105 protein-coding genes, 2 tRNA genes and 4 pseudogenes (2 of these 111 cut by a window edge) are annotated in these 113,006 nt (G+C 61.2%); 64 read left to right on the forward strand and 47 right to left on the reverse strand.

Annotated features, from left to right (window positions below):
* A protein-coding gene (locus tag VCA57_RS17355) for a cytochrome P450 (protein ID WP_411186320.1) crosses the window boundary here: on the reverse strand, positions 1-582 show its beginning. It extends 630 nt beyond the left edge of the window; 582 of the gene's 1,212 nt are visible here — the first part of the coding sequence; its start codon is at positions 580-582; its stop codon lies beyond the left edge, outside the window.
* A 136-nt stretch (positions 583-718) separates the two neighbouring features.
* Between VCA57_RS17355 and VCA57_RS17360 the strand changes: the two genes are divergently transcribed.
* From VCA57_RS17360 to VCA57_RS17390, 7 genes are all read left to right on the forward strand, one after another.
* Positions 719-1,909, forward strand: a complete 1,191-nt coding sequence (locus VCA57_RS17360; protein ID WP_411186321.1) for a thiolase family protein — start codon at positions 719-721, stop codon at positions 1,907-1,909.
* 182 nt (positions 1,910-2,091) lie between these two features.
* Positions 2,092-2,826 (forward strand): SDR family NAD(P)-dependent oxidoreductase, encoded by a 735-nt coding sequence (locus VCA57_RS17365; protein ID WP_411186322.1) that lies wholly within the window; start codon positions 2,092-2,094, stop codon positions 2,824-2,826.
* A complete protein-coding gene (locus tag VCA57_RS17370) occupies positions 2,823-3,572 on the forward strand; it encodes an SDR family oxidoreductase (protein ID WP_411186323.1) in 750 nt (249 codons plus the stop codon). Before VCA57_RS17365 ends, VCA57_RS17370 begins: the two co-directional genes overlap by 4 nt.
* A 46-nt stretch (positions 3,573-3,618) precedes the next feature.
* A complete protein-coding gene (locus VCA57_RS17375) occupies positions 3,619-4,368 on the forward strand; it encodes an SDR family oxidoreductase (RefSeq protein WP_411186324.1) in 750 nt (249 codons plus the stop codon).
* A 7-nt stretch (positions 4,369-4,375) separates the two neighbouring features.
* Entirely contained in the window at positions 4,376-5,167 is a 792-nt protein-coding gene (locus VCA57_RS17380) for an SDR family NAD(P)-dependent oxidoreductase (RefSeq protein WP_411186325.1), read from the forward strand.
* On the forward strand, positions 5,151-5,903 hold the full coding sequence (locus tag VCA57_RS17385; protein WP_411186326.1) for an MFS transporter: 753 nt from the start codon (positions 5,151-5,153) through the stop codon (positions 5,901-5,903). The genes VCA57_RS17380 and VCA57_RS17385 overlap by 17 nt, the downstream gene beginning before the upstream one ends.
* 18 nt (positions 5,904-5,921) lie before the next feature.
* On the forward strand, positions 5,922-6,443 hold the full coding sequence (locus VCA57_RS17390) for a hypothetical protein (RefSeq protein WP_411186327.1): 522 nt from the start codon (positions 5,922-5,924) through the stop codon (positions 6,441-6,443).
* Between the two features lie 8 nt (positions 6,444-6,451).
* Here the strand turns inward: VCA57_RS17390 and VCA57_RS17395 are convergent, their stop codons facing one another.
* From VCA57_RS17395 to VCA57_RS17405, 3 genes are read right to left on the reverse strand one after another with little or no spacing between them, the layout of a single operon-like run.
* Complete coding sequence (locus VCA57_RS17395; protein ID WP_411186328.1) at positions 6,452-8,572, reverse strand: hydantoinase B/oxoprolinase family protein; 2,121 nt, start codon at positions 8,570-8,572, stop codon at positions 6,452-6,454.
* Positions 8,569-10,671 (reverse strand): hydantoinase/oxoprolinase family protein, encoded by a 2,103-nt coding sequence (locus VCA57_RS17400; protein ID WP_411186329.1) that lies wholly within the window; start codon positions 10,669-10,671, stop codon positions 8,569-8,571. Before VCA57_RS17400 ends, VCA57_RS17395 begins: the two co-directional genes overlap by 4 nt.
* Positions 10,655-11,512: an NAD(P)-dependent oxidoreductase gene (locus VCA57_RS17405; protein WP_411186330.1), complete on the reverse strand. Its 858-nt coding sequence runs from the start codon at positions 11,510-11,512 to the stop codon at positions 10,655-10,657. The genes VCA57_RS17400 and VCA57_RS17405 overlap by 17 nt, the downstream gene beginning before the upstream one ends.
* 305 nt (positions 11,513-11,817) lie before the next feature.
* On the opposite strand from VCA57_RS17405, the gene VCA57_RS17410 reads away from it, so the two are divergent.
* Entirely contained in the window at positions 11,818-12,393 is a 576-nt protein-coding gene (locus tag VCA57_RS17410; protein WP_411186331.1) for a hydrolase, read from the forward strand.
* 66 nt (positions 12,394-12,459) lie between these two features.
* The gene (locus VCA57_RS17415; RefSeq protein WP_411186332.1) at positions 12,460-13,209 is read left to right on the forward strand and encodes an SDR family NAD(P)-dependent oxidoreductase; all 750 of its coding nucleotides are present in this window, start codon (positions 12,460-12,462) and stop codon (positions 13,207-13,209) included.
* A gap of 236 nt (positions 13,210-13,445) precedes the next feature.
* Here the strand turns inward: VCA57_RS17415 and VCA57_RS17420 are convergent, their stop codons facing one another.
* Positions 13,446-14,117, reverse strand: coding sequence for a TetR family transcriptional regulator (locus tag VCA57_RS17420; protein WP_411186333.1), 672 nt, complete (start codon positions 14,115-14,117; stop codon positions 13,446-13,448).
* A gap of 651 nt (positions 14,118-14,768) precedes the next feature.
* Here VCA57_RS17420 and VCA57_RS17425 point away from each other — a divergent pair.
* The 8 genes from VCA57_RS17425 (at position 14,769) to VCA57_RS17460 (ending at position 23,181) form a co-directional block, all read left to right on the forward strand.
* On the forward strand, positions 14,769-16,280 hold the full coding sequence (locus VCA57_RS17425; protein ID WP_411186334.1) for an aldehyde dehydrogenase: 1,512 nt from the start codon (positions 14,769-14,771) through the stop codon (positions 16,278-16,280).
* A gap of 29 nt (positions 16,281-16,309) precedes the next feature.
* Positions 16,310-17,161, forward strand: a complete 852-nt coding sequence (locus tag VCA57_RS17430) for an SDR family NAD(P)-dependent oxidoreductase (RefSeq protein WP_411186335.1) — start codon at positions 16,310-16,312, stop codon at positions 17,159-17,161.
* A gap of 15 nt (positions 17,162-17,176) precedes the next feature.
* Complete coding sequence (locus tag VCA57_RS17435; RefSeq protein WP_411186336.1) at positions 17,177-17,944, forward strand: SDR family NAD(P)-dependent oxidoreductase; 768 nt, start codon at positions 17,177-17,179, stop codon at positions 17,942-17,944.
* A 17-nt stretch (positions 17,945-17,961) separates the two neighbouring features.
* Positions 17,962-18,810, forward strand: a complete 849-nt coding sequence (locus tag VCA57_RS17440) for an N-acyl homoserine lactonase family protein (RefSeq protein WP_411186337.1) — start codon at positions 17,962-17,964, stop codon at positions 18,808-18,810.
* A 21-nt stretch (positions 18,811-18,831) separates the two neighbouring features.
* Complete coding sequence (locus VCA57_RS17445) at positions 18,832-20,037, forward strand: cytochrome P450 (protein ID WP_411186338.1); 1,206 nt, start codon at positions 18,832-18,834, stop codon at positions 20,035-20,037.
* A gap of 1 nt (position 20,038) precedes the next feature.
* Positions 20,039-21,409 (forward strand): MmgE/PrpD family protein, encoded by a 1,371-nt coding sequence (locus VCA57_RS17450; RefSeq protein ID WP_411186339.1) that lies wholly within the window; start codon positions 20,039-20,041, stop codon positions 21,407-21,409.
* Between the two features lie 303 nt (positions 21,410-21,712).
* Positions 21,713-22,990, forward strand: a complete 1,278-nt coding sequence (locus tag VCA57_RS17455; protein ID WP_411186340.1) for a cytochrome P450 — start codon at positions 21,713-21,715, stop codon at positions 22,988-22,990.
* Positions 22,991-23,001: 11 nt separating this feature from the next.
* Positions 23,002-23,181, forward strand: coding sequence for a hypothetical protein (locus tag VCA57_RS17460; RefSeq protein ID WP_411186341.1), 180 nt, complete (start codon positions 23,002-23,004; stop codon positions 23,179-23,181).
* Positions 23,182-23,256: 75 nt separating this feature from the next.
* Here VCA57_RS17460 and VCA57_RS17465 read toward each other — a convergent pair whose 3' ends face one another.
* Entirely contained in the window at positions 23,257-23,385 is a 129-nt protein-coding gene (locus VCA57_RS17465) for a hypothetical protein (protein ID WP_411186342.1), read from the reverse strand.
* Between the two features lie 328 nt (positions 23,386-23,713).
* Here VCA57_RS17465 and VCA57_RS17470 point away from each other — a divergent pair, with 328 nt between their 5' ends.
* The 3 genes from VCA57_RS17470 to VCA57_RS17480 all read left to right on the forward strand — a co-directional run bounded on the left by VCA57_RS17470 (position 23,714) and on the right by VCA57_RS17480 (position 26,850).
* Positions 23,714-25,006 (forward strand): amidohydrolase family protein, encoded by a 1,293-nt coding sequence (locus VCA57_RS17470; RefSeq protein ID WP_411186343.1) that lies wholly within the window; start codon positions 23,714-23,716, stop codon positions 25,004-25,006.
* 89 nt (positions 25,007-25,095) lie between these two features.
* Positions 25,096-26,307, forward strand: coding sequence for a cytochrome P450 (locus VCA57_RS17475; RefSeq protein ID WP_411186344.1), 1,212 nt, complete (start codon positions 25,096-25,098; stop codon positions 26,305-26,307).
* Positions 26,308-26,421: 114 nt separating this feature from the next.
* Complete coding sequence (locus tag VCA57_RS17480; RefSeq protein ID WP_411186345.1) at positions 26,422-26,850, forward strand: hypothetical protein; 429 nt, start codon at positions 26,422-26,424, stop codon at positions 26,848-26,850.
* A 141-nt stretch (positions 26,851-26,991) separates the two neighbouring features.
* Here the strand turns inward: VCA57_RS17480 and VCA57_RS17485 are convergent, their stop codons facing one another.
* A complete protein-coding gene (locus VCA57_RS17485; protein ID WP_411186346.1) occupies positions 26,992-28,266 on the reverse strand; it encodes an acetyl-CoA hydrolase/transferase family protein in 1,275 nt (424 codons plus the stop codon).
* A gap of 63 nt (positions 28,267-28,329) precedes the next feature.
* On the opposite strand from VCA57_RS17485, the gene VCA57_RS17490 reads away from it, so the two are divergent.
* From VCA57_RS17490 to VCA57_RS17555, 14 genes are all read left to right on the forward strand, one after another.
* Positions 28,330-29,526 carry an acetyl-CoA C-acetyltransferase gene (locus VCA57_RS17490; RefSeq protein ID WP_411186347.1) on the forward strand — a complete coding sequence of 399 codons (1,197 nt, stop codon included), beginning with the start codon at positions 28,330-28,332 and terminating at the stop codon, positions 29,524-29,526.
* A 113-nt stretch (positions 29,527-29,639) separates the two neighbouring features.
* Positions 29,640-30,932: an amidohydrolase family protein gene (locus tag VCA57_RS17495; protein ID WP_411186348.1), complete on the forward strand. Its 1,293-nt coding sequence runs from the start codon at positions 29,640-29,642 to the stop codon at positions 30,930-30,932.
* A gap of 30 nt (positions 30,933-30,962) precedes the next feature.
* Positions 30,963-32,450 carry an aldehyde dehydrogenase family protein gene (locus VCA57_RS17500; RefSeq protein ID WP_411186349.1) on the forward strand — a complete coding sequence of 496 codons (1,488 nt, stop codon included), beginning with the start codon at positions 30,963-30,965 and terminating at the stop codon, positions 32,448-32,450.
* A 37-nt stretch (positions 32,451-32,487) separates the two neighbouring features.
* Positions 32,488-33,624: an acyl-CoA dehydrogenase family protein gene (locus VCA57_RS17505; protein ID WP_411186350.1), complete on the forward strand. Its 1,137-nt coding sequence runs from the start codon at positions 32,488-32,490 to the stop codon at positions 33,622-33,624.
* 2 nt (positions 33,625-33,626) lie between these two features.
* On the forward strand, positions 33,627-34,847 hold the full coding sequence (locus VCA57_RS17510) for an acyl-CoA dehydrogenase family protein (RefSeq protein WP_411186351.1): 1,221 nt from the start codon (positions 33,627-33,629) through the stop codon (positions 34,845-34,847).
* 20 nt (positions 34,848-34,867) lie between these two features.
* A complete protein-coding gene (locus VCA57_RS17515) occupies positions 34,868-35,752 on the forward strand; it encodes an SDR family NAD(P)-dependent oxidoreductase (RefSeq protein WP_411186352.1) in 885 nt (294 codons plus the stop codon).
* A gap of 2 nt (positions 35,753-35,754) precedes the next feature.
* Positions 35,755-36,609 carry a MaoC/PaaZ C-terminal domain-containing protein gene (locus VCA57_RS17520; RefSeq protein ID WP_411186353.1) on the forward strand — a complete coding sequence of 285 codons (855 nt, stop codon included), beginning with the start codon at positions 35,755-35,757 and terminating at the stop codon, positions 36,607-36,609.
* Positions 36,610-36,650: 41 nt separating this feature from the next.
* Complete coding sequence (locus VCA57_RS17525; protein ID WP_411186354.1) at positions 36,651-37,073, forward strand: Zn-ribbon domain-containing OB-fold protein; 423 nt, start codon at positions 36,651-36,653, stop codon at positions 37,071-37,073.
* 11 nt (positions 37,074-37,084) lie between these two features.
* The gene (locus tag VCA57_RS17530) at positions 37,085-38,224 is read left to right on the forward strand and encodes a thiolase family protein (RefSeq protein ID WP_411186355.1); all 1,140 of its coding nucleotides are present in this window, start codon (positions 37,085-37,087) and stop codon (positions 38,222-38,224) included.
* Between the two features lie 7 nt (positions 38,225-38,231).
* The gene (locus VCA57_RS17535; RefSeq protein WP_411186356.1) at positions 38,232-39,023 is read left to right on the forward strand and encodes an enoyl-CoA hydratase-related protein; all 792 of its coding nucleotides are present in this window, start codon (positions 38,232-38,234) and stop codon (positions 39,021-39,023) included.
* 22 nt (positions 39,024-39,045) lie between these two features.
* Positions 39,046-39,915 carry a MaoC/PaaZ C-terminal domain-containing protein gene (locus VCA57_RS17540; protein ID WP_411186357.1) on the forward strand — a complete coding sequence of 290 codons (870 nt, stop codon included), beginning with the start codon at positions 39,046-39,048 and terminating at the stop codon, positions 39,913-39,915.
* Between the two features lie 28 nt (positions 39,916-39,943).
* Positions 39,944-40,846 carry an SDR family NAD(P)-dependent oxidoreductase gene (locus VCA57_RS17545; RefSeq protein WP_411186358.1) on the forward strand — a complete coding sequence of 301 codons (903 nt, stop codon included), beginning with the start codon at positions 39,944-39,946 and terminating at the stop codon, positions 40,844-40,846.
* Positions 40,847-40,909: 63 nt separating this feature from the next.
* Positions 40,910-41,431 carry a hypothetical protein gene (locus tag VCA57_RS17550; protein WP_411186359.1) on the forward strand — a complete coding sequence of 174 codons (522 nt, stop codon included), beginning with the start codon at positions 40,910-40,912 and terminating at the stop codon, positions 41,429-41,431.
* 83 nt (positions 41,432-41,514) lie between these two features.
* The gene (locus VCA57_RS17555; RefSeq protein ID WP_411186360.1) at positions 41,515-42,462 is read left to right on the forward strand and encodes an IS481 family transposase; all 948 of its coding nucleotides are present in this window, start codon (positions 41,515-41,517) and stop codon (positions 42,460-42,462) included.
* 49 nt (positions 42,463-42,511) lie between these two features.
* Here the strand turns inward: VCA57_RS17555 and folE are convergent, their stop codons facing one another.
* The 11 genes from folE to VCA57_RS17610 form a co-directional block, all read right to left on the reverse strand.
* Positions 42,512-43,144, reverse strand: coding sequence for a GTP cyclohydrolase I FolE (gene folE / locus VCA57_RS17560; RefSeq protein ID WP_411186361.1), 633 nt, complete (start codon positions 43,142-43,144; stop codon positions 42,512-42,514).
* Positions 43,145-43,246: 102 nt separating this feature from the next.
* Positions 43,247-43,816: a YbhB/YbcL family Raf kinase inhibitor-like protein gene (locus VCA57_RS17565; protein WP_411186362.1), complete on the reverse strand. Its 570-nt coding sequence runs from the start codon at positions 43,814-43,816 to the stop codon at positions 43,247-43,249.
* Positions 43,817-43,829: 13 nt separating this feature from the next.
* Positions 43,830-44,060 (reverse strand): ferredoxin, encoded by a 231-nt coding sequence (locus tag VCA57_RS17570; protein WP_411186363.1) that lies wholly within the window; start codon positions 44,058-44,060, stop codon positions 43,830-43,832.
* Between the two features lie 13 nt (positions 44,061-44,073).
* Entirely contained in the window at positions 44,074-44,394 is a 321-nt protein-coding gene (locus VCA57_RS17575) for a 2Fe-2S iron-sulfur cluster-binding protein (protein WP_411186364.1), read from the reverse strand.
* Positions 44,395-44,429: 35 nt separating this feature from the next.
* Positions 44,430-45,680: an NAD(P)/FAD-dependent oxidoreductase gene (locus VCA57_RS17580; RefSeq protein WP_411186365.1), complete on the reverse strand. Its 1,251-nt coding sequence runs from the start codon at positions 45,678-45,680 to the stop codon at positions 44,430-44,432.
* A gap of 7 nt (positions 45,681-45,687) precedes the next feature.
* Positions 45,688-47,316 (reverse strand): ATP-dependent acyl-CoA ligase, encoded by a 1,629-nt coding sequence (locus VCA57_RS17585; RefSeq protein WP_411186366.1) that lies wholly within the window; start codon positions 47,314-47,316, stop codon positions 45,688-45,690.
* Complete coding sequence (locus VCA57_RS17590) at positions 47,313-47,780, reverse strand: Zn-ribbon domain-containing OB-fold protein (RefSeq protein ID WP_411186367.1); 468 nt, start codon at positions 47,778-47,780, stop codon at positions 47,313-47,315. The genes VCA57_RS17585 and VCA57_RS17590 overlap by 4 nt, the downstream gene beginning before the upstream one ends.
* A complete protein-coding gene (locus VCA57_RS17595) occupies positions 47,777-48,784 on the reverse strand; it encodes an NAD(P)H-dependent flavin oxidoreductase (RefSeq protein WP_411186368.1) in 1,008 nt (335 codons plus the stop codon). The genes VCA57_RS17590 and VCA57_RS17595 overlap by 4 nt, the downstream gene beginning before the upstream one ends.
* Before the next feature lie 12 nt (positions 48,785-48,796).
* Positions 48,797-49,582, reverse strand: a complete 786-nt coding sequence (gene paaG / locus VCA57_RS17600) for a 2-(1,2-epoxy-1,2-dihydrophenyl)acetyl-CoA isomerase PaaG (protein ID WP_411186369.1) — start codon at positions 49,580-49,582, stop codon at positions 48,797-48,799.
* A 9-nt stretch (positions 49,583-49,591) separates the two neighbouring features.
* Positions 49,592-50,623, reverse strand: a complete 1,032-nt coding sequence (locus VCA57_RS17605; RefSeq protein ID WP_411186370.1) for an acyl-CoA dehydrogenase family protein — start codon at positions 50,621-50,623, stop codon at positions 49,592-49,594.
* A gap of 38 nt (positions 50,624-50,661) precedes the next feature.
* Positions 50,662-51,819: an acyl-CoA dehydrogenase family protein gene (locus tag VCA57_RS17610; protein ID WP_411186371.1), complete on the reverse strand. Its 1,158-nt coding sequence runs from the start codon at positions 51,817-51,819 to the stop codon at positions 50,662-50,664.
* Between the two features lie 276 nt (positions 51,820-52,095).
* On the opposite strand from VCA57_RS17610, the gene VCA57_RS17615 reads away from it, so the two are divergent.
* From VCA57_RS17615 to VCA57_RS17640, 6 genes are all read left to right on the forward strand, one after another.
* Entirely contained in the window at positions 52,096-53,610 is a 1,515-nt protein-coding gene (locus VCA57_RS17615; RefSeq protein ID WP_411186372.1) for a class I adenylate-forming enzyme family protein, read from the forward strand.
* Positions 53,611-53,645: 35 nt separating this feature from the next.
* Positions 53,646-54,428, forward strand: a complete 783-nt coding sequence (locus VCA57_RS17620; RefSeq protein ID WP_411186373.1) for an enoyl-CoA hydratase/isomerase family protein — start codon at positions 53,646-53,648, stop codon at positions 54,426-54,428.
* Positions 54,429-54,459: 31 nt separating this feature from the next.
* Positions 54,460-55,938 carry an MFS transporter gene (locus VCA57_RS17625; protein ID WP_411186374.1) on the forward strand — a complete coding sequence of 493 codons (1,479 nt, stop codon included), beginning with the start codon at positions 54,460-54,462 and terminating at the stop codon, positions 55,936-55,938.
* Positions 55,939-56,005: 67 nt separating this feature from the next.
* Positions 56,006-56,821: an enoyl-CoA hydratase-related protein gene (locus tag VCA57_RS17630; RefSeq protein WP_411186375.1), complete on the forward strand. Its 816-nt coding sequence runs from the start codon at positions 56,006-56,008 to the stop codon at positions 56,819-56,821.
* Positions 56,822-56,851: 30 nt separating this feature from the next.
* Positions 56,852-58,108 (forward strand): hypothetical protein, encoded by a 1,257-nt coding sequence (locus VCA57_RS17635; protein ID WP_411186376.1) that lies wholly within the window; start codon positions 56,852-56,854, stop codon positions 58,106-58,108.
* A gap of 76 nt (positions 58,109-58,184) precedes the next feature.
* Positions 58,185-59,666 carry an MFS transporter gene (locus tag VCA57_RS17640; protein WP_411186377.1) on the forward strand — a complete coding sequence of 494 codons (1,482 nt, stop codon included), beginning with the start codon at positions 58,185-58,187 and terminating at the stop codon, positions 59,664-59,666.
* A gap of 107 nt (positions 59,667-59,773) precedes the next feature.
* Here VCA57_RS17640 and VCA57_RS17645 read toward each other — a convergent pair whose 3' ends face one another.
* Positions 59,774-59,998: a hypothetical protein gene (locus tag VCA57_RS17645; protein ID WP_411186378.1), complete on the reverse strand. Its 225-nt coding sequence runs from the start codon at positions 59,996-59,998 to the stop codon at positions 59,774-59,776.
* A 183-nt stretch (positions 59,999-60,181) separates the two neighbouring features.
* Positions 60,182-61,102 (reverse strand): acyl-CoA thioesterase, encoded by a 921-nt coding sequence (locus VCA57_RS17650; protein ID WP_411186379.1) that lies wholly within the window; start codon positions 61,100-61,102, stop codon positions 60,182-60,184.
* A gap of 51 nt (positions 61,103-61,153) precedes the next feature.
* On the opposite strand from VCA57_RS17650, the gene VCA57_RS17655 reads away from it, so the two are divergent.
* From VCA57_RS17655 to VCA57_RS17675, 5 genes and pseudogenes are all read left to right on the forward strand, one after another.
* Positions 61,154-61,951 (forward strand): crotonase/enoyl-CoA hydratase family protein, encoded by a 798-nt coding sequence (locus VCA57_RS17655; RefSeq protein ID WP_411186380.1) that lies wholly within the window; start codon positions 61,154-61,156, stop codon positions 61,949-61,951.
* A gap of 197 nt (positions 61,952-62,148) precedes the next feature.
* Positions 62,149-62,979, forward strand: a pseudogene (locus VCA57_RS17660) (Tar ligand binding domain-containing protein); the annotation flags it as partial.
* Positions 62,980-63,255: 276 nt separating this feature from the next.
* Positions 63,256-63,849: pseudogene (locus VCA57_RS17665) on the forward strand (methyl-accepting chemotaxis protein); the annotation flags it as partial.
* Between the two features lie 105 nt (positions 63,850-63,954).
* Positions 63,955-64,713, forward strand: coding sequence for a hypothetical protein (locus VCA57_RS17670; protein ID WP_411186381.1), 759 nt, complete (start codon positions 63,955-63,957; stop codon positions 64,711-64,713).
* A gap of 595 nt (positions 64,714-65,308) precedes the next feature.
* A pseudogene (locus tag VCA57_RS17675) lies at positions 65,309-65,788 on the forward strand (helix-turn-helix domain-containing protein); the annotation flags it as partial.
* Between the two features lie 26 nt (positions 65,789-65,814).
* Here the strand turns inward: VCA57_RS17675 and VCA57_RS17680 are convergent.
* The 6 genes and pseudogenes from VCA57_RS17680 to VCA57_RS17705 form a co-directional block, all read right to left on the reverse strand.
* Positions 65,815-66,674, reverse strand: a pseudogene (locus tag VCA57_RS17680) (IS3 family transposase); the annotation flags it as partial.
* A complete protein-coding gene (locus VCA57_RS17685; protein WP_411186382.1) occupies positions 66,674-68,023 on the reverse strand; it encodes an IS110 family transposase in 1,350 nt (449 codons plus the stop codon). The gene VCA57_RS17685 and the pseudogene VCA57_RS17680, both read right to left, overlap by 1 nt.
* A 127-nt stretch (positions 68,024-68,150) precedes the next feature.
* Positions 68,151-69,098: a site-specific integrase gene (locus VCA57_RS17690; RefSeq protein ID WP_411186383.1), complete on the reverse strand. Its 948-nt coding sequence runs from the start codon at positions 69,096-69,098 to the stop codon at positions 68,151-68,153.
* A 1,204-nt stretch (positions 69,099-70,302) separates the two neighbouring features.
* Positions 70,303-70,701: a DUF6957 family protein gene (locus VCA57_RS17695; RefSeq protein WP_411186384.1), complete on the reverse strand. Its 399-nt coding sequence runs from the start codon at positions 70,699-70,701 to the stop codon at positions 70,303-70,305.
* A gap of 79 nt (positions 70,702-70,780) precedes the next feature.
* Positions 70,781-71,506 carry a phage antirepressor N-terminal domain-containing protein gene (locus tag VCA57_RS17700; protein ID WP_411186385.1) on the reverse strand — a complete coding sequence of 242 codons (726 nt, stop codon included), beginning with the start codon at positions 71,504-71,506 and terminating at the stop codon, positions 70,781-70,783.
* Between the two features lie 4 nt (positions 71,507-71,510).
* On the reverse strand, positions 71,511-71,999 hold the full coding sequence (locus VCA57_RS17705; protein ID WP_411186386.1) for a hypothetical protein: 489 nt from the start codon (positions 71,997-71,999) through the stop codon (positions 71,511-71,513).
* Between the two features lie 109 nt (positions 72,000-72,108).
* Between VCA57_RS17705 and VCA57_RS17710 the strand changes: the two genes are divergently transcribed.
* Positions 72,109-72,372 carry a helix-turn-helix domain-containing protein gene (locus VCA57_RS17710; protein WP_271196180.1) on the forward strand — a complete coding sequence of 88 codons (264 nt, stop codon included), beginning with the start codon at positions 72,109-72,111 and terminating at the stop codon, positions 72,370-72,372.
* A gap of 894 nt (positions 72,373-73,266) precedes the next feature.
* Here VCA57_RS17710 and VCA57_RS17715 read toward each other — a convergent pair.
* The 10 genes from VCA57_RS17715 to VCA57_RS17760 all read right to left on the reverse strand — a co-directional run bounded on the left by VCA57_RS17715 (position 73,267) and on the right by VCA57_RS17760 (position 82,252).
* Positions 73,267-73,342: transfer RNA gene (locus VCA57_RS17715), tRNA-Thr, on the reverse strand.
* A 294-nt stretch (positions 73,343-73,636) separates the two neighbouring features.
* Positions 73,637-74,863 carry a methyltransferase gene (locus VCA57_RS17720; RefSeq protein ID WP_411186387.1) on the reverse strand — a complete coding sequence of 409 codons (1,227 nt, stop codon included), beginning with the start codon at positions 74,861-74,863 and terminating at the stop codon, positions 73,637-73,639.
* A 36-nt stretch (positions 74,864-74,899) separates the two neighbouring features.
* A complete protein-coding gene (locus tag VCA57_RS17725; protein WP_411186388.1) occupies positions 74,900-75,589 on the reverse strand; it encodes an ABC transporter permease in 690 nt (229 codons plus the stop codon).
* Positions 75,586-76,281: an ABC transporter permease gene (locus VCA57_RS17730; protein WP_411186389.1), complete on the reverse strand. Its 696-nt coding sequence runs from the start codon at positions 76,279-76,281 to the stop codon at positions 75,586-75,588. The genes VCA57_RS17725 and VCA57_RS17730 overlap by 4 nt, the downstream gene beginning before the upstream one ends.
* Positions 76,282-76,331: 50 nt before the next feature.
* Positions 76,332-77,084 carry an ABC transporter substrate-binding protein gene (locus tag VCA57_RS17735; protein WP_411186390.1) on the reverse strand — a complete coding sequence of 251 codons (753 nt, stop codon included), beginning with the start codon at positions 77,082-77,084 and terminating at the stop codon, positions 76,332-76,334.
* Between the two features lie 19 nt (positions 77,085-77,103).
* Positions 77,104-77,877 carry an ABC transporter ATP-binding protein gene (locus VCA57_RS17740; protein ID WP_411186391.1) on the reverse strand — a complete coding sequence of 258 codons (774 nt, stop codon included), beginning with the start codon at positions 77,875-77,877 and terminating at the stop codon, positions 77,104-77,106.
* A gap of 383 nt (positions 77,878-78,260) precedes the next feature.
* A tRNA-Phe gene (locus VCA57_RS17745) sits at positions 78,261-78,336 on the reverse strand.
* Between the two features lie 287 nt (positions 78,337-78,623).
* Entirely contained in the window at positions 78,624-78,896 is a 273-nt protein-coding gene (locus VCA57_RS17750) for an oxidative damage protection protein (protein WP_411186392.1), read from the reverse strand.
* A gap of 66 nt (positions 78,897-78,962) precedes the next feature.
* Entirely contained in the window at positions 78,963-80,021 is a 1,059-nt protein-coding gene (gene mutY, locus VCA57_RS17755; RefSeq protein WP_411186393.1) for an A/G-specific adenine glycosylase, read from the reverse strand.
* Positions 80,018-82,252 (reverse strand): AsmA family protein, encoded by a 2,235-nt coding sequence (locus VCA57_RS17760; protein WP_411186394.1) that lies wholly within the window; start codon positions 82,250-82,252, stop codon positions 80,018-80,020. Before VCA57_RS17760 ends, mutY begins: the two co-directional genes overlap by 4 nt.
* Positions 82,253-82,631: 379 nt before the next feature.
* On the opposite strand from VCA57_RS17760, the gene VCA57_RS17765 reads away from it, so the two are divergent.
* The 9 genes from VCA57_RS17765 to VCA57_RS17805 all read left to right on the forward strand — a co-directional run bounded on the left by VCA57_RS17765 (position 82,632) and on the right by VCA57_RS17805 (position 90,357).
* Positions 82,632-84,290, forward strand: a complete 1,659-nt coding sequence (locus tag VCA57_RS17765) for an OFA family MFS transporter (RefSeq protein WP_411186395.1) — start codon at positions 82,632-82,634, stop codon at positions 84,288-84,290.
* A gap of 138 nt (positions 84,291-84,428) precedes the next feature.
* Positions 84,429-85,022, forward strand: a complete 594-nt coding sequence (gene hisB, locus VCA57_RS17770) for an imidazoleglycerol-phosphate dehydratase HisB (protein WP_341435723.1) — start codon at positions 84,429-84,431, stop codon at positions 85,020-85,022.
* Entirely contained in the window at positions 85,022-85,660 is a 639-nt protein-coding gene (gene hisH / locus VCA57_RS17775) for an imidazole glycerol phosphate synthase subunit HisH (protein ID WP_411186396.1), read from the forward strand. Before hisB ends, hisH begins: the two co-directional genes overlap by 1 nt.
* Positions 85,661-85,921, forward strand: coding sequence for a DUF2164 domain-containing protein (locus VCA57_RS17780; RefSeq protein ID WP_411186397.1), 261 nt, complete (start codon positions 85,661-85,663; stop codon positions 85,919-85,921). It abuts the gene before it with no gap.
* Between the two features lie 36 nt (positions 85,922-85,957).
* Complete coding sequence (gene hisA / locus VCA57_RS17785) at positions 85,958-86,695, forward strand: 1-(5-phosphoribosyl)-5-[(5-phosphoribosylamino)methylideneamino]imidazole-4-carboxamide isomerase (RefSeq protein WP_411186398.1); 738 nt, start codon at positions 85,958-85,960, stop codon at positions 86,693-86,695.
* Between the two features lie 112 nt (positions 86,696-86,807).
* Positions 86,808-87,578: an imidazole glycerol phosphate synthase subunit HisF gene (gene hisF, locus VCA57_RS17790; RefSeq protein WP_274087639.1), complete on the forward strand. Its 771-nt coding sequence runs from the start codon at positions 86,808-86,810 to the stop codon at positions 87,576-87,578.
* A 295-nt stretch (positions 87,579-87,873) separates the two neighbouring features.
* Positions 87,874-88,611: a substrate-binding periplasmic protein gene (locus VCA57_RS17795; RefSeq protein WP_411186482.1), complete on the forward strand. Its 738-nt coding sequence runs from the start codon at positions 87,874-87,876 to the stop codon at positions 88,609-88,611.
* 98 nt (positions 88,612-88,709) lie between these two features.
* On the forward strand, positions 88,710-89,465 hold the full coding sequence (locus VCA57_RS17800) for a substrate-binding periplasmic protein (RefSeq protein ID WP_411186399.1): 756 nt from the start codon (positions 88,710-88,712) through the stop codon (positions 89,463-89,465).
* 136 nt (positions 89,466-89,601) lie between these two features.
* Entirely contained in the window at positions 89,602-90,357 is a 756-nt protein-coding gene (locus tag VCA57_RS17805; protein ID WP_411186400.1) for a substrate-binding periplasmic protein, read from the forward strand.
* 73 nt (positions 90,358-90,430) lie between these two features.
* On the opposite strand, the gene VCA57_RS17810 is transcribed toward VCA57_RS17805, so the two are convergent.
* The 3 genes from VCA57_RS17810 to gpmI all read right to left on the reverse strand — a co-directional run bounded on the left by VCA57_RS17810 (position 90,431) and on the right by gpmI (position 94,784).
* Entirely contained in the window at positions 90,431-91,732 is a 1,302-nt protein-coding gene (locus tag VCA57_RS17810; protein ID WP_411186401.1) for a S41 family peptidase, read from the reverse strand.
* Positions 91,733-91,847: 115 nt separating this feature from the next.
* On the reverse strand, positions 91,848-93,089 hold the full coding sequence (locus tag VCA57_RS17815; RefSeq protein WP_411186402.1) for a murein hydrolase activator EnvC family protein: 1,242 nt from the start codon (positions 93,087-93,089) through the stop codon (positions 91,848-91,850).
* A gap of 159 nt (positions 93,090-93,248) precedes the next feature.
* The gene (gene gpmI / locus VCA57_RS17820; RefSeq protein WP_411186403.1) at positions 93,249-94,784 is read right to left on the reverse strand and encodes a 2,3-bisphosphoglycerate-independent phosphoglycerate mutase; all 1,536 of its coding nucleotides are present in this window, start codon (positions 94,782-94,784) and stop codon (positions 93,249-93,251) included.
* A gap of 146 nt (positions 94,785-94,930) precedes the next feature.
* On the opposite strand from gpmI, the gene VCA57_RS17825 reads away from it, so the two are divergent.
* Genes VCA57_RS17825 through secB form a run of 3 tightly spaced genes read left to right on the forward strand, consistent with a single transcriptional unit; the run spans position 94,931 to position 96,127 of the window.
* Positions 94,931-95,344 (forward strand): rhodanese-like domain-containing protein, encoded by a 414-nt coding sequence (locus VCA57_RS17825; RefSeq protein WP_411186404.1) that lies wholly within the window; start codon positions 94,931-94,933, stop codon positions 95,342-95,344.
* 1 nt (position 95,345) lies between these two features.
* Positions 95,346-95,600: a glutaredoxin 3 gene (grxC, locus tag VCA57_RS17830; protein ID WP_411186405.1), complete on the forward strand. Its 255-nt coding sequence runs from the start codon at positions 95,346-95,348 to the stop codon at positions 95,598-95,600.
* Positions 95,601-95,641: 41 nt separating this feature from the next.
* Positions 95,642-96,127, forward strand: coding sequence for a protein-export chaperone SecB (gene secB, locus VCA57_RS17835; RefSeq protein ID WP_411186406.1), 486 nt, complete (start codon positions 95,642-95,644; stop codon positions 96,125-96,127).
* 68 nt (positions 96,128-96,195) lie between these two features.
* Here the strand turns inward: secB and trmL are convergent, their stop codons facing one another.
* Positions 96,196-96,660, reverse strand: coding sequence for a tRNA (uridine(34)/cytosine(34)/5-carboxymethylaminomethyluridine(34)-2'-O)-methyltransferase TrmL (trmL, locus tag VCA57_RS17840; protein WP_411186407.1), 465 nt, complete (start codon positions 96,658-96,660; stop codon positions 96,196-96,198).
* On the opposite strand from trmL, the gene VCA57_RS17845 reads away from it, so the two are divergent.
* A complete protein-coding gene (locus VCA57_RS17845; RefSeq protein WP_411186408.1) occupies positions 96,659-97,090 on the forward strand; it encodes a hypothetical protein in 432 nt (143 codons plus the stop codon). The genes trmL and VCA57_RS17845 overlap by 2 nt on opposite strands.
* Before the next feature lie 435 nt (positions 97,091-97,525).
* Here the strand turns inward: VCA57_RS17845 and ntrC are convergent, their stop codons facing one another.
* The 5 genes from ntrC to glnA form a co-directional block, all read right to left on the reverse strand.
* Positions 97,526-98,959 (reverse strand): nitrogen regulation protein NR(I), encoded by a 1,434-nt coding sequence (gene ntrC, locus VCA57_RS17850; protein ID WP_411186409.1) that lies wholly within the window; start codon positions 98,957-98,959, stop codon positions 97,526-97,528.
* Positions 98,956-100,041, reverse strand: coding sequence for a nitrogen regulation protein NR(II) (gene glnL, locus VCA57_RS17855; RefSeq protein WP_411186410.1), 1,086 nt, complete (start codon positions 100,039-100,041; stop codon positions 98,956-98,958). The genes ntrC and glnL overlap by 4 nt, the downstream gene beginning before the upstream one ends.
* 200 nt (positions 100,042-100,241) lie before the next feature.
* Positions 100,242-100,862, reverse strand: a complete 621-nt coding sequence (locus VCA57_RS17860) for a DUF4124 domain-containing protein (RefSeq protein ID WP_411186411.1) — start codon at positions 100,860-100,862, stop codon at positions 100,242-100,244.
* Between the two features lie 2 nt (positions 100,863-100,864).
* Positions 100,865-101,431 (reverse strand): DUF4124 domain-containing protein, encoded by a 567-nt coding sequence (locus tag VCA57_RS17865; RefSeq protein ID WP_411186412.1) that lies wholly within the window; start codon positions 101,429-101,431, stop codon positions 100,865-100,867.
* A gap of 185 nt (positions 101,432-101,616) precedes the next feature.
* On the reverse strand, positions 101,617-103,023 hold the full coding sequence (glnA, locus tag VCA57_RS17870) for a glutamate--ammonia ligase (protein ID WP_411186413.1): 1,407 nt from the start codon (positions 103,021-103,023) through the stop codon (positions 101,617-101,619).
* Between the two features lie 327 nt (positions 103,024-103,350).
* Here glnA and thiI point away from each other — a divergent pair, with 327 nt between their 5' ends.
* Both thiI and typA read left to right on the forward strand, forming a co-directional pair.
* On the forward strand, positions 103,351-104,805 hold the full coding sequence (thiI, locus tag VCA57_RS17875) for a tRNA uracil 4-sulfurtransferase ThiI (protein ID WP_411186414.1): 1,455 nt from the start codon (positions 103,351-103,353) through the stop codon (positions 104,803-104,805).
* Positions 104,806-104,961: 156 nt separating this feature from the next.
* Positions 104,962-106,782 carry a translational GTPase TypA gene (gene typA, locus VCA57_RS17880; RefSeq protein ID WP_411186415.1) on the forward strand — a complete coding sequence of 607 codons (1,821 nt, stop codon included), beginning with the start codon at positions 104,962-104,964 and terminating at the stop codon, positions 106,780-106,782.
* A 306-nt stretch (positions 106,783-107,088) separates the two neighbouring features.
* On the opposite strand, the gene mdtD is transcribed toward typA, so the two are convergent.
* Both mdtD and VCA57_RS17890 read right to left on the reverse strand, forming a co-directional pair.
* Complete coding sequence (gene mdtD, locus VCA57_RS17885; protein WP_411186416.1) at positions 107,089-108,513, reverse strand: multidrug transporter subunit MdtD; 1,425 nt, start codon at positions 108,511-108,513, stop codon at positions 107,089-107,091.
* Between the two features lie 269 nt (positions 108,514-108,782).
* Positions 108,783-109,463 carry a polysaccharide lyase family 7 protein gene (locus tag VCA57_RS17890; protein ID WP_411186417.1) on the reverse strand — a complete coding sequence of 227 codons (681 nt, stop codon included), beginning with the start codon at positions 109,461-109,463 and terminating at the stop codon, positions 108,783-108,785.
* A 783-nt stretch (positions 109,464-110,246) separates the two neighbouring features.
* Between VCA57_RS17890 and VCA57_RS17895 the strand changes: the two genes are divergently transcribed.
* The 3 genes in view from VCA57_RS17895 to VCA57_RS17905 are tightly spaced (at most 5 nt apart) and all read left to right on the forward strand, a layout consistent with a single transcriptional unit that may run on beyond the window.
* Complete coding sequence (locus VCA57_RS17895) at positions 110,247-110,987, forward strand: gluconate 2-dehydrogenase subunit 3 family protein (RefSeq protein WP_411186418.1); 741 nt, start codon at positions 110,247-110,249, stop codon at positions 110,985-110,987.
* 5 nt (positions 110,988-110,992) lie between these two features.
* Positions 110,993-112,756: a GMC family oxidoreductase gene (locus VCA57_RS17900; RefSeq protein ID WP_411186419.1), complete on the forward strand. Its 1,764-nt coding sequence runs from the start codon at positions 110,993-110,995 to the stop codon at positions 112,754-112,756.
* A protein-coding gene (locus VCA57_RS17905; RefSeq protein ID WP_411186420.1) for a c-type cytochrome crosses the window boundary here: on the forward strand, positions 112,753-113,006 show its 5' end (the start). 973 nt of this gene lie beyond the right edge of the window; 254 of the gene's 1,227 nt are visible here — the first part of the coding sequence; the start codon lies at positions 112,753-112,755; its stop codon lies beyond the right edge, outside the window. The genes VCA57_RS17900 and VCA57_RS17905 overlap by 4 nt, the downstream gene beginning before the upstream one ends.

Consider the following 113,006-nt stretch of genomic DNA (forward strand, 5'->3'; position numbering starts at 1 on the left):
CATGGCTCGCGCCCGCGAGTGCATGTCCCGAATGATCAGCTCCTCCCAGGCCATGAAGCGCTCGAGGTTGTCCGCAGGCAGCCCCATCAGATCGATGAAGATGCCCACTGGCAGGGGCCGCGCGAAGTCTGCGATGAACTCGCAGCCGCCGTTGTCACGGCAGTTCTCGGCCAGGTTACGGGCGCGTTCGCGGATCTTTTCTTCCAGCGCTTTCATGCGTGCTGGCGAGAACAGCGGATTCATCAGTGTGCGGAAGCCGCCATGCATCGGCGGGTCCAGCTCCAGGGGAATCAGGGTGAGGTCGGAGTTGGAGCGTACTACTTTGCTGGAGAAGGTCTCGGCGTCCTGAAGCACCTTGCGAATGTCTTCCGCCCAGGTGGGGATCCAGGTGCCGTGGCCAGCCTTCAAATGATGGTTGACCGGCGAGTAGATGATGCGCGGTCCGTTGTGCAGCGCTGCGACCGTTTCGTGGGGTCGATCGCTCAAGCCCGTGCGAAAGTCGAAATCGACGACGAGCTCACGCGGTACATGACTAGGAATCGCAGCCGGCTCGCTGGTTCGTGGGGTGGATTGGTCTTGCATGATGCCTGTCTCCTTGCTGGTCGCAATGGATCGCCCTGTGCACGTCGGCTGCGGCTACAAAAAAATTACCGCACGACTAATCTCGGCGTAGAATAGCCAATAAATGATGACGTATCAACTATAGAGGGAAGCCATTATGGAACTCCTTGGTGAGCGCCGCGCTGCCATTTCCGGTGTAGGTATTGCCGGACCATCGCGGCAGGCTGGTCGTAGCGCGCTGGAGTTAACTCTGGATGCGGCCTTCGAGGCTTTGGCCGACGCAGGACTGACAAGCAAGGACATTGACGGGCTTAGCTCCTGGCCGGGCATGTCGTCGACTCCGGGCATGGCGCCGGTGTCGTTGCGTGAGGTTAAGGAGGCGCTGGGGCTGGAGTTGAACTGGTTCTGCGCCTCGCCCGAGGCGCCCGGGCAGCTCAGTGCCGTCATGAATGCGGCGATGGCCGTGGCCACCGGGCAGGCGCGCCATGTTCTGTGTTTTCGCACGCTGACCCAGTACAGCGAACAGGTCAAGGCGAGGGGCAAGACCTCGGCGCCCGGCCCTAAGTCCGCGTCGCGCGTGGACGGTCTGATGAGCTGGGTCCGCCCCTTCAATGGGCTCTCCGCGGCACATCCGATCGCGCTGGTGGCCGCGCGGCACATGCACGAGTTCGGTCTGACCCGCGAGCAGCTCGGCGCGGTCGCCGTGAATGGGCGCCGCAATGCGATGCTAAATCCCCGTGCCCTGTACCGCGATCCCTTGAGTCTCGACGACTACCTGCAGGCTCGCATGGTGACCGAGCCGCTGTGTCTGTACGACTGCGACGCGCCGATCGACGGCGCGTCGGTGATCATCGTGTCCAACTACGAAGCGGCCCGGGACTTGCGCAAGCCGCCGTTGCGAATCGAGGCGATGAGCGGCGCCCTGTATGGGCGCAACAGTTGGGATCAGTTCGACGATATCACCACCATGGCGGCGCGCGACGCAGGTCGGCGACTCTGGCAGCGCACCGATCTGCGGCCGCAAGACGTTGACGTGGCCAATCTCTACGATGGATTCAGCATCCTTACGCTGGTCTGGCTGGAGGCCTTGGGCTTTTGCGGTCGGGGCGAGGCGGGCGCATTCGTCGAGGGCGGGCAGCGCATCGGGCTTGAGGGTGAGCTGCCGCTCAACACCGGCGGCGGGCAGCTATCGGCGGGGCGTCTGCATGGCTTCGGATTGCTGATTGAGTCGTGCCAGCAGCTCTGGGGCGAAGGTGGAGATCGACAGGTGGCGGGCGATCCGGAGGTCGCCGTTACCGCGGCGGGAGGCGGCCCCCTGGCCGGCTGCGTGTTGTTGACGCGGGAGTAGGCGGGAGGTGGGTACGGTCGAGCGCTGTGAAGGCTTTAAAGATGACTATTCATCAGTTATATTCAGCCTCCTTGGTGTTCGCCGCTGAGCCTCGATCGGCGCCTTGTTTGGCTAGTGTGCCTATGGAGTGCGGGGCAATACCTTCAACCCTAATGGGCGCACAGCGCCAGAGAGGATGGCTTATGCCTTTGTCTGAGAATGTCGTGATGATTACCGGTGCGGCCGGTGCGCTGGGTCGTGAAGTTGCCGCGGCTTACCAGCGCTCCGGGGCGACGCTGGTCTTACTGGACGTCGATGCGGCGACCCTGCAGTCGGCGTATCCCACCCCCGCGGCCAACAAGACCTTGTTGCAGGCCGACCTCCTCAATGAGGCGTCCGTCGCCGCGGCGGTCGCCAAGGCCGTCGAACTGCATGGGCGCATCGATGTGCTCTGCAACATCGCCGGCAGCTTCTACTACGGCGAGCCGGTCCACGAGATGCGCCGCGACGCCTGGCTGCAACAGTTCCAAGTCAATGCCACGACTGTGGTCAACGCGGTCGGGGCCGTGGTTCCGGGCATGATCGCTCAGGGTCGCGGCAACATCTTCACTATCGGCGCTGCCGCCCATGTGCAAGGTCATGCCCATGTCAGCGCCTATGCGGCGGCCAAGAGTGCCGTAATGCGGCTCAGCGAAAGCATGGCGGAGGAGCTGCGCGGCACTGGCGTCAATGTACTGTGCCTGATGCCGACGATCATCGATACCCCAAAGAACCGCGTCGATATGCCGGACGCCGACTTTAGCCAATGGACGCCGCCCGCGGCGATTGCCGAGCTGATGGTGCTGCTCGGCGCCGACGCAGCGTCGCTGATGAGTGGCAGTTGCATACCCCTGAATGGCGAGGCGCGCGTCGCCGATCGCCGCCAGGCGACATCATGAGCGGCAGGCTAGCGGGCAAGGTCGCCATTGTAACCGGTGCCTCGCGCGGGCTTGGCCGGCGGATCAGCGAGCTGTTGGTGGAGGAGGGGGCATGTGTCGGCCTGGTCGCGCGCGCCAGTGACGATCTCACGGCGGCCGCAGCGGCATTGGGCGTGCGCGCCCTGGCGTTGCCCGCCGACCTTAGCGATCCCGAGGCCGTACGTGCTGCCTTCGCCCGCGTGGGCGAGCACTTCGGCGGCGTGGACATCTTGGTCAACAATGCAGCCCTCGGTCACCCGCAGAAGATCGCGGAAGCAGACGACCGTCTCCTGCAACTGGAGGTGGCCGCTAACGTACTAGGGCCGATCTACTGCATCCGTGAGGCCACCAGGAGCATGCGGACCCGTGGCGGCGGCGACGTAGTCAACATCAGTTCCGAGTCGGTGTGCGCGCCCTATCCTTATCTGTCGGTTTACGCCGCCACCAAGAGCGCACTCGAGACCCTTTCCCAGGGCTTGCGCGAAGAACTGCGTGCCGACGGCATTCGGGTCGGCGTACTGCGTTCTGGCCGCTTGAGCGAAAGCGGTTTTCACCGTAGCTGGTCGCCGGAGACTAGGGAACGTTTTCGTGCCGAGGCGCGGGCGAGCGGTCACGACGCGTCATCCGGCGAGGCCATTTCGCCGTTGATCACGGCGCGGGCGGTGCTCGACATGCTCTGCCTGCCGCGAGAAGCACGGCTTACCATGATGGAGCTGCGCCCGGCTTGAGCCGTGCAGGGCATCCGTCGAACTGTCGAACTGAAGGAGTTACTTCATGCGTTTTCAGAACAAGGTTGCGATTGTCACCGGGGCCGGACAGGGCATCGGCGAAGCCTATGCCAAGGCACTTGCCGCCGAAGGTGCGGCGGTGGTGATCGCCGAGATCGACGCCGGCAACGGCGAGCGCGTCGCAGGGGAAATCGAAAGCGCGGGTGGGCGGGCCTTGTTCGTGCGCACCGATGTCTCTTCGCCATCCTCGACCGAAGCGCTCGCCGTGCAGACGGTGGAGCACTTCGGCGGCATCGACCTGTTGATCAATAACGCCGCAATCTTCGCCGGCATGCGCCGCGAAGGCCTGCTGAAAGTGGACTACGCTTACTACCAGCGCTTCATGGAAGTGAACATGAATGGCGCCCTGATCGTCACGCGTGCCGTGTACGAGCACATGGTCAAGCGCGGAGGCGGCGCCATCGTCAATCAGTCGTCGACCGCCGCCTACCTGGCGGGTAACTACTACAGCATCGCCAAGACCGGACTGAATGCCCTGACGATTGGGCTGGCCAAGGAGCTCGGACCGCTGAGCATTCGCATCAACGGCATAGCTCCCGGCCCTACCGACACCATGGCGACGCAGACCAGTGTTCCTGCCGAGCGTCTGCAAAGCCTGCTTTCTTCATTGCCGCTCAAGCGTATCGGCCAGACCGACGACATCGTCAAAGCCTGCCTGTTCCTGTTGTCCGACGACGCCAGCTGGATTACGGGCCAGACCTGGTGTGTGGATGGCGGACAGATCCTGAAGATCTGAGCCCGACATGGATCTCGGACTGCGCGATCGAGTCGTGCTCGTGGTGGGCGCCGGCAGTGGCATCGGTGCTGCGACGGCCGAGGTGCTCGCGGCCGAAGGCGCGCACCTCGTATTGATGGGGCGGCGCGAGGCGGCGTTGCAGGAGACGGCGGCGCGCCTGCCTGCTAGCGGGGCGCCACCGCTGCTGGTGGCGCTCGATGCGAGCGTCGAGGGCGCAATGGAAGAAGCGGTCGCGCGTACCCTCGATCGATTCGGCGCCTTGCATTCACTGGCGGTGATTGCCGGACCGATGGGGCCGCGGGGATCGTTGCATGAAATGGACCCTAGCGCCTGGCAGCATTACTTCGATTCCGGCCTGATGATCGCCGTGCGCGCCTGCAAGGCGGCGCTCGTGCCCATGCGTGCACAGGGTGTGGGCAGCATCGTCACCACCTCGGCCTATTCGATCCGCGCGCAAAAGCCGGCCCTGATCGCCTATACCGCGGCAAAGGCTGCGATCGCCAGCATCACCAAAAACATCGCCAAGACCTACGGTCCGGAGGGCATCCGGGCCAACTGCATCGCGCCGGGCGTAGTCGAAAAGGACGCGGCCACGCGCGCCGTCCTGGCTGAGCGCTACGGCGTCCCCGAGGCGCGGGCGCGCTACGAGTATGTGCGGCGGGAGTTCCAGATGGCCGTCGCACTCGAACGCGTCGGTCAGCACCGCGAGTTCGCCGACGTGATCGCCTTCCTGCTTTCCGAGCGGGCGTCCTACGTGACCGGTGCCACCATCAATATCGACGGTGGCAGCGATTTCTGATCGAACGGCGGGAGACCTGCGTGATTCTCGAATAGCGTCGATCGCCGAGGCGGGCTGCAATCCGCCATCGCATTCGATGATCGCCGACCTCTATCCGCTGACGCACCGCGCGACGGCGATCGGCTTCTTCAACGCCACCGCCTCTATCGGAATCGGCCTGGGTTTGTTCCTCGGTGGATGGCTCAGTTCGCACTTCGAATGGCGAACGGTTTTCCTTATGGTCGGCCTGCCTGCCTGCCTGCCTGGCGAGGCGCTGGCGCTGGTGGTGCGCTATGCGATCGCCGATCCACCGCGCGGCTTGTCGGAAGGCATGCCAGACGCGGATGCCCCTTCATGGAAGGACACCCTGCGCCGGCTGACCGCCATGCCCACGTTCCGGTTCCTGGTGTGCACCGCGTCCAGTTGTGCGCTCGTGAACTACGCCATCCACGGATGTGCCGCCACTTTCTTTCTGCGTATTCTCCACATGAGTCCGAAGGATGTGGGAATCATGCTCGGCAGTGCTTCTGCTGTGGGTTTGTTGCTCTGTACCATTGGCAGCGGCATGCTCGCCGACTGGCTCGGCCGTCGCAACATCCGCTGGTACATGCGCATCCCGGGTGTGGGTATGCTGCTGGCGATTCCCTTCTTCGCCCTGGCGCTCCTGGTGCCCGATCCACGCCAGTCGTTCGTGTTCTATTGCCCGGCCATCGGCCTGCTGTCGACCTGGGCGTCGCCGATCCACTCCATGACTTAGACACTGGCCAAACCAAGGATGCGGGGGCTTGCATCCGCGCTGATCTCGTTCTTCATCAACATGATCGGCTACGGACTAGGGCCGCTGGTAGTGGGCGCCTTGAACGATGTGCTCAGTCCACGCTTCGGTGTCGAGGCGATTCGCTATTCGCTGCTGTCGGTAATTGCGCTTGCCGTCGTGGCGGCGGCATTGTGTTTTGCGGCCAACGGCTCGGTCGAGGAGGACTACCGCCGCGCCCGGGCGTGCGATGCCAGAAGAGACCCGCCCGCCGACGCCTTGCTTGCGTGCCGTGCGGGCGGGATGTACGAGCTTCCTGATATTCCTGCACCGCTCCCCACCAGATTGCCGCTCGATCGATATCTGTGTGATCAAGCACGCCGGTGGCGGTCAGTTCCACTGACGACCCCTGCATTTGCCGTTGAGCAAAGTCGCCGGCCGGCTTGCAGCCCAAGGCCCGCCCCCTCAACGGAAGCGAGCCCTGGTCAGAGCGCGGGGTTGGCGGTGGAGGCCACCCAATATCGCGGCCTCCAGGATGAGTAGCTAACGGATCAGTCTGCGGCAGACCTTTCCCAGTGGCGTGGACGACTTCCCAGCGTGCAGGGCTCGCCCGGCGGGGCGGCGTCTACCAGCAGAGCGCGCCCGTTGGCGGGATCGAGGTAGGTGCGTAAAACCACTGCGCCATCGAGCTGTTCCTCCAGGCAGGGGCAGCCGTCGATCCAAGTGTCGGGGGCATCGGCGAGCGGTGTACCGCTGTCGCTCGCGTAGGCGACGCCGTTGTGGTGCTCGACGCCCGGATAGATCGTCCGGCCCTGTCCCCTGAGCTGCGGCGCCAGTATCTCGCGCTGGTTGAGGGGCTTGCGGGCGGGCAGCGCTCGTTGCAGTCGGGCCTGGCGCAGGGACTCGCGGCAGTCGCGCGTCTGCGCGTCATCGGGCATGCCGTCATGCGCAAGCACGACCCCGTACACGGCGTGCGCCTCGTCGACCGTCAGCCGCGACTGGCGTACGTCGCGTGCCACGGCCTCGGGAGTGCGATCCAGGGGATCGCCGAAACCGCCGCCGGAGCCGAGGCTGAACTCGAAGATGTCCGTGTCGTTCACCACCAGGCCATCCGCGTGCCCGGAAACGGCCTCGAACGGGCCCTGTCCGCGCTGCACCCTAAACTGCGTGGTCGCCCCCGGACGACCGCCGGCGAAACCCAGCAGTGGCAGGTGTTCCCGCATGCCGAGCATGACGCCGGTCCAGGAAGAGGTCTTGTGGGGCTTGTAGCTCATGTTGCACCCCGCGCCTGCACGATAGCGGCCGGCTCCTTCGGCGCCGGTACGCGGACACTTCTCCAGCACCAAGGCCGGATAGCGCGACTCGAACGATTCCACGTCCACGGCCTCGATGATCGCCTTGCGTGCGACCATGAAGCTGAACAGGTCGTAGCCGTCGCGATCATGTCCGGCCGAACCGCCGGCCAGGGCGCCGTCGAGCATTAACCAGCCGTCGTGTCCACCGCCTTGCTGTTGATATGACCAAGTATGCAAGCCCATGCACGAAGGCGAGACCGGGCCAGACAAGAGGTGTCGACCGGGGGCATCCTCGCCCGACGCGCAGATGGCCATCATCAGGCACTGCTGCGCCGCCATGCTGGCATTCAGTGCGACGTCGAAGTGGGCCGAGGCCGTCGGGGCTGGCGGCGCGGCATTGACCACGGTGCCCGGGGGGCAGCGAAGCTCGATTATATCGAACATGGCGGCCGACAGAGGCAGATCATGGGTCAGCACGTCGGTGACGTCGCTGACCACGATGGCCTGGATCACGTGGGGTTTGGAGTTGAAGAAGTGATCGCACTGGGGGGCGGCGCCCTCGAAATCGAGCAGCATACGTTCGCCTTCGATGGTCAGCTGGCAGGGCACCGGGTAGCGCTCCTCATTCCACTCGGTCCAGGTGGTCATGTAATAGACCCCGTCTGCCAGCAGGCCGATGCGCCGCCGCAGCTCGCGCGAGACGACATTGCGCAAGGCCTGAACCGCGGCGAGGAAGCGCTCGCTGCCCCAGGGCTGCACCAGCGACAGCACCTTGTCGTTCACCACTTGGCAGCCGGCCACGAGGCTGCGGATATCCATCTCGAGCAGCTGTGGCACGCGGACGTTGTTGCGGATCACGGCCCAGATGTCGTGCATCTCCTCGCCTTTACGGAACAGGCGCACGGGAGGCAGTCGCAGGGCTTCCTGGTAACACTCGGTTGCTGCGGGCGACCATGATCCGAAGGCCATGCCGCCCACATCGATCATGTGGCCCGAGTTTGCGACCCAGGCGACGAGCCGTCCCTCATGGAAGATCGGTCGCTGCACCACCACATCCATGTAGTGCAGGCCGCCACCGTTGTGCGGGTCGTTGGCAATGAAGACATCGCCCGGCGCGATGCTGTCGCGAAAATGTTGCAGGGTGTATTGCACGGCATGGCTGCAGGCGCCGAAGTGATGTGCGATGGCGCCGCCGCCGACGATCAGGTGGCCTTCTGCGTCGAGCAGCGAACACGAGCAGTCGCGCGACTCGGCAATGGTGGGCGAGCACGCAGTGCGCTCGATGGTAAGGGCGCCTTCCTCCGCCATCGCCTCGAGGCGGGTACGCAGTACTTCCATCGCGATGGCGTCGAATTCAAAATCGGTAGCCTGATTCATTGGAGTATCTCCAGGTTCAGAGTGCGATAGGCATCGACGATCGCCCGCACCCCTTGGGGAATCCATAGGGTGGTGTCACTGCTATCGACAAGGGCGGGCCCTTCGACGGTGTGGCCGGGTTGTAGTGCGCTGCCGTCGACGACCTGGACCTCGAAGGCCGGTCGCGCCGCGTCCAGGTAGAGTGTGCGCAGTCCGCTCAGCGGGGTTCCGTCACCGGCAGTGCGCTGCGGTTCCTGGGCGGTGAGGTCGGCACGTACGGTGCGCCCGCAACCGATGGCCCGCAGGGCGACGAGTTCTACCGGCGTACCGCTGACCAATGCGCCCTGTCCGTAGCGCCGACCATACTCGGCCTTGAATTCTTCGATGATGCGCTGCTGCTCGGCCGTATCGAGGCCGCTCGAACAGGCGACCGGCAGTTCCCATTGCTGACGCATGAACCGCAGATCTGCCTCCAGGGTGACCGAGCGATCGTCGTCGGCGACGCCGTCGGCGGACAGGTCGGCCAGAACGGCCTGTCGCAGTTCGTCCAGTCGCGCTTGCACGGTTTCGGCCGGGCAGGGCAGTAGCAGGCTGATGCTGCGGCTGCGTTCGCGGCGAATGTCGGCGTTGGCCGCGCCAAAGGCCGACAGAACCGAGGTCAGCTCCGGCACCAGTACACGGCGTATCCCCAGTTCCTGGGCGATCGAGGCGTTGAACAGGCCGCCACAGCCGCCCATGCTGACGATTGCGTGTTCCGTGGCATCGAGGCCCTTCTGCGCGAACTGCGCACGCAAGGCGCGCACCATTTCGACTTTGGCAATCTCGTAGATGCCCCAGGCCGTCTGCATCGCATCCGAACCGAGTTGTTCGCCCAGCCGCGCGCAGGCCTGCAGCGCGGCGGCCCTGTCCAGGCCCATGTCGCCACCGAGAAAACGGCTGGGGTCGATGTAGCCGAGAACGACCAGTGCATCGGTGACGGTGGCTTCGGTGCCGCCGCGGCCATAGCAGGCAGGGCCGGGATAGGCGCCCGCGGAGCGCGGCCCGACGCGCAGCAGCCCGAGGGCATCCACCCACGCGAGGGAGCCACCGCCGGCGGTAACCGATTCGATATCGACCATGGGCATGGCCGTCCAGATGCCCATCAGCTCTCCGCGAGTGCGGCGCAAGGGTTCGCCATGGCGCACGATAGCCATGTCAAAGGAGGTGCCGCCCATGTCGCAGGCCACCGCATTGGCGACGCCGGCGGCGCGGCACACCGCCTGTGCGCCTACCACCCCGGCCGCCGGCCCGGATTCGGCCAGCATCGCCGGCGTACCGCGGCCCTCTGCCACCGTGATCGATCCGCCGCCGGAGTGGATCAGCAGCGGAGGCCGGGCCAATCCGAGCCGGCCGAGCTCCTCGACCAGCTCCTCAATGCCGTCGAGCGAGGCGCTCGTATAGGCATTGAGCAGGGCGAACATGGTCCGCTCGTACTCGCGTTCGACCGGGTACAGTGCGGCTGCCGACAGAACGGGCATTCCGGGCAAAGCCTCGCGAATCGCCGCGACGGCTGCTGCCTCATGAGCGGGATTGACGCAGCTCCAGAGAAACGACACGACGAGCGCTTCGACGCCTAGCTCCTGTTTCAGGTGCTGCGCGGCCGCTACTGCCTGGGCGCTGTCGAGCGTCTGCAGGACATCGCCATCCCGATCGATGCGCTCGTCGACACCGACGATCCAGTCACGTTCTATCAGCCCGTCTGGAGGCACCAGCCAACCATCGCGCGGCACACGGCGTACCCGCGCGATGGGGATCAGGTCCTCGAAGCCGCGAGTCGTGATCAGGCCGACCTTGCGCCCGGTGCGCGAGGCGATGTCGTTGGTGACGGCCGTGGTGCCCAGACCGAAGCGGTCGACGCGGGAAAGCATGGACTCGACGGAAATGCCTGCGCGCTCGGCGACCAGGCGGCATGCGGCAATCACCCCCCCGCCCAGTGCGCCTGTCGTCGAGGGCGCCTTGCCGCGCCATACCTGCTGGCCATCGGAGAGCACGATGTCGGTGAAAGTCCCGCCAACGTCGACGCCGATGCAGAAGCGTGCATGTGCCGTGGCCGAATTCTGCTGCTTAGCGTGTGAGACCATTGTTTCCCAACTCCGGCAGTGCGTGATCGACCAGGTGGTCGAGGATGGGCATGGCTACGCCGAGTTGCTGGTGCAGCTGACGTGCCAGATGAAGATCCTTGCTGGCCATCGCGACCATTCCTGCCGCGCCAGTGGTGTAGACCTCCTCCTGCGCCTGGATGATGTGCCAGTTATTGCTGACCCAGCTGGAGCCGACGCCGCCCGCGTTGATCACCGAGCGCCAGCGCTCCTCATCGATGCCACAGCTACGCGCCAGGCGCTGAGCTTCGCGTACCAGCAAGACATTGGAGATGGCCAGGAAGTTGCTGAGGATTTTCGTGGTCGAGCCGGCACCGACCTCGCCGACGTGGAACAGGTGTTGTGCCATGGCGGCTAGCACGGGGCGGGCCGTCTCGATGGCGGCCTCGTCGCCACCGAGGAAGAAAGTCAGCTTTCCAGCATCTGCAGCTGCGCCGCCTCCGCCGGTCATCGGTGCATCGATGACCGTGATGCCGCGCGCGCGGCCCGCCTGCGCCAGCTCCTGCGTCAGCTCGGCCGGTACCGTACTGTGAATGGTCACAATGCCGCCGGCAGCCATACCGGCAAAAACGCCCTGGTCGTCGCCATTAGGCAGACAAGCCTGTCGCACTTGCGCCTCGTCGAACAGGGCAATGCAGACGATGTTCGAGCATTGGCCTATTTCGTAGCAGCTACCGACTGGCGTTGCACCCAGTGCCGCCAGGCGATCGAGTGGCTCCTGGCGTATGTCGCGTACGCTCAATGCGAAGCCGGCCCGGGCAATGTTCGAGGCCATGCCTTCACCCATGTTGCCCAGGCCGATGAAGCCGACTGGTGGTTTCATACCTTGTCTCCCTTATTATTGTGATGGGCGCCTCTCACGCCTGAGAAAGCAGGCCGCCGTGCGTGTATCGCCTTGGAAAATCGCGCGTAGATCCGCGTCGACTGTTCGGCAAGAGACGACATATAAAATGATCATGAGTCAGTTTTATTTGGAAAATAGTAGTCACATGAGAGATATTAGGTCAATGATCTAAGGGAATGGCTGTAGTTATGGGCTATTGCTAGGTGATTGTACGTCAGTTATTATCTCGTGACCTTTGGGGGGTTAATCCCTGAATTTCACAGCAACAGATTCGAAGGTGACTCATGGAAAGTCTGACACTCGAAAACGCGGCGCTCCTGGTTGTGGATGTGCAAAAAGGCATTCTGCAGTTGCCCCTGGCGCCACATGCTGGCACCGCCGTGCTGGGCAATAGTTCACGTCTGGCGGAGGCTTTTCGCTCGTCCAGGGCTCCGGTGGCGTTGTCCAGCGTTGCCTGGGCCGCCGACTTCTCCGACGCGCTCACTCAACCTGTAGATCGCCCGCTGCCGATGCCTGAAGGCGGGCTGCCTGCGGACTGGGCCGAGCTGCCCGGGGATCTTAGTGTTAACGGTGGCGACATCGTCTTCACCAAGCGTCAGTGGAACGCCTTCTACGGCACCGAGCTGGATCTGCAGCTGCGCCGTCGCGGTATCAAGACACTGGTGATAACCGGAGTCGCCACTAACATGGGGGTAGAGTCGACGGCGCGGGCGGCTTATGACCTAGGCTACCAACTAGTGTTCGCGGAAGACGCGATCAGCAGTGTTTCGCCTGAGATGCACGCCTTCGCGTTTCAGACGATCTTTCCGATGATCGGGCGCGTGCGCACCACCGAGCAGATCATTGCTGCGCTGAAGTAGTAGGGCGATTGCTGGCTGCAGGCCAGCAGTCGCGAATTACCAGACAACTCACGAGCGGAGAAAACAATGAAAAGAGACTTCGAAGGCAAGGTGGCTCTGGTTACCGGAGCTGGCGGTGGCATAGGTGAGGCGATTGCACACGATCTCGCCGCGAACGGTGCCAAAGTGCTGGTGGTTGACGTGCAGGGGGAGATGGCTGAAATCGTCGCGGGTGCGATCTGCGAGCAAGGCGGGGTGGCGCAGGCGTATCAGGCCGATGTATCGCTGCCGGCCAGTTGCGAGGCGATGGTGAAGATGGCCGAGGAGGCTTTCGGTGCGCTGCACTATGCGGTAAATAATGCCGGGATCAGTGGCGCATTTGGGCCGTTGCAAGACGCCTCGGTCGAGGACTGGCGTCGGGTGATGGGCATCAACCTCGATGGCGTATTCTATGGTATGAAGTACCAGCTGGAAGCGATCGGTCGCGTTGGCGGTGGCGCCATCGTGAATATTGCCTCTATCTATGCCCACTTGGGCTTGAATCGGCTGGATGCCTACACTGCCAGCAAGCATGCCGTGCTCGGCTTGACCCGCTCGGTGGCGATCGAGTACGCAGCGCGTGGCATTCGTGTGAACGCCGTTTCGCCCGGCCCCATCCTGACCCCTTTGACGCGCGCGCATGCCGGCGCGACCGACTCCATCGCTGCGATGACCGCGATCAAGCGCATGGGTGAGCCGGTCGAGATCGCCAAGGCAGTGTCCTTTCTGCTGTCGCCCGATGCGTCCTTTATCGTGGGCTCGGAAATCGTCGTCGATGGCGGCGTGATGCTGAGCTGAGCTGCAACTGCGGGCGTGCCGGGTGCACGCTCGTGCTCCTCGTTCACTCTTTCGGGCGGTCTCAGGGCCGCCTTTTTTTGTTTGCCCGCAACGAGTCGCAAGCGGGACGGCCTGAGCTGCTTTTGGAAGCAAGGTTGCCAGGTGGAAAGTAGTATGCAGGGGCGAGGCGCTAGCGTCTCACCCTGTTCGATCTGGCGTAGCGCACCCGGGTCGCGGTGCCGGAACGCGGCGCAAGATCAGTCCGCTGCGGAGGCTTCAGGCGCCAATGCGTGAGCGACCAGGCGTGCCGCAGAATTAATGAGCTGCGTCCTGGACGAATGCCGCCGCCGTAACGGCAAGCGAACGACCGCCGCGACACGCTCGATCAAGACCAGTACGGCGGATGCGCCGGACAATGGCTCGAAGCCATTATCGGCCTCTTTGATGCGCTCGCTCAACAGAGTGTGAATTGGCTCTACTGCCGCGTGGCGTACATCCTCAAAGCGCTTGTCGCCCTCGTCGGCGGCAAGGTTTCTGATCCTCAGGATGGCGTGATGTTCCTGCCAGAGCGCCAAGTAGGCCTTTACCAAGGCAAGTGCATTGTCCTTTGAGTTTTCCGTCGTCCACGGAGAGCTCAGTAGTGCCTTGATTTCAGGGGTGATCTGCTCGATGGTCTGCGCAGCGGCGAGGATGGCCTGATTCACATCCTCGAAATAGACGTAGAACGCCGCCGGGGAGGTTCTTGCCGCCGCCGCGATGTCGGCAATGGTAAGCTCGGAGATGGAGCGTTTCTCGAGCAGATTCTCCGTTGCGCGCAGGAGGCGGGCGCGGGTCTCTACGCCTTTGCGGCCCAACTTCTGTCCATAAAGATTCTTCTCGGGTAATGCTGTCGTTCTGGGCTCTTCCATAACTAAGTCTGCCAGTTTCACTGTGAATGCCTTTTAGTTGACGTCGTGTCAATAGTCAGCGTGCAGGCATCTGCCAAATGGAGAAACACGGTCAACGATTGCCGGGATGCTGCTTCTAGCTGGCGGTCTTCGAACCCATGTTCGCCCGTCTGATAGGGGAGGGTGGAAGGAGGACCGGCGTTGCTAACCATAATTCACTTATCAATCGCTGGGTAATATAGCGCGTTCGCTTGCTCAGGCAAACAAGGAGGGGATTCCCTGCGGCTGTGACAGCACTCGCTTTAGCCGTCTGGCTGCGTTTAGCTGCCGCAGGGGGGGGGTCGACACGGCTCTGCCCGGCAATTTGCAATGTAGTTCTTATGAGGATGAGCTTGCATGGGCTCGATTCGACCTCGGCTATTTCCGCTGGGCAGGCGGTGTGCAAGACGATAGCGGTTTCGAAAGCAAGGTTTCCTGGCGCCGGGTGTCGGCGGCAGATCGCCCGGGCGGGCTTCCGGCACCCGGATATCGGTTGACAACTGACTATGCGTCAACTAATTTGGTCTTGCGATGCCGTAATGCAAACGCTGAGAGGGTGGCGCTGGAGGCTTATGCCCGATTCGTACCGTTCAGGAGGCCGTTTCGGTCGTCAGTGGCCTTTGCATTTTTCTCTAAACGTTTTGGATGGTCCTCATGAGTCGAGTTCTCGAAGCCGCCGGGTCCGCTTCACTTCCCGAGTTTGACCTCTATATAGACGGTCGCCGGGAGAAACCCATAGGCGGGGCGTATTTTCCCACCGACAATCCGTACACGGGCGAAGTCTGGGCGCAGATCGCGCGTGGAACCTCGGCCGACGTCGATCTTGCCGTAGCCGCTGCGCGCCGTGCGCTGCCGGTGTGGAACGGGCTGAAGCCGAGTGAGCGTGGACGTCTGCTGACGAAGATGGCCGACCTGGTCGAGGCCAACGTGGAGCGCCTGGCCGGCGCAGAAGTTCGCGACAATGGCAAGCTGTTTGCGGAAATGTTGCCGCAGATGCGTCTGGTCGCCGACTGGTTCCGCTATTACGGCGGGATGGCAGACAAGATCGAAGGTACGGTCATCCCGACGGGCAAGCCAGACATGCTCACTTTTACCCGGCAGGAGCCCCTGGGCGTCGTGGGCTTGATTACACCGTGGAATTCGCCGCTGCTGTTGCTGACCCATAAGCTGCCGACGGCGCTGGCGGCTGGCAACACGGTGGTGATCAAGCCCTCGGAGTTCACTTCCTCCTCCACCCTGGTGTTCGTCGAGCTCTTCGAGCAGGCGGGTTTTCCGCCTGGTGTGGTGAATGTCGTCAGTGGCTACGGTCACGAGGCCGGTGCGGCGCTGGTGGCGCATCCAGATATCGCCAAGATCGCGATGACCGGCTCGGAGGCGGGTGGACGCAAGATCAACGAGGCTGCGGCGTGCGATTTCAAGCATGTGGCGCTCGAGCTCGGTGGCAAGTCGCCGAACATCGTCTTTGCAGACGCCGATTTCGAAGCGGCCGTGGTCGGTGCGATCGCCGGGATCTTCGCCGCGAGCGGACAGACCTGTATCGCCGGCTCGCGGCTGCTGTTGCAGCGTTCCATTCACGATCGTTTCGTCGAGCGACTGGTCGAGATCGCCGGGCAGGCCAGGATCGGTGATCCCATGCTGGCCACCACACACGTCGGACCCGTGGCCACATCCCCCCAGTTCGACAAGGTGCTGCAGTACATCGAGATCGCCAAGGGCGAAGGCGCCACTTGCGTGCTCGGCGGTGGAGCTTACACCGGGGAGGGTGCACAGGGCGGACGTTTCGTGGCCCCGACCATCTTTACCGGGGTGAACAATCAAATGCGCATCGCTCGCGAGGAAGTGTTCGGTCCCGTGCTGTCCATCATCCCGTTCGACACCGAGGAGGAGGCCTATGAAATCGCCAACGACACGCCCTACGGACTGGCGGCGGGGGTCTGGACCTCCGACATGGGCCGCATGATACGCGCCTCGGAGCGCCTCCAGGCAGGCACGGTATGGGTCAATACCTACCGTGTCGGCGGGGTGTCGACGCCGTTCGGTGGCTACAAACATAGCGGCCTCGGGCGTGAGGGCGGTATCGCGGCGATCAAGGAGTGGCAGCAGACCAAGACCGTATGGATCTGCGGCAAGCCTGACACCAACCACCCTTTCGTTATGCGGCACTGAGGCCATAGCCGCACCTGGAGGAGACGAGAATGGATATTAAGAACAAGGGCTGCGTCGTCACCGGCGCCGGCAGCGGCATTGGCCGCGGGATTGCACTCGCATTGGTCGACGCGGGTGCCCAGGGCGTCATCATTGCCGATGTGCAGCTCGAGCGGGCGCAGGCCGTGTGTGGTGAGATCGAGGCCATGGGCGGCAAAGCTCTACCCTTCCGGTGCGATGTGCGCCGGGCGGACTCCGTGGAGCAGTTGGCCGAGTTCGCATGGCGCGAACTCGGGCACGTCGAGATTCTGTGCAACAACGCGGGCGTGATCAATACCGGTGCTGGTTTCGACACCAGCGACGACGATCTGCGCTGGCAGTTCGAGGTCAATGTATACGGCGTGTTCAATGGCTGCCGCGCGTTCGGCCGCCGCTTCCTCGAAAGCGACGAGCGCGCCTGGATCTGCAATACCGCCTCGCATCACGCGGTCGGAACACCCACCAAGGGCGTGGCGACCTACGTCGCGACCAAGCATGCGGTGCTTGGCTTTAGCGACGCCTTCCGGCTCGAATATGGCGAACGTATCGGCTTCAGCGTGCTGTGCCCGGGCATCATCAATACCGAGCTGTGGGATGCGGGGCGCAATCGACCCCAGGAGCTGGGCAGCGCCTTCATCGGCAGCGAACAGAATCACAGTGCGTTGCAGGCGTACGGCATGAGTCCCGAGATGGTCGGGCAATTGGTCGCAAGCGGCATCCAGCAGGAAGAGTTCCTGATCTGGACGCATCCGTATTCGAGCGAACTGGTCGAGAGCCGCTACACCGAGTGCCGCGATTCGATACAGCGGCAGTGGCCGGACGGGCCGCAGCCCTTCCACAAGCGCACGCCGAGCAAGGTTTGAACAAGGGGCAAGGGCATGGAGCTGAAAAATAAGATCGCCATCGTGCTGGGAGCGTCCACGGTCGGGGGCATGGGCGAGGCCGTCGCGCGACGGCTAAAGCGTGAAGGCGCTACCGTGGTGGTGTCCGGATTGGGCGCCGAGACGCTGAAGTCACTTGCCGGGCAGCTGGAAGGCACGCCGTTCGAGGCAGATATCACCGACTCGGAGCAGATGGCCGCACTGGTGGCGCATACGCTCGAGACCCATGGTCGTCTGGATATCGCCATCAACGTGGCCGGCGTGGCACCGCGTGTGCCGTTTTGCGACTTCACCGACGCGCACCTGATGTTCATGGCGAAAATGCACTTCATCGGCCCGGCCATGTTCATCAAGCATGCCGCCGAGGTGATCGCGGACGACGGTGCGATCGTCAACGTGTCGTCGCTGTCGGCCTACGACGCGATGCCGGGCATCGTCGGATACGCCGCATCTAAACTGGCCGGCGACCGGGTGGTGCGGGGGGCGGCGCTGGAGTATCGGCACAAGCGCCTGCGTATCAACGGCATCGTGCCGTCGCTGGTTCCGACCGGGCTGTCGCGCCAGGGCATGCGCAACTACGGCGCGGATCCCGAGCCTTTCGAGCAGAGTTTCGTCGACCAGACCCCGCTGGGCCGGCTGGCCCGCCCCGAAGATATCGCCGCCATGGCCTTCATGCTGGTGCGGGATGAATTCTTCGAAACCGGGCAGATCTTCACGTGCACCGGCGGCAATGCGCTGCTGGGACATCCGCGCCACATCGGCTAACAGTTGAGGGAAGAGCCATGAAAGAAACAAAAGTCTACCTGCTCGACGGCGGCACCATGGCGCTCGATCGCAGCTACCTGTTCCTCGAGGCGGGCCTGGCGGGCGAAGAGCGTTTTCCGGTGTATGGCGTGCTCATCGATCACCCCGACGGCAAGTTCCTGTTCGATACCGGCTTCGACAAGGACCACGTGTGCAAGACGGCCCCCTTCACCAAACCGCAGCAGACCGAGCGTCAGACGCTGCCGGGTCAGCTCGATCTGCTGAAGATGCGGCCTTCTGAGATCACCCACGTGATCAACTCCCACTATCACCTCGATCACTGCGGCGGCAACAAATACTGTACTTGTGCGACGACGGTATGCCACCACCTCGAATTGCAGGCCTTCAGCGCCCCGAGCGAATCGGAGATGGTGGGCTACTCGGACACCAGTTTCGCACCTAACCTGCGGCGCGATTACTCGGCGGCGCAAGCGCAAGATACCGCCGAACGGGCGGCGGAAACTGCTCGGAAGGTGGAAGCGAGCGCGATGGATATTTTTACTCCGCGCTTCGAAACGCTGGGTGGCGACCAGGAAATCGCCAAGGGGATCCATCTATTCGAAACCCTGGGGCACACGGCGGGGCATTACAGTCTGATGGTGACGCTTGCAAATCGGCGGCCGATGCTGTTTACCGCCGACGCCTGCTATTCGCAGAAAAACCTCGACATGATGTGCATCCAGGCCGGAAATCACGATCCCGAACAGGCGCGTGCCTCGCTGCAGCGCCTGAAGGATCTGGCGGAGAAGTACGACGCGGAACTGTTCTTCTCGCACGACGCCGAGAGCTACAAGAACTACCGTAAGGCGCCTTTGCCCTACCTGTGATGTATTAATCTGGAGCCTTCAATGGACCACGAAGCGCTTCTCAAGGAACCGCCGCTGCCCACTATCGCTCGCGAGCAGATTATCGACTTCGATTTTTTCTCCATTGCGCCGGTTGACGGCGATATTCACCTGGGATGGAAGCGTCTGCACGAGGGGCCGGACGTCTTCTATACGCCGCGCAACGGTGGCCACTGGGTGATCACCCGCGCCGCCGATATCGCGGCGATCTTTCACGATGCCGCGCGGTTTTCCAACGCGGGGGTGGCGATGTCCAGGGACGCGCGCGAAATGCGCTTCGCTCCGGGCGAGGCCGATCCGCCGGAGCATACCGCGTACCGAGCGCTGCTCAGCCCATCCTTCGGTCCCAGGCAGGTGCGTGCCCTGGAGCAGCAGGCCCGGACCATCGCGGTCGAACTGATCGACGGTTTTCGCGCCGACGGTGGCTGCGAGTTCCGTACCGCCTTCTCGCAACGTATGCCGATCTACGTGTTTCTTTCGCTAATGCAGCTGCCGTGGGAGGACGCGGCGGTACTGCTGCCGGCGGCCGACTGGCTGACGCGCGACCCCGATCCTGAGTCGTTTATGCGCGCCATCCAGACGATGATGGGCTACCTCGCGGAGCGCATCGCCGAACGTCGCTTAGCGCCGCGGGACGACTTCATCAGCCAGATGATCGGTGCAGACGTCGGCGGCCGGCGTGCGACGGAGCAGGAGGTGTTGAGCATGACGGCGAACGTCATGTTCGGGGGGCTGGACACGGTTACATCGACCATGGGCTTCTTCATTCACTTCCTGGCGCGAAGCCCCGCCCATCGGCGGCGTCTTGTCGAGGATCCCGATGCAGTCGGCAATGCGGTGGACGAGCTGCTGCGCCGTCACGCGATCGCCAACTTCGGTCGCTGTGTGATCGACGACATGGAGTATCTCGGCGTACCGATGCGCCGCGGCGATCTGGTGCTGTTACCTACCGCCCTACACAACCTCGACGAACGCCGTTTTCCCGACCCGCTGACGGTGGATTTCGACCGTCAGGACAAGGCGCATTTCACCTTCGGCGGCGGGATTCATCGCTGCCTGGGCTCGCATCTGGCGCGCTTGCAACTCAGGGTAATGCTGGAGGAGTGGCTGGTGCGCATCCCCGACTTCCGCATCGAGGAGGGCAAGGACGTGCACGTGCACTCGGGTCGGGTCAATGCCATTACCTACTTACCACTCCGCTGGAGTTGACATGCAGTCTGCAAATGACCAGGAAACGCTCGCCAGGCGGCTTGCCGGCTGGATCGTCGAGCTGAAGTACGAGGACCTGCCCGATATCGTGGTGCAGCGAGCCAAGCAGTGCATTCTCGATCAACTGGGGGTGCAGGTTCGCGGCGCCACGCTGGCGCAGGTGCAGTCGGTCGGCCGCCTCGTTGCATCCATGGGCGGAGCGCCCGAGGCGTCGGTGATACAGAAGGGTTTCAAGACATCGGTGGCCTATGCCGCCTATGTCAACGGCACCTTCGGGCACAGCTGCGAGTTCGACGACGCTCACTTTAATTGCGGGCACCCGGGCGTGTGCGTGATCCCCGCCGCCCTGGCGGTGGCCGAGCGCGAGGGTGCATCTGGCAAGGATCTGATCATGGCGGTGGTCGCCGGCTATCAGGCCCAGACGCTGGGGGTCGGCCCGATCCACCACAGCACATTGCAGTCCGGCTGGCACGGTACCAAGGTCGGCGGCGTGTTCGGCGCGGCTGCCGCTGCCGCCAAGCTACTGCGCCTGGATGTCGAGCAGACCGCACATGCGCTGAGCGTGGCGGCCAGCGAGGCATCCGGCACCATGGAGTACGACCAGAGTGGCGGCGAGGTCAAGCGCCTGCACGCGGGATCCGCCTCGAGATCCGGCGTGCAGGCCGCGTTGCTGGCGCAACTCGGCATGACCGGACCGAGCACGATCTTCGAAGGCAAACGCGGCATTTTCAAACTCTTCGGCGATGGCAGAGCGCCGGAGATCGAGCGCTTCTGGCAGGGCCGGTTCCACATCCTCGACACCATGTTCAAACTCTACCCCGCGGTTGGCACGGTGCACGCGGCGCTCAATGCGCTTAGCGAGATCATGCGCGAGCGGGAGTTTGCGCCGAGCGACGTGGAGTCGATCCGGGTCGGGCTGGCCGCCTGGGCCATTCCCCATGGTGCGGCCATCGTGCGGCCGACGGACAGCATCAGCGCCCAGTTCAGTCTGGCGTTCAGCCTGGCGTTGCGCATCGTCAAGCGGCGCAACGATCTCGACCTCTACCTCGACAGTCAGCACTGGACGGATCCGGAGGTCCTGGCTGTTGCCGACAAGGTTTCGCCCTATGCCATGACGTTCGAGCCGGGCGCATCCGAGCTCGGCGCCACGGTAGTGGTGCAACTGCATAGTGGCGTGACGCTGCAACACTACGTACGCGCTCCTCGAGGGTTTCCTGATAATCCGGCATCCGATGCGGATCTTACCGACAAGTTCACCCGTCTGGTGTCGGGCTTGATCTCCGACGCTGCGGTGGAACGGGTCATGGCGACGCTCGCGCAGCTCGAGGGCGAGGCGCGTGCCTCCTCCTTGCTGGAGGCTCTGGCGGTCTAACCGGCCGTTGAAAAACTACGACGTTGCCGATGCGTCGTTAAAACAGGTTCGTATGCGAACTCGGGCCGGGCACCCCGACTAGGCGTCCCCAACAGATTGCTGGTTTACAGATCGTAAACCAGCGGGCGAGCCCAGGCCGTTTGATTCGCTACGCTGCGTTTCTCGCCGGTTTTTTGCGTGCCTCGTCTGTCTCGGCGAGGTTTTTCATCGCTCCGCCAATTGAACGCTTCGCGCCGCCGCGTACCCTCGCGCAGATTGCGGCGATTTCGATCGATTTAGAGGGCATCGACCCAGGAGACGTGCATGACTGAAAGCAACGCAAGTGCCACGGGCCCGCAGATTCCCGCTCACGTACCGCCTGAACTGGTGCGAGACGTGGATTTCTACCAGATCACCGTCGGTGACGACCCGCAAAGGGACTTCAAGGAACGCTTCGCGGGCGACCCCGCGATCTTCTATATCCCGCGTACCGCCAGGGATCCGCAATGGGGTAACTGGGTGATCACGCGTCGCGAGGATATTCTGGCGGTGATGCAGGATCCGCAGACCTTCTCCAGCCGCCATATTGCCGGCTTCGACCGCGCCCTGGGTGGCGAGGAGTGGCTGGCCTACCCGGTGGAGATCGATCCCCCTGACCACACCAAGTTTCGCGCCTTGCTCAACCCCTTGTTCGCGCCTGCCCGGATCAAGGCGTTGGAGGCGAGCATGCGCGCCCATACCGTGGGCGTTATCGAGGCAATTGTCGACGCCGGGGAGGTCGATTTCCAGGCTGTCGCCTCGGAATTGCCCGCCGGCATCTTCAGCCACCTGCTCGGCATCTCGATCGACGAGACGCTGGCGGTGATGGGCAATGTGCGTCGTATCCTGCACAGCGGCTATGACCAGATCGCGAGAAAAGCGGGGCTCGAATGGTTGATGGCGTTCGAGCAGGAACTGATCAAGCGGCGAGAACATGAGCGCGGCGACGACCTGATCAGCATCGTTCTCGATGCCCGCGTCGATGGCCGGCCGCTGACCGAGAAGGAGATCTTCGGTCTGTTCTTCTTCTTTCTGCTGGCAGGGCTCGACACTGTGGCCGGGGCCCTCGGTCTGCATTTCCGTCACCTGGCGATCGATGTACCGCTACGCCGGCGCTTGGTAAGTGATCCTTCAGCGATCCCGGATGCCATCGAGGAACTGCTGCGCCGCTATAGTCAGATCACGACCAATAGGTTCGTTACGCGAGGCGTCGAATTTCGTGGGGTTTCCCTGCGCAAGGGCGACAACCTCATCCTTTCCCTGCCGCTGGCGAACCTGGACGACGAGGTGTTCAGCGATCCGCTTGCGGTCGACGTGGACCGCCAGCAAAGCCCGCATATCGCGTTCGGTGCCGGTCTTCATCGCTGCATCGGCTCGAATATCGCGCGCCAGCAACTGCGCATCACCTACGAGGAATGGCTCAAGCGCATCCCGGATTTCCGGCTTACGCCGGGTGCCGAGGTGCAGGCCATCTGCAGTGAGGCGCTGGTGCTGAAGAATCTGCCGCTGTCATGGGCGGTGATGGGGCTCGAATCGACCAACGATTCTCCAAGCCACTCCTGAGGTCCTTGCCCGTGCGTGTTCCCGCGCGGGTTTCGACCGTCGCCGGCAGCGTCGTCTCGGCACGGATGAATGCCGAGTTTGCGGTCGTCCACTACCAGCGCCGCTCGCCTGCCGCCGTTTTGCGTGCAGGACGCTTCGCCTTGCACGTGGTTCGCGGCAATGCCATGTCAGCCGATATCCGGCCGATGTGAGCGCTGTTCCACTACCTCGTCAGTTCCCGCTAATGCAGCGCCAGGCGCAGGAAGGTGCCTGCCTGTTTCCCACGGTTACGCGCGTGGGCGGGCGACTTCGATACCGTCATCCAGGCGTGACGCCGCCAGCACAATGGCTCCGCCACGATCCTGGACAGCAGCCTGATCCAGCCAGGCATCTGACGCGCTGATCCTGCCCGCCATCATGGGCTCGAACCGGCAGGCTCGCGGGGCACCGCTCCGCTAGCAGCCTGTCGGACCAGACATCCGCGCAATCCAGGGCGACCTTCATACTCATCTCGGGTGCCGTGAGCTGGACATGGCACTGCCAGACGCCGCCTGGCTTAAGGCAGGCGTTTCGCCATTCATTGACCCAGGTCAACACGGGGTCGTCCTTTTGCCATGAAACTGATCTTGTGTCAGTTATTTGGGCTGGCCATGAGCGGCGACTGACTTTCGGTCCGCCTGACCTGCAATGCAGCAACGGCAACGGCACCGGCGAGCGTTGCAAAATTTTCGGAGACTGCAGTAAATGGAAATGAATGAGATGGTGTTGATCAGTGTGGACGACCACCTGATCGAGCCTGAGGGTATGTTCGACCACCACATGCCGGCCAAATTCAAGGACCGTGCGCCGAAGGTAGTGCGGGGGACCGGTGGCTCGCACCAATGGCAGCTAGAGGGCCTGCGGGCACCGGGTCTGGGGCTCAATGCGGTGGCAGGCCGGCCGAAGAGCGAGTACGGCTTCGAGCCGGTTTCCTACGATCAGGTGCGCAAGGGCTGTTACGACGTCGATGCCCGTATCGAAGACATGAACGCCAACGGCGTCCTGGCGTCGATCTGCTTCGGCTCCTTCCCGGGCTTTGCCGGCGCGCGCTTCCAGAAGATGGAGGACAAGGCCTTGGCGCTGGCTACGATCCAGGCTTATAACGATTGGCACGTCCACGATTGGTGCGGCAAGCATCCGGGGCGCTTCATCCCGATCGCGCTGCTGCCCTTGTGGGACGCCAGACTCGCCGTGGAAGAGCTCAAGCGTATGGTCAAGCTGGGCGTCCATGCGATTTCCTTTCCGGAGAACCCGGCGATCATCGGCCTGCCGGGCATTCATCACGCCTGCTGGGATCCGCTGTGGGCGTGCTGCGAGGAAAATGCAGTCGTGGTCAATTGTCATATCGGGTCCGCCGGCAACCCGCCTTATCCGTCGGACGAGTCGCCGATCGACGCCTGGATCACCGCCATGCCGATCAGCATCGCCGGTGCTGCAGCCGACTGGCTGTTCGCGTCCTTCTGGAAAAAATACCCCAACCTGCGCATGACCCTTTCCGAAGGCGGCATCGGCTGGATTCCCTATTTCCTCGAGCGTGCGGATTTCACCTACAAGCACCACGGTGCCTGGACGAACGCGGACTTCGGTCGTGAAAAGCCTTCCGACGTGTTCCGCCGTCACGTCATGACCTGCTTCATCGACGACGAGTTTGGCCTGCAGAACCGCGGTGACATCGGCATCGACATGATCGCGTGGGAATGCGACTACCCACATTCGGACTGCACCTGGCCGGAGTCGCCGGAAGTGCTTTGGCCGTCGCTGAGCTCGCTCAGCACGTCCGATATCGACAAGATTACCCACCAGAACGCGATGCGGGTCTTCAACTTCGATCCGTTCGCGCCCATGGGCGGTCAGGACAATTGCACGGTCGGGGCCCTGCGGGCACTCGCCAGGCACGTAAATACCGAACCTGTTTCGCGAGGCGGACTCAACCCGTCTGTGGAGAAAGGCGAGCCGGTCACGTCGGTGGACATCAAGAAGGTACTCTCACACGTCTGAGCGGTTCACCACCTCAGGCAAGGAGACGGATGCGGCGCTGCGATGGCGCGTCGCGTTTCACCATCAGCGGATACAGAAGGAAAAATCACATGAACACTAGCGCTGCGACCCTGGCCGAGCATGATATTCCCGCGCATGTTCCGCCCGAGCTGGTCAAGGTTTTCGATTTCAGAACGGGCTTGGGCGACGACCCTCACGCGACGGTCGGAGCATTGCACCAGGGGCCGCCTATCATCTATTCGCCGGTGCACCACAATGAACTGCCCAATTCGCCCGGCACCTGGATTCCGCTGCGGGCCGCCGATATTCGCGCCGTGTTGCAGGATCCGGCGACCTTCTCGAGTGACATCGGTCGCGCGAAGAGCAGGGAACTGACCTTGATCCCGCTCGAACTCGATCCGCCCGAGCACACCAAGTATCGGGCGTTGATGAACCCGCTGTTTTCGCCGAAGAAGATCCAGGCCCTCGAACAGACGGTGCTCGATGTCTCAACGTCGCTGATCGACAAGATCCTCGAGAAAGGCAGCTGCGACTTCGTGGAGGACTTCGCCCGTCCATTCCCCATCGGCATCTTTCTCGGCCTGATGGGACTGCCGCAGGAGGAAATGCCCCGGTTCCTGGAATGGGAGGGGCTGATCATGCGCCAGCGATCGACCCGTGCCGAGGGGATCGAGGCGGTCTGCGGCTACCTTTCCGGGCTGATCAAGGCGCGACGCCTCGAACCGACGGACGACCTGATCAGCTTTGCCGTGCAGAGTCAGGTCGACGGCCGGGTGCTCGATGACTCGGAGGCGTTGGGGCTGTGTCTGTTGTTGTTTATCGGCGGGCTGGACACCGTCGCCAGCAGTCTGGGTTTCTACATGCGTTATCTCGCCGAGCATCACGCCGATCAGCAGGTGCTGCGCGAGGATCCGTCGCTGATTCCCGATGCCGTGGAAGAGTTTCTGCGCGCCTTCGCCGTGGTCAATACCAGCCGCGAGGCCACATGCGATACCGAGATCGCCGGCGTCGCGATCAAGAAGGGCGACAACATAACCTGTTCGACCATTCTGGCGTGCCGCGATCCGCTCGAATTCGAGGCCCCGGATGTGGTGAACATTCGCCGCAACCCGAATCCGCACAATGCCTTCGCCTATGGCCCGCACCGCTGCATCGGTTCCCATCTGGCGCGGCGGGAACTGCTCATCGGACTACGCGAGTGCCTCTCGCGCATACCGACATTTTCGATCAAGGAGGGCATCCCGCCGCGCGTTGCCGGCGGCGGGGTCTTCAGCGTCGAATCGCTCGAACTGGTCTGGTAGTCGGACTTGATTGGTGCGTTGTTCCGACAGGCATCGTGCCTTCTGTCCGCACGATGCCTAGCAGGTAGTTTTTCAACGGCCTGCTAGCAATGGCCCAGCACAATGGAGTGAATGATGATGCGTACCGACGCCGAGTGGATCAGTGAGTCGCTGGAGATCGCGGCAGAGTATGTCGATGATCTCAGCCCTTGTGTATACCAGCGCTTTTTTGCGGTTATGCCTGAGGCGCGGGAGCTGTTTGGCGGGGATTGCGATCGCTCCCTGCAGGGGCGCATGTTGAACGCGATTCTGCTTACCATCCTCGACCAGGCGGCGGGCCGCCTGAATCGCGCCCACGTACAGACCTGGGCGATGGATCACCGCATGTGGGAGGTGAGCGCCGGCATGTTTCCGGCCATGCTCAACGGCCTACAGGACGCCGTTCGCGAGTCGGTCGGAACGCGCTGGATGGGGGGGCACCAGGAGGCATGGGAGCGGCAGGTCAGCCAGTTGCTCGAGACCATCGATCAGGGCTACGGGGCCGCTGTGCCCGCTCTTGGTTGAGGGCCGTCGGCAGGCCGTTACGTTTAACGTGTTGGCCCTGTCGTCTTCGATTGATGCTTCCTGTGTCGACCGCCGGGTAACAGGCTCGGCGCTCGCGCGAAATCGGCTGCGATCCGCAACCGGCAGCGCGCGAACCGGGTGTCATGGCCTGACCTGCATGCCCGCGACGCGCTCGAGCGCTTCACGGTCGTCCGGATGGGCGATGTCGATCATCTGCCGCATGCGCTGGGCCAAGGTCAAACCGCGCAAGTCGGCGATGCCATGCTCGGTGACGATGATGCCGGCATCGCTGCGCGGGATACTGGCCGGGCCGGAGAGCTGGGCGACGATGCGTGGGAGCGGGCGCTCGGTCGAGCTGGCGCGCGAGGGCAGCGCGATGATCGGCAAGCCGCCCCTGGAGCGGTGAGCACCGCGCACGAAGTCGTTCGCGCCGCCCACCGCGCCGACGTACAGGCCGGCGGCGACCTCGGTATTGACCTGGCCGCTCAGGTCCACTTCGATCGCGGAATTGATCGCCACGAAACGGTCGATGCGGGCCAGCACATCGACGCAGTGGGTATAGGCGACACTGCGCAATTCTACGGTCGGATTGCGGTGCGCGTAGTCGCGCACGGTTTTCGTGCCCATCAGCACGCCGGCCACGCTGACGCCACGGTCGATCGTCTTGCACGCGTTGGTGATGACCCCCTCGCCAGCCAGCACGGCCGCCTGGTCGACCAGAGCGCCGCTGTGCAAGCCGAGGTCGCGGCGGTCGTGTAGCTGGCGCAGAACGGCTTCCGGCAGGCTGCCGATGCCGCATTGCAGGGTGGCGCCGTCGTCGATGAGCCCCGCCACGCGCCGGGCGACCGCTTGTTCGACCTCACCGCCGGAACCGACCGACGGGGCATCGACAGGCGCGTACGAAGCGTGGAGCGCATAGTGGATGTCGTCCGCGCCGAGCGAGATCGGGCCGTGCGTCCAGGGCGCCTGGTCATTGATCTCGGCCACGATGCAGCGCGCGCTGGCCAAAGCCGGAGCCAAATATTCGCATGCCATGGACAGGCTGTAGCGTCCGTGCTCGTCAGGGGGCGACAGCTGCAGCATGAGCACATCGACATGCAGCTCGCCGCCGGCGACCTGGCGAGGCAGATCGGAGTAATGCCCTGGCCATATGTCGAGCACCTTTGCGCGCGCCAGCGCGCGGTTGCGCCCGGCACCACAGTACGACAGGAAGGATACGGTGTCCGCATGCTCCGGCTTCAGTGTGTCGGCCCAGGTCATTCCGATTAGCGCGCGGAATGGGCCGATGCTCTGGCGCTGCTCCATCAGGGCGCGGGTCAGCATGGTCGGCTCGGCGGAGCCTTGCCCCCACATCACCGTATCGCCGGGACGCACCAGAGTGCTCAGGTCTAGCTGGGTCGGGTCGATAATTTGCATGGGGAAGGCCTCTGGATTACCATAATAAATGATATTGCATCAATTATTAGCCAGGGTTGAGCCATGAGACAAGCTACCATCGTATCCCCCCTTAGAACGCCCGTCGGTGCCTTCGGCGGCGCGTTTCGATCCCTTACCGCCGACCAGTTGGCGGTCCATGTGATCCAGGCAGTATTGCAGCGCAGCCGTATCGACCCTGCAGTTATCGACGAGGTCATAGTCGCGCAGTCCTATTCGTCCAGCGAAGCGCCCTGCATGGGGCGCTATGCGGGGCTGGCTGCGGGCTTGCCGCTGGAGGTGCCGGGGTACACGGTGGACCGCCGCTGCGGCTCGGGCCTGCAGGCGGTGATCGACGCCTCCATGATGGTACAGACCGGCGCCGCCGATGTCGTGCTGGTGGTCGGGGTGGAGAGCATGAGCAATATCGAGTACTACAGTACCGATATGCGCTGGGGCTCTCGCGCGGGCTCGGTCACCCTGCACGACCGCCTGCAGCGGGGGCGCGAGCGCTCGCAACCGGTCGATCGCTTTGGCGTGATCTCGGGGATGCCGGAAACGGCCGAAAACCTGGCTCGCGAGTACGGTATCAGCCGAGAGGCGGCGGATGAGTTTTCCATGCGCAGCCACCAGCGTGCCGCTGCCGCGTGGGAAGAGGGGCGCTTCGCCGACGAGGTGGTGTCGGTGCCGGTAGCGCAGAAGAAGGGCGGGCCTATCCTGGTGGAAAGGGATGAGGGCATTCGCCCCGACACCACCATGGACACCTTGGCGCGCTTGCGTCCCTTGATCAAGGACGGAACCGTCACCGCGGGCAACTCGAGTCAGCAAAACGACGCCGCCTCGGCTTGCCTGGTGGTGGCGGAGGACCGCCTGGCAGCGTTGGGCCTGGAGCCCATGGGCCGGCTGGTGGGCTGGGCGGCCGCTGGTTGTCATCCGGCCACGATGGGCATCGGGCCGGTTCCTGCGGTAGCCAGGCTAGTCCAGCGCACCGGCATCGGCCTGGACCAGATGGATCTGGTGGAACTCAACGAGGCCTTCGCTACGCAGGCCCTGGCAGTGCTCAAAGGCTGGAATTGGAGCGATCTGGATCGGCTCAATGTAAACGGTTCGGGGATTTCCCTGGGGCATCCAATTGGCGCCACCGGGGTACGCATGCTGTCGACCTTGCTGCACGAGCTGCGCCGCCGTGGTGGCCGCTACGGATTGGAGACGATGTGCGTCGGCGGCGGTCAGGGTCTGGCGGCATTGTTCGAACGAATCTAGGTGCTCAGGGACGCCCGCAAGACGAGCGGGTGGTTACTGATAAAAATTGACAGTGGATCAGTTCAGTAGGAGAATCGAATCCGTTGCCATTACTCAAATAAGAGGGGACTCCCGTGGAAATGCAAGACATGGTACTCGTCAGTGTCGATGATCACTTGATTGAGCCGGAGGACATGTTCGAGCGGCACATGCCGGCGAAATTCAAGGATCGTGCACCGAAGGTCGTACGCGGTTCCAACGGTGCCCACCAATGGCAGCTCGAAGGAATGCGCGCACCAGGGTTGGGCCTCAATGCGGTCGCCGGACGCCCGAAGGAAGAGTACGGCTTCGAGCCGGTGTCCTACGAGCAGGTCCGCAAGGGCTGCTATGACGTCGATGCGCGCATCGAGGATATGAACGCCAACGGCGTACTCGGCTCCATCTGCTTCGGCTCCTTTCCCGGGTTCGCCGGTGCGCGCTTCCAGAAGATGCAGGACAAGGAGTTGGCCCTGGCGACGATCCGCGCCTACAACGACTGGCACGTCCATGACTGGTGCGGCAAGCATCCGGCGCGTTTCATCAAGCTCGGCCTGCTGCCTTTGTGGGACGTCAAACTCGCGGTGGCGGAAGTGGAGCGTCTGGCCAAGCTCGACGTGCATGCCATCTCATTCCCTGACAACCCCTCGCTGATCGGCCTGCCGAGCCTGCACTCGGAGACCTGGGAGCCGCTCTGGGCCGCGTGCGAAGCGCATGCGATGGTGCTCTGCTGCCACATCGGTTCCGCCGGTAATGCCCCCTATCCTTCGGATGAGTCGCCGATCGATGCGTGGATTACCTCTATGCCAATCTCGATCGCCACGGCGGCCTCCGACTGGCTGTTCGCCAGCTTCTGGAAGCGTTATCCGAAGCTGCGCATGGCGCTGTCCGAAGGCGGTATCGGCTGGATTCCCTATCTGCTCGAGCGCGCCGACTTCACCTACCAGCAGCACAGTGCGTGGACGCGCGCCAATTTCGGTAATGAGCGTCCCAGCGACGTGTTCCGCCGTCACGTAATCACCTGCTTCATCGACGACGATTTCGGTCTGCGCAATCGCCAGGATATCGGTGTCGACATGATCACCTGGGAAGTCGACTACCCACACTCCGATGCGATCTGGCCGCATTCTCCGGAGCATCTGTGGAAGAGCGTGCGCAATCTGCCGACAGTCGATATCGACAAAATCACCCACTTGAACGCCATGCGTGAATTCAGCTATGACCCGTTCAGCCTGATGGGTGGTCGCGAGGCATGCACTGTCGCAGCATTGCGCGCCCAGGCCGGTTTCGTGGATGTCGCGCCGACCTCGCGTGGCGGCCTCAATCCAGCCGGAGATAGCGACAAGCCCGTGACCTCGGCCGACATCAAGAAAATCCTCTCGCACATGTAAGGGCGGCTGCTGCCCTGATTGGAGTATTACGTGTCCTTCGAATTGCCCTTGAAGCATCCAGCCGCGCTTTACGTTGGCGGCGAATTCGTCTCCGTCGACAGTGCGGCGCGAGAAGAAGTCGTGAACCCCTCGACCGAGGAAGTGATCGGGCTCGCGCCGGTGGGGGGCGAGCGCGAGTCTCGTGACGCCATCGCGGCAGCGCGCCACGCTTACGATCACGGCCCATGGCCACGCATGAGCCCGCGTCAGCGGGCTGAACACCTCGCTCGGCTGCGTGACCTGCTGATCGAGCGCGCAGGGCCGATCTGCGAGCTGATTACCCTGGAAGCCGGGTCGATCCATACGCAGACGCGCGGGCGACAGTTCGATATACCCATGAAACACTTCGATTACTTTCTCGAGGCGGGGCAGCAGATTCAGGTCAAGGCCCTGGCGCCCGAGCTGACCCAGACCGCCAAGGGAAAGGTTGTGGGTACCGGCTTCGTGGTGCGAGAGCCGGTCGGGGTGGTGTCGGCGATCACGCCTTACAACTACCCGTTCTTCCTCAACGTCATCAAGATCGTGCCTGCCCTGATGACCGGCAACACCTGTGTGCTCAAGCCGTCGCCCTTCACGCCTTTCGAGGCGATGGTGCTCGCGGAGGCTGCCCACGACGCCGGTCTGCCCCCGGGAGTGCTCAACGTGGTCACCGGCGGCAAGGAAGTGGGTGAGCTGTTGACCACTCATCCCGACGTGGACATGGTCACCTTCACCGGTTCCGACACTGTAGGTGCGGCCATTGCTGGCCAGTGCGCGCCGGGACTCAAGCGTGTATTGCTGGAGCTGGGCGGCAAATCGGCGTTGATCGTCCGTCAGGACGCCGACCTCGATCTGGCCGTGGCCAACGCATTGCGCGGTTTTACCAGTCATGCCGGGCAAGGCTGTGCGATGAACACCCGCAGCCTGGTGCACAACTCGATTCGGGGTGAATTCGCCCGCCGTCTGGCCGAGCAGGCCAAGGCCGTGCGGGTCGGCGACACCCTGGATCCCACCAGTCAGATGGGGCCGTTGATCCGCGCCGCTGCGCGCGACCGCACCGAGCGCTACGTCGCCATGGGGCTGGAATCCGGCGCCAAGCTGTTGAGCGGTGGACAGCGCCCGGCTCACCTGGATCGCGGCTTCTTCTATAACCCCACGCTGTTCGACGACGTCGACAACCGCTCGGGCCTGGCGCAGGAGGAGATCTTCGGTCCCATCGGCGTGATCATCGGCTTCGATAGCGACGACGAGGCGGTGAGCATCGCCAACGATTCGAACTTCGGTCTGCGCGGCGGCATTATCAGCGCCGACCTCGGTCGTGCCTACGAAATGGCGCTGCAGATCCGCAGTGGCGGCGTCACCCTGAATGGAGGTGCCGGCACCCAGCTGTCGAACGGCCCATTCGGCGGTATCAAGCGCTCGGGCTACGGACGGGAGTTGGGTGAGGAAGGTCTGCACGAGTACACCCAGCAGAAGCTGATCGAGATTCACGCCGGATGAGGCGCGCCGTCTTTCGTTCGCGCAGGGGGCGCTCGCTATGAACTTCGATTATTCAGCGGACCAGCGTTTACTCAAGGACGAGGCGCGTCGATTCCTCGACGGTTGCTGCTCGCCGGCGGTGGTGCGCGGCGTGCTCGACGATGCCTCGCGCTCGTACGATGCCGGGCTCTGGACGCAACTCGCCGACATGGGCTGGCTCGGCAGCGTGCTGCCGGAGGCCCACGGCGGGCTCGGCCTGGGCCACGTCGAGCTGTGCGCCATCGCCGAAGAGATGGGGCGCGTGCTCGCGCCGGTGCCGTTCGCTTCCACCCTGTACTTCTTCGCCCAGGCGTTGATGCAGTTCGGCACCGAGGAGCAGCAGGCGCACTGGCTGCCCCAGGTGGCCAGTGGCGACTGCATCGGCTGTTTCGCTGCGGCCGAAGGTGCCGGCGAGCCCATCCCGGCGCGGTTGCAGGCGAGCGTCGAAGGCGGGCGCCTGCGCGGCGACAAGATACCGGTGATCGATGGCGACGTCGCTCACGTGGCGATCGTGCTGGCCCAGGGCGAGCAAGGGCCGGGGCTGTTTCTCGTCGATCTGCGCGAACCCGGGGTCAAGCGTGCGCCACTGGCGTCGCTCGATCCGACGCGCGGGCTGGCCGGCCTGTCGTTCGCCGACGTAGCGGCCGAGCAGTTGGGCCGTCCTGGAGAGGGCCTGCGCATTGCCACCCAGGTGTATCGGCGGGCGGCGGCGTTATTGGCCTTCGAACAGATCGGCGGCGCCGACCGCTGCCTGGAAATGGCCAAGACCTTTGCGCTTGAGCGGTACGCCTTCGGCCGGCCCATCGCCAGCTATCAGGCGATCAAGCACAAACTCGCCGAGGTGTATGTCCGTAACGAGCTGGCCCGATCGAACGCGTACTACGCGGCCTGGGCCCTGGACAAGGATGTCGACGGCCACGAGATGCCGATTGCCGCCGCCGCCGCGCGTATCGCCGCTAGCGACGCCTATTGGCACGCGGCCAAGGAAAACATCCAGACGCATGGTGGCATGGGCTTCACCTGGGAAGTCGACGCCCACCTGTACTACCGACGCGCGCAACAGCTCGCTCTCGCAGCCGGTGCGCCGCGCTGGTGGAAGGAGCATCTGGCCACCGAACTCGAGTCGCGGCACGTTGGTGCCCCGGAGGAGGTTTGACGATGGATTTCGACGATACCGCCGAGGAAGGGATCTACCGTGCCGAGGTGCGCTGCTGGCTCGAAGCCAACGCCCCCGCTGTCGCGAGCGCCCGCTCCGCTGATCTGGATGAAGCGGCGCGCCTTGTGCGTGCCCGGGCTTGGCAGGCGCTGAAGGCCGAAGCCGGCTATGCGCGCGTCACTTGGCCGCGCGAATGGGGCGGCGGTGGCGGCACGCCCATCCAGCAAGTGATATTCAATCAGGAAGAGGCACGCTTCGATGTGCCCAGCGGGTTCTTCGGTATCGGCCTGGGAATGTGCTTGCCGACGGTCATGAAGTATGCCGAAGAGGGGACCCGGCAGCGTTTCGTCGCCCCTGCGTTGCGTGGCGAGCAGATTTGGTGCCAGTTGTTTTCCGAACCCTCGGCGGGCTCCGATGCCGCAGCGGTTCGCACGCGTGCCGTGCGTTCGGGCGACGACTGGATCGTCAGTGGGCAGAAGGTGTGGACCACCGGCGCTCACTATTGCGACTACGGCTTGCTGTTGACGCGCACCGATCCCAGCGTGCCCAAGCATCGTGGCCTCACCATGTTCTGGATCGACATGAAGGCGCCAGGTGTGTCCGTGCGCCCCATTCACCAGATGACTGGCGGGTCGGATTTCAACGAGGTCTATCTCGATCAGGTGCGCATTGCCGACGCCCAGCGCCTCGGCGAAGTGGGCGAGGGCTGGAAGGTGGCGATCTTCACGCTGATGAACGAGCGTGTCGAAGGCGGCAAGCCGCGCGGTCCGGAAATCGACGCCGTGCTGCGGCTGGCGGCACAGGTGCCGCACGGCGAATCGACCCTGCTGGGCGACGGCGCCTTCCGCGCGCGCCTGGCCGACTGGTTCGTGCAGAGCGAAGGACTCAAGTACACGCGCTTTCGCACCATGACGGCGCTGTCGAGAGGCCTTGCGCCGGGGCCGGAAGCGTCGATCGGCAAACTGGTCGCGGTAAACCGCCTACAGGACCTCGCGCACGAGCTCATCGAGCAGCAGGACCTGTTCGGTCTGGTCTGCGACCCCGCCCGGGCCGCACTCGACGCCTCGCTGCAGCACGATTTTCTCTATGCGCCGGGGCTGCGCATTGCCGGCGGCACCGACGAGATCCTTAAAAACATCATTGCCGAGCGGGTGCTTGGGCTGCCTCCAGACGTTCGCGTCGACAAGGATGTGTCGTTCAACGCCTTGCCCGGCAGCCACTGATTCGAAAAGGAACAAGACGCATGAAATTACTTGAAGGCAAGGTAGCAGTGATCACTGGTGCGGGCGCTGGGCTGGGCCGGGCCTACGCGCTGCTGTTGGCACAGGAAGGGGCGAGCATCGTCGTCAACGACTTTGCCCGCGCATCGTCCCCGGATGAGCAGAGCCCAGCCGAACGTGTGGTCGCCGAGATCGAACGCCTGGGCGGACGGGCGGTGGCCAATTACGACGATGTCGGCTCGGTTGCCGGTGGCGAGTCGATCCTGAAAACGGCCCTCGATGCCTTCGGCGACGTCCACATCCTGGTCAACAACGCCGGCATCCTGCGCGACAAGAGCCTACCGAAGATGGAAGAGGCCGATTTCGACCTCGTCGTCCGTGTGCACCTGAAGGGCACCTACTGCGTCACTCGGCCGGTTTTCATGCATATGAAGGACAGCGGGCGCGGCGGCGTGATCGTCAACACCACCTCGACATCGGGGCTGCGCGGCAACTTTGGCCAGACCAACTATGGCTCGGCGAAAGCGGGCATCTGGGGCTTTTCCAATTCACTGGCACTCGAAGGTCAGAAGTATGGGATCCGCGTATGGACAATCGCGCCTGCGGCGGCGAGCCAGCTGACCGATTCGACGACCTCGGAAGAGTACAAGAAGACCTTCACCGCGGAGAGGGTCGCGCCCGTGGTGCTGTACATGGTCAGCGAATTGTCCGGCGAACAGACCGGAAAGACACTGCTCGCGGGCGGTGGTTATGTCAGCGAGATTCGCATGGAAATGGGCGAAGGATTTACGCCGCCGGACGAGTTTGACGCGCAGCACCTGGCGGACGCGATCGCCGCGGGCAAGGTGATGATGCCGACGCGCGATCTCAAGTACGTCAACGCCTACGGCCCGACGGCGAAGGCCTGAGCATGGCGATCGACTATCCGGCAGTGCTCGAGCTGCGTGAAGAAGGCCGGCGCTTCGAGTGGACCGAGCGCGAAGTCATGCTCTATGCGGTGGGCGTCGGCATGGGCGCGGATCCGCTCGACGAGAAGGAACTGCGCTACGTCTATGAGCGCGATCTGTGCGTTCTACCCACCTTCGCCAGTGTGGCTGCATGGGGGGCTGGTATTACGCCCGAGCGTATTGGCCTTGATCGCCGGCGCACCCTGCATGGCGAGGAACAGACCGTGCTGCATCGGCCGATCCCGCTGGCAGGAAGCATCGTGGCGGACAGCCGGGTGATCGCGATCTACGACAAAGGCGCGGACAAGGGGGCGGTCGTGGTGCGCGAGACGGTGCTCAAGAGTGCGGATGACGGCGAGCCGATCGCGACCCTGACGCGCACGGCCTTTGCCCGCGGCGACGGCGGTTTCGGCGGGCCGGAGCAGGGCGGAACCAGTGCGCCGCAGCGCCCCGCGCGGGCCGCCGATCGGACAATCGACTTACCCACGCGTCACGATCTTGCGCTGCTGTACCGCCTGAGCGGTGACCGCAACCCGCTGCATGCCGACCCGCAAGTCGCGCGTGCGGCCGGCTTCGAACGGCCGATTCTGCATGGGCTGTGCACTTATGGCTTGACCTGCCGGGCGGTGCTGCAGGCCTTTTGCGACTACGACGCCTCACGTATCGCGAGCCACGGCGCGCGGTTTTCCGCGCCAGTGCTGCCGGGCGATACGGTCAGCGTGGACATGTGGCAGGAAGGCAAGACCATCTTCTTCGAAGCCCGGGTGAATGCGCGTGACGTTGTGGTGATCAAGAACGGTATGACCGTGCTGCGCTGACTGCGCGGTGGGTTCAGTTACTCACATCTAGAGGCCTCATCATGGAAACCAACACCGAGCGGACCTTGCAACCCGCAACCTCTTATACGGAAATCGCGGAAAACGGCGAGCCGTACCTCAGTGCCAGCCGCTGTTCGGCTTGCAGCGCCATGTACCTGGGCCAGCGTGACGACTGCGGCGCCTGCACGGCGCGTGGGACGATGGACCCCGTAACCATGGGCACCACCGGCAAGCTCTACTGCTACACCATCGTCTATCGCAGCTACCCTGGCATTCGCGTGCCCTTCGTCTCGGCGATCGTCGACCTGGACGACGGCGGCACCGTCAAGGGCAACCTGCTCGACATCGAACCTGACCCCAGCAAGCTGCAGTTCGGCATGCCGGTGAAGATGGTATTCCGCGGCGCCGAGACCGCGAAAGAAGAAGGCGCCGGCTACATTGCGCATTTCTTTGTCCCCGCCTGAGGAAGTTTGTCATGACAGATGTATACGTTGTCGGAATCGACATGATCAAATTCGGCCGCTATCCGCAGCGGACCGTGGTCCAGCTGGCGGCCCAGGCGGCCATGGGCGCGCTCGATGATGCGGGCGTCGGCATGCGCGATGTTCAGGCGCTGTACAGCGGCAACATCGGCGAGACCATGACCGGCCAGCGCACCCTGCAGCTGATCGGCCAGACCGGCATCCCGGTGGTCAACTGCACCAACGCCTGCGCCACCGGCGCCACCGCACTGCGCGAGGGCTGGACGGCGATCAAGGCCGGCCTCTACGACACCGTGCTCGCTATCGGTGTCGAGCAAATGGCGGCCGGCATGATCGTCAAGAAGAAGGTCGGCAACGAGCCGCTACCCGCCGAAGGCCTGATCGGTTCGGAGACCATGCCGGCGGTATTCGCCATGGTGGGCATGGAGCACATGCGCAAGTACGGCACCACCTTCGAACAGTTCGCCCGCGTGTCGGTGAAGAACCACCATCACTCGACCATGAATCCCAAGGCGATGTACCAGAAGGAGACGCCGCTCGAGGAGGTGATGGGCGCGGAGATGATCGCCTACCCGAACACCAAGCTGATGTGTTCGGTGAACGTCGACGGCGCGGCCGCGGCGGTGCTGATGTCGGAGAAGAAGGTGCGGCAACTCGGGCTCATGAGCCGTGCGGTGCGGGTACGTGCCTCGGCCTTGGCGAGCGACCCGTTTACCCCGCGCAACCTGGTCATGCAGGATGTCAACACGGTCACCCGCCTGGCGGCCAAGACGGCCTACGAGATGGCTGGTCTGGGACCCGACGATGTGAACCTGGTCGAACTGCACGACTGCTTCGCCACCGCCGAGATCCTCCACTACGAGAACCTCGGTCTGTGCGCGGATGGCGAAGGTGGCCGTCTGCTCGACAGCGGCGCCACCACGCTGGGCGGGCGCGTGCCGGTCAATATGTCCGGTGGCCTGTTGTCCAAGGGGCACCCGCTTGGCGCGACGGGCATCGCCAACGTCTACGAGATCTGCACTCACTTGCGCGGCGAGGCGGGCAAGCGTCAGGTGGAAGGTGCGCGCATCGGCATGACCCATGTCGTCGGCCTGGGCAGCGCCTGTGCCATCCACATTCTCGAAAAGGCCTGAAGGCAAAGTGGCGCAACACGATTACCAGTTCGTTAGCGTCGAACGTGAGGGCCGGTTGACGGTCATCACCCTCGACCGGCCCGAGCGGCTCAATGCGTTGCATCCGCCGGCGCATCACGAGCTGGCCGGGATCTTCGATGCTTTTGCCCGCGATCCGGAGCAGTGGGTAGCCATTCTGACCGCAAGCGGTGAACGGGCATTTTGCGCCGGCAACGATCTGCACTTTCGCGCCGAGCATGGTCGTGCGCCTATGCCTGCGTCGGGTTTTGGCGGTTTGACTGCGCGCTTCGACCTGGACAAGCCGGTGATTGCGGCGGTCAACGGCCTGGCAGTCGGCGGTGGCTTCGAGCTGGCATTGGCCTGCGATCTGGCGATCGCGGCCGAGCAGGCGAGTTTCAGCCTGCCGGAGGTCCAGGTCGGTCTGGGCGCGCTGGCCGGTGGCCTGCAGCGCCTGCCGCGGCAGATCGGCTTGAAGCCGGCCATGGGCATCGCGCTCACGGGTCGCCGTGTCGACGCCGAGGAAGCGTTGCGCCTTGGCCTGGTCAATCAGGTCGTGCCGGGGGATCAGTTGCTGACGGCCGCGCGCTGTTGGGCCGAACAGATACTCGGCGCCGCGCCTTTGGCGGTGCGTGCAGCCAAACAGGCGATGCGCTGTGGCCTGGCATACGCCGACCTGGCCGAGGCCATTCGCGTTCAGGATGAATTACCCGCGGTGCAGCGGATGCGCGAATCGAGCGATGCCATCGAAGGCCCTAGAGCCTTCGCCGAACGCCGGCCACCGCGCTGGCGGGGACAGTGATGCGGCACACAGGAAATCGAAAATGATCGACTATCACGTGGTCAAGAACTGGGTCTTCGACGAGGTCCGTTACAGCTACAGCGAACGCGATTGCATGCTTTATGCGCTAGGCGTCGGATTGGGTTGCGATCCTGAAGACGCGCGCCAGCTGCGCTACGTCTATGAAGCGGATTTGCACGCCATGCCCACCATGGCCACCGTGATGGGCGCGCCCGGCGCATGGTGGAAGGATCCGCGCACCGGCGCCGACGCTGTGCGCCTGGTGCATGGCGAACAGCACATGCGCTTCCATCGGCCGCTGCCGGTGGGCGGCACCCTGCTGGTCAGCAACCGCGTGCAGTCGCTCACCGACAAGGGCCCGGGCAAGGGTGCGCTCGGTGTGGTCGTGCGCGAAATCCGCGACGAGCAGGGCGTCTTGCTGGCCGAGAGCCGCAATGTCAGCGTGCTGCGCGGCGACGGCGGGTTTAGTGCCGACAGCGGCATATCCGATCCGCCCCCCGAGCCGCTGGCGAAAATGCCCGAACGCGCGCCCGATATCGAGGTGGACCTCGTGTCATTGGCGCAGATGGCCCTCATTTACCGGCTGTCGGGCGACTACAACCCGCTGCACGCCGATCCTGCGGTGGCCGCCAAGGCCGGGTTCCCACGGCCCATCCTGCATGGCCTCGCCACCTACGGCATGGCCGCCCATGCGGTGTTGCGCGAGTGCCTCGACTACGATGCGAGCAGGCTGCGCGGATTGGCGGTGCGCTTCACCGCGCCGGTGTATCCGGGCGAGACGGTGCGGATTCAGCTGTGGCGCGAAAGCGCGGAATTACTGCGCCTGCGGGCGCGAGTGGAATCACGTGATGTAACCGTGCTGGATCAGGGCACGGTTGAAATCGCCGCTTGATGCGGTCGGGAACTTTGTGGAGACGACAATGACTGGAAAGGTTGAAGGAAAGGTAGTAGTGGTCACTGGCGCAGGGAGTGGCATCGGCCGCGATTTCGCTCTCGCCTTTGCCGCGCATGGCGCCAAGGTAGTGGTCAATGACCTCGCTCGCGATAACGAGGGCAAGGCCGCTGCGCAAACCGTGGTGGACGAGATCACCGCTGCCGGGGGCGCGGCGGTGGCCGCGGTGGAGAGCGTGGCCGAATGGGAGTCGGCCAGTCGCATCGTGCAGGCGGCGATGGACAGCTTCGGGCGCATCGACTGCGTAATTAACAACGCCGGCGTCACCCGCGACCGCTTCTTCTTCAAGATGAGCCTGGAAGAATGGAAGACTGTGGTCGATGTGCATCTGAATGGCTCGTTCTACATGGCGCGCGCGGCAGCACCGCATTTCAAGGAGCAGGCGAGCGGCAGCTACATCCACATGACGTCCACCAGCGGGCTCATCGGCAACCTGGGCCAGGGCAATTACTCCGCGGCCAAGATGGGGATTGTCGGCCTGTCGAAGTCGATCGCCATGGACATGGCCAAGTTCAACGTGAGCTCGAATTGCATCGCGCCCTGGGCCTGGACGGCAATGACGGCCAACATTCCGGCCGACTCGCCCGAGGCGATCGCGCGAATCGAAAAACTCAAGAAGATGAAAAGCTCGAAGATCGCGCCGTTGGCGGTCTATCTGGCCAGCGATGCCGGCGCGAAGGTCTCGGGGCAGATCTTCGGCGTGCGCGCCAACGAGATCTATCTGTTCAGCCAGCCGCGCATCGTGCGCTCCGTGCACCGTGCAGATGGATGGACGCCGCAGGATATCGAGGATCATGCCATCCCGGCACTGGAACCGAGCTTTTTCGCCAATGTGCCGTCGATGGCGGTGACGCCTTGGGATCCGATTTGATCCGGGGCGATCGGGAAACACCGATGCAGCACACCGATCTACCACGAGAATAGGGAGGCTTCGATGGAACGCTTGGACCCGCAGGCAATGCTGGTCGCCGTGCAGACGTACTTCAAGGGCGAACGCCTCGAGATGTTCAGCATCGTATTAATCGGGGCGCTGCTCTTGATTGCCTGCACGGTCTTGTATCTAGGCACCCGCGATGGTTTCTCTCGGGGCTTTTGCATGACCGTAGCGTTGGCCGTAGCCCTGTTCGGCGGCACTGCTCTCTGGCTGCTGTGTCATGATCCGCAGGTTGCATCCGCGCTCCTCTCGGCTGTTCATAGCGCACAGGCGCAGCAGGCATTCGCGGCAGAACTGAGCCGGATGCAGGTGGTGATCGATCAGTATCCCCTGTACCGCTTGGCGGGTATTGCGTTCACTGTGTTGGCAGTGGTGATCGTGGCATTTGTGCGCAGTCCCCTTTGGAACGGGGTCGCTGCCGGCTTCTGCCTAATGTTCGTGGCGCTGTTGCTGATCGACCACTACTCCGCGCAGCGTGCGCATACGTACATGCGTCAGTTGAGCGCCTTTGTCGAGCCCTAGCTGTGATCTCTCAGTAGGTTGTTCATCCGGGGCATTCCCGGAACTCTGGAAGTGCGACCAACCAAGCCTTCCAGGAACCCCGGATGAACCTGCATAAACATGCCCGTCTTACCCCTCGCGGTCGAGCCCTTTTGGTTCGGCGGATCCTGCAGGGCTTGAGAGTCGAAGAAGCCGCTCAGGCAGCCTGTGTGAGCGTGCGAACCGCCTACAAATGGTTGCGGCGCTTTCGTGAGGAGGGTGAGGCCGGATTGATGGATCGTTCATCACGTCCGCAGCATTGCCCGCATGCCACACCCGATACCGCGGTCGAGCACCTGATCGAGCAACGGCGCAGCCGCAAGACTTATCGGCAGATCGCTGAGGTGTTTGGCTTGGCTGCCAGTACTGTTGCCCGCCGTCTGCGCCGGGCCGGCTTCCATCGACTGGCTGAGCTGGAACCGGCACCACCAGTGGTGCGCTATGAGTACCCGACACCCGGTGACCTGTTGCACTTGGATATCAAGAAGCTGGACCGTTTCTGGCAACCCGGCCACAGGGTCGCCGGCGATCACCAGCAGAACTCTGACGGAGCGGGTTGGGAATTCGTCCATGTGGCCATCGACGATGCCGGCCGCATCGCCTTCAGCAGCTTGCATCCCGATGAGCGTGGCCGCAGCGCCTGCCAGGCCCTGCTCCAAGCGTTGCGCTACTACCGCAGCCTGGGCATCCGCTTCACCCGCATAATGACCGACAACGGCAGTTGCTATCGTTCACGCAAGTTTCGGCGCCTGGTCAGGCGACTGGGACTGCGCCATCTGCGCACCAAGCCTTACACGCCACGGACCAACGGCAAGGCCGAGCGCTTCATCCAAACCAGTCTGCGCGAGTGGGCCTATGCCCGTAGCTACGAAAGCTCAGAACAATGCGCGCAACACCTGACGCCCTGGCTGCATCACTACAACTGGCATCGGCCGTACGCCAGCCTCGGTTACCACCCGCCGATTAGTCGCGCTTCACTTCCACAGAACAACGTACTGGGTTTACACACCTAGCAGATCGTTCGACCCGCCCCGAATGCCAGGCATCGGGGCGGGTGTGGGGTCAGGTATTCGCCGACGTTCCATTCAGGCCGATGATTCCCATGAATTCGCGGCGCGTCGCCGGATTGTCGCGGAAGGCGCCGAGCATGCGGCTCGTCACCAGCGCTACACCGGGTTTATGCACGCCGCGCGTGGTCATGCATTGGTGGGTGGCCTCGATGACGACCGCGACGCCCAGGGGCTGCAGTATGTTCTGCAGGGTATCGGCAATCTGCACGGTCATCTTCTCCTGGATCTGCAGGCGCTTGCCATACAGTTCGATCAGACGCGCCAGCTTGGAGATGCCAACCACGCGACGATCGGGCAGATAGGCGATGTGAGCCTTGCCGATGAAGGGCACCATGTGGTGTTCGCAGTGGCTTTCGAAGCGGATGTCTTTCAGCACGATCATCTCGTCGTAGCCTTCGACCTCGCTAAACGTCCGCGCCAAAATCTCGGCTGGATCGGCACCATAGCCGGAGAAAAAGTCCTCGTAGGCGCGCACGACACGCTTTGGTGTGTCATGAAGCCCTTCGCGCTCCGGATCGTCGCCGGCCCAGCGGATCAGGGTGCGCACTGCTGCCTCGGCCTGTTCCCGGCTCGGGCGTGCGCTCAGTTCGAGGGCCGCCGATGCGAAGTTCACCTCTATATTCATCTGTGTTTCCTCTGATTAGGACTTTCGGGCTTGTGGCCCATGGCATCTACCCAGGACCCGCAGGTCATGGGCTCGATGCCGCAGCGGCTGCCAAACGGCGATTCAAGGCCGCTCGTAGCGGCCCTCGAACATCCCCTTCGCGATGGCGTGGGTACGTACGGTCCGGGCGATCTCGCCACGGCTTGGCGTCCGTCCGAAAACAGGCATTTGGCTCAATGCGAAGACCTGAAAAAAATAGCGGTGGGCACCATGACCGGGAGGTGGATCCGGCGGGGTGTAGCCGCGGCGCAACAGGCCGTTGCGTCCCAGCTGCAGTTCGGCACTGTTCGCGCCGCCCTTGCAGTCGCCACTCGCTAGCGCCTCGAGCTGAGCTGCGCCCCAGGCGACCAGGTGGACGAAAGGAGAAGGGGTCGGGCTGTCGGCATCCTCGATCAGCAGCACCAGGCCCGCGGCCTCTGCCGGCACGCCATGCCAGGCAAGCGGCGGCGAGGTCATGTCGCCATCGCTGGTATGCACGCGCGGAATATTGCCGCCGTCATCGAACGCGGCGCTCTGCACGGTGATGCTGGCCGGCGCTTGGGCCAGTGCAGGGTCGTTGAACAGTATGCCATCGGTGCCGGCTCGCATGCCGCGAAGTAGTCGACCGAACCATGAGGGAAGATAGGAAACCATGATGATCGACGACCTATTTGTTCGGGGCGTCGGACGGCATGTCGCTGCCGTCGTCTTCCACCAGGGTCAGAGCACGCTCCGGGCAGGCGCGTACCCCTCTGCGTGCCACGGTTTCCTTGCCGGCTGGCACGATCAGTTGCGGCAAATGCATGTAACCGTCGTCATTTAGCTCGAACAAGCTGTCGTCAACGCTCGCACAGCGAGCGTGACCGCAACATTTCGTGAGATCAACGTTGATCTTCATTGCGACACTCCTCTCAGAACTGAGATTTCGGCAGCCTGACGAGCAGACCGTCCATCTCGGGGGTGATCTTGACTTGGCAGGTCAGGCGGCTGTTTTCCTCCGGGTCCAGTACGCACTCGAGCATCGACAACTCGGTCGCATCGGCGGGCGGCACCTGGGGGATCCAGGTCGGATCTATGTAGGCATGGCAGGTCGCGCAACTGCAGCTGCCGCCGCAGTCGGCGACGATGCCGGGCACGAGATTGTCCAGCGCTGCCTGCATCAGCGAGCGGCCTGCGGCCTCCTCGACGACGTGCTGCGTTCCGTTGTACTCGATAAAGGTTATTTTTGGCATGGTGGCGGATCCGGGGGTTGGGCTGTTGCCTCTGCTCAGATGCTGAGCAGCGACTTCAACGGGATAGATTCATCGGACAACAGTTCAGGGTCGACCGACACGGATTGTGCGACGAGCCGTTTTGACATCATGAACTCCTGCGGTCGGTTCACGGCATCTACCGCAATCAGATGGCCCTCACGGAGGTAAAAGGCGACGAAGGAGCGCTGGGCAGGATCGCCGCGGACGACGACTGTGTCATAGCCTTGCGAAAGGCCGACCATTTGCAGCTTGAGATCGTACTGATCGGACCAGAACCACGGCACGGCATCGTGTGGCCTCTCCTGGCCGCAAATGGTGGCGGCGGCGGTACGCGCTTGTTCCAGCGCATTGGGTACCGACTCGATACGCAGATTGCGGCCGTAGAGTGTGCTCGGGTAGCACGCACAGTCCCCCACCGCCAGCACGTCGGGGTCCGAGGTGCGCATAAAGGCATCGACCAGGATGCCGTTGTCGACCACTAACCCGGCTGTTCCGGCGAGCTCGGTGGCGGGAACCAAGCCGATGCCCACGATCATCACATCGACGGGCAGGCTGCTGCCGTCGCCAAGAACCACTGCGCTGACCGCGTCGCCGCTGGGATCGGTTTCGGTCCCGGACACGGCGGCATTGGTGCGGATATCCACCCCTGCCGCGCGATGCACGTTCTCGTAGAACGCGGAGACTTCCGGCGCCGTCACCCGCGCCAATACGCGGGGCAGAGCTTCCAGTACGGTCACCTTGAGCCCTTCCTTGCAGGCCACGGCGGCGACTTCCAGGCCGATGTAGCCGCCCCCCACCAGCACCAGTCGCGCATTCTTGTGGAATTGATGGCGGATGCGCTTCACATCCTCCACCGTGCGCAGGTAGTGCAGGTTCTGCAAGCGTTGCGCCGATTCGACTCCGCTGCACTGCAGCCGGCGTGGCAGGCCCCCGGTGGCGAGAACGAGCTTGTCGTAGGACTCGCTGCTGCCGTCCGAGAAGAACACGCGCTTGCGCGCCCGATCGATGCGTTCCGCGCGGACGCCGGTGCGTACCTCTATGTCCGCCGCGAGGTATGTCGCCGCCGGCTTGACGTAGAGGTCTTCGAGATCGACCTGGCCATTCAGGTAGGCCTTCGACAGGGGTGGGCGCTGATATGGCTGTACGGATTCCTCCCCTACCAAGATCACCCGTGCCTTGCAGCCCAGTTTCCGCAGGCAGAAGGCGACCTCTGCGCCAGCTTGGCCGGCGCCGATGATCAGAATTGCAGTGCTCTTGTCGGACATGCTGACCTCAACGTTTGGTGAGAGTGATTCCGGCCGTCTCCCGGTCCCATGTCGTGGGGGTGCAGCCTTCCTCACGCAACTGGTACTTCAGCACACGGCCTACGGGGTTGCGCGGCAAGTCGCTGCGCAGCTCGAAGTAACGCGGTACGGTGAAGTAGGGCAGCCGTTCTGCCGCCCAACGGCACAGTTCTTCTTCCGTTAGTGCATAGCCTTCCTTGAGTACGACGGTCGCCTTCACGTCGTCCTCGCCGGAATCCGAGAACACCGCATGGACCGCCACGTCGGCGATCGCCGGGTGCATGCGCAGCCCCGTCTCCACCTCGTAACTGGAGATGTTCTCGCCGCGGCGGCGCAGGTAATCCTTCTTGCGATCAACGAAGTAGAAAAAGCCGTCCTCGTCGAATTTGCCGATGTCGCCGGTGTGGAACCACATGTTCCGCATGACCCGCAGCGTGTCCTCGGGGCGATTCCAGTAGCCTTCGAACATGACGTGCGGCCGGCGCGGCCTGACGATGATTTCTCCAGGGGTTCCGGCGGGAAGCTCGTTTTCGTTGTCGTCAACGATGCGCACGTCGAAATCGCCGTTGCGGCGCCCCGAAGAGCCGGGCGGTGCGACGTTGCCGACTTCCAGCGTGGTCACGCGTGCAGCTTCGGTCAGGCCGTAGGCGTTGGAGCCCGCGCTCTTGACACCGAAGCGGTTGATCCACTTTTCCTGGAGCGAGGCGGGGAACGGAGAGCCGCGAACGATCTGCACTTGGCCGAAGCAGCGCTTGGAGTACTCGTTGTCCTCCGCCTCGGCCAGGAAGGTGATCATGGAACCGAGCAGATTGACCACAGTGGCACCGCTGCGCTCGATCTCCGGCCAGAAGCGCGAGACTGAAAAGCGCGGGTAGATGGCCGCGCGGGCACCGACCAGCAGACACGCGAGCACCGAGCCACCGGCCGCATTCATGTGAAAGAGCGGTAGGGCGGTCCAGTTGCAGTCCTCCATCTGGCGGTTTTCGTTGATCACCACTTGACGGGCGAGGTTGCACACATAGTTGTGACTGATCATGCAACCTTTGGACGGTCCGGTGGTACCCGCCGTGTAGATGAACATCGCCAGATCTTCAGGATTGTTGATGTCGGGGAGCGGATCGGCCGACCCGAAGACCTCGCCCAGCGCAACGACCTTCAGCCGCTTCGCAGCGACCGGGCTGCCGCCACGCTGCAGCAGGTGTTGCGCGTGGGGCAGACCGTCCTCGACGTCCGCAATGCGTTGGGCATAGTCGGCTTCGGCGATCAGCACCTTGGCGCTGCAGTCGTCCAGTTGATGGCGCAGGAACTCGCCCTTGTAGGCGGTGTTGACCGGCACGCTGATGGCGCCCAGCTTATTGATCGCAAACCAACTGAGAATCGCCTCGACGTTGTTGTCCAGTACCGTGCCGACGCGGTCACCCTTGGTTACGCCAAGCGCGGCCAGGCCGTGTGCCAGCCGGGTGGACTCCCGGTCGATCTCCGCATAGGTGTAGGTGTCGCCACTAAAATCAAGAAAAACGCGATCGGCAAACTCAGCCGTTGCGCGGGTAATCGCGGCGGTTACGGTGTCTTGCTCGCCTAGATGCCAGGTTGGAGATTTGCTCATCGGATTGCTCATGGTTTTTCCACGTCGGTAGGGCTCAATGGAGTGGTGGGTGCGGCGCAAAGCGGTTCGAACAGGGGCAGCCAGACGTCCTCGCGATGGTCGAAGAGCACGCGCACTTGCATCCCGATGTGCACGGCATCGACGGGGCAGTTGACGATGTTGGTGGTCAGTCGCACGCTGGGCTGCTCTTCGATTTCGACAAGGGCAACGACATACGGGTCTTCCAGTCCTGGCTCCCACACTTGCCGGTTGATCGTGAAACTGACCACCGTGGCACGGCCGGAAACCGTTTCGGGATGGACGTCACGCGACTGGCAATGCGGGCATATCGGCAGCGGCGGGTGGACATGGAAGCCGCACTCGGTGCAGCGTATGAAGCGCAGTTCCCCATGCTCGCCCGAAGTCCAGAAGAACGCGTTCTCGGGGGTCAAGGCCGGTAGGTGCCGCCGTGGCAGCGAGGCGAAGGAGACGCTCACGCCGTCACCTCCACTTCGTCGACATTCTGGATGTAAGCCAGCCCTCGATTGAGCTGGTCGCGGCACTCGCGCACCATGCGTTCGAGCAGTTCGGCGCAGGTGGGGACGTCATCGATCAGACCTAACACCATGCCGGCTGTGAGCACGCCGCCGTCGATGTCGCCGCTTTCCCAAGCGGCCTTGCCGCGCACGCCCGCGACCAGGTGACGGATGTCCTCGAACTGACAGCCGCCGGGTCGCCGCTCGATGGCCACCACCTTGTCGGAGACACTGTTTTTCAGAACGCGGGCGGTATTGTGCAGTGTGCGGAAGATCAGGTTGGTGTCGTGTTCGCAGCTCTCGACCATGGCACGCTTGATCGACATGTGCACAGGCGCTTCCTGCGTGCAGACAAAGCGCGTACCCATATTCACGCCTTCCGCGCCGAGCGCCAGTGCCGCTGCCATCCCGCGGCCGTCGCCGATCCCGCCCGATGCGATGAGCGGGATGCGCAGGTGCTTAGCCGCCAGAGGAATCAGCACCAGCCCGGGAATGTCCTCCTCGCCTGGGTGACCGGCGCATTCGAAGCCGTCGATCGAGACGATATCGACCCCGTGTCGCTCGGCCGCCAGGGCATGGCGCACGCTGGTGCATTTGTGAATGGTGACGATGCCGGCTTTCTTGAAGCGATCGATGAAGGTCTTGGGATTGTTGCCAGCCGTTTCGACGATACGCACGCCCGAGTCGATGATCGCCTCGATATAGGCCTCGTAAGGAGGCGGTGTCATCGCCGGAAGGATGGTCAGGTTGACGCCGAACGGCTTGTCGGTCATCGACTGGCAGCGCCGGATCTCGCGGCGCAGATCATCGGGAGCGGGCTGGGTCAGGGCGGTCAGCATGCCGAGGCCGCCGGCGTTGGAGACCGCGGAAGCGAGCTCGGCGCGACCTACCCATTGCATGCCGCCCTGAACGATCGGCACGCTGATTCCAAGCAGTTCGGTGACGCGGTTCTTTAACTTGATCATGGCGATTGGCTCTCAGATCCCCGTGAAGCGGGGTGCACGCTTTTGCTTGAAGGCGGTGACACCCTCTCGGTAATCGTCGGTCAGGCCCGACTCGCGTTGCAGGTCGCGCTCAAGGTCAAGTTGCTCCTCGAGCGTCGCGGTTGAGGCGGCGCGGATGGCCCGCTTGGCATTGACCAGGCCTCGTGTCGGTCCGGCGCCGAGACGCTGTACCAGTGCATCGACCTGCGCATCGAAGGATTCGTCGTCCACGGCCTTCCAGATCATTCCCCACTCTTCGGCACGCTCGGCCGAGAGCGGTTCGCCCGACAGCACGAAGGCCAGGGCGCGGGTCTGGCCTATCGCCCGTGGCAGCGTCCAGGTGCCACCGGCATCCGGCACCAGGCCGATCGCCGAGAAGGCCTGTACGAACTTGGCGCTCTTGCGGGCGATGGTGATGTCACAGGCGAGTGCCAGATTGACACCGGCACCGGCGGCGACACCGTTGACCGCACAGACCACCGGCACGGGCAGGGCGACAAGACGGCGCACGAGTGGGTTGTAGTACTTTTCAATGTTGCTGCCTAGGTCCAGTGGACCGGCATCGACATTGCGTTCGCCCAGGTCCTGTCCGGCGCAGAATGCGCGGCCGGCGCCCGTGATCAGCAAAACCCGGATGCCCCGCTCGTTCTCCACCCGGTCGAGGGCGTATGCCACCTCGGTGTGCATCTGCACGGTGAATGCATTGAGCTGCTCGGGGCGGGCCAGGGTCAGCCGGGCGATACCGTTTTCGACCTCGAAGCGTATGGCTTGCAGTTCCATCACGTTTCCTCAGGCGGCGTCGGGGAAGGGCATTTCGATCAGGCGTTGCCGCTGGCGACGCTGGTCGCCGGCGAACTGATCGAGCACATGGCTGCGCTTCAGGAACAGATGTGCATCCGCCTCGGAGGTGAAGCCGAAGGCACCATGAACCTGAATGTTTTGCGCTGCATTCTCGAGCGCGGCCTTGGTCGCCACCAGCTTCGCCGAGGCCACGTGGTAATCGGCACCCGGCTTGTCCTCCGCCATGATCAGTGCCGCCATGGTGACCTGGCACAACGCGGATTCGGCACGAATGGCCATGTCGGCACAGATGTGCTTGATCGCCTGGAAGGAGCCGATAGGCTTGTTGAACTGTTCGCGCACCTTGGCGTATTCGACCGCCATGTCGCGGGTGGCCTCCGCCATACCCTGCGCATAGGCCGCGGCCAGGAGCAGGGCGCGCTGGTAGAGCGTGCTCTCTTGGCCGTCGAGCCACAGCATGGGTGCTGCAGACCGTAGCGTCGCGCGCTCGAGCGTCAGGACGTTGTCCATGCCCACCAGTTGCTCGTTATCGCTGAACTGTTCGCGCTTGAACAGCGCCACGCCTTGCTCGGTGCAGCACAGCAGCCAGGCGGCGTCGAGGCCGTCGATCAGGTGGAAGTCGCCGCTCGATTCGGCACCGATATGAACCTGTCCGCGCGCCGTCGCCAGGCCGACCGCAGTCGTTCCGCTGAGCAGTTGCTCGACGACCTCGGCAGCGCCGCAGGCGGCGGCGAGCTGGGCGCCCAGGGTCAAACCTAGGACGGCGGGCGAGACCAGGTAGCGACCGAACTCACGGTGCACGAGCATCTCTTCGGGCGCGCCGAGTCCGATGCCGCCGAATTCTTCACTGATGGCGACGCCGAGGAACCCGAGCTCCGCCAGTTGGGGCCAGTACATGGCATCGCCATTACCGATTTGAGGGCTGGGAGGACGAAACCGGGCGACCGGCACCTGCTCCGAAAGGAAGGCGCGCAGCGTGTCAACGATCTCGATCTGTTCCGAAGAGGGCAGGAGGTTCAAGGTTCGCTCCGTTTATTGTGATGAAGAAAAGGGGTTGCTTATCGCGGCAGACCGAGTACGCGTTCGCCGATGATGTTGCGCTGAATCTGTGCGGTGCCGGCGGCGATCGTGATGGCGAACGAGCGCAGGTAGTAGTACACCCAGTCGTGGTCTTCGCGGTTTTCTAGGGCATCGGCACCCAACACGTCCAGGGCCAGGCGGCGAGCGCGTTGCTGCACTTCGCCGACCATTGCCCGCATCATCGAACTCTCGGAGCCCTGTAAGCCGGCCTCGGTACGCGACACGACCATGTAGGTCATCGCACGGGCGGCGGCCATGTCGGCACGCAGCTGGGCCAGTCGTGCGCCGATCTCGTCGCGCGACAGCGGGCAGTCGGAACCGAGCCGCTTGCGGGCCTCCTCGATCATGTGCTCGACGAGGTAGGCATAGCGGATCTGATCTTTGATCTGCGCCGTACCGCGTTCGAAGCCGAGGGTCGACATCGCCACGCTCCAGCCGTCATTGATGTCGCCCACCACATTGCTCAGTGGGATGCGGACGTCGTCGTAGAAGCACTGGACGAAATGCGCCTGATTGGGCGAGGTCATGATCTCGATCGGACGCAAGGTGATGCCGGGCGTCTTCATGTCGCAGATCACCCAACTGATGCCCTTGTGCTTGGGCGCATCGGGGGCGGTGCGCACGAGCAGCTCCTGCCAATCCGACAGGTGGCCGTGGCTGGTCCAGATCTTGGAACCGTTGACCACCAAGTGGTCGCCATCGATGCGTGCCCGAGTGCTCAGGCTGGCCAGGTCGGAGCCTGCGTTCGGTTCCGAGAAGCCCTGGCACCAGATGACATCGCCCTTGAGTATCCGGGGTAGGTGATAGCGCTTCTGCTCCTCTGTGCCACGGGCCATCACGGTGGGGCCAGCATGGTTGAGGGCAACGAAGCACAGGTGATTGTCGGGCGCTCCAGAGCGGGCGTATTCCTCGTACCAGATGAGCTGGCGGAGTAACGGTAGCCCCAGTCCGCCGTACTCTTCGGGCCACGACACGCCTGCCCAGCCGCCTTCGAATTGTTTGCGCTGCCAGTCGGTGTCGAAGGCGCGCAAGGCTTCGCCCGCATGGGGGCGGCGCTCTTGCGGAATGTTGTCGTTCAGCCATGCGCGCGCTTGTTGGCGGAAGTCGTCGTCTGCCTTGGAGAAGTAAAGATCCATGGAGGCCCCGGAATTAATCAGTTGCGACTGCGTTCGAGCGGCCTTTCGTGCCGCCATTAAAACTGAAAGGTGATCAGTTATTTTGAGGTTAGCATGGATTTTAGAAAAAGGAAACTCGGCTGATTGCGCAGTTTATACAAAGGGTATTGGCGGGGAATATAGTGCTTTGCGTTTCTTGAAAACTGACTATCAGTGAGTTATTGTGATTTTGCTTTGGGGGTGTTCTGCGGCAGTGCAGTGCATTTTTCGCTTAACTAGATTTGACCGGACTTGCCCATGACAGACGTTGCAGCTAGCGCAGATTTGCGCGAACACCTCACGAAAGTCTTCTCGCTCGCCCCCGATGCCGTGGCGGTCGAGACGAAGGACGGCCCTGTCACCTGGCGTGCGTTGGCGCAGGCTGGTGACGAAGTGGAGCGGCTGCTCGTGCAGGCCGGGGTGGACCGCTCGGCGCCTGTCGGCTGGGTCGCTCGCAACCGTGCCGCCTCGGTGGCTAGCTTTGCCGCACTCGTGCGCTATGGCCGCATGGTGGTGCCCTTGCGGCCGAACCTGACGCCCGCCGCATTCTGCAGCGAACTGGGAGCGCAGCGCCTGCAGGCGGTAATTGGCGATGCCGACGACTGGTCTGTGCTCGGGGCGGTCGAGAGCGCCGCGCAGGCCGGCTCGGCGGGCATCCTGGTGACCGGCGAGGTGTCGCTGCAGGTTGCCGCCGTGCCGGAACTGACCAAGGTGGGGCTACCGCCCCATCGTGAGCCGATGCCTGGCTATGTCCTGGAGCGCCTGACCAGCGGAACCACCGGTGCACCCAAGCGCATTCCGGTGAAGGAGGAGGTGCTGCTGCCGTCACTGCGCTCGGGCGAGCAGAAGTCTTCCGGCGGCGAGGAGCCGCTGCGGCTGCAGACTTCACCGGCGCTGCTGTTCAAGCCCTTCAGTCATGCGGGAGGTCTTTTCGGTCTGCTGCTCGCGCTGTACCAGGCGCGTCCGGTGGTGCTGTTCGAGAAGTTCGTGGCGGAGGACTGGGCGCAAGCGGTGCGCCGCTTCCAGCCCAAGTCCGCCAGTCTCGTGCCCGCGATGATCCAGATGATCATGGACGCGGAGATTCCCGCTGACTGGCTGCGCTCATTGAGAGCCATCCGCTCCGGAACCGCACCCTTGGATCCCGCCATGCAGATCGCCTTCGAGGAGCGCTATGGCGTGCCCATCCTGGTGGACTACGGCGCAGCCGAGTTCATCGGCGGCGTGGCGGGCTGGACACTCGCCGACCACAAGGCCTTTGCGAAGACCAAGCGGCGCAGCGTAGGTCGGCCCCGTTCGGATGTCTCGCTGCGTGTGGTGTCGGCGGAGAGCGGCGAGGCGCTGCCCAGCGATCAGGTGGGCATTCTGCATATCAAGTGCGATCGCTTCGGTCCCGACTGGTTCATCACCAACGACCTTGCGTTGATCGACTCAGACGGCTTCCTGTTTCTCCATGGTCGCGCCGACGATGCCATCAACCGGGGCGGTTTCAAGATCCTTCCCGATGAAGTGGCGGTGGTGCTGCGGCGCTATCCGGGGGTGCGCGATGCTGCCGTGGTGGGCGCGCCCGATCCGCGCCTGGGACAGGTTCCGGTGGCTGCGATCGAGATGAAACCCGGCGAGGCCCATCCAACAGCCGAGGCTCTGAATGCCTTTGCCCGTGAGCACCTGACTGCCTATATGGTTCCCAAGGTCTTTCATTTCGTCGACGAGTTGCCGCGCACGGCCTCGATGAAGGTCAGCCGGCCCGAATTGAAGAAGCTGCTCGGCCTTTGACGGGGCCGATCGAGACCTGAATACCTGGAGATATGATGACCGACTATTCGACCATTTTGCTGGAGATTGCCGACGGTGTTGCCACCATCACCTTGAATCGGCCGGCAAAGCTCAACTGCTTCAACCGGACGATGGTGCAGGAGTTTCGTCAGCTGTGGAGCGAAGTTCGCACCGAGCCGGCCGTTCGCGTGTGCGTCCTGCGTGCGGCGCCCGGGCGGGCGTTCTGCTCCGGCGTCGACGTCAAGGAAGGCTGGCGCGCGCCCGGTGAAGAGGAGGCTCCCTTCGATCAGGACGATCCGGGCGAATGGCTCGGGCCGAAGAGCAACAAGGTGTGGAAGCCCCTGATCGTGGCGGTTCACGGGATGGCTGCCGGCGGAGCCTTCTATTGGCTCAACGAGGCGGACATCGCCATCTGTTCGGAGGACGCCACTTTCTTCGACCCCCATCTCAAGTTCGGCAAGATCTCCGCAGTGGAACCGATCGGATCGATGGGGCGCATTCCGCTGCAGGAAATCACCCGTATGGTCCTGCTCGCCGATGACGAGCGCATCAGCGCCCAGACGGCCTTGCGCATCAGCCTGGTGACCGAAGTGACCAGTGCCGATCGCCTGTGGGCGCGCGCAGCTGAACTCGCGGCGCAGATTGCCGCGCGGCATCCGGTGGCGGTGCAGGGGTCGATCCGCGCCATCTGGGAGGCGCAGAGCCTTCCGCGCGCTCAAGCGGTGAGCAATGCACTGAAGTACATCCAGATCGGCAAGCCGATCGCGACCGAAGTCGAACCGACCAAGGTCAAGGGCGGCGAATGGGTATTGCGCTGATCCGCGGCTGGGATATGGGGGGGCGCTCGCGATGAACGACCGCGGTCCACAGGACAGCTACGACCCCGCGCAGGTCGATCCCGCCGTCGAGGTCAATCTCGAGAAGGCGGGGAGTTCGGTGCGGTTGGAGGAGCCGTCACCACCGGTTTCGCCTTGGCTGCCGGTCGCGCTGTCTAGCGCGCTGTTCATGGAGTTGCTCGATACGGCCGCGCTGGGAATGGCGTTGCCGGCGGTGGCGCGTGACTTCGGCATGGACGTCGTCACGCTGAAGTTGGCACTGACCGCCTACCTGCTGACCATGGCGGTATTTGTGCCGGCAAGCGGTTGGCTGGCCGATCGTTTCGGGGCGCGCCGGGTCTTCGTCAATGCGCTGAAGATTTATATGATCGGCTCGCTCGTGTGTGCGTTGTCCGACTCCATGTCCGTATTGGTGATCGGGCGCGTCATTCAAGGGTTGGGGGGGGCCATGATGGTGCCGGTTGCCCGTTTGATCGTGGTCGCCTCCACGCCGCGCGAGCGCCTGGTTAAGGCGATCAATGCCTTTACCATCCCCGCCATCGTCGGACCTTTGCTGGGGCCGCCCCTGGCCGGTGTGCTGCTCGAAGTGGCCAACTGGCGCTGGATATTTCTGATCAATCTGCCGGTCGGTCTCGTCGGCATGTATGCCGTGCTGCGCCTGGTGCCTCGCCTGCGTCATCCCCATCCGGGGCGTTTCGATACCTCCGGATTCGTCCTGGCGGGCATCTCCATCGTTGCCTTCGTCGCGCTCGCCGAGTTGCTGGGCATGCCTCGGGTTTGGTGGCCATGGAAGGTGGCGGTGGCCTGCGTCGCGCTACTCGGCTGCCTGGCCTATGTGGCGCATGCCCGAGGCATGGACAAGCCGGTGCTCGATTTGCGCCTGATGTCGCGCCGCACCTATCGGGCCAGCATGATTGGATCCACCGCGATGCGCTTGGGGTTCGGGGCCACGCCTTTTCTGGTGCCGGCGCTGCTGCAAGTGGGCCTGGGCTGGTCGCCCTTGCGCGCCGGCTCGGTGATGATGGCCATGATGGTGGGCTCGGTGCTCGCGCGTTTCGGCGGCATGGTCGCGGTGCGGTACTTCGGTTTCCGCATGACGCTCATCGCCAGTGGAGTGGGGGTTGCGATACTGACCGCGACCCCTGCACTGTTCCAGGCGGCGACCCCGCTATGGCTGATCATGTCGGCCTTCCTCCTGCTCGGTTTCCTGCGCGCCGCTCACTTCGTCGCGGCTACGCCTCTGGCTTTCGCCGAGATCGTGCCCGAGGAGGTGAGCCGTGCCTCGACACTCGCCACGGTGATTCAGCAGTTGGGTCTGAGCATGGGCGTGAGCCTGGCCGGGATCGCCCTTGCATGGTCACCGACCGATGCACTGAGTCTCGCAAGTTTCGCTGCACCGTTTGCCGTCCTCGGTCTGGCGGCTCTGCTTACGGTTCCCGCCTATGCCGGCTTGAACCGCGACGAGGCCGCCCACATGCGCGGCTCTACCTGACGACTATGTCGAGCCAATCTATCCGAGGACGACCATGTCCGGCCAATCCATGACTCCTGAGCATTCTATGAATAACGCGACGCCCTGTGCTGAGCCACCGATCCTGCTGACCCGCCGTGAAGGCAAGGCGCTGGTGGTGACTTTGAACCGCCCTGAACGCCTCAATGCGCTCACCCCGGAGTTGCACGCGCAGTTGCGCGAAGCAGTCGAATCCGCGGCGCACGACCGTAGCGTGACCGCACTCGTCCTTACCGGAGCTGGCCGGGCCTTCTGTTCCGGCGGCGACATGAACAACGGCAGCGCGCGGGGAGAAGCTCGTCCCGGCCTCGAGCAGCGTGCCGACGAGCTGCGCCATCACGCGGAAACCGCACGCCTGTTGCACAGCATGCCCAAGCCGACCATCGCCATGATCAACGGTGCCGCAGCCGGCGCGGGTTTGGCCCTCGCCTTGGCGTGCGATCTGCGTATCGCATCGAGCGACGCAGTCCTGCGAACGGCGTACGCCAACGTGGCCTTGTCCGGCGACCTCGGGATCAGTTGGTTCCTTACCCGGCTGGTTGGTCCGGCCAAGGCTCTGGAACTGATGTATCTGAACGAAAAAATCGCTGCGGCCGAGGCGCTGGGGCTGGGCCTGGTCAATCGCGTCGAGGCGCCCGATGACTTGGCCGAGGCCGCGCTGTCCATAGCGGCGCAACTGGCCGACGGTCCGGGCGTGGCATTGCGCTACATGAAACGCAACGTGACCCTGTCCGCACAGGCTCCCCTCGAGATGGTTCTCGATACCGAAGCCTACGGCATGGCCCGTTGCGGTCGCACGCAGGATATCAAGGAGGCCGTGCTGGCCTTCCGCGAGAAGCGGGCGCCGAGCTTCACCGGTACCTGAACATACAGACCCGACAACATAGGAAGCCAGATGATGGGCGTCGACAACACAGCTGCCGTCGAAAATACAGTCGGCCGCATTACCCAAGAAGACATCGATCGTGCACAGCAACAGATCGGCGTGCCGAAGTTCGCCTACAACAAGCCGTTCAACGCGAGGTCCTCGTCCGATGTGCTGAGTCACTTCGCCTGGGCGTGTGGTGACGACAACCCCCTATGGCACGACCGTGAGTATGCTGCCAAGACGCGCTGGCGCGACCAGATCGGTTATCCGCTGTTTCTCCATTCGACCGGCATCAACCTCACGCCGAAGCCGAACCCCGAACAGAAGGCCTTGTTCAAAGGCTTGTTCCGTGGCGTCGGCAAGTACTACACCGGTGTCGACTGGACGTGGTGGCGGCCGATCTACCCAGACGAGCAGTTCTTTGTCGAGCGCTGCACGTCGGCGGTCAAGGTGAACGATAAGTCGTCGTTCAGCGGCGGCGTTTCCGTGACGGAGGTCTACAGCGACCTGTGGGTCGACCGTGCCGGTTTGCCAGTGGGCAGGCGCGAAGAGAGCTACCTCAGCGCCGAGCGCGAGGGCAGCAAGAAGACCGGGCGCTACGCCGACATCCAGCGTCAGACCTACACCCCCGACGACATCGCTCGCATCGACGAAGTCTATGCGGCCGAGCAGCGCCGTGGCATCGAGAAACGCTGGTGGGAAGACGTTTGCGTGGGTGACAGCCTGACGCCGGTAGCCAAGGGGCCGCTGACGATGGTGGATATCATCTCGATGCACATGGGGCTGGGGCTGAGCAGTAGTGGTATCGGCCCGCTGCGCTACAACTGGCGTCAGCGCCAGCGCATGCCGGCCTTCTTCGTGGCCGACCGCTTCGGGGTGCCTGATGTGGTGCAGCGCGTGCACTGGGACCACGATCGGGCGCAAGATCTGGGGCTGCCTACGTCTTACGACTATGGCCAGATGCGTACCAGCTGGCTGATCCACCTGGTGACGAACTGGATGGGTGACGACGCCTGGCTGTGGAAGCTGAGTTGCCAGTCGCGGGCCTTCAACTTCATGGGCGACGCGACGATCTGCTCGGGTACCGTGGTCGACAAGCGTATCGAGGGGCCGCACCACGTGGTCGAACTCGAACTTGCCGGGACCAATCAGCGTGGCGAGGTCACCGCACCGGGCCGCGCCACCGTTATTCTGCCCAGCCGCGAGAGCGGGTCGGTCCTGTTGCCTCAGCCGCCGTTGGAAGACCTCCAGCGCGGAGCGCGGATGTTGCAGCCGCGGGAGTAAGCCCGGCACCGGCCGGCGGTCGCTCTCTGCGGTCAGCGATTCGCCGCAGAGCGTAACCCGAGGAGTCGAAACCTGCATGTCAAAAAAGAATTGCGCTGGCGGGACAGCGCCTGACGCGCCAGCAGCGCGGCAGCCTGAGGCACTCGTGGTGCAAGCACCGGTACCGGAAGCAGTTGCACCGGTGTCGGCTTCTTACACGCTGGGCTTCCTCTCTGCGTTGTTGATCGCGGTGGCGCTCAATCCACTGAATTCGACGATGCTGGCAACGGCCATCGCATCGATCGAGCGCGATTTTTCCGATCCCGTCTCTGTCGGGGCCTGGTTGGTGGCCGCGCTGTATCTGGCTTCGGCGATTGCCCAGCCCGTGTTGGGCAACATTGCTGATCTGGTTGGGCCGCGCCGGATGCTGCTCGTCGGGTTGCTGCTCGTGGGCATGAGTGCGGTGCTGGGGTACATCGCTTCCACGCTGACGCTGCTGCTCGTGTCGCGGGTGATACTCGCCGTTGGAACTGCGGCCGGTTATCCCGCGGTGATGGCGATCCTAAACAAGACGGCAGATGCACAGGGGTTGAGGCCGTCGGCACGGATGCTCGCGGCCTTGTCGATCGCAATGAACGTCTCGGTGGCCGTGGGGCCGGTCGCCGGCGGGCTGCTGGTCGAGGGTTTCGGTTGGCGGGCGACCTTCGTGGTCAACCTGCCGCTGGCCGTCGTGGCCGGTCTGTTGGTGCTCGTGGCCATAGAGCCCGATGGCGAGAGGTCGTCGCTACGCGTAGCCTTTGCCAGACTCGACTTGACCGGTATCGCCCTGTTCGGTGCTAGCGTGAGCGCACTGCTGGTTTTTCTGATCCACTCCACGGAGGCAATCCAGTGGCCACTGTTCGCGGTATTCTCCCTGCTTGCCATGGCATTGGTATGGGTCGAGTGGCATAAGAGGCAGCCGTTCATCGATGTAAGGATGCTGGCCGGCAACAGCCCGCTGGTGTGCGTCTATTTGCGGCAGGGCCTGGTGTTTCTGGGCTCCTACCTGTTGTTCTACTCATTCCCGCAGTGGCTGCAGGATTTCCGAAATCTCTCGCCTGCGCTGATCGGCGTGCTGTTACTGCCGATGCCGGTGGTGTCGTCCATCATCGCCTGGAAACTGGCCGGCCGAGCGCCGTCGACCCAGTACTTGGTCGGCGCGCTGGCAATGCTCGTGTGTGGGCCCGCAGTGCTGGCGATGGACGGCAATCCGTCGAGCCTCCTGGTTGTGCTGATTGCCGTCGCTCTGGGGCTGGCGACGGGCGCGACCACCCAAGGCAACCAACAAGGCCTCATCGAATTCGGACCGCCAGGGTCAATGGGCGCCGTAGCCGGGATGTTCCGCACCGCCCAGTATGGCGGTGCCATGCTATCGGCCTGCATTGGCGCCTGGGTCTTCACGGACAAGGCCAGCCCTGGCTCGATGAATGGAATTGGCGTTGCGCTAGTGCCAGTGGCGTTGGCGCTTTTGCTCCTGGCGTTGCTGGATCGCCGTTCAGGGCCGGCATCGCGGGATCAGCCCAGCGACTCGCTGGGCTGAATCCCGTTTTTCAGTCATGCCTATAGGATCGGCGGTGGGCGGTGGGCGTTGGCCGCTGGCGGGGAGTCGACACTAAGGCCGAAAACTCATTGCGGTGCCCGCACCACCTACCATGAGTTGCCGTCAGCGTCGGCGAAGTAGAAGGTGTACAGGCCTCCGTCACGAAAGCGGGCGGCGCTTGTGATAGTGCCGCTAGCGGTCAGCACGTTGGCGGCGATCCTGTCGACGTGCTCGACGCTCTCGGGAGTGACGACCAGCACGACCCCGAGATTGCCGCTGCCCTCGCGTAATCCGCTTTCGCCCATCAGGTAGGTGTGATCGATCATCGTCACCAGAATGCCGCTGGCGAGATATTTGACCGAAGTGCGGCTTTGTTTGCCGTCTCTGGTTACTCAGCCCAGACCCTGTTCATAGAACTGCCGGGTACGGTCGAGATCGGCTACAGGAAGCATGATCATGTTCAGCGTCTGTTGTCTCGTTTGTTCTCCTTTCGCTTGAGAGTCACGGCTTGCGGCCTATTTAGCCATCTGTCGGATCAACGCCTCCTGGGCGGTCGAGGCGATGAGCATCCCGTTGCGAGTATAGAAACGGCCCTGAATGAGTGCGCGCCCGCCGTGAGCCCAGGGACTGTGCGTTTCGTAAAGCAGCCAGTCGCTGGGGTCGCACGGCTGGTGGAACCGCAGGGTGTGATTGAGGCTGGCCACGAACAGGCGGCGCGCCGGTAGTTGGGTTACGTGCGGAATCAGCGCGGCATTCACCAGGAGATAATCCGAAAGGAACGCCAGCGCCGCGTAGCGAAGGGCGTCGTTGGCATCCGCAGGCAGCAGTGCGCGTATCCAGAATCGGCAGCACGCAGGTCCGGGCGTGAGTAGTAGATGCTGTTCGGCGTCGATCGGACGAACGTCGATCTGGGGGTAACAGCGCAGGCGCCCGCTGCCATGCTCGCCCACACGCGCGCCATAGTCCCGCATGAGCTGCTCCAGTGTGGGCAAGGTTTCTGGCTGGGGCGGCTCGGCGTGCCAGGCTTGCGCGTGCTCGTAGCCCGGTTCCTCGCCACAGAACGAGGCGATTCCCTGCAGGATAGTCGCATCCTGCAGGGCCACGACGGAACGGGTCGAGAAAGAACGGCTATCAAGTGTGTCTTCCACCCGATAGCGAACCGCTTTCGAGGCGCTGCTTGGGCTCTGGAAGCACAACTGCATGGTGTGCGGGCGGAGGTTCGCTACGGTGGCCTGTGTTGCAGCCAGGGCTTGCCCGATCAACTGTCCGCCATACAGGGTGTTGTTGCGATTGGTCTGGTGTTGAGCGCAAGAGAACTGATTTCGGGTCATTTGATCGAGTGAGAGAAGCTGCTCCAGTGTGGGCGGCGGTGGCTCCATAACGAGCGTTTTATCTATCTCGGCTTCTTGTGAGTCAGCAGTTGATTTGTTCGGCATGGAGAGTGATAATCCAGAAAAATGATATATAGTCAATTAATGGAATCAACTATGCCACTGCTGAAACTGGAAATCAAAGGTGCCGTCGCGCTGCTTAGTCTCAATCGTCCAGAACTCATGAACGCCCTCGGTTCGGTTGGCGATGGCGAGGTCATTCGTCGTGTGTGCGAGCAGATTTCCAGCGATCCTGCCATTCGCTGCGCCGTGCTCACTGGAGAGGGGCGCGGGTTCTCGGCGGGTGGCGACGTGAAGGCCATGCTTGCCGGCGAGGGTGTCTTCGGCGGCGGCGGAACCGCCATTCGAGAGAAGTACCGGCGAGAAATCCATGTGCTGAGCCGTGCCCTGTACGAGCTGGAGGTGCCCCTCGTGGCGGCCGTGAATGGACCGGCAATCGGCTTGGGATGCGACATCGCTTGTCTGGCGGATGTGCGTATCGCATCCGAACGGGCGCGTTTCGGGGTGACCTTTCTCAAGGTGGGGCTCATCCCCGGTGATGGCGGCGCATGGCTGTTACAGCGTGTGGTGGGGTATAGCCGGGCCGCGGAGATGCTCTACACGGGCGAGGTGATCGATGCCGAAACCGCTGCGGAGTGGGGCCTGGTCAGCAGGGTGGTACCGCATGAGCGTCTGCTCGACGAGGCTTTTGCGATCGCGGAGCGCATCGCCGAGCAGCCACCGCAGACATTGCGGATGGCCAAGAGCCTCTTGCGCCAGGGGCGCGACAGTTCCTACCCGGCACTGATGGAGTTCTCTGCCGCCGCCCAGGGCTTGTGCCATCTGACCGACGACCATCGTGAAGGGGTCAATGCAATCTTGGAGAAACGCAAGCCGACGTTCAAAGGTTGCTGAGAGCTGGATCGGTAGCAGGACGTCGTGCTGTCTTGTGACGATAACGCCTAGCAGCGACAGACCTGAGCAGCGGGTGGGCGGTAGGTTTAGTGCACATTAATAAGATGGGATCGCCAAAACCAGTCGTAACGGCGGGAAGCTCCACCTGTAGCCCGTGATTGCAACCCGCCACGGAGTTGCCCAACAGAGGACTTCACATGCGCCACCTGTCCGTTCGCATCAAGCTTTACCTGCTCGTGTTCTGTGCTGTCGGGGCGCTGGTCCTCGTCGGGCTCTGCGGTTGGTTGGGTGTTCGCCAGGTTGGGGGCGCCTTGCACGCTATTAGTGACCGCAGTTTGCCAGCCGTCAGTGCGCTGACTCAGTTGCGTGCGTCGCGTCTTGAGGCCGCGAGAGCCATGCAGGACGGCGTCGGCTTCAGGCCCGAGCAGTACGCAAACATGTATGACAAGAGTCCGATGATCGAGGAGGCGAAAGCTATCTTCACCGACGCGTTGACCCAGGCGCGTGACTCGAATCAGGTGGCTGAGCGCGCGTTTGAAGTCTACGAGCGGCTGCCGAAGACGTCCGAGGAAGTGGCGCTGTGGGACAACATCAAACAGATCTGGAATAGCAATCGGCACATCGACGACCAGCAATTGGCTTTGACAGAGGCACTAACCACCGTTGAGGACTGGGCATCGCTGGAGCGCGATTTCATGATGTTTGCATCAAGCACGCGGGACTGGAGCTATGTGGCGAATCAACTGAGCCCTATGTTGGCAAAATTGAGCGAGATAAACATTGCCGCGGCCGAAGCATCGCGCGAAGCTGCAGACCGCTCGATTGCCAGCGCGCGTACGATCACCCTCACCATCCTGGCTATTGCCGTTGCCGTAGTGACCGTATTGGGAATCTTCATTGCCCGCGGCGTGATCGCCTCGCTCCACGAAATTCGCTCTACCGTTTCCAGAGTGGCCGAAAGCAATGACTTCACCCTGCGGGCCGCTGTTCAGGGTAATGACGAAGCCGCCCAAGCCGCGATGGCCTTCAATCATCTGCTGGCGTTTATTCAGCAGTCTCTGAGCGAGGTTACCGCCAGCACCGAGACGGTCGGCGATGCTGCCGAAAGGGCATTAGCCGTGTCGCGCCAGGTCGCCGAGTCGGCCAGTGTTCAGAGTGAGGCGGCCACGGCCATGGCAACGGCGATCGAGCAAATGACGGTGAGCATCGGCCACATCACTGGCAGCAGCCGTGACGTTCAAGAGCGCTCGCGCGAAGCTCGCACGGCTGCGAACGTCGGCGCTGAGATTGTCGGTCGGACTGCGCGTGAAATGGAGCAGGTGGCCCATGAGATTGCCTTGGCAGGAGAAGCTGTCGGTGCACTCGGCCGGGAGTCCCAAAGCATCTCTGGAATCCTCAAGGTCATCAAGGAGGTCGCAGAACAGACCAACTTGTTGGCACTTAATGCTGCCATCGAGGCCGCCCGCGCTGGCGACCAAGGGCGTGGTTTCGCGGTTGTCGCCGATGAAGTGAGGAGGCTCTCTGAGCGTACTTCAGCTTCGACCCATGATATCGGCCAGATGGTCGAGGCCATGCAGGCTTCCGCACGCAGCGCAGTCGGAACGGTGGGTGCGGTTGTCGGTCGCGCTCAAGGGGCTCGGGGCATGTCCGAGGAGACGGCCAGGCGCATTGATGAGATCTGCGACAACACAAGTCGGGTCGCCAACTCCGTGGCCGAGGTATCGGCCTCGCTCACCGAGCAGGACCGTGCCGCTCAGGACATCTCGCGCCGCGTCGAGGCCATCGCCCATATGAGTGAGGAAAACTGTGTGGCGGGCGGGCGCACTGCCGACGTCGCCCAGGATCTTGATGAGGCCGCGCAGGCCCTACGGACCATCGTAGGGCGTTTCACCATTTGAGCGGCGTTAGGCTCGGGAGGCTCTTCACCATTTATGTCGCCATGATTTGGTGAGTCATCCGTGATTGGCAGCATGGCCTGTATAACAAAAACTATAGGTGGATTTATGCGAACCAAACTGATGCTCTCTGTGCTGCTATTAATCTTCTCGATCTCCCAGGCTTGGGCCGATGAGCGCACTGCTTTGCAATTGAGTAAGTTTCACAGTCGCGGACAACTCTTCTGTGCGAGCGCCATGCTTTATTTCAACCCGCAAGAACGAACGCCGGATCCGCGCCTGCTCAGCTCCATGTACAACCATTTGTGGGCGATGCAAGCAGATGTGTGGCAGCTTGGACAGCCAGCCGACCTGGTCAAGCCGGTCGAGGGCATACAGCAGCTACTTGATCAGCTCGCTGGCAAGACTTCGGAGCAGAAGAAAGATTATCCCGATCTGGTGCGGCAACTGATAGTCCGTGTCCTGCAGCTGCAGCGGGCCGCTGATGTCGCTTACGCACAAGAACAGAGCAGTTTTCCGGCTGATTCGACCGCTGTGATGTTCACTGATCAGAGCCGTGCCCTAGCCAGTTTGTTGTTCGACTATGAGCTACGCCATTACGCGATGGTGGATAAGGAGCAGTTCCTGATGTCGCCTGAACAGCTACAGAAGCTCGATCAGGGCATCGAGAACCGGTTTTCCCAACTGCTGCGTTTGCACACAGAGCATTCGGCGACCCTTGGCGCGATCTATCGCAACTACCAATTCGTGCGCGGCCAGCTGCAACAGAGCAAGTCGCGTGCTAATGGCGGTGCCGAATTCTATGTGAGCCGTGTAGTTATCGATCTTGATGAATTGGCGCTGACGACGGCTGTGAGTGCGCCCTAAGCGACTGTGGCCATTGCTGCAGAGCCGGAGCCTGTGTTTCTCCCGGGCCGAAAAGGAATTCGAATGACGACCCTGCGCATCTTTTTAGCGCACCAGTAATGAATCGGCGACTCGGACGGCGCGGGTAGCGGGGTAGAACTCATGGACTACGGCCCACTGTCGTTCTCACTGCCCTCAAACGACCCGTTGCTAAAGCCTTGCAGCATTGATGGTGAGCCCCACTAGGACTCATCAGAACCAAGATGGAAAAGGATTGGCTGAAGCGAAAACCCGAGTGCTGTATCGCAAGGGTTTGGGATGAAAGATTTTTTTCTTGCCGCTTGAGGAAAAACAATGAAAATAAAAATAATTGCTGCAGGTTTTTTCACGTTGGCTGCCATCGCGCTGTTCTCGGCTCTGCTGTTGGCAGAGCCGGCGCATTACGCCTATACCAAAGCCATTTCTCCCCCTGGTTGCCATTACACGCCCTACGGCTGTTCGTTACCGCCTGGCTTCAGGGGCTGGCCACAGTTCCCATGATCTAGTGTTCTGTCCCAAGAATATTTGGCCTTAATTGTGCCTGTCATTGCAGTGTCTTGGGGGCGGAGATACCGCGATGAGAACAGGCAGACCGAAGGCTGAATTGGTATTGAGTGAGGGCGAGCGCTCGCAACTGCAGTCGTTCGTCCGCAGCCACTCTCTCCCAGTGGCACAGAACACTCGGGCGCGCACCATCCTTAGCAGTGCCGATGGTGAGTCGAACAAGGTAATTGCCGAACGGCTGGGGATAACCCAGGCCACTGTGGGTAAATGGCGTTCGCGCTTCATCGAACGGCGCATTGCCGGTCTCTACGACGGCGTGCGCCCCTGTGCACCGCGTACGATCGACAACGAACGCGTGGCACACTTGATCAACACAACGCTGCATACCAACCGGCAGATGGCTCGACGCACTTGAGCGTGGGCACGGGTAGCCGCTGAAACCGGCACTTCCAAGAGCAGCGTGCAGCGCTACTTTCGGCTCTTCGGGCTGTAGCCACATCGCACCGAAGGGCTCAAGCTGTCTGTAGTGGTCAAATTTTTCCGGACACCGAGATAAGTTTTTTGCCAGTCGATTCCCGTTCATAGACGGTGGGTGGTGGGTGGCTGGTAGCCCAGAGTGGAGTGAAGTCTGCGGCTGTTGTAGACGCCCACGATGTAGTCGGTCACGTCGCGGACGGCCTCGGCTGGGTTGGCGTAGTCGCGCTGCCAGAAACGCCCCATCTTCAGGTTGAGGAAGAAGCGCTCCATCACCGCGTTGTCCCAGCAATTACCTTTGCGGCTCATGCTGCAGCGCAGGCCATACCGACGGAGCAACGCCTGGTAGTCGGCGCTGGTTGCCGCGATCTCAACCCCGCGGGCGGTTGGCGTTGCTCGATGGCCATCTGCAACGCGGTGCAAACCAGTTCAGCCGGCATGGTCGGTGCCATGGCCCAGCCGATCACCTTGCGCGAATACAGGTCGAGCACTGCTGCCAGGTACAGCCAGCCCGTGCCGGTGCGGATGTAGGTGATGTCCGACACCCAGGCCCGGTTGGGCGCGGCCGGCTCGAACTGACGATCCAAAATGTTCTCGGCCACTGGCAGGTTGTGGCGGCTGTCCGTGGTATGCACGAACTTGCGCTTCCAGCTCGGCCGCAGGCCATGCTGGCGCATCAAGCGACGTACGCGGTAACGGCCGATCGTCAGGCCCCGGGCAGCCAGCGCCACTTGCACCCGTCGACTGCCGTAGGCACCACCGCTGGCGTGGAACACGGCCTTGAGATGGACGCTGGTCGGACACAGGGTCTTGTTACGCGCCTGACGCTGCCTGGCTTCGTAGTAGTCGGAACAGCTGATGCCCAGCACCTGGCAAACCTGGTGCGCGGGGATGGCCTCCTGTTGCAACTGCTGAACCAGCCGCTGGCTCACTTCAGTTCCCGGGCAAAGAAGGCCGACGCTTTCTAAGAAACACCTTCGGCAGCCTGTCGCGTGAATCCAAACTCGGCTGCTCGACGGTGCAATCCTTTTACTACGCGTTCCCGATACTTCTGTTCATAGTGATCGGCACCTGGATCCTGATAAGTCATACCGAAGCGCATCGCGTTGTAGAACAGGATGGCGATCTTCCGAGCGGTAGCTGTCACTGCCTTGGCCTTACCGATGCGCGCAGACAAGCGACGGTAGAAGGCGCCCAATGCCGTATTTGTTTTGCCGATGGTCACCGCGGCCAGGCGCAAGTGTGCGGTAACCCGGTTCTTGGTCTTGCGCGTATGCGCTGACAGCATCTTGCCGCCGCTGATCCGGCAGCCAGGTGCCAGGGTCAGCCAAGAGGTGAAGTGATGGGCAGTACGCCAGCGACTCAGGTCAGTGCCGCACTTCGCCACAAGACGCAGCGCCAAGTAAGGGCCGATACCATGGATCTGGGTCAGGTCGACTCCAATCAGTTGATAGAGCAAAGTGCGTACGTCGAAGTTGAGCGCATTCGGCTGTCGCGTGCGGTGACGTGGTTTGGGGAGTGGCTCGCTGGGTAGGGACTTTTGCTGGGAGAGCCGCAGCAGGCTCTGGGCAATCTGCTGATCACAGATTTCGAGCTGTGCCTGATAGGCATCGTACATAGCCAGTGCCTGTGCCAAGGCAAACACATGCTCCGGCTGGTAGTTGCCAATCAGAGCACTCTGGATGGTCTCTACGCTCGACTTGCAGCGGGTATCGCGCATGGTCGCCAGTGTCGCAGCGTTTCGCTCGCCGGCGACAATCGCACGGATGATCCGCATGCCAGTAGCCCCGGTAATGTCGGCGACCACATGCTGCAACTGCAGATTCATGTGAGTGAGCGCCTTCTGCATGTGCTGGATATGCGCAGCGGCGTAATCGAGGTGGCGTTCCCGCAAGCGTAGATAACTGCGTAACGCGGCAATCTCCCGGTCAGGATGGAAACTGGCACGCAGCAAGCCACAGGCATGTAGACGCTGGTTCCATTGCGCATCATTGACGTCGGTTTTGCGTCCAGGAACTGCGCGTGCATCCCGTGCATTGGCCAGCACGACATGCAGGCCATGGCTTTCCAGAATCTCGTAGACCGGAATCCAATACACCCCGGTCGACTCCATCGCCACGGTAGTGATCCCGAGATCAACCAGCCAATTGGCCATGCGTTCCACGTCAGCGGTAAACGCCTTGAAGGTTTGCACCGGTTCCTCAGTGATGTCGGCGGGTACCACCACGATATGGAAGCGCGAGCCGATGTCGATACCGGCTGCGCGCTCATGAATCACCGGCAGGCCATGACGCTCAGAACTGGACTTTTTCATGAGTAGCCTCCAATCACAGGAAATGCTGGACGGGGACTCGGATCACATCACATTCCTAAACATAGTTGGACTGGCCGAAGGCAGACTAGGGTGCATCTTCGCCGATGAACCTAACTCAACAATGCCGCTACGGTACGCGCTGGGTTTTCTCGTTGCGGCGGTTTTTCATCTCGGTATACCAATGTCCCCTAGTTGCGGCAGGAAACTCGATCATCCCCAGACTGCTTCCTTGTCCGTATCTTGGGGACTTCTGTGGCTGGCGGATGCTCGTCAGGTCAGCACTGTCGGCGGGGCGAACGTACGCCTTCATACCTGCTCCCAGTCGGCTATCCCCGTAAACGCTCAGTGACCTGATGCACTGATGTCCCATTACGTACGCCTGGGTTTCTGGGCTTTCGCCAGAAGCCTTAAGGATGGAGCCCATCTGATGTCGAAAGCTCTTCAGTGTCGGAACCTGCTTGCGCCTTGGCCATAGCGCTCGTGACTCCCGGCGAAGTCGATCTCGAATAGCCGTGTTGGTTCGCGGGCACTTCGACATCCTGTGTGCGGCCCATTCAATCAATTTCAGAATGTTGGGTTTGTTTATCACTAGGGTTCGGTCAGCACCACGGTGTAGTTTGGCGGATTTTTTGCCCCCGATAATTTTCACCTGATTCCCTGTTACAGAGATTATGCGCATCTCACAAGGACGCACGCCTATGCAGTTCGCCAGGACAAGCGAAGCGGCTTCATCGAGATTACCCCCGGCATGAAGATGCTTGTACAGAGCTTTGAAGTCTTGGAAGGGGACTTTACGAATCTGTTTCAGCTTGGGTTTTCTGGTCATCTTACTATTAGGTGCTGTGACCGGATTGATCAGCTTTCTGATTGCAGTCGCTGTGTTGCTGTTGCCTCGAGCGAACTGATCATTCATCAGCGAGTTTTTGAGTGTGCTGAATGAGTTGGGGCGGTATTCGCCGGCGCATGCAAGCAAAGCCGCGCAGATCTGCGCCGAATCTGGGGCATCTGAACCGCAGTGTTTGAGGTAGAAATTTCGGGCTCTGGTTTGGTACTTCTTCAAGGTATCTGGCTGCATCGTCGTCATCTCTTCTTGTTGTTTTGATGACAAAGCTAAGCCGCTTCGCGAAAGGCGTTGTGTCAGCTCGGCCTACACTGAAATGCACTACGCCTTCGCTTCGTTTTTTCTCGTTCCGTCCGAACTGCCCCAACGCCCTCTTACTCGCGCCGCGAGTAAGAGGTGCGCGCTCTCACTCACGCGACACGCCTCATCTGTATTCAGCGTGCGCCGTGAGCAAAAGCGCACGCAAGCCTTTTGTCATCAAAATCAAAAAGCAGCCAGCGCCTGTGGCGCTGAAGGAGCGAGCTCGGCAGCACGAAGCCCGCAAGCGGAGATGCATGGACAATCGATGCATTTAAAAATGCTTGCTATCGGTCGGGTTTTTGGTTGCATAATTTTAATATAAATACTTGATTCGTATGGTTTTTATATCGAAATATAACCAATAAAAGCAGTGCCAGTTTGGGCACTCTTTGCGTCAGAGGTGGCAGTGATTGTGCCACTTCCGGCTGCTTTCGGTGCCTGATCAGGCACCGCTAATGCCGCATGCGGCACAGTAAGTGTGTCGCAAACCGCAGCTGCGACATGCGGGGTGTATCGCAGTCAGCTGCATGCGACATGGTTATCGTATCGCAGCGCTTGTTGGCGACAGACTAGGTGTATCGCACCGGTACCCGGCGGCACTCCCAGGGTGTCGTAAACCGAGTCTGCGACAAGCGGGGTGTATCGCGGCTAGCGCATGCGACACAAGATTTGTATCGCCGCACGAGCTTGCGACACACCTAGGGTTGCCACTGCGATATTAGGCTATGTCTTCGGGGCAAACAGCTTTCGTGCGGATGGAGCTGTTGCCAATATGCAATTGCACTCATTTGCTCGCGAGAGCAAACATGAGAAGCCGTTACGACAGGCTGCATCCGTCCAGATTCGGACTGATATGCTCCGACTGTGCTGGCCTCACGATGAGGCTTTGAACTCTCTAGGGAAGCAGGGCTTATTCACAGTTCGGTATCGCCATGACCGTTTTCCAGCCTATTCCGAGACAGTAGGGTTTCCTCAAGATACTGGCGCAGCGCTGTTCCTCATCCGGGTTGCTCTCTCTTTGATATGAAGGCCGCCTGCGACCACTACTACATCAGCATCCATGGCGGGCGGCTCTAAAGGCTAAAATTCGAGGTGCAAATCTGACAGAAGATGAATCCGCATCCGGCTACTTCATTGCTTAAATCAGGCATGCAATGGTGTTGGCACTGGCACGCTTGCGGGAGCCGGGCCCCAGTAATAAGTACACCGAGTTGAGCGTCTTGAAATGAAATCCCTTACTGAACTGATGCAGTAGCGAAGTCCTCACGAAGTCGTCCACATCCCATCGTCGCTCGCTGTCGAAAACTACTTGGTGCGCATAGATCAAAGCCGGCTGCCGTTGTGTTTTCTCCAGCGCGTGGCGTTGAGCGCCGGTGGTCTCTATATCGAGCCACAGCCAATCACGGACTAGGCAAAAGTTCCCGTAGGGGAAGTTCTTTCGGGCATAGCTGAGCGCCTCTTCGTCTGACATGGAGCTGCCAGGCATGGGCACTCCCGCTGCGTACAGTAGCTCTGTGACTTCTTTCAGTGAACTCATGGCTGATCAATCTGCATCCCCTGGGGATGACTGGTAATGTTTCGGGTAGTAGCTGGGGCAGCTAGCTGCCCACTACCTCTCACTGCGTCTGCTGCATGCTGCAGGCCTGACGATGCTGCTGCTCCAAGTCGATGCCACAGAGCAGGGCGGCGAAGTCCGCATCAGGCAAATGCTGTTTGCGAACCTCAACAATGGATTTGATGATCGCATCGACACGCAGCGAAATCGGCATCTGACTCGGCGTCTTCGAGCGATCATGCTGATAGATGATCGAGCTGAGAGAGGCGACTGCTGCACGTAGTTGGTGGTCTTGGGTCTCCTCAATTCCAAAACCGTTAACTCCCCGGAATTGGTTGGCCATCTGCTTGAGCAAATCCGGCCGATTAGCTGGATCGGCCTGTTGCGCTCGCCAGTTCAGAATTCGGCTCAGGACTACTGGCGCAGCAGCTGTTTTTGGCACTTGGGGCTGTTCCTCCACAGTCGGTGTTCCACCAAAGAAGTGAGTACGCAACTGGTCAAGGTGCCGCCGAACGGCTGGGGACACTTTGCGTGAACTCAAGCTCTTCAGCCAAAACTCGAACTCTGACTGTGGTAGACACAGCGCCCGTTTCATAAGCGGTTGGCCTGGCAGGGATACATCATGCTCGCGAGGGCTGTATCGGGGCGGATGCAGCTTGGCCGCTTGAGAGTGCCAGTTCAGCCCCATCGCTTCGCATATCGACCGCATTGGCCAGTAGCGCTCATTGTCGCTGTCGATCAGATAAGGAATCGTCAGCCCCTGGATTTTGATTTTGGATGTGCGCATCGGATTACTGAACCCCTTGGGTGGCTGGGTTCGGGGCAAGGGCTGTCGAGCGCTTAAATTGCGCAGCGATGAGTTCGTGCAGGGCATGGCTGGCCGGGGCACTGTTCATCAACTGCTGCATGACGCTGAGCACCTCGGGGCTGCTGGTCTGCGTCAGCGTAATGAGTTTGTTGGCGTTTGCCTCTACAGCACGGAAGCCATCCCTGAGCTGGGTGGCCTCCGCACGGCTCGCAGCGCTCAGTTGATCAAGAATCTGATCAATGAATGCTGGAATCAGTCGGGCTGGCAGGTAGTACAACGTGGATTTAGATTCAGCGTCCTCTTCGATCAGGAGCTCGCTTTCCCATGCCGTACCGGCAACCTGGGCCAAGTCGGTTGGTGCGCCGATTGAGGTGAGTAGAGCGTTCAGCTCCATATCGATTTGTAGCGTTTGCTTGTTTAGCGTGAGCTGAAGCTTCGGGCTTGGGGAGGAGAGTTGTGTCGTAGCGTTCATTGAGGTGTTCCTTGGTGAGGGGATAATCAAAATAATCTGAATATCCGTAAATCAGGTATCTGTAGATTAGATATACCCTCGTATGCTGTCAAGCTGTGAGGTTGCCCCGTTGGAAAAGTCGGTGTATCGAGATGAGAACTTGGTTCTGCTCAGGCTGCTGAAGCAGTGCAGGGTGGAGGCTGGGTTGACCCAGTCGGAGTTTGCTCAGGCGCTTGAGCGTCCGCAGTCTTTCGCGAGCGATATCGAGCGGGGGTTGCGCCGGCTTGATCTTGTTCAGCTACGCGATATCTGCCTTGCGCTGAATATCGGCTTGGTTGATTTTGTGCAGCGATTTGAAAATGAACTTTCGGTTTCGAAAGGGGCAGGTGAGTAACACCTTCGCCCCTCTTGAAAATGGACACGAGGTTCGCACCGTGGTGTGCTCCGAATATTGCTCTGGTGCTGGGCTCCAAGTGAGGGCGTGTCTTCGAAGTGCTCCCTACCCTCTTTTTTAGGTGGTGCCTCGCTGCATGCTCTCCCATGCCGCTGAGTACAGTCCTGCTGCATCGCTGCACAGAAGTCGAATTGCTTGTATGCATCCACCTAATGGCTCGTCTGAAAGCTCATTCAAAATGGATGTGCCACTGAGCGCGCAGAGTAGGCCTAAGACAGCGTGCTGTCGTTGCGTGGCTTCGTCATAGAGTTCGGCGGCTTGGGCATCGCTTCGATAGCCAAGCAGGCTGTCGTGCTCGGCGGCATGCAGCGGTGTAAAGCCCGGGGATGAGTTGCTCTGGTGCATAGGGTGACCTCTAGAGTTTTAGAGGCCGCCATTACTCGCTACCAAACGAGAGGGTGGCGGCTGTATGCAGGTTGGTAGACCGAGACTCTAGGAACTCAGCGCGCCGAAGCGCCCCGCATACAGCCACCATAACAAGTTGCTTCATGGTGCTAGTGATCCTGGAGTCTGGTTTGTTGACCCGCCCATTCACACTATTCAGCTCTCATTGGCTGTGCAAGACCCTACTTTACGGTATCCGGACGAAAAAGGTCTTCACCATGAATGCTCTTCAAGATGGCTAAAAAGTCGGCTTGCGATGTTGTCGCATAAAGAAAATGCATCGCATGGTGGTCTTAGTTGTGCGTATTTCCCGACGAACGGTACTTTGGTTCGTGCTGGCTTTTTCTAACCAGCAGGTCATCGGGTGTCAAATCCCTACCCCAATCCTACCCCGAGCCAGATTTCAGGCACAAAAAAGGGCTACGCTTTCACGTAACCCTTTGATTTGTATGGTGCCGGCACCAGGAATCGAACCCGGGACCTACTGATTACAAGTCAGTTGCTCTACCAGCTGAGCTATACCGGCGTTTGAGGGCCGCATTATATAGATTCATTTGCTGGAGTAAAGGGGGGTGAGCATAGTTTTCTGCAGGTATTGTTATTAGCGGCAATAGGCTTATGCACATACGCAGTGCGTTTGCTGTGGATGTGCGCGGACTTTGTGCGCTGGTTCGCTGATTTTTATAAGTGCATGTTTTTTCTGAATATATTTTTCAGGTTAAAAAATGCGCAGGTGATTGAGGGCGTTCAGCGACGGGCGTTTGCGTGGTTTGCTCAGAATCTGTCAACAGAGTTATCCACAGAAGTTGTGGGCAACTTTTTAGCGCTCGGCGAGCAGCAGTAGGTTGCGCGGGCTTTGCTGGGGAGCGCAGAAGGTGCCGAGGCGCACGCTGTAACCCTGCTCCTGCAGGAACAGGCAGCGGTCCAATAGCAGCCAAAGTTCCAGTGGGCGGCGGAACAGGCCGCGCAGCAGTTCTAGGTTGCGCACCTCGCTCAGGCGCTGCCAGCCCTGTTGCTCTAACTGTTGCCAATCCTCTGCGCCCGGCACGGGCAGTTGCTTGAGTGCGGCAAGGTCGCGGCAGTAATCGGCAAAGGCCTTGTCCAACCAGGTCGCCGGTAGCGACGGTGTTGGCAGGTACTCATCAATACCGCGCAGCTTGCGTTGCAGTAGATCGAAGGCCAGGCGACGCGCCATGGACTGATCGCGCTGGCGGCGTACCCGTGCGCCAGCGGTTACCGTTTCGCTCAGCGGCAGGCCGAGGTCGTCGAGCGATAGGCGCAGCGTTGAGGCCTGAGCGCTTATCGATAGGGGCTGATAGTTCGCTGTGCTGATGCGGTTGTAGCAGCAGGGCGCAACAGCCAACTGCTGGCAGCCTGCTTGGCTGGCCAGTTGCAGCAGGCGCATGTGCAGCTCGCCGCAGGCATGTAGCGCGACAGGCGTGTGGCGGGCCTGTAGTTGCGCTATGGCGTCGTCAGCCAGTACATCCTGTTCGATATGAGAGGCGTGAATGCCGAGCTTATGGCTGAGTTGCTGGCCGCTATTGACCAATTGCGGATCGTATTCCAGGCAGCTCAAGTCCGCGCCGTTATGCGCGAGCCGCCGGCCGAGGTGGCCCTTGCCCGCGCACCAATCCAGCCAGTGTTGCGGTGCATGGGTGAAGTTCAGGCTGCGCGCGAAGGCATCAATCTGCTGCCATTTGCGGCCGGGTACGTCCGCGCTAAACCGTGGGGGTAAAGCGTTTGCAGGCGAGCGCGTTAGTTCACTGATCTGGCTCAAGTGATGAGCTTGCGCGGCCAGCTGTGGAAAAGGCGCTGGAGCGTGCAGTAGGTGCGGCTGGTTATGCGCCGCTTCGGCATGTTCCAGGCTTTGCACCCTGAGCCAGGTCGCCAACTGTGGGTGCTCGGCTTCCCAAGGCAGGCTTGGGTAGTGGGTGAAGGGGCGTGGCCGCCACAGCGCCTGATGGTCAATCAGGAAGCGATCGAGTGCCTGGAAACGCTGCAATAAAGCAGCGCCCTGCAGGATGTGAGCCGGCGAAGAGTTTGGCATGGTGGGTGTTGCCTGAGGGCTAGAACCCTCAGGCAATCAGCGGCCCTGGCAGGCGTCGACGCGCAGCCAGCGTTCCAGCAGTTTGAAGGCGTTGATCAGCACGAAGGTGATGACGAGATAGAACACTGCGGCCGTGAAGAAGAACTCCATGTTCACGTACGTGCGGGCGTTTAGTGTGCGCGCCATACCCGTTAGGTCTAGCAAGGTGACGGTGCTGGCCAGGGCGCTGGCTTTGAGCATCAGGATCACTTCGTTGCTGTAGGCCGGTAGACCGATACGCGCCGCACGCGGCAGCACGATATAGAGCATGGTCTTGGTTCGCGACATGCCCAAAGCGCGGGCCGCTTCGACCTCGCCTGGCGGCACGGTTTGAATGGCGCCGCGCAGAATCTCGGCAATATAAGCAGTGGTGTGCAGGGTCATGGTAATCACCGCGCACCAGTACGGGTCGCGCAGGTAAGGCCACAGCGGGCCTTGGCGCACGGACTCGAACTGCGCCAAGCCGTAATAGATCAGGAACAGCTGCACCAGCATCGGCGTGCCACGGAAGAAGAAGATGTAACCGTAGGGTAGGGCACGCATGTACCACAGGCGCGATGCGCGGGCGATGCCCATGGGCACAGCAAGGATAAGGCCTGCGATAACTGCCACCGCCAGCAGTTCGAGGGTCAGCACTGCGCCTTCAGCCATTTTCGGCAGGTATTTTAAAATCAGCTCCCAGTTCATTGCGTGCTCCTTACGAAGCCGCGTGAGGCTCTCTTCTCAAGCAGGTGCAGGCCGATCATGGAGATGATGGTCAGGCTCAGGTAAATAATGGCGGCGACCAGGTAGAAGGTCATCGCTTGCTTGGTCGAGGTAACGGCTATCTGCGCTTGGCGCATGATCTCAGTCAGGCCGATTACCGAAACCAGCGCCGTATCCTTCATCAGAATCATGAACAAGTTGCCCAGGCCAGGCATGGCGATACGCCACATTTGCGGCATGGTCAGACGCCAGAGAATACGCGTCTTGGAGAGGCCAAGAGCCAGGCCCGCTTCGCGATGGCCCTTGGGGATCGCCAGCAGAGCGCCGCGAAATACTTCAGTGGAGTAGGCACCGAAGCACAGCCCAAGGGCGATTACCCCGGCGGCGAACGGGCTCAGTTCCAGGCTGCCGACGCCGAGTGCTTCACCCAGCTCGCGTAGCACGTTCACCGTGCTGAAATAGATGAGCATCACCCACAGCAGCTCGGGCACGCCGCGGACGATGGTTGAATAGCTGCCGCCAAGCCATTGCAGCGGCTTGTACGGGGAAGTTTTGCCGAGCGCACCGAGCAAGCCGAGCACCAGACCCAAGCACAGCGCGCTGAGCGCTAGCTGGATGGTCATCAGGGTGCCAGCAGCCAGGGCCGGGCCGAATCCGTGTAGGTCGAAATTCATAGGGGCTCAGAAGCCTGCGCCGCCCGGGCGGGCGACGCAGTGCCGGCAGCTTAGTAAATGCTGAACGGGAAGTACTTGTCGTTGATCTGCTTGTAGGTGCCATCAGCCACGATCTCGGCCAGTGCGGCGTTCAGCTTCTCGCGCAGCGCGTCGCCCTTACGCACTGCAATGCCGATCTTGTCGTTGTCGAATACTGGGTCGCCTTTGAATTCGAAGCTTTTGCCAGCGTCGCTCTTCAGCCATTCCCAGTTAACGAAGGTATCAGCCAGCACGCCGTCGACGCGGCCCGAAGACAAGTCGAGGTAGGCGTTTTCCTGGGTGTCGTACAGCTTGATATCAACCACGCCGTCCAGGTTGTCTTCCAGCCAGGTGCCAGCGATGGTGGCGCGTTGAGCACCAATCACTTTGCCTTTCAGGCTGGCTTTGTCGGTTTTGAAGTCGCTGGTTTTAGGGGCGATGAACTGCAGTTTGTTGGTGTAGTAAGCGTTGGTGAAGTCCACCGCAGCTTTACGTTCTTCGGTGATCGACATGGAGGCAATCAGGAAGTCGAACTTCTTCGCGTTTAGGGCTGGGATGATGCCGTCCCAGTCGGAGGTGACTACTTCGCACTCGGTTTTCATCTTGGCGCACAGCGCCTGGCCGATTTCCACGTCAAAGCCGCCGACTTTGCCGCTGGCGTCGATCAGGTTGAACGGTGGGTAAGCGCCTTCGGTGCCCAGTTTCAATTTGTCAGCAGCGACAGCGCTGGTGCCGAATGCCAGAGTAGCGGCCGCGGCCAGCAGGATCTTTTTATAGCTATGCATGCGTAGTTGCTCCGTGTTTTTAGTGATTGCTGGACATGAATTGTTTGCAGCGCGCCGAGTTCGGGTTGTCGAACACTTGCTCCGGGGAGCCTTGTTCTTCAACCAGGCCTTGATGCAAAAACACCACCTCACTGGACACCTGACGGGCAAAGCCCATTTCATGTGTCACCAGCAGCATAGTGCGGCCTTCCTCGGCGAGAGCGCGGATCACATTAAGCACTTCTTGTACCATCTCCGGGTCGAGGGCCGAGGTGGGCTCATCGAACAGGATGACTTTCGGCTGCATGGCCAGGGTGCGGGCAATCGCCGCGCGCTGTTGCTGGCCGCCAGAAAGTTGATTCGGATAAACGTGGCGCTTGTCGGCGATGCCGACCTTGGCCAGTAGCGCCTCGGCCACCTCGATGGCTTCAGCCTTGCTCTGCCCCAATACACGGCGCGGTGCCTCGATGATGTTGTCGAGCACGCTCATGTGTGGCCACAGATTGAAATTCTGGAAGACAAAGCCGATCTCGCTACGCAGGCGATTGATCTGCTTGCTGTCGGCGGCTACCAAGTCGCCATTCTTTGCTGCCTTGAGCTTGAGCTCTTCGCCGGCGAGGATAATCTGCCCTTTGTGCGGGTTTTCCAGCAGGTTGATGCAACGCAGAAAGGTCGACTTGCCAGAGCCAGAAGAGCCGAGGATGGAAATCACATCGCCATCGCGAGCGGTGAGGGAGATGCCCTTGAGCACCTCAAGGTCGCCGTAGCGTTTGTGCAAATCGCGAATTTCCAGCGCAGGCGTGGCCTCGGCCATGGGGGGTCCTCTTCTATATTCGGGGGCGCTCAGGCAATACGGGCCTCCCTGGCGAGGCGTCAAGCTAGCATAGCGATTCCCTGACCGCCAAGCCGTTTACCGGCCTCGCAGCCCTTGGTTGGTCATGCTGTCGCTTAGTTGCAGTTGGCTGTCGCGCAGATACAAAAAATCACTTGGCGCATGCGGTTCAAATACAGTTCGCCGCATTCGTCCTGGCGTGCAGTCGCATCGTGATCTTGGGGCTTCGGTGTTATAGGCAGTCAGCGCATGTATGTCAGCGTGCGCTTTTGACGGTGCTGAACATGGCGCAGGGTGAGCGAGGTCGCCAGCTTTTCCTGCAGATAGAAAAAAGGCCCACATCGCTGTGAGCCTTTTTCTGTATTTGGTGCCCGGGGACGGAATCGAACCGCCGACACGGGGATTTTCAATCCCCTGCTCTACCGACTGAGCTACCCGGGCTAACGGGGCGCTATTAGACGGATTTAGAGGGGGGGTGTCAAGCGTGAGTTTGAAAAATATTTAATTAATACGGGCGGTTAGGTCCGAGTGTTGAGAAATGACGGCTGGCATGGGGTAGCCCGGATGCAATCCGGGAGATTTTTCAGGAGGCGGATTTTCCCGGATTTGATCCGGGCTACAGCGGCGGAGCAGGTTCGGCATTGTGGGAGGGGCTTTAGCCGCGATGGGGTCGGTCGACGTCGCCGCTAAAGCGCAATGCCGCCCAGCGCCTCCCACTGTGTGGCAGGTTATTCGCTCGGTGGTACGTAGCCGTCGGCTTTGGCGTATTCCTCGCCGGAGAGGAATTTGTCCATCTCGGCCTGGAGGAATTTGCGGTCTTCGGCGTTCATCATGTTCAGGCGGCGTTCGTTGATCAGCAGGGTTTGGTGCTTCTGCCATTCGTCCCAGGCTTGCTTGGAGACGTTGTTGAAGATGTCTTCACCTTTTGCGCCTGGATACGGTGGGCGCTCCAGGCCGGGGAGTTCCTGCTTGTGTTTGCGGCACTGTACGGTGCGGGTCATGGTGGTTCTCCAGTGTTCTGTGGTGGTGCTGGCTGGCCGTTGAGAAATTATCTACGGCAACATTTCTCAATGGCCTGTGAGAGCGTCGGCCGCGCGCTTCAGCAGTTTTTTCACCGGGGCAGCAAGGCCCAGGCGCGGCGGGGTGGCGAGGTTATACCAGAGCCAGTCGGCCTCGGCCACGGCGGCTGGGGCGGCGTCGACCTGGATCAGCCAGGGTTCGATGGCCAGTTGAAAGTGGCTAAAGGTGTGGGTCAGTTCGGCTTGCGCCAGGCGCGTGCCTAAGCGCAGATCATGGCGGCTGGCCAGGTCGTCGAGGCCTTGCAGGTTGTCGAGTTCCGGCAGGCTCCAGAGGCCGCCCCAGAGGCCGCTGGACGGGCGGCGATAGAGCAGCACTTCGCCGTGGCGATTGGCGAATATCGGCATCAGTGTGCGCTTCTGCGGCAGTGCCTTGCGTGGCTTGGCGATGGGGTAGCGGATCTCCAAACCGAGCAGGTGCGCTTGGCAGCCGCTTTGTAGTGGGCAAAGCAGGCAGCTGGGTTTGCTGCGGGTGCAGAGGGTGGCACCGAGGTCCATCATCGCTTGGGTGTAGTTATTCACGCGCTCATGCGGGGTAAAGCGCTCGGCTACGTCCCATAGCTGCTTGGCGACTTTCGGCTCGCCTGGGTAGCCTTCTTGGGCGACGTAGCGGGCCAGTACGCGCTTGACGTTGCCGTCGAGGATCGGCGCGCGCAGGCCCATGCTGAGGCTGGCAATGGCGCCGGCGGTGGAGCGGCCGATGCCGGGAAGTTCGGTGAGCTGGTCGGTATCACGCGGGAATTCGCCGGCATGTTCGCGCATGACGATTTGCGCGGTTTTCTGCAGGTTGCGTGCGCGGGTGTAGTAGCCGAGGCCGGTCCACAGGTGCAGCACTTCGTCTTCCGGCGCGCTGGCCAGGTCGTTTACCGTGGGTAAGGCGGCCATAAAGCGGTCGAAGTAGCCGAGCACGGTGCTGACCTGGGTTTGCTGCAGCATGATTTCCGAAACCCACACGCGGTAAGGTGTGATGCCCTGTTGCCAGGGCAGGTCTTTGCGGCCGTGGCGGTCATACCAGTCGAGTACGGCGCTGGAGAATTGCTCGGGGCTCATCGCTTGAACAGGCCCTTGAGTGCGTCTTTCAGCTCGGGGCTGACTTTGTCGCCGAGCTTCTCTTCAAGCTTCTCGCTGATTTTGTCGCCGGCCAGTTTCGCGGCAACTTTGCCCAGGCCGTCTTGATCCAGGCGGCAGGCTTTGCCGCCCATTTCCAGCGGGCCACGGCAGCGCACTGGCCATTCGATGCCGACATAGCGCTCGTTGACCTGGCAGGCCGGGTCGGGCATCTCGCGTTGGTCGCCGATGACGGTGATGCCGACGCGGTAATCGAGGCCAAGGATGCGCAGGTCGACGTCACCATTGCCGCTTACCGCCAGGCCTGGAATGCGCGCGTTAAGGTCTGGGTTGTGGGCGACGCCATTGCGGATGGTCAGGCTGCCTTGCAGGGCCTCGAACGGGGTGTTTTTACCGCGTGGGTCGCTGCTCAGGGCTTTGCGGTTGAGGGTGGCAATGCCACGGCACAACTGCTGTTCAAGGTTGGCGTCGATCAGTACGCCGTCATTGAGCACAAAGCTGGCGTCGCCATTGAGGCCTTCGACCCAGGCGCGCTGGCTGTTGCCGCTGGTTTTCAGGTTGGCTTTGAGGTCGAGCAGGCCTTTGATCGGTGAGGGCTGGTCAGGCTTTTTCAGGAAGGGTTCGATCTGAATGCCGCGCAGGTTTTTCTGCACGCTGAGCAGTGGTACGGCGGGGCGTACGTCGATGCTGGCTTGGGCATCAAAGCTGCCGGTGCCGATCTTGCCGCGGGCGTCTTGCAGGGTCAGCAGGCCGTCTTTGCTCTGCGCTTTGATGCTGAAGCCGTCGATGGCTTGCTGGTCAACGGTGAGCTGGTCAAGGCTGAGGTTGAGTTGTGCGTCCAGCTTGCGCAGGGCGGCAATCGGCAGCACTTCTGCGCTGCTCCAGGCTTGTTGGGTCGGTGCGTCAGGCAGCGGCGTGCTGCCGCTTTCCCCGGCGCTGGCGACGCTGGCTTTGACCTCGGCCTGGCGTGCGGCGCTAGCATCTTGGGCCTCTTTGGAGGGGGCGGGCAGGTAGCGATCAAGGTTCAGTTGGTCGCCTTTGAGCTGCACGCGCAGGGCCTGTTTGGCGAAGTCGGCAATCGCCAGTTGGCCGTTGAAGCTGCTGTCGTCGAGTTTCAGCTTGAGGTCTTCGAGGGTCAGGCTGTTGTCGGTGCCGCTGAGGCGGGTGACCAGCTCGAATTCCTTGAGGGTTTTTTCATCGGCCATCGGCGGTAGTTTCTGGCCGATGGTGGCGAGGAATTCGCGCAGGTTAAGCGGGGCGATGGACAGGCCGCCGCTGAGCTTTGGTTGTGTGGTGAGGTCGCGTACTTTCAGTTCGCCAAGGGCGCGCAGCTGGTTGCCGGAGAACTTCAAACCGTTCCATTCGGCAATATTGGCGGCTAGGTCAACCAGCAGTTGGCCTTGGGCGGAGTAGGTCAGGGTTTGGCCATCAAGGGGTTCGCCGGAGACTTCGCCAGAGAGCTTGGCGTCTTCCAGTTGGTAGCGTTTGAGGGCGCGGTCAAAGCGCAGCTCTCCCTGTAGCTCGCTGCGGGCACGCAATACCGGCTTGTTGAGACCGAAAAAGGCGCTGAGTTTGATCGGCACGCTCGCGCCTTCGCGGATTGCGCCGGTGGTCAGTTGGATGCTCTCAGCGCTGTATTGCTGGCCCTTTTGCACGTTGTGGTAGTCGATGCGTGCGCTGTTGACGATCAGGCTGTCGATATCCAGTTTCAGCGGCTGGCTGCTGCTTTCTGGTTCGGCTGGGGGGCTTTCAGTTGGTGCGTTGTTGCCGTTGGTGCTCGCTGCGTTGGCCGCTGTAGTCGCGGCGTTGGCTGGCTTGCCGACATCTTCCCAGTTGCTGTGGCCTTTTTCGTCGATTTGCAGGTTGAGGTTGAGGCCATCAATGCGGATGTCGCTCATCTGCACTTCTTTGCGCAGCAGCGGCAGTACGCGCACCGAGAGGCCAAGCAGACGCAGGTCGGCAAAGGGTTTGTCCGGGGTGCTGGTGCTGGCCAGGGTGGCGTCAGTCAGCTCGAGGCCCAGCCAGGGGAATAGGCTCCAGCCGATATCGCCATTGAGGGTCAGTTCTAGATTGGCCTTTTCGCGGGCAAGCTGGCGGATTTCGTCTTTGTAGTCGTTGGGATCGAACAGGTGGGTGAGGGCAAAGCCCAGTGCCACGATGATCAGCAAGAGGCCGAGAAAAAACAGGCCGAGGATTTTGCCGAGCGCTTTCATGTGCGAATCCTTGTTTCGAAGCGAGAGGGTGAAGAGCAGCCGTATTGACCCGCGAGTATAACGCCGAGGTTTTGTCCTGAGCCGATGAAAGTCGCCGTTTGTACGGCGATTTTGCAAGCGGCTTTTACTGTTTGCCCGGCCGGTCTGGGCGCGGCGGGCGTTGGTTGGCTCGCTAGCGAGTAGTTAGATGTGCGCGTTTTGATCGGTAAGTTGGCAGCCGGTTCCCTGTTTGTTGCGCAGGTTGGCAGGCGCTGTGCTTGATGCTGGCAGGTGCTCTGGAGCGGTGCTACGCTCCGCGCCGGTTGGTTTTGCAGGCTGGCTGTATCCAGCAGGCTGTGAGCCCAATGCCTTCGTGCCAACATAACTAGAGAATAATTTAATGACTGACGCTCCCGTATCTGACGGCGCTTCAGCGACGCCTGGATTTCTATCCAAGGCGCGCATTATCGCCAAGCCCGGTTTCAATCGTTGGTTGGTTCCGCCAGCCGCCCTGGCCATTCACCTGTGCATTGGCATGGCGTATGGCTTTTCTGTGTTCTGGCTGCCGTTGTCCAAGGCAATTGGTATCACTGCCCCGATGGTTTGTGGCGCGGATGTTGGGTTTTTCGAGCAGATTTTTGCCAGCAACTGCGACTGGCAGATCTCCATGCTTGGCTGGATTTACACCCTGTTCTTCGTTTTCCTCGGTTGTTCGGCTGCCATCTGGGGTGGCTGGCTTGAACATGCTGGCCCGCGCAAGGCGGGTGTGGTTTCCGCATTGTGCTGGTGCGGTGGCCTGCTGATTTCCGCATTGGGTATCTATACCCACCAGATCTGGCTGTTGTGGCTGGGGTCGGGGGTCATTGGCGGTATCGGCCTGGGGTTGGGCTACATCTCCCCGGTTTCGACCCTGATCAAGTGGTTCCCGGATAAGCGCGGCATGGCCACGGGTATGGCGATCATGGGCTTCGGTGGTGGTGCGATGGTTGGTGCACCCCTGGCGGCGCTGCTGATGAACCATTTCGCTAGCGACACCGGTGTGGGTGTGTGGCAGACCTTCGTGGTGATGGCGGTTATCTACTTTGTCTTCATGATCGGTGGGGCGCTGTCGTATCGCGTACCACCAACCGGCTGGAAGCCAGCAGGTTGGGTCGCTCCGGTGGCCAAAGCTAACAATGCGATGATCACCAAGGGTCATGTGCACGTTAATACTGCATCGAAAACTCCGCAGTTTTGGCTGGTTTGGGCCGTGCTGTGCCTGAACGTTTCGGCCGGTATCGGCATCATTGGTATGGCTTCGCCACTGTTGCAGGAAGTGTTTGCCGGCAAGCTGATCGGTAATAACTTGTCGTTTAACCAGCTGGATGCTGGGCAACTGGCGCAGATCGCCGCGATTGCCGCTGGGTTTACCGGTTTGCTGAGCCTGTTCAACATCGGTGGCCGCTTCTTCTGGGCGTCGTTCTCCGATTTGATCGGCCGCAAGGCGACCTACTTTGTGTTCTTCGCGCTGGGCTTCGTGCTCTATGCGCTGGTGCCATGGACCGGTCACCTGGGCAGCGTTGCCTTCTTCGTGTTCAGCTTCTGCTTGATCCTGTCGATGTACGGCGGCGGTTTTGCCACCGTGCCGGCCTACCTGGCGGACCTGTTCGGTACGCAGATGGTTGGTGCAATCCATGGTCGTCTGCTGACTGCTTGGGCGGCGGCAGGTGTGCTGGGTCCAGTGTTGGTTAACTACCTGCGCGAATACCAGCTGAGCATCGGTGTGGAGAAGGCGGCAGCCTATGACATCACCCTGTATATCCTGGCTGGCCTGCTGGTGCTGGGCTTCATCTGCAACGCCATGGTGCGTCCGGTGGCAGACAAGCACTTTATGACCGATGCCGAGCTGGCCGCTGAGCGTGCGCACGGCGAGAAAGCTGCGCCAGCTGCGGGCGAGCTGGAGTGGTCGGCAAACCCTGCGAGCAAGCCAATGGTTATCGCTGCTTGGCTGGCGGTCGGTATTCCGCTGGCGTGGGGTGTGTGGATCACGCTGCAGAAGACGGTTGTGCTGTTCCAGTAAGCCGCCGTTACCCTGAAAATCCCGCCCGCGCCCCGTGCGCCGGCGGGATTTTTTGTCTCTGCTGTCCTGACTTCAGTGTTGGCGGCTTATCGGCCTATAATGTCGGCCCTTTCGCCCAACGATTTTCTGGAGCTGGTGATGGCCGAACGTACGGCATCCGTCGAGCGCAATACCCTGGAGACGCAGATCAAGGTCTCGATCAACCTGGATGGGACTGGCAAGGCCAAGTTCGATATTGGTGTGCCGTTCCTTGAGCACATGCTCGATCAGATTGCCCGTCACGGCCTGATCGACCTGGATATCCAGTGCAAGGGCGACCTGCATATCGACGACCACCACACCGTGGAAGACGTCGGCATCACCCTCGGCCAGGCCTTCACCAAGGCCATCGGCGACAAAAAAGGCATGACCCGTTACGGCCATTCCTACGTGCCGCTGGATGAAGCGTTGTCGCGTGTGGTGATCGACTTCTCCGGGCGTCCTGGCCTGCAGATGCATGTGCCGTTCACCCGCGCCGTGGTCGGTGGCTTCGACGTGGACTTGTTCCAGGAGTTTTTCCAGGGCTTCGTTAACCACGCGCTGGTTAGTCTGCACATCGATAACCTGCGTGGCACCAACACTCACCACCAGATCGAGACGGTATTCAAAGCCTTCGGTCGTGCCCTGCGCATGGCGGTTGAATTGGACCCGCGCATGGCCGGGCAAATGCCGTCGACCAAAGGCGTGCTCTGATGCAAACGGTAGCCGTCATCGACTACGGCATGGGCAACCTGCACTCGGTGGCCAAGGCGCTTGAGCACGTCGGTGCCGGCAAGGTGCTGGTGACCAGTGATGCTCAGGTGATTCGCGAAGCCGACCGCGTGGTGTTCCCCGGTGTGGGAGCGATCCGCGATTGCATGGCTGAGATCAAGCGCCTGGGCTTTGATGAGCTGGTGCGTGAAGTCAGCGCCGATCGGCCGTTTCTCGGCATTTGTGTGGGCATGCAGGCCTTGCTGGAACGCAGTGAAGAGAACGATGGTGTTGATTGCATCGGTCTGTTTCCCGGTCAAGTACGCTTCTTCGGCAAGGGCATGGTCGAAGACGGCGAGCCGCTGAAGGTGCCGCACATGGGCTGGAATGAAGTGGCGCAGGCGGTCAAACACCCGCTGTGGCACAACATCCCTGACCTTGCGCGTTTTTACTTCGTGCACAGCTATTACGTCGAGGCCGGCAACCCCAAGCAGGTGGTGGGTCGCGGCCATTACGGCAAGGATTTCGCGGCAGCCCTGGCCGACGGCTCGCGCTTTGCCGTGCAGTTTCACCCAGAGAAGAGCCACACCCACGGCTTGCAGCTACTGCAAAACTTCGCTGCTTGGGATGGACGCTGGTAAATGGCCAGGGCCAAGACTAAGCCGCCGATCATGACCTTGAACGCCGAGCAGGAGCGTGAAGCCTGTTTGGCGATCAAGCGCTTTATGGCTGATCGCTTCGAGCTGGAGTTGGGCAGTTTCGAGGCCGCCGAGGTGCTTGAACTGTTTGCCCGTGAAGTTGCACCGCACTATTACAACCGGGCGGTTTTTGATGTGCAGACTCACCTGAAAGAACGGTTCGAGAGCATCGAAAGCGACCTTTGGGCGCTCGAAAAGAGCTGACCTACCGAATTTACAAGACTTGAGCAGGTTCAACCGATGCTGATTATCCCCGCTATCGATCTGAAGGACGGCGCTTGCGTGCGTCTACGCCAGGGCCGCATGGAAGATTCCACGGTGTTTTCCGATGACCCGGTGAGCATGGCCGCCAAGTGGGTTGAGGGCGGCTGCCGTCGTCTGCACCTGGTTGACCTCAATGGTGCCTTCGAAGGTCAGCCGGTCAATGGCGAAGTGGTGACGGCTATCGCCAAGCGCTACCCGCATTTGCCGATCCAGATTGGCGGCGGTATCCGCTCGCTGGAAACCATCGAGCATTACGTCAAAGCCGGCGTTAGCTACGTGATCATCGGCACCAAAGCGGTAAAAGATCCGCAGTTCGTCACCGACGCCTGCAAAGCCTTTCCAGGCAAGGTGATTGTTGGCCTGGATGCCAAAGACGGCTTTGTCGCCACCGACGGCTGGGCCGAAGTGTCCACCGTGCAGGCCACTGATTTGGCCAAGCGTTTTGAGGCCGACGGCGTCAGCGCCATCGTTTATACCGACATCGCCAAAGACGGCATGATGCAGGGCTGCAACGTCGAAGCCACTGCGGCTCTGGCTGCGGCTAGCCGCATTCCGGTGATCGCCTCGGGCGGCATCCATAACCTGAGTGATATCGAGAAGCTGCTGCTGGCGCGTTCGCCTGGCATCGTCGGCGCAATCACTGGCCGGGCGATTTACGAAGGCACTTTGGATGTGGCTGAGGCGCAGGCTTTCTGCGACGCCTTCAAGGGCTAAGCCGTAGGATGGGTTAGCCGCGTAGCGGCGTAACCCATCACTTACCACCAGATCGATGGGTATCGCTGCGCTCAGCGGAACGCCGCCCGCCCCATCCAACGAGAGCATTGTTATGGCACTGGCTAAACGCATCATCCCCTGCCTCGACGTTGATAACGGCCGCGTGGTCAAAGGCGTGCAGTTCGAGAACATTCGCGATGCCGGTGACCCGGTGGAAATCGCTCGGCGCTATGACGAGCAGGGTGCCGATGAAATTACCTTCCTCGACATCACTGCCAGCGTCGACGGCCGCGACACCACTTTGCACACCGTTGAGCGCATGGCCAGCCAGGTGTTTATCCCGCTGACTGTCGGTGGTGGCGTGCGCACCGTGATGGACATTCGCAACCTGCTCAATGCCGGTGCGGACAAAGTCTCAATCAACACGGCAGCGGTGTTTACCCCTGAGTTTGTTGGCGAAGCCGCCTCGCGCTTTGGCTCGCAGTGTATCGTCGTCGCTATCGATGCCAAGCGAGTCTCCAAGCCGGGCGAAACCCCGCGCTGGGAAATATTCACCCACGGCGGACGTAAGCCAACCGGCCTGGATGCCGTGCTCTGGGCGAAGAAAATGGAAGACCTCGGAGCTGGCGAAATTCTCCTGACCAGCATGGATCAGGACGGCGTAAAGAGCGGCTACGACCTTGGCGTAACCCGCGCCATTAGCGAGATGGTCGGTATCCCGGTGATCGCCTCCGGTGGCGTCGGCAACCTGCAGCATCTGGCCGACGGCATTATTGAAGGTAAAGCCGCTGCAGTGCTGGCGGCGAGCATCTTTCACTTCGGTGAATACACCGTGCCGGAAGCCAAGGCGTATATGGCCAGTCGCGGTATCGTCGTCCGCTAACGTAGGCCTGCTGGGCGCGCCGCAATGGCGCGTCCGCGCGACTTGCTGGCTAGGGTGCAGGTCCTCTTAGTACGGCGCCTTTCTGTTGTATCGCTCCTGTCCTTACTCGCTCGTCAGGCCCACTCAGGGCTTCTCCTTGCTGGCCGGCAGCCTTGCCGGGCACTGCTGCGGCCAAGTCGACAGCAAAACGCCGATTCGCCCACTAAAATCAGTCTGTTGGTGTCTGGGGCTGATGCATCGATTGCTCTTGGCCGCCCTATTTCCTTTTTATGGCCTGTCCATATACGGAGCACTCATGTTTGCTACTCGGCTAATCATTGCGCTATGGCTACTCTCGGTCGCCAGTGGGCTGCGGGCGGAACCGTTGGTGCTGCTTACTGAAAACCTTCCTCCGTTGAGTATGGCGGCCAATGGCGGCAACTTCGCCAAGGATGCAGATGTTCAAGGGATCAGTAGCGATACGGTGCGTGCGCTGTGCAATAAAGCGCAGATTGAGTGCCAGTTGATTCTGCGTTTTCCCTGGGATCGGTTGTATAAGCAAGCGCTCGACAATCAGGGCTACGGGCTGTTTTCCACCACGCGCACGCCGGAGCGTGAGGCATTGTTCAAATGGGTCGGGCCGATCGCGACCAGTAACTGGGTGCTGTTAGCCAAGACCGACAGCGCGATCACCGTCGACAATCTGCAGCAGGCCGGTGCGTATCGTATTGGTGGCTATCGCAATGATGCAATTGCACAGTTTCTTACCGAGCGTGGTCTCACGGTACAAAGCAGCCTGCAGGACTGGGAGAACCTCGGCAAGCTAGAGAAGGACGTGATCGACCTCTGGGCCACAGATGAAGTCGTCGGGCGCTATATGGCCAAGCAGTCGCCCCTCGGTGCGCTAAAGGTGGTGCACCGGTTCAATAACGCTGATCTGTATCTGGCGCTAAACAAGGACACGCCTGTCGAACTGGTGCAAAAGTTGCAAAAAGCCCTAGACGATATACTTGTAGAGGATGCGTTGGGCGCTATCAGAGATGGCTATTTGTAAGCGTGGACCGGTCGCATCTGGAGGCAAGGCTATGCTGGGCTAAGTTTGCAGTGCTGGGTATGCTTGTAGGCTGAGTCTTATTTCTGATGTGAGGGGTCATGTTCAAACAACTGCTAGTCGTCATTGTTGGCACCGTTATGGTGCTCGCGGGCAGTGCCCGGGCCGAAGTTGACCCGAATTACCGCGTGGTGCTGCTGACGGAGAATTTCCCGCCGTACAACATGGCAATCAACGGCAAGAATTTCGCGCAAGAGGACAACATCGACGGCATTGCTGTGGACATCATTCGTGAGATGTTCAAGCGCGCCGGTATTCACTACAGCATGACCCTGCGCTTTCCATGGGATCGTATTTATAAGCTGGCGCTGGAGAAGCCCGGTTATGGTGTCTTCGTCACTGCGCACCTGCCAGAGCGCGAAGCGCTGTTCAAGTGGGTCGGGCCGATTGGCCCTGATGATTGGGTCATGCTCGGTAAGCCGGATAGCCGCATCACCCTCAATAGCCTGGATGATGCTAAGCAGTACAAGGTTGGTGCCTACAAAGGCGATGCGATTGCTGAGCACCTGACGGAAAAAGGCCTGGAGCCGCTTACCGCTCTGCGTGACACGGAAAACGCCAAGAAGCTGATGGCTGGTCAGATTGATCTGTGGGCCACTGGTGACCCTGCCGGCCGCTACCTGGCTAAGCAGGAGGGCATTTCCGGGCTAAAAACGATTTTGCGTTTTGACAGTGCCGAGTTGTACTTGGCACTTAACAAAGAAGTACCGGATGAAGTTGTGCAGAAGTTACAGGCCGAGTTGGACAAGATGCGCAGCGAAGGCTATGTCGACGACATTCTGAGCAGCTACCTGTAGTACTTAATACCAGTGAGCTGGCCACAAGCCGGCTCACGGCCATGGATGGTTGACGCCAAGCACCATACGTCGCCGGGCACCCGTCCGAGCAAGGATGCCGCGAGCCATAATCACAAGCATGCGAGCGGAATGACCTATGTTGAAAACCCTGAAAGCCGGCCTGTTATTCGGACTTGTTCTAAGTGCCTGCGCAGCCCGCGCAGAGCTTCCAGTTGATTACAAAGTGGTGTTGCTCACCGAGAACTTCCCGCCGTTCAACATGGCGGTGGACGATAAGAACTTTGCCCGCGATGACGGGATCGACGGTATCAGTGCCGAGATCGTACGGGCGATGTTCAAGCGGGCCGGTATCAAGTACACCCTGACGCTGCGTTTCCCTTGGGATCGGCTCTATCGCCTGACTCTGGATAAGCCCAACTACGGTTTGTTCTCCACCACTTTCACCGCCGAGCGTCAGCCGCTGTTCAAATGGGTGGGGCCGTTGGCGAAGACTGGCTGGGTGCTATTGGCCGCACCGGGCAACAACATTACGGTCGGTAGTCTTAAGGATGCTGCGCAGTACCAGATCGGTGCTTACAAAAACGATGCGGTTAGCCAGCATTTGGAAAGCCAAGGGTTGAAACCGAACAACGCCCTGCGCGATCAGGAAAACATCAAGAAGCTGCTCAGCGGCAAGATCGACTTGTGGGCAACCACTGACCCGGTTGGGCGTTACCTGGCCAAGCAGGAAGGCGTGAGTGGTTTGAATACTGCGCTGCGCTTTAACGAGGCTGAGTTGTATCTGGCGCTCAACAAGGACACCCCGGATGAGGTGGTAGAACGTTTGCAGAAGGCTCTCGACGAGCTGCGCGCCGAAGGCTTTGTTGATGAGATGACGAATAACTACCTGTAGACCTTCATTGCAGGTAATAAAAAGCCCGGCTTGAGTTACTCAGCGCCGGGCTTTTCTTTGCTACTGGCAGGCTTTATTCACCACGCGTGACGTTCAGTCCTTTGAGCAGGTTAAGTGCCTGGCTCAGTTGGTAGTCGTCATCCTGCGGGCGTTTTGCTGCAGTGGTTTTGCCCTTGCTCGGCTTGTCAGCACCGCCGTTGCCGTTGCCCAGATGACCTTGTAGGTCGGCTTCCTTGATGCTGCTGTCATCCTGCTCACGGGTCAGCTTGGCGCGCTTCACTTCGATGTCAGGGACAATGCCCTGAGCCTGGATTGAGCGACCGTTGGGGGTGAAGTACAGCGCAGTGGTGAGCTTCAGAGCGCGGTCGTTATTCAGTGGCAGCACGGTTTGTACTGAGCCCTTGCCAAAACTATCGGTGCCCATCAGCACGCCGCGCTTGTGATCCTGTAAAGCGCCGGCGACGATTTCCGAGGCAGAAGCGCTGCCGCCATTGATCAGCACCACCAATGGCACGCCTTCGCTGGCGTCGGCCGGGTCGGCGTTGAAGCGCAGTTCGGAGTTGGCGATGCGGCCTTCGGTGTAAACAATCAGACCCTTTTTGAGGAAGTGGTCGGTAACTTCCACTGCCGCCTGCAGCACGCCGCCGGGGTTGTTGCGCAGGTCGAGGACGATGCCGCTGAGCTTTTTGCCGTTGTCTTTGCGAAGCTTGGCCAGAGCTTTGCCGACTTCTTCGCCACTGTTGACCTGGAATTGGGTGATGCGGATGTAGCCGTAGCCGTCGTCAAGCAGCTGGCTTTTCACGCTTTTGACCTTGATCACCGCGCGCGTTAGCTCTACGTCGAACGGCTTACCGCCTTCGCGTACCAGGGTCAGCTCGATATCGCTGCCGGCCTTGCCGCGCATCTTATCCACGGCTTCCATCAGCGACAGGCCCTTGGTCGGCTGGCCGTCGATTTTCACGATTAAGTCGCCTGGCTGAATGCCCGCTGCGGCGGCAGGGGTGTCGTCAATCGGTGACACCACCTTGAGAAAACCGTCTTCGGTGCCTAGCTCTATGCCCAGGCCGCCAAATTCACCGCTGGTGCTTTCCTGCAGGTCGCGAAAGGCTTCCGGCTCCAGATAAGCCGAATGCGGATCAAGGTTGCTGAGCATGCCTTTGATCGCGTTTTCCAGCAGGGTCTTGTCGCTGACCGGCTCGACATAGGCGGATTTGATGCGGTCCATCACCTCGGCGAAGGTGCGCAGCTCATCCAGCGGCAGTGGCGCGCTGTCATTGGCTGTAGCGGGGGCTTCAGCCGGCGCGGCCAAGGCGGCAGTGCCGCCCAATAGGGTAACGGCCAGCGCGAGAGCGGTGAGGCGGAACAGATGCGGCATGTCGAACTTACTCCTGGTCCTGAATCGGTAGTCGCGGCGTGGAGGCCGTTGATGAAGCTAGCTGCGTTGTCGCTGCGTCGCTAACAACAGGCGCGCGGCGCGTTCAAACAGTCTGTTAGCCCTGCGCGCGGCACCATTGGGCTGGGTCGATGGCGCGGCCCTGTTGGCGAATTGCAAAATACAGTGCTGGTGTTTCCTGGCCGCCGCTGTTGCCAACGGTGGCGATTGCTTCACCGGCCTTAACGATGTCACCGGCATCCTTGAGCAGACTTTGGTTGTGCCCGTAGAGGCTCAGGTAACCGTTGCCATGATCGAGAATGACCAGAAGGCCTGAGCCGCGCAACCAGTCAGCAAACACCACGCGCCCGCCATGCACGGCGTGCACCTGGCTGCCGGCACTGGCGCCGATCAGAACCCCGTCCCACTTAGTCCTGGCGTCTTCGCCGCGTGGCGTACCGTAACGCGCGACCAAGCGGCCGTTAACTGGCCAGGGTAATTTGCCCCGGGCCTTGGCAAATGGCCCGCCAAAACTAGCTCCGGAGCTGACTAATGGACCGCTGTTGTCCGCTTTAGTGCTGCTGCGTGGCTGCTCACGCTCGGCAAGCAGGGCTTGTTGGCGCGCTGCTTCGGCTTCGCGGGCCTGGCGGGCGAGGGTTTCTTCGATGGTTTTCAGGACGCGCGCCAGGTTGGCTTGTTCCTGCTCGCGGGCCTTGAGCTTCTGGCCGCGGGCGGAGAATTCTTTATTCAGTTTGGCCAGGGCCAGTTGGCGTTCTTTGCGCACATCGGCGAGTTGTTCGCGGCGACCGTCGAGAGCGCTTTTCTGTTGCAGAAGCTGGTCTTTCTGTTGGGCGATATCCTGCTCGACATTAGCCAGTTGGCGCAGCGTCTCATTGAAGGTGGAGAGCTGCTCCATGCGCGCTTCGCTGAGGTAGTCGTAGTAGGTCAGGGTGCGCGAGAACTTTTCCGGGTTCTGCTGGTTGAGCAGCAGTTTGACGTATTCCTGGCGGCCGCTTTGGTAGGCGGCGCGGGCCTGGATGCCAATCAGGCGTTGTTGCTCAATACGCGCGTCTTCAAGTTTTTTTTTCTCGCGATTGAGGCGCTGAATTTCCTCTTCGCTTTTTTGCAGGTCCTGTTGCAGGTCTTTGACCTGCTTTTCCAGCTGCCCCATTTCGCTTTCGGTTTTTTTCAGGTCTTTCTGTACGCCGGATTTCTCCTGCTGCAATTTGTTCAGCAGTTGTTTCAGCTCGCTGACATCGGCGCGGGCGGCATCCAGTTGTTTCTGGGCGTCAGTCTTTTCGTCAGCAATGGCTGGCGTCAGAACGAGGGTGAGAAAAACAGCGGCAAGGGCACGAAACATGGGGCTGGCAGTACCTGGGGCAAGAACGCGTCTAGTATGCCTAAAAAACTGACCGCAAGCTGCAAGTCATAAGTGTTGCGGGCAAGGCTGAATTAACAGCGTGAAGCAGCCAGCACTTTGCCGCAGGCCAAGAATTGCTCATGGCCTGCGGTTAAACGCTTAATTCAGTTCGACAATGCTGGTGCCGGTCATTTCTGCTGGCACGGGCAGGCCCATGAGGGTCAGCAGGGTTGGCGCGACGTCCGCCAGTACGCCGCCGGCACGAATGCTCGCCGGGCGCTTACCGACATAGATGAATGGTACAGGCTCGCAAGTGTGCGCGGTGTGTGCCTGGCCGGTGCTTTCGTCGGCCATTTGCTCGACGTTACCGTGGTCGGCGGTGATCAGTGCTCCGCCACCCACCTTGTCCAGCGCTGTGACGATGCGCCCAACGCAGCTGTCCAGGCACTCTACGGCCGCAACAGCCGCGGAGAACACGCCGGTGTGGCCGACCATGTCGCCGTTGGCGTAGTTGACGATGATCACGTCATAACGCTGGTTTTCGATGGCGTCGACGATCTTGTCGGTGACTTCCGGCGCGCTCATCTGCGGCTGCAGGTCATAGGTGGCGACGTTCGGCGAGGGGATCAGGATGCGTTCTTCGCCCTCAAAGGGCTCTTCACGGCCGCCGGAGAAGAAGAAGGTGACGTGGGCGTACTTCTCGGTCTCGGCAATGCGCAGTTGAGTTTTGCCATTATTGGCCAGGTATTCGCCCAGTACGTTGGTTAGCGCTTCTGGCTTGTAGGCGCTTGGCGTCGGGATACTCGCGGCGTATTGGGTGAGCATGATGAAGCCGGCCAGTTGCGGCACGCGCTTACGCTCGAACTCCTTGAAGCCGGGCTCGACAAAGGCGCGGGTCAGCTCGCGGGCGCGGTCAGCGCGGAAGTTCATAAACACCACGGCGTCGCCATCAGCCATCTGTACGGGCTCGCCGATGGTGGTGGCTTTGACGAATTCATCGCTTTCGTCGCGGGCATAGGCGGCATTCAGGCCTTCTACGGCGCTGGCGGCGTTGAACTGGCCAGTACCGTTGACGATCAGCTCATAGGCCTGCTGCACGCGGTCCCAGCGATTGTCGCGGTCCATGGCGAAGTAGCGTCCGCTGAGGCTGGCGATGCGGCCTTTGCCGAGCTTGGCAAAGGTGGCGTCGAGCAGCTCGATGGACGGCTGCGCGCTGCGTGGCGGGGTGTCGCGGCCGTCAAGGAAGGCGTGCAGGTAGATCTTCTCGGCACCGCGTTGGGCAGCCAGTTCAACCATGGCTACCAGGTGGTCCTGGTGGCTGTGTACACCGCCGTCTGAGAGCAGGCCGAGGATGTGCACGGCTTTGCCTGCGTTTACCGCTTTATCCACGGCGCTGGTGATGGTTGGGTTCTCGAAGAACTCGCCATCGCGAATGGCTTTGGTCACTCGGGTGAAGTCTTGATACACCACGCGGCCCGCGCCAAGGTTCATGTGGCCAACCTCGGAATTACCCATTTGGCCGTCTGGTAAGCCTACGTCCATGCCTGAACCTGAGATCAGGCCATTTGGCTGGGTGGCGCGCAGATGGTCGTAGACCGGTGTGTTGGCCGCCATGATGGCGTTGGACTCTGGGTTGTCACTGTGGCCGAAGCCATCGAGGATGATCAGTACCAGTGGTTTGGGCGTGGCGCTCATAAAGCTGGCTCGCTCTGGGTCGAAGGGCAGGTTATAAGGGTGGGCAGTTTACGGCCAAGTGCGGCAAACGTCACCGCCGCGCGGGGTTTGGTCGGCTTGTGTGGCTGTGTATACTGGCCGACATTTTACCGTTCCGGAACCGCATAATGCTTGCCAACTTGATTGTATTTGCCACTACCCACTATGTGCTGAGCGGATTGTTCGTGATTCTGCTGGCGCTGCTGATCTTTACCGAAGCGCGTAAGGGTGGACAGAGCCTGAGCAGTCGCGAGCTGACTGCGTTGGTTAACAGCGAGCAAGGCGTGGTGCTGGATATTCGGGCGCAAAAGGATTTTTCTGCCGGGCATATCGTCGGCGCACTGAACATTCCGTATGAAAAAATCACCGCACGCATCGCTGAGCTGGAGAAGCACAAGGCCAAGACAGTGATTGTCGTCGACGCCATGGGCCAGCACGCGGGCACCGTTTGTCGCGATCTGAAAAAGGCCGGCTTCACTGCTGCCAAGCTGTCCGGCGGCGTAGCCAGCTGGCGTGGCGACAACCTGCCGTTGGTGAAGTGATATGCAACCAGTCGTCATCTACTCCAGCGATTGGTGCCCGTATTGCATCCGTGCCAAGCAACTGCTGACCCATAAAGGCGTGGCCTTTAATGAGATCAAAGTAGATGGCCAGCCGGATGTGCGCGCAGAAATGACCCGCAAGGCTCGTCAGACCTCTGTGCCGCAGATCTGGATCGGCGACACCCATGTGGGTGGCTGCGACGATCTTTATGCCCTGGAGCGTGCCGGCAAGCTCGACGCGCTGCTCAAGGTTTAATTTCCCTGTTTATCAGTATTTAACGAGAAGAAGGCTTTGCCATGACAGAACAAGCTAGCAACGCTGCCGCTCAGGACGAGCAAAATCCGCAATTCTCCCTGCAACGCATTTATGTGCGTGACCTGTCCTTCGAAGCGCCGAAGAGCCCGGAGATTTTCCGCCAGGAGTGGGCACCTAGCGTAGCCATGGACCTCAATACCCGGCAGAAGCCGCTGGATGGCGACTTTCACGAAGTGGTGCTGACACTCTCGGTTACCGTGAAAACTGGCGAAGAAGTGGCCTTTATCGCTGAAGTGCAGCAGGCAGGGATCTTCCTGATCAAAGGCCTGGATGCCGCATCCATGAGCCACACCCTGGGCGCGTTCTGCCCGAACATTCTGTTCCCGTATGCGCGCGAAACCTTGGACAGCCTGGTTGTGCGTGGCTCGTTCCCGGCGCTGATGCTGGCACCGGTGAACTTTGACGCCCTGTATGCCCAAGAACTGCAGCGCATGCAGCAAGCGGGTGAAACTGCTACGGCCCACTAAGGTTCTGTGCGGTAAGCAAAAGACGCCCTACGGGGCGTTTTTTGTGGCCGGTCATCCTTGGTGGCAGTTCACTCGAGCAGGGCGAAGCCTTGTTGACGCCAGGCCTCATAGACCGCTACCGCGACGGTGTTGGACAGGTTGAGGCTGCGGCAGCCTTCGCGCATCGGCAAGCGCACGCGCTGTTCGGGTGGTAAGCCGTCGCGAATATCTTGTGGCAGACCGCGACTCTCCGGACCGAACAGAAAGGCGTCACCTGGCTGGTAGCTGACCTCATGAAACGGCTGTGAGCCTTTGGTGGTAAAGGCAAATACGCGCGGTTGACCGAGGCTGGCCAGGCAGCTGGCGAGGTCTGGGTGGCGTTTAAGCGGGGCATATTCGTGATAGTCCAGTCCCGCACGGCGCAAGCGTTTGTCATCCAGCTCGAAGCCCAGCGGCTCGATCAGGTGCAGGTGACAGCCGCTGTTGGCGCATAGCCTGATAATGTTGCCGGTATTCGGTGGAATTTCTGGTTGAAAAAGGATGACGTGAAACATGCGCGGCTCCGAGCTTGAAGACGAGCAGCATTCTACAGACCCACGCCCTCGTCCGTGGTTACGGGTGATGGGGTCGTTAGCGATATTTGGCTTTTTAATCGGTTTGATGATTGGCCGGCTTATGCAGCCGGCCCCGCTCTGGCTTGAGCAGGTGGACGTGCGTGAGCACGCGCTTGAGTTGTGGTTCAACGTTGAGCCCGTGCCTCTAGAAGAGCATGCCAATGGCGTGTTTATTCTGCGCATGCAGAGCTTTGGCCGTCAGCAGCAAGGTCAGCTGCAGATTGCTGGGCGTTTGGCTAATTGGCGTTTGCAGCGGGAGAGGAGGGACTTGGTGTTGCGAGTGGTGGCGGCCCGTCCGTTGCGTGGTGAGTGGCACGCTGAGGAAGTGGACGGGCGCTGGCGGCTGGTGATCAGCCTACTGGAGCAATAAAAGAGGGGAATCCCCGGCCTGCCTGTACCAAGGTCCCCAAAACTGGGATTACTTTACTCTATGCAGACTGTGTGCCAGTTTTATTACTGTGCTTGCAGGGCCCGTAAATACTGAGCTTGCGGAGGTGTTGTCGGGTTTTATGCTGGTGCTGCGCGCGCTGCGATGTGAACCGCGTCTGTGCACGGGGCGGTAGTGGTGCATTGCACTGGAGCATTTTTACGCATGTTTCTGGCGGTAGCGCGCAGAGCTGTCCCGTTCTCCGGTGTTTTTGCGCGTTCTGAATTTATTGCCCGATTTATTGCTTAGCAGGGTTGTTGCTCGTGGCGTCTGCTTGGCGCTGCTTATCGAGCGACCGATATTGCAGGCGTATGACTAAACAGCCAAAGAAAACGGGCCTAAGCGGCCCGTTGGTTTATTGCGTGAAAAGCAGGCGGGTTAGTCGTCACCATCCTCGTCATCATTGCCATCGACGTTCATACCCAGCTCCTTGATCTTGCGGGTCAAGGTGTTGCGGCCCCAGCCCAGCAATACGGCGGCGTCGCGACGGCGGCCGGCGGTGTGCTTGAGAGCGGTTTCGATCATGATGCGCTCGAAGGCCGGCACGGCGGTATCCAGCAGGTTGGACTGGCCACGGCCCAGGGCCTGGTCGGCCCATTGCCGTAGAGCCTGTTCCCAGTTGCTGACGGGGGCGCTCTCTTGTGGCTGGTTGAGCAGTTCGGGCGGCAGGTCGTCGACATGCACTTCACGGCCCGAGGCCATCACGGTGATCCAGCGGCAGGTGTTTTCTAGCTGGCGGACGTTGCCGGGCCAAGGCAGTTGTTGCAGGTAGTCTTCGGTTTCGCTTTTCAGCAGCTTGGGTTCAACCGCCAGTTCCAGCGCGGCGCGGCTGAGGAAATGCCGGGCCAGGGTTGGGATGTCTTCGCGGCGGTCCGATAGGCGCGGAATGTGGATGCGGATGACATTGAGGCGGTGAAACAGGTCTTCACGGAATTTGCCGGCCTGTACCAGGGTTTCCAGATTCTGGTGGGTGGCGGCGATGATACGTACGTCGACCTTCACCGGGGTGTGACCGCCCACGCGATAGAACTCGCCGTCTGCCAGTACGCGCAGCAGGCGGGTTTGCGTGTCGGCCGGCATGTCGCCGATTTCATCAAGGAATAGCGTACCGCCATCGGCCTGTTCGAAGCGCCCGCGGCGCTGGTTGGCCGCGCCGGTAAAGGCACCTTTTTCGTGACCGAACAGCTCCGATTCCATCAAGTCTTTGGGGATCGCGGCCATGTTCAAGGCGATAAAGGGCGACGCCGCACGCGGGCTATGGCGGTGCAGGGCGTGGGCCACCAGCTCTTTACCGGTCCCAGATTCACCGTTGATCAGTACGGTGATATTGGAGTGCGAAAGACGGCCGATGGCGCGGAAGACTTCCTGCATCGCTGGCGCTTCGCCGATGATTTCCGGGGTGCGTGGCTGTTCTACCGGGGCGGCGAAACCTTGCTGCTCTTGCGCATGCTGATTGGCGCGTTTAACCAGGGAGACGGCCTCGTCGACGTCAAACGGCTTGGGCAGGTACTCGAATGCGCCACCTTGGTAGGACGCAACCGCGCTGTCCAGGTCGGAATGGGCGGTCATGATGATCACCGGTAGGCGCGGGTACAGCTCGCGAATACGCGCCAGTAGCTCAAGGCCGCTGGCACCCGGCATGCGAATGTCGGAGATGATCACGTCGGGCTGTTGGCGGGTCAGGCGGCTGAGTACGCCGTCGGCGCTATCGAAGCTTTGTGTGGTCATGCCTTCCTGTTGCAGGGCTTTTTCCAAGACCCAGCGGATGGAGCGGTCGTCATCGACAATCCAGACGGTTTCACTGCGGCTCATGACGAAGTTACTCCTTGTTCCAGCGGCAGGAAGATCGAGAATACGGTGTGGCCAGGATGGCTCTCGCACTCGATAAGCCCTTGGTGCTGACTAATAATGTTCTGGGTAATGGCCAGGCCCAGGCCGGTGCCATCGGCACGCCCGCTGACCATGGGGTAGAAGATGGTTTCTTGCAGCTCGGCGGGGATGCCGGGGCCGTTGTCGATAATTTCAATTTTGGTCACCAGGCGGTGACGGCAATGACCGATGGTGAACTGGCGTAGGGCACGGGTACGCAAGGTGATGCGGCCCATGCGCAGATCGCTCTGTGCTGACAGCGCTTGCATGGCGTTGCGCACAATATTCAGTACGGCCTGAATCATTTGCTCGCGGTCGATCAGGACGTCCGGAATGCTTGGGTCATAATCGCGCACCAAAATGATGCTGCCTTGGCTTTCTGCTTCCACCAGGCTGCTTACACGCTCTAGCACTTCGTGCACGTTGGTCAGCGCCAGCGAGGGCAGTTTGTTTGAGCCGAGCATGCGGTCGACCAGGTTACGCAGGCGGTCGGCCTCCTCGATGATCACATTGGTGTAATCCTTGAGGCTTTCCTCGGGCAGTTCGCGCGCCAGCAATTGCGCCGCACCGCGTATGCCGCCCAGGGGGTTCTTGATCTCGTGAGCCAGGCCGCGCACCAGCATTTTGGTGGTTTCCTGCTTGGACAGCTGCGCCTCTTCTTTGGTGATGCGTAGCAGGCGGTCGCGTGGGTGTATCTCTAGCAGTAGCAGGGTTTCGCCACGGTTGAATACCGGCGTTACTGCGTAGTCGACAGTTAGGTTTTGACCGCTAACCGAGGTCAGCATCGCTTCACGCTTGTTGAACGGATGTGCCTGCTCGACAGCCTGGCGTAGTGCGCTGAGTGCTTCGCTGGATTCGGTGAACAACTCGCTGATGAACTGCCCATGACTGCGCTGACCACTGATGGCCAGGAGCATCTCCGCCGCCGGGTTCATGTACTCAAGACGCAGGTCGTCGTTGAGCATCAAGGTGGCGGTGGTCAGGTTGTCCAGTAGCAGGCGGTGCAGTGCGTCGTTAATGATCATATGGGATATCAGCAGACCCTTGGGTTCCAGCAATGCTGCTAGAAAATGCAAGAAGTAAACCAAAGCCCCGAAAAGAAGCGTGTTTAGCCGTCGAATGCCGAAAATAGGCCGCTTTTCAGCGCAGCGGGGGAATTTGCTGCGACCCAAAATAGGGAGGCTGTAGAAGTGTAGGGTTTTTCGTGCGCTTTATTGGTGCGATGTCAGATAAAGGGCACGAAAGGGATGTCTTTCTTTTCTGCAGGTTTGTCTTTGAGTGGGCATTCTGGGCGCACGCCGTAGTCGGCCTTCTTGCACGGATTGGCCGTGCGCTTCTGTGCAAGGGAGATGCGCATCATGTGAAAGGGTTGGCTGGGCGTGCGTTCGATAATGCGACCTTGCTGATCGATAATTTCTGCTGCTAACTGGTGCGTGCCTCGGTCGATGTTCTCCAGGGGGAATACGGGGCTTCTGCCCGCCTCGCCCACCGGTACGCCATCGAGCAGTAGACGGTAGCTGTGTTGTGGAAATAGGCCGGGATCGCTGTTGATGCTGACGATCAGGTTGCCGGTGTTGTCGCGAATAGTGGCGTCGGGCTGCGGCACCAGAATACGCAGCAGGTTATAGCGCTGGGTTGGTTCTGGCGCTTTAGTCGTGACAACCGGCGCGGTTGGCGTCTGGACGGCAGGCATTGAGTTGCTCGGGGCTAGCTCGACGCGCTCGGCATTACCTGCTCTGGGTTTGTCGGTGAAAACCCGATTCCCTTCGGCGTCTATATAGGTGTAGACCTGCGCCAGGGTGGGCAGGGCGAGCAGCATCAGGCCGCAGAACAACAGATTGCGCATAGTTAGGGGGCTGGCTTCGGTTTGGGTTTTGGAGGGGGTGGTGGTGGGCGCAGGGCTGGGCTGTTGGTGTTGACCCGCTGCACGGTGAAGGTAACGGTGTCGCTCTGTTGGATGGATTGCTCGCCGCTTAATACTTCCACCGCCAGGCTATGTTCGCCTCGGTCTGCGTTGGTTATTTGCAGTCTTGGTACGTTGCTCGGTTGGCCATAGGGTTTGCCATCCAGGATTAAGCGCAGGCGGTGGTTGCTTGCCAGGCGCGGCTCAATCGCTACGCCAACGCTAAAACTGCCGTTGTTGGCGCGTAGCGCTTCATCAGTGGGTAGGCCAGTCAGTTGCAGCGTGCTATACGGCGCAACGTTGTTGGGCTCGCTGGGGGCTGGGTTGCTTGGTTCGGTTGGTACAGGCATGGCCACGCTGTTGGTTACCGGCAGTTCGACATTCTGCGTGGCTTGGCCTTCTGGCGGTTGGTCGGTAAATACCGTGTTGCCATTGGCGTCGATGTATTTGTAGATCTGCGCGGTAGCCGGCAAGGCCAGGCCCAGAAACAGGCAGATGAGTAAAAGGCGCATGCCTGACTCTCCTGATGGATGTGCCCTAAGCCTTGCACTGGTGGAGCGCTCTGGCAAGCACGCAGATGACGTGACGTGTACCAGCGCAGCAAACAGTGTTGCAAAAGGTCTGTGTGGCCGTGATGTGTGGGCGGCTAAACGTAAAAAGGCCACCCGAAGGTGGCCTTTCGTTACTGCGCGCTGGATTAGACGCTGTAGTACAGGTCGTATTCCAGTGGGTGTACGAAGGTGCGTACTTTGATTTCTTCTTCGTGCTTGAGCTCAAGGTAAGCGTCGATGAAGTCGTCGGAGAACACGCCGCCTTTAGTCAGGAACGCACGGCCCTTGTCCAGCTCTTCCAGGGCTTCTTTCAGGCTGCCGCAAACCTGTGGAATCAACTTGCCTTCTTCTGGAGGCAGGTCATACAGGTTTTTGTCAGCAGCATCGCCAGGGTGGATCTTGTTCTGGATACCGTCGATACCTGCCATCAGCAGGGCGGCGAAAGCCAGGTACGGGTTGGCTGCTGGATCAGGGAAGCGAGCTTCGATACGACGCGCTTTCGGGCTGGATACGTATGGAATACGGATCGAAGCCGAACGGTTGCGTGCAGAGTAAGCCAGCATTACTGGAGCTTCAAAGCCTGGGACCAGACGCTTGTAAGAGTTGGTCGATGGGTTGGTGAAGCCGTTCAGTGCTTTACCGTGCTTGATGATGCCGCCGATGAAGTACAGGGCGATATCGGACAGACCGGCATAGCCTTCGCCGGAGAAGGTGTTCTTGCCATCTTTGGAGATGGACATGTGTACGTGCATACCCGAACCGTTGTCACCGTACAGTGGCTTCGGCATAAAGGTCGCGGTTTTGCCGTAGGCATCAGCCACGTTGTGTACGCAGTACTTCAGGGTCTGAACTTCGTCAGCCTTGGCAACCAAGGTGTTGAACTTCACGCCGATTTCGTTCTGGCCGGCAGTCGCCACTTCGTGGTGGTGAACTTCGATGACCAGGCCCATTTCTTCCATGGCATTACACATGGCAGTACGGATTTCGTGGTCGTGGTCGCACGGCGGAACTGGGAAGTAGCCACCTTTGACGGCTGGGCGATGGCCTTTGTTGCCGCCTTCGATGTCGGCGTCGGTGTTCCAGGAGCCTTGTTCGGAGTAGATCTTGAACATGGAGCCGGAGATGTCGGACTTGAACTTCACTTCGTCGAAGATGAAGAACTCAGGCTCTGGGCCGACGAATACGGTGTCACCGATGCCGGTGGTTTTCAGGAATTCTTCAGCGCGCTTGGCGATCGAACGCGGGTCACGATCGTAGCCCTGCATGGTGCTTGGCTCGATGATGTCACAAACGATGATCAGCGTTGGCTCTTCGGTGAACGGGTCCAGTACGGCGGTTTCGTCAACCGGCAGCAGGATCATGTCGGAGGCTTCGATGCCTTTCCAGCCATGGATGGAGGAGCCGTCAAACATCTTGCCGATTTCGAAGAATTCGTCGTCCAGCGCATCGCGTGCCGGCATGGTCACGTGGTGCTGTTTGCCTTTGGTGTCGGTGAAGCGCAGGTCAACCCACTTCACGTCGTGTTCTTTAATAAGTTGAATCGACTTCGACATGCTGTCCTCCAGGTGGATAAGGCTCGAATGCTGAGCCCTCAATAGTATGTTACGGCCGGCGGCATACTCCGCCAGGGCATCCTGCCTCACAAGGGAGCAAATTGCATGCCAGTGCACAGGAATGGGTGTAAGGCCTGAAACTCAGGGTTGGCGGGGGCTGCGCGCTGCTGGCGAGTAAATATTTGCACTTATTTGGTGCGTATAAATTAACGCGCGCCTTTATGTGGTGCGCGATTTGATTGGTTGAGGATTTTTGATCAAAGCTTGAGCAATTTCCGCTATAATCCGCGCCCCTGTTTTTTCGCGGCCTCGGTACTCCCTGTTTTCATGAAACTGATCGTTAAAGTCTTCCCGGAAATCACCATTAAAAGTCGGCCGGTGCGTAAGCACTTTATCCGGCAGCTGGCGAAGAACATTCGCACGGTTTTGCGTGAGTTCGATCCACTGCTGCAGGTCAGTGGTGTGTGGGACAACCTGGAAGTCGAAACCCAGATCAGTGAACCGAAAACCCTGCAGGCGATGATCGAGCGCTTGAGCTGCACGCCGGGTATTGTTCATTTTCTGCAAGTCGATGAATACCCGCTGGGTGATTTCGATGATGTGCTGGAGAAGTGCAAGCTGCACTTTGCCGAACAACTACCGGGCAAGATCTTTGCCGTGCGCTGCAAGCGCGCCGGTAAGCATGCGTTCAGCTCCATGGATGTCGAGCGCTATGTTGGCAGCCAATTGCGCCAGCAATGCGGCGCGGCCGGCATCTCGCTGAAAGATCCCGAGGTGATTGTGCGGATGGAAATCCGTGATCAGCGTCTGTTTGTCATCCACCACCAGCACGAAGGTCTGGGCGGTTATCCGCTGGGTTCGCTGGAGCAGACCCTGGTGCTGATGTCTGGCGGTTTCGACTCCACAGTGGCCGCCTACCAAATGATGCGCCGGGGCCTGGTCACGCATTTCTGCTTCTTCAACTTAGGTGGCCGTGCCCACGAGTTGGGCGTGATGGAAGTGGCGCACTATCTCTGGGCGAAGTTCGGCAGCTCGCAGCGCGTACTGTTTATCAGCGTGCCGTTTGAGGAAGTGCTGGGCGAGATACTCGGCAAAGTCGACAACAGCCAGATGGGCGTGATCCTCAAACGCATGATGCTGCGCGCTTCTACGCGCATGGCCGAACGCTTGCAGATTGATGCGTTGGTGACCGGCGAGGCTATCAGTCAGGTCTCCAGTCAGACCCTGCCGAATCTCTCGGTGATTGATGCCGCCACCGACATGCTGGTGCTGCGCCCACTGCTTGCCAGCCACAAGCAGGACATCATCAACACCGCCACGCAAATCGGCACCGCCGAGTTCGCCAAGCACATGCCTGAGTATTGCGGCGTGATTTCCGTGAACCCGACTACCCGGGCGAAGAAAGACCGTATCGAATATGAAGAAAAGCAATTCGATATGGCCATCCTTGAGCTCGCCCTAGAGCGTGCGACCCTGCTGCCGATCGACAAAGTGATCGACGAGCTGGGCAAGGACATCAAAGTCGAGGAAGTCACTGAGGCCCTGGCTGGGCAGGTGATTATTGACATCCGCCACCCTGATGCCGCCGAGGACGAGCCACTCGCCTTGTCAGGCGTCGAGGTCATGGCGCTGCCGTTCTATGCCTTGAACAGCAAGTTCAAGGAGCTGGATGAGGCGCGCCAGTACCTGTTGTATTGCGATAAAGGTGTGATGAGTCGTTTGCATGCCCACCATCTGCTGAGTGAGGGGCATGCCAATGTGCGCGTTTATCGTCCGACATAAGACGCCCGGGTTGAATGGCGGCAGCATCCGCCATCGCCCTCCCGACATACCGGCGGCGTGAATCATGCATTCACGCCGCCGAGCAGAAATCGCATTTAGTTAATACTCGCCACCTACACTAGGCGGCACACCGAATCCTCTGATCGAGATACACACGTGATCGAAAATCTACGCAACATCGCCATCATTGCCCACGTTGACCACGGTAAAACCACCCTGGTAGACAAACTCCTGCGTCAGTCCGGCACCCTTGAGCGCGGCGAGCTCAACGACGAGCGCGTCATGGACAGCAATGACCAGGAAAAAGAGCGCGGCATTACCATTCTCGCGAAAAACACCGCGATCAACTGGAACGGCTACCACATCAACATCGTCGACACCCCCGGCCACGCCGACTTCGGCGGTGAAGTTGAGCGCGTAATGTCGATGGTTGACTCCGTGCTGCTGCTGGTTGACGCCCAAGACGGCCCGATGCCGCAAACCCGCTTCGTGACCAAGAAGGCCTTCGAAGCCGGCCTGCGTCCGATCGTGGTAATCAACAAGGTTGACCGTCCAGGCGCGCGTCCGGACTGGGTTCTGGACCAGATCTTCGACCTGTTCGACAACCTCGGTGCTACCGAAGAGCAGCTGGACTTCAAAGTCGTTTACGCCTCGGCCCTGAACGGCATTGCCGGTCTGGATCACACCGACATGGCTGAAGACATGACCCCGCTGTACCAGTCCATCGTCGACAACGTGCCGTCCCCGGCCGTAGACATCGACGGTCCGTTCCAGATGCAAATCTCGGCACTGGACTACAACAGCTTCCTCGGCATTATCGGTGTTGGCCGTATCGCCCGTGGTCGCGTCAAGCCGAACACCCCGGTAATCGCTATCGACGCCGACGGCAAGAAGCGCAACGGTCGTATCCTCAAGCTGATGGGTCACCACGGCCTGCACCGCATCGACGTTGAAGAAGCCACCGCTGGTGACATCGTCTGTGTCAGCGGTATGGACTCGCTGTTCATCTCTGACACCCTGTGTGACATCAACCACGTTGAAGCGATGAAGCCGCTGACCGTGGACGAGCCGACTGTATCCATGACCTTCCAGGTCAACGATTCGCCGTTCTGCGGTAAAGAAGGCAAGTTCGTCACCAGCCGTAATATCAAAGAGCGTCTGGACAAAGAGCTGCTGTACAACGTGGCACTGCGCGTTGAAGAGGGCGACTCGGCTGACAAGTTCAAGGTCTCCGGCCGTGGCGAACTGCACCTCTCGGTACTGATCGAAACCATGCGCCGCGAAGGCTTCGAAATGGGTGTAGGTCGTCCGGAAGTGATCATTCGTGTCGTCGACGGCGCCAAGCAAGAACCGTTCGAAAACGTCACCATCGACACCCCGGAAGAATCCCAGGGCAAGGTCATGGAAGAGATGGGCCTGCGTAAGGGCGACCTGACCAACATGGTGCCGGATGGCAAAGGCCGTGTGCGTCTGGAATACAACATCCCTGCTCGCGGTCTGATCGGTTTCCGTAACCAGTTCCTGACCCTGACCAACGGCGCTGGCATCCTCACCTCGATCTTCGATCGCTACGACACCATGAAGTCCGGCGATATGTCCGGCCGTCAGAACGGTGTTCTGGTATCGGTAGAAACTGGCAAGGCGCTGACCTACTCCCTGGAAACTCTGCAGGCGCGTGGCAAGCTGTTCGTTGAACACGGTCAAGAGATCTACAACGGTCAAATCGTTGGCCTGAACAGCCGTGACAACGACATGGGTGTTAACCCAACCAAAGGCAAGAAACTCGACAACATGCGTGCTTCCGGTAAAGACGAAACCATCGCTCTGGTTCCACCGGTGAAATTCACCCTGGAACAAGCTCTGGAATTCATCCAGGACGATGAATTGTGCGAAGTGACTCCAAAGTCTATTCGCTTGCGTAAAAAGATTTTGGACGAAGGCGAGCGCACCCGCGCTGCTAAAAAAGCCAAGAACTGATACCAGTTCTAGCTAACTAAAAAGCCCCCGCCGGCGCGAGCCAGCGGGGGCTTTTTGTATCTGCTGAATAGACCCCTGTATGCGATAGCTTCGGAGAAAACTTCATTTTTATGCGCCCCTGCAGGGCTCCAGATAAACTTGCCCCCCGTTTTCTTGTTGAGCGCTGTCCGCTATATCGCTGTCGGACCTAATGAAAGGAGTTCCGTGCGTTGAGCGTTGTTGCGTCGCGCAGGAAGAAGGGGGGACAGATTTATTCTCCCTAATACATAGTCCGCCCGCTGCAGGCGGGCGATCGGCCTGGTGGCGTCAGTCCGGGGTGTCGTCCACTCGGCGGCTGCTGCGGCCATCCTCGGGGCTCAACTGCAGGAAGATGCCTGCGGCAAGCATCGACAGCAGCCCGACGCACAAGAGCGTCGCCTGAAACGCGCCCAGTACCGAGCCATTCGCACTGCCCGCAGGCGGCGTAAAGCCGCTGAGTAGTGCGGCGGCAGAGGCAATCCCCAGGCTCATGGACAGCTGCACCACCACCGAGAGCAGGCTGTTGCCGCTGCTGGCCTCGTTGTCACGCAAGTCGATCAGGGTGACGGTGTTCATCGCGGTGAACTGCAGGGAGTTGAACGCGCCGATCAGCCCCAGGTGGACCAGCAGCCAGGCCTGGGAGGTGTTGCCATCGATCAGGGCCATGCTGGCGATCAGCGCGCCGAGCAGCAGGGTATTGCCAGTGAGAATGCGCCGGTAGCCGAGGCGGTCGATCAATGGTTTGGCCAGCGGTTTCATGGCCATGGCGGCCAGCGCCAGGGGGATCATACTCATCCCGGCCTGGGCTGGTGAGTAGCCCAGCGCCAGTTGCAGCAGCAACGGCACCAGGAAAGGCAAAGCGCCGCTGCCCAGGCGGGCGAACAGGTTGCCGAGAATACCCACGGCAAAGGCGCGGGTGTGGAATAGTGCGGGAGCGAACAGCGGCGACGGCGTGCGCCCGGCACGCAACCAGTAGGCCGCCAGGCAAGCCAGCCCGGCAATCAGCAATACCACCACGCGCACCGGCGGCAGGTGCAGTTCGCCAAGGCCTTCCAGGGCAATGGTGATCAGCAGCATGGCCGCGCCAAACAAGATAAAACCGGGCGCATCGAAGCGCGTGCGCTCCGGTCCGCGCAGGTCCGGCATAAAGCGCAGGGCGGCCCAGCAACCGAGTGCGCCGACCGGCAGGTTGATCAGGAAGATCCAGTGCCAACTGGTGTACTGCACCAGCCAGCCGCCCAGGGTCGGGCCGATCAGCGGGCCGAGCAAGCCGGGCAGGGTGATAAAACTCATAATCCGCACCAGCTCCGTGCGTGGGTAGGCGCGCAGCACCACCAGGCGCCCAACCGGCATCATCAGCGCGCCGCCCAGGCCCTGTAGCGCGCGTGCGCAGATCAGTTGGCTGAGCGAGTGCGACAGCGCGCAGAACAGTGAACCTAGGGTGAATAGCACGATGGCGCCGAAGAAAATTCGCCGTGTGCCGAAACGGTCGGCGATCCACCCAGAAGCCGGTATCAGCAGCGCCACGGTGAGCATGTAGGCAATCACCACCGACTGCATGCGCAGCGGGTCTTCGGCCAGATCGCGGGCCATGCTCGGCAGGGCGATATTGAGGATGGTGCCGTCGAGCGTCTGCATGAAAAAGGCGATGGCAACGATCCAGGGCAGCAGACGGGCAGTGCGTGGGTCGAGCTGTGAAGGGGTGTTCTGCATGAGGGGTCCTGCAGTGGCGGGCGGGTGTGGCCGTGCAGACATTACCGCTGGCTGCGCTTTAATTCGATGGCTCTATCGCGAATAAATCCGCGCCTATGGCCTGTGTAGAGATTACAACACTGCAACAGACCCCAACTAAAAATCCCCCGCCGACGAGAGCCTGCGGGGGCTTTTTGCATCTGGCGTATGGGGCTAGAGCAGTAGCGAGGGAGAGCGTTGGCAATATGCCTGGCGCAGCAGCGCTGCTGTCCTGTCCTCGATGGCTCTATCTAAAGGTGTTCAAGCTTCAATTGTTTGAACGTTGTGGCGCCTGCTTCGGTCCCGTAGCCGCTGTTATCCAGGGTGTAAACGCCGGCTTTGAAGTACAGCGAATGGCTTTTCCAGGCTTTATCGAGTTTCCCTTGCCAGCTTTTGATCGTGCCGCTGGGTTCAGTCAGTGCGATGCTCAGGGTGCCGTCTTTGCCCAGATTGATTTTGTAGCTGAAGTCTTGGTTGAGCTTTATCTTGCTCGATAGCACGATTTTCTTTGAATCCGCGTCACTAGGCTTGCCACGAAAGGCAATGACAACGCTGCCGTAACCGGCTTTTGCCGAATATTGATAGCCCAGCATCAGTGGCGGCGATGTGCTCTGTTTGGTGTGTATCTGGGAGAAGGCGATCACTCCGTTTGACGGCACTTGGGTGACCTTGGCGGTAGCGCTGAGCACGTTAGTTGCTGCGCTGTAGCTCCAGTTGCGCAGGCTGCCGTCGGCGTAGGTTTCGCGCATTTCACTGCGCGGGTATTCCGAGTTGCTGGTGGTTGAACCATTGACCGGAGCCCAGAAGCTTATGGTGCCGTCTTTCGATTGGAAGTAGCGGTCCTGATAACCACCAGCCAGCGCGGGTGTTGCAATGGTGGTCGCCGGTACGCCGACAGGGATTGTGAGGTTCCAGGTGGTGAGGTCGATCATGGTGGCTACTCCGAGGGCAGAACGGCAGTCAGGGCACCTGGTATTTCCAGTTACATGTGGCTCCATTAGCGACGTTTGTCGCGATACCTGTCGGGTGCTTGGGGCGAGAGTAGCGAGGTACTGATCGCTCCGTAATTACCGCTCGTCATTGTTCTGTCGCCGTATTTTTGGCGATTATCTGGAGGCCTACTTGCGAAATCTATCTACCAGCTGTTGCGTAACGGTTTTCCCGTTTCGCGCGGTGGCGGGTTGGGCGTTGTGCTGGGTTTTTATGTGGAAGGGCGTTTTGTAAGGATGTGCGCGAAGTCTCGAATCTGATGCCCTTGACGTTATGCGTGAGGCCAGTGCACACAACTACCCATTGGGTAATGATCGTTTTCGCGAGTCGGTAGCCGTGCAGCTTGGCCGTCCGGAGGGGCAGAGCGGTCCTGGTCGGCCAGTGGTTAAAAATAAATCACTCCGACCCCTTTGAAGACCCCTAGATAAATCTGTCCTGTTTTCTTGTTGAACGCTGTTAGCCATTTCGCTGTCGGACCTCGTGAAAGAAGTTCCGTGCACTGAGCGTTATTGCGTTGCAATCTGTTGCTGCAGTGCTCCGCGCCAAGTGCGCAGCGCTTCCCTCTGGCGGGACCGTTGATGTGCCGAACTAATTAAATATATTCCATCGGCCATACGTATCGACCCCCGTCCCGGATGTCCGTGCATCCGCATTCCGCCTCCGGGTGGATCTGTCCTAAAAGCCTGAGCCGTGCAGCCAATTGCGCGGGTTTTCGAGGAGTCGATATGTCCAAAGAACCCTCTCAAGGATTTAGCCGGCGCAAGCTGCTGACGGCATCGGCCACTACGCTGGCCGCTGGCTTCGCAGTAGGTGCGCGGGCCGCCACCGTTAACGGCGTACCGCAGTGGCTACCCTTCGACCACAACGGTCCGCTGCACTATGACGCCAAGGGCTGGCAGTTCTTCAGCGCTGAGCAGGCCCGCGAGGTCGAGGCGATCGTCGAGCGGCTGATCCCCGCTGACGATCTGTCGGTGAGTGGCAAAGAAGCCGGCTGCGCGGTGTTCATCGACCGCCAGTTGGTCAGCCACTACGGCACTTACGAGCGACTTTACCAGCAAGGCCCGTTTGTCCCGGGTGTCGAGCCTGAGTCACCACTTGTTCCGCGCGAACGTTACCGGATCGGCCTGGAGCAGTTGGGCAAGCACTGCCAGACGGCGTTCGGCAAACGTTTCAGCGAGCTGGACGAAGTGCAGCGTGACGACGTGCTCAAAGGCCTGGAAAGCGGTGATATCGCGTTTGCCGGGATGGAATCCAAAGCGTTCTTCGCGCAAATCCTGCAGAACACTATGGAGGGGTTCTTCGCCGATCCGATCTACGGCGGCAACCGTGACATGGTCAGCTGGAAGATGCTCGGCTTCCCCGGTGCGCGCTACGACTACCGCCCCTACATCGACCGGCATAACGAGAAGCTGGACCTGATACCGCTGTCGATCGTCGGCAGCTCCTCGTGGAATCGCAAAGGATGAGTGGAATGGCCAAGAAACTCCCCGCAACCGACGTGGTGGTGGTTGGGCTCGGCTGGGCCGGTTCGATCATCGCCAAAGAACTCGCCGATGAAGGCCTGCAAGTGGTGGGCTTCGAGCGTGGCGCGTGGCGCGACACCGCCACTGATTTCAACATTGCCTCGGCAGCCGACGAGTTGCGCTACCTGTCACGCCAGGAGCTGATGCTGCGCACCCGGCAAAACACCTGCACGATGCGCAACAAACCCAGTGAAACCGCGCTGCCAATGCGCACCTGGGGCTCTTTTCACCCGGGTAATGGTACGGGTGGTGCCGGCAACCACTGGGCGGGCATCACCTTCCGCTTCCAGCCCGAGGAGTTCCACCTCAAGAGCCACCTGACCGAGCGTTACGGCAAAGAGTCTATCGAAGGCCTAAGCCTGCAGGACTGGGGCACTACCTGGGAAGAAATGGAGCCGCATTACGACGCCTTTGACCGCGTGGCGGGCATCTCCGGCAAAGCCGGCAACATCGGCGGTACGATCATCGAGGGTGGCAACCCGTTCGAGGGGGCGCGCTCGAACGAGTACCCCAACCCGCCGACCAAGCAGACCTACGCACCAACAATGTTCGCCGAAGCGGCGCGCAACATGGGTTACAAGCCCTTCCCGGTGCCCTCGGCCCTGGCCTCCCAGGCGTACACCAACCAGTACGGCGTGACGATGGGGCCATGCACCTTCTGCGGCTTCTGCACCAACTACGGCTGCGCCAACTATTCCAAGGCTAGCGCCATCGTCAACGTGCTCCCCGCGCTGATCCGCATGCCTAATTTCACCGCGCAGACCAACTGCGAAGTGCTGGAAGTGACCAAGGACAGCACCGGTAAGCGCGCCACCGGAATCGTTTATGTCGACGTCAACGGCGAGAAGTGGGAGCAGCCGGCAGACATCGTCGTGGTCGCCGCCTTCACCTTCGAGAACGTGCGTCTGATGCTGCTCTCGGGCATCGGCCAGCCTTACGACCCGCTGAGCAACACCGGTACCACCGGGCGTAACTACGCCTACCAGACGGCCAACGGCGTGCAGCTGTTTTTCGATGACAAGAACTTCAACCCGTTCATCGGTGGCGGCGCCATCGGTATGGGCATCGACGAGTTCAACAATGACAACTTCGACCACTCCGGCCTGGGTTTCGTCGGCGGCGGCAGTACCCGGGTAACCCCCGTTGGCGCAGCGCCCATAGGCTCGCGTCCAGTGCCACCGGGCACGCCAAAATGGGGCGCGGAGTGGAAGAAGACCACTGTGCAGTACTACGCCAGCAGCATGTCCATCGGTTGCGAGGCGAGTAATTACAGCACCCGCACCAACTATCTATCGCTGGATCCGACCTACACCGACCCGCATGGCCGACCGCTGCTGCGCATCACCTTCGACTTCACCGATAACGACCTGCGCATGGCGCAGTACGTGACCGACAAGACCGCCGAGATCGCTCGCGCCATGAACCCGAAGATGGTGCTCGCCAACCCACGTAAGGGGCCATGGTCGAACACTTCCTACCAGTCCAGCCACGTGGTCGGCGGCTTCGTCATGGGCGCTGATCCGTCTACCAGTTCGGTCAACAAGCACCTGCAGGTGTGGGACGTGCCCAACCTGTTCGTGGTCGGCGCCTCGGCCTTCCCACAGAACCCCGGCTACAACCCCACCGGCACGGTCGGCGCGCTGGCGTTCAAAGCGGCGTATGCGATTCGTACCTACTACCTCAAGCGCCCCGGGGAGATGATCAGCATATGAAAACTCTCCTCAACCTTGCCGTTGGGCTACTGGCCGCGACGAGCATCAGCGCCTATGCGGCCACCGGCTCGGATTCCTACGAAACGGTACAGAAGGGTAAGTACATCGCCACCCTCGGCGATTGCACCGCCTGCCACACGCTGCCTGGCAAACCATTGTTTTCCGGCGGCGTAGCGATCGAGACGCCGTTCGGCGAATTGCTCGGAGCCAACATCACCCCCAACCCGGAAGCGGGTATTGGTCGTTGGAA

Source organism: Pseudomonas sp., assembly GCF_046581935.1.
Classification (GTDB): domain Bacteria; phylum Pseudomonadota; class Gammaproteobacteria; order Pseudomonadales; family Pseudomonadaceae; genus Aquipseudomonas.

What these genes read in the sequence shown, in the direction of transcription:
- VCA57_RS17815 (WP_411186402.1), bottom strand. Translation starts at nt 93,089, where the DNA reads ATGTTTCGTGCCCTTGCCGCTGTTTTTCTCACCCTCGTTCTGACGCCA.
- paaG (WP_411186369.1), bottom strand. Translation starts at nt 49,582, where the DNA reads ATGGAACTGCAAGCCATACGCTTCGAGGTCGAAAACGGTATCGCCCGG.
- VCA57_RS17890 (WP_411186417.1), bottom strand. Translation starts at nt 109,463, where the DNA reads ATGATCGACCTCACCACCTGGAACCTCACAATCCCTGTCGGCGTACCG.
- VCA57_RS17585 (WP_411186366.1), bottom strand. Translation starts at nt 47,316, where the DNA reads ATGAGCAATCCGATGAGCAAATCTCCAACCTGGCATCTAGGCGAGCAA.
- ntrC (WP_411186409.1), bottom strand. Translation starts at nt 98,959, where the DNA reads ATGAGCCGCAGTGAAACCGTCTGGATTGTCGATGACGACCGCTCCATC.
- VCA57_RS17780 (WP_411186397.1), top strand. Translation starts at nt 85,661, where the DNA reads ATGGCCAGGGCCAAGACTAAGCCGCCGATCATGACCTTGAACGCCGAG.
- VCA57_RS17515 (WP_411186352.1), top strand. Translation starts at nt 34,868, where the DNA reads ATGAAATTACTTGAAGGCAAGGTAGCAGTGATCACTGGTGCGGGCGCT.
- hisF (WP_274087639.1), top strand. Translation starts at nt 86,808, where the DNA reads ATGGCACTGGCTAAACGCATCATCCCCTGCCTCGACGTTGATAACGGC.
- secB (WP_411186406.1), top strand. Translation starts at nt 95,642, where the DNA reads ATGACAGAACAAGCTAGCAACGCTGCCGCTCAGGACGAGCAAAATCCG.
- VCA57_RS17635 (WP_411186376.1), top strand. Translation starts at nt 56,852, where the DNA reads ATGATGGGCGTCGACAACACAGCTGCCGTCGAAAATACAGTCGGCCGC.
- grxC (WP_411186405.1), top strand. Translation starts at nt 95,346, where the DNA reads ATGCAACCAGTCGTCATCTACTCCAGCGATTGGTGCCCGTATTGCATC.
- VCA57_RS17555 (WP_411186360.1), top strand. Translation starts at nt 41,515, where the DNA reads ATGAACCTGCATAAACATGCCCGTCTTACCCCTCGCGGTCGAGCCCTT.
- VCA57_RS17545 (WP_411186358.1), top strand. Translation starts at nt 39,944, where the DNA reads ATGACTGGAAAGGTTGAAGGAAAGGTAGTAGTGGTCACTGGCGCAGGG.
- VCA57_RS17445 (WP_411186338.1), top strand. Translation starts at nt 18,832, where the DNA reads ATGGACCACGAAGCGCTTCTCAAGGAACCGCCGCTGCCCACTATCGCT.
- VCA57_RS17865 (WP_411186412.1), bottom strand. Translation starts at nt 101,431, where the DNA reads ATGCGCCTTTTACTCATCTGCCTGTTTCTGGGCCTGGCCTTGCCGGCT.
- VCA57_RS17570 (WP_411186363.1), bottom strand. Translation starts at nt 44,060, where the DNA reads ATGAAGATCAACGTTGATCTCACGAAATGTTGCGGTCACGCTCGCTGT.
- VCA57_RS17565 (WP_411186362.1), bottom strand. Translation starts at nt 43,816, where the DNA reads ATGGTTTCCTATCTTCCCTCATGGTTCGGTCGACTACTTCGCGGCATG.
- VCA57_RS17475 (WP_411186344.1), top strand. Translation starts at nt 25,096, where the DNA reads ATGAACACTAGCGCTGCGACCCTGGCCGAGCATGATATTCCCGCGCAT.
- VCA57_RS17765 (WP_411186395.1), top strand. Translation starts at nt 82,632, where the DNA reads ATGACTGACGCTCCCGTATCTGACGGCGCTTCAGCGACGCCTGGATTT.
- folE (WP_411186361.1), bottom strand. Translation starts at nt 43,144, where the DNA reads ATGAATATAGAGGTGAACTTCGCATCGGCGGCCCTCGAACTGAGCGCA.
- VCA57_RS17900 (WP_411186419.1), top strand. Translation starts at nt 110,993, where the DNA reads ATGGCCAAGAAACTCCCCGCAACCGACGTGGTGGTGGTTGGGCTCGGC.
- VCA57_RS17395 (WP_411186328.1), bottom strand. Translation starts at nt 8,572, where the DNA reads ATGAATCAGGCTACCGATTTTGAATTCGACGCCATCGCGATGGAAGTA.
- VCA57_RS17615 (WP_411186372.1), top strand. Translation starts at nt 52,096, where the DNA reads ATGACAGACGTTGCAGCTAGCGCAGATTTGCGCGAACACCTCACGAAA.
- VCA57_RS17695 (WP_411186384.1), bottom strand. Translation starts at nt 70,701, where the DNA reads ATGAGTTCACTGAAAGAAGTCACAGAGCTACTGTACGCAGCGGGAGTG.
- VCA57_RS17630 (WP_411186375.1), top strand. Translation starts at nt 56,006, where the DNA reads ATGAATAACGCGACGCCCTGTGCTGAGCCACCGATCCTGCTGACCCGC.
- glnL (WP_411186410.1), bottom strand. Translation starts at nt 100,041, where the DNA reads ATGATCATTAACGACGCACTGCACCGCCTGCTACTGGACAACCTGACC.
- VCA57_RS17705 (WP_411186386.1), bottom strand. Translation starts at nt 71,999, where the DNA reads ATGAACGCTACGACACAACTCTCCTCCCCAAGCCCGAAGCTTCAGCTC.
- VCA57_RS17550 (WP_411186359.1), top strand. Translation starts at nt 40,910, where the DNA reads ATGGAACGCTTGGACCCGCAGGCAATGCTGGTCGCCGTGCAGACGTAC.
- VCA57_RS17430 (WP_411186335.1), top strand. Translation starts at nt 16,310, where the DNA reads ATGGATATTAAGAACAAGGGCTGCGTCGTCACCGGCGCCGGCAGCGGC.
- VCA57_RS17380 (WP_411186325.1), top strand. Translation starts at nt 4,376, where the DNA reads ATGGATCTCGGACTGCGCGATCGAGTCGTGCTCGTGGTGGGCGCCGGC.
- VCA57_RS17540 (WP_411186357.1), top strand. Translation starts at nt 39,046, where the DNA reads ATGATCGACTATCACGTGGTCAAGAACTGGGTCTTCGACGAGGTCCGT.
- VCA57_RS17805 (WP_411186400.1), top strand. Translation starts at nt 89,602, where the DNA reads ATGTTGAAAACCCTGAAAGCCGGCCTGTTATTCGGACTTGTTCTAAGT.
- VCA57_RS17895 (WP_411186418.1), top strand. Translation starts at nt 110,247, where the DNA reads ATGTCCAAAGAACCCTCTCAAGGATTTAGCCGGCGCAAGCTGCTGACG.
- hisB (WP_341435723.1), top strand. Translation starts at nt 84,429, where the DNA reads ATGGCCGAACGTACGGCATCCGTCGAGCGCAATACCCTGGAGACGCAG.
- VCA57_RS17825 (WP_411186404.1), top strand. Translation starts at nt 94,931, where the DNA reads ATGCTTGCCAACTTGATTGTATTTGCCACTACCCACTATGTGCTGAGC.
- VCA57_RS17685 (WP_411186382.1), bottom strand. Translation starts at nt 68,023, where the DNA reads ATGAAAAAGTCCAGTTCTGAGCGTCATGGCCTGCCGGTGATTCATGAG.
- hisH (WP_411186396.1), top strand. Translation starts at nt 85,022, where the DNA reads ATGCAAACGGTAGCCGTCATCGACTACGGCATGGGCAACCTGCACTCG.
- VCA57_RS17720 (WP_411186387.1), bottom strand. Translation starts at nt 74,863, where the DNA reads ATGCCAAACTCTTCGCCGGCTCACATCCTGCAGGGCGCTGCTTTATTG.
- VCA57_RS17525 (WP_411186354.1), top strand. Translation starts at nt 36,651, where the DNA reads ATGGAAACCAACACCGAGCGGACCTTGCAACCCGCAACCTCTTATACG.
- VCA57_RS17740 (WP_411186391.1), bottom strand. Translation starts at nt 77,877, where the DNA reads ATGGCCGAGGCCACGCCTGCGCTGGAAATTCGCGATTTGCACAAACGC.
- VCA57_RS17670 (WP_411186381.1), top strand. Translation starts at nt 63,955, where the DNA reads ATGCGAACCAAACTGATGCTCTCTGTGCTGCTATTAATCTTCTCGATC.
- VCA57_RS17860 (WP_411186411.1), bottom strand. Translation starts at nt 100,862, where the DNA reads ATGCGCAATCTGTTGTTCTGCGGCCTGATGCTGCTCGCCCTGCCCACC.
- VCA57_RS17750 (WP_411186392.1), bottom strand. Translation starts at nt 78,896, where the DNA reads ATGACCCGCACCGTACAGTGCCGCAAACACAAGCAGGAACTCCCCGGC.
- VCA57_RS17845 (WP_411186408.1), top strand. Translation starts at nt 96,659, where the DNA reads ATGCGCGGCTCCGAGCTTGAAGACGAGCAGCATTCTACAGACCCACGC.
- VCA57_RS17440 (WP_411186337.1), top strand. Translation starts at nt 17,962, where the DNA reads ATGAAAGAAACAAAAGTCTACCTGCTCGACGGCGGCACCATGGCGCTC.
- VCA57_RS17470 (WP_411186343.1), top strand. Translation starts at nt 23,714, where the DNA reads ATGGAAATGAATGAGATGGTGTTGATCAGTGTGGACGACCACCTGATC.
- VCA57_RS17575 (WP_411186364.1), bottom strand. Translation starts at nt 44,394, where the DNA reads ATGCCAAAAATAACCTTTATCGAGTACAACGGAACGCAGCACGTCGTC.
- VCA57_RS17650 (WP_411186379.1), bottom strand. Translation starts at nt 61,102, where the DNA reads ATGCCGAACAAATCAACTGCTGACTCACAAGAAGCCGAGATAGATAAA.
- VCA57_RS17465 (WP_411186342.1), bottom strand. Translation starts at nt 23,385, where the DNA reads ATGGCGGGCAGGATCAGCGCGTCAGATGCCTGGCTGGATCAGGCTGCT.
- glnA (WP_411186413.1), bottom strand. Translation starts at nt 103,023, where the DNA reads ATGTCGAAGTCGATTCAACTTATTAAAGAACACGACGTGAAGTGGGTT.
- VCA57_RS17530 (WP_411186355.1), top strand. Translation starts at nt 37,085, where the DNA reads ATGACAGATGTATACGTTGTCGGAATCGACATGATCAAATTCGGCCGC.
- VCA57_RS17450 (WP_411186339.1), top strand. Translation starts at nt 20,039, where the DNA reads ATGCAGTCTGCAAATGACCAGGAAACGCTCGCCAGGCGGCTTGCCGGC.
- VCA57_RS17625 (WP_411186374.1), top strand. Translation starts at nt 54,460, where the DNA reads ATGAACGACCGCGGTCCACAGGACAGCTACGACCCCGCGCAGGTCGAT.
- VCA57_RS17390 (WP_411186327.1), top strand. Translation starts at nt 5,922, where the DNA reads ATGCGGGGGCTTGCATCCGCGCTGATCTCGTTCTTCATCAACATGATC.
- thiI (WP_411186414.1), top strand. Translation starts at nt 103,351, where the DNA reads ATGAAACTGATCGTTAAAGTCTTCCCGGAAATCACCATTAAAAGTCGG.
- VCA57_RS17690 (WP_411186383.1), bottom strand. Translation starts at nt 69,098, where the DNA reads ATGCAGCCAGATACCTTGAAGAAGTACCAAACCAGAGCCCGAAATTTC.
- VCA57_RS17455 (WP_411186340.1), top strand. Translation starts at nt 21,713, where the DNA reads ATGACTGAAAGCAACGCAAGTGCCACGGGCCCGCAGATTCCCGCTCAC.
- VCA57_RS17735 (WP_411186390.1), bottom strand. Translation starts at nt 77,084, where the DNA reads ATGCATAGCTATAAAAAGATCCTGCTGGCCGCGGCCGCTACTCTGGCA.
- VCA57_RS17400 (WP_411186329.1), bottom strand. Translation starts at nt 10,671, where the DNA reads ATGGTCTCACACGCTAAGCAGCAGAATTCGGCCACGGCACATGCACGC.
- VCA57_RS17795 (WP_411186482.1), top strand. Translation starts at nt 87,874, where the DNA reads ATGTTTGCTACTCGGCTAATCATTGCGCTATGGCTACTCTCGGTCGCC.
- VCA57_RS17520 (WP_411186353.1), top strand. Translation starts at nt 35,755, where the DNA reads ATGGCGATCGACTATCCGGCAGTGCTCGAGCTGCGTGAAGAAGGCCGG.
- VCA57_RS17485 (WP_411186346.1), bottom strand. Translation starts at nt 28,266, where the DNA reads ATGCAAATTATCGACCCGACCCAGCTAGACCTGAGCACTCTGGTGCGT.
- gpmI (WP_411186403.1), bottom strand. Translation starts at nt 94,784, where the DNA reads ATGAGCGCCACGCCCAAACCACTGGTACTGATCATCCTCGATGGCTTC.
- mdtD (WP_411186416.1), bottom strand. Translation starts at nt 108,513, where the DNA reads ATGCAGAACACCCCTTCACAGCTCGACCCACGCACTGCCCGTCTGCTG.
- VCA57_RS17700 (WP_411186385.1), bottom strand. Translation starts at nt 71,506, where the DNA reads ATGCGCACATCCAAAATCAAAATCCAGGGGCTGACGATTCCTTATCTG.
- VCA57_RS17595 (WP_411186368.1), bottom strand. Translation starts at nt 48,784, where the DNA reads ATGATCAAGTTAAAGAACCGCGTCACCGAACTGCTTGGAATCAGCGTG.
- VCA57_RS17405 (WP_411186330.1), bottom strand. Translation starts at nt 11,512, where the DNA reads ATGAAACCACCAGTCGGCTTCATCGGCCTGGGCAACATGGGTGAAGGC.
- VCA57_RS17480 (WP_411186345.1), top strand. Translation starts at nt 26,422, where the DNA reads ATGATGCGTACCGACGCCGAGTGGATCAGTGAGTCGCTGGAGATCGCG.
- VCA57_RS17810 (WP_411186401.1), bottom strand. Translation starts at nt 91,732, where the DNA reads ATGCCGCATCTGTTCCGCCTCACCGCTCTCGCGCTGGCCGTTACCCTA.
- VCA57_RS17425 (WP_411186334.1), top strand. Translation starts at nt 14,769, where the DNA reads ATGAGTCGAGTTCTCGAAGCCGCCGGGTCCGCTTCACTTCCCGAGTTT.
- VCA57_RS17730 (WP_411186389.1), bottom strand. Translation starts at nt 76,281, where the DNA reads ATGAATTTCGACCTACACGGATTCGGCCCGGCCCTGGCTGCTGGCACC.
- VCA57_RS17510 (WP_411186351.1), top strand. Translation starts at nt 33,627, where the DNA reads ATGGATTTCGACGATACCGCCGAGGAAGGGATCTACCGTGCCGAGGTG.
- trmL (WP_411186407.1), bottom strand. Translation starts at nt 96,660, where the DNA reads ATGTTTCACGTCATCCTTTTTCAACCAGAAATTCCACCGAATACCGGC.
- hisA (WP_411186398.1), top strand. Translation starts at nt 85,958, where the DNA reads ATGCTGATTATCCCCGCTATCGATCTGAAGGACGGCGCTTGCGTGCGT.
- VCA57_RS17725 (WP_411186388.1), bottom strand. Translation starts at nt 75,589, where the DNA reads ATGAACTGGGAGCTGATTTTAAAATACCTGCCGAAAATGGCTGAAGGC.
- VCA57_RS17655 (WP_411186380.1), top strand. Translation starts at nt 61,154, where the DNA reads ATGCCACTGCTGAAACTGGAAATCAAAGGTGCCGTCGCGCTGCTTAGT.
- VCA57_RS17490 (WP_411186347.1), top strand. Translation starts at nt 28,330, where the DNA reads ATGAGACAAGCTACCATCGTATCCCCCCTTAGAACGCCCGTCGGTGCC.
- VCA57_RS17505 (WP_411186350.1), top strand. Translation starts at nt 32,488, where the DNA reads ATGAACTTCGATTATTCAGCGGACCAGCGTTTACTCAAGGACGAGGCG.
- VCA57_RS17760 (WP_411186394.1), bottom strand. Translation starts at nt 82,252, where the DNA reads ATGAAAGCGCTCGGCAAAATCCTCGGCCTGTTTTTTCTCGGCCTCTTG.
- VCA57_RS17365 (WP_411186322.1), top strand. Translation starts at nt 2,092, where the DNA reads ATGCCTTTGTCTGAGAATGTCGTGATGATTACCGGTGCGGCCGGTGCG.
- VCA57_RS17800 (WP_411186399.1), top strand. Translation starts at nt 88,710, where the DNA reads ATGTTCAAACAACTGCTAGTCGTCATTGTTGGCACCGTTATGGTGCTC.
- VCA57_RS17610 (WP_411186371.1), bottom strand. Translation starts at nt 51,819, where the DNA reads ATGGATCTTTACTTCTCCAAGGCAGACGACGACTTCCGCCAACAAGCG.
- VCA57_RS17640 (WP_411186377.1), top strand. Translation starts at nt 58,185, where the DNA reads ATGTCAAAAAAGAATTGCGCTGGCGGGACAGCGCCTGACGCGCCAGCA.
- mutY (WP_411186393.1), bottom strand. Translation starts at nt 80,021, where the DNA reads ATGAGCCCCGAGCAATTCTCCAGCGCCGTACTCGACTGGTATGACCGC.
- VCA57_RS17620 (WP_411186373.1), top strand. Translation starts at nt 53,646, where the DNA reads ATGACCGACTATTCGACCATTTTGCTGGAGATTGCCGACGGTGTTGCC.
- VCA57_RS17580 (WP_411186365.1), bottom strand. Translation starts at nt 45,680, where the DNA reads ATGTCCGACAAGAGCACTGCAATTCTGATCATCGGCGCCGGCCAAGCT.
- VCA57_RS17360 (WP_411186321.1), top strand. Translation starts at nt 719, where the DNA reads ATGGAACTCCTTGGTGAGCGCCGCGCTGCCATTTCCGGTGTAGGTATT.
- VCA57_RS17370 (WP_411186323.1), top strand. Translation starts at nt 2,823, where the DNA reads ATGAGCGGCAGGCTAGCGGGCAAGGTCGCCATTGTAACCGGTGCCTCG.
- VCA57_RS17375 (WP_411186324.1), top strand. Translation starts at nt 3,619, where the DNA reads ATGCGTTTTCAGAACAAGGTTGCGATTGTCACCGGGGCCGGACAGGGC.
- VCA57_RS17435 (WP_411186336.1), top strand. Translation starts at nt 17,177, where the DNA reads ATGGAGCTGAAAAATAAGATCGCCATCGTGCTGGGAGCGTCCACGGTC.
- VCA57_RS17410 (WP_411186331.1), top strand. Translation starts at nt 11,818, where the DNA reads ATGGAAAGTCTGACACTCGAAAACGCGGCGCTCCTGGTTGTGGATGTG.
- VCA57_RS17415 (WP_411186332.1), top strand. Translation starts at nt 12,460, where the DNA reads ATGAAAAGAGACTTCGAAGGCAAGGTGGCTCTGGTTACCGGAGCTGGC.